The sequence below is a fragment of the Paenibacillus sp. SYP-B3998 genome, from assembly GCF_010820665.1.
In the GTDB taxonomy this organism is placed as follows: Bacteria; Bacillota; Bacilli; order Paenibacillales; family NBRC-103111; genus Paenibacillus_E.
Genome location: NZ_JAAIKC010000015.1, coordinates 1 through 110,428, shown reverse-complemented (window position 1 = coordinate 110,428; position 110,428 = coordinate 1). Strand labels below are relative to the sequence as shown.

The 110,428-nt window shown below is 48.3% G+C and carries 63 protein-coding genes, 18 tRNA genes, 1 rRNA gene, 7 pseudogenes and 1 riboswitch; of the genes and pseudogenes, 73 read left to right on the top strand and 16 right to left on the bottom strand.

Going from position 1 to position 110,428, the window contains the following annotated elements:
- Positions 1-9 precede the first annotated feature (9 nt).
- From rrf to GK047_RS25400, 24 genes are all read left to right on the top strand, one after another.
- Positions 10-126, top strand: a 5S ribosomal RNA gene (rrf, locus tag GK047_RS25515).
- Positions 127-156: 30 nt separating this feature from the next.
- Positions 157-229, top strand: a tRNA-Ala gene (locus GK047_RS25510).
- 78 nt (positions 230-307) lie between these two features.
- Positions 308-399: transfer RNA gene (locus GK047_RS25505), tRNA-Ser, on the top strand.
- A 14-nt stretch (positions 400-413) separates the two neighbouring features.
- Positions 414-488, top strand: a tRNA-Glu gene (locus tag GK047_RS25500).
- Positions 489-501: 13 nt separating this feature from the next.
- A tRNA-Val gene (locus GK047_RS25495) sits at positions 502-577 on the top strand.
- Positions 578-593: 16 nt separating this feature from the next.
- Positions 594-670, top strand: a tRNA-Met gene (locus tag GK047_RS25490).
- Between the two features lie 29 nt (positions 671-699).
- Positions 700-776: transfer RNA gene (locus GK047_RS25485), tRNA-Asp, on the top strand.
- Positions 777-797: 21 nt separating this feature from the next.
- Positions 798-873, top strand: a tRNA-Phe gene (locus GK047_RS25480).
- Positions 874-886: 13 nt separating this feature from the next.
- Positions 887-962, top strand: a tRNA-Thr gene (locus GK047_RS25475).
- A gap of 7 nt (positions 963-969) precedes the next feature.
- Positions 970-1,054 (top strand) — tRNA-Tyr (locus tag GK047_RS25470).
- Positions 1,055-1,110: 56 nt separating this feature from the next.
- Positions 1,111-1,183, top strand: a tRNA-His gene (locus GK047_RS25465).
- Between the two features lie 18 nt (positions 1,184-1,201).
- A tRNA-Gln gene (locus GK047_RS25460) sits at positions 1,202-1,273 on the top strand.
- Positions 1,274-1,282: 9 nt separating this feature from the next.
- Positions 1,283-1,358, top strand: a tRNA-Lys gene (locus tag GK047_RS25455).
- Positions 1,359-1,377: 19 nt separating this feature from the next.
- Positions 1,378-1,457: transfer RNA gene (locus tag GK047_RS25450), tRNA-Leu, on the top strand.
- 106 nt (positions 1,458-1,563) lie between these two features.
- Positions 1,564-1,643: transfer RNA gene (locus GK047_RS25445), tRNA-Leu, on the top strand.
- A 50-nt stretch (positions 1,644-1,693) separates the two neighbouring features.
- Positions 1,694-1,765 (top strand) — tRNA-Gly (locus GK047_RS25440).
- A gap of 18 nt (positions 1,766-1,783) precedes the next feature.
- Positions 1,784-1,860 (top strand) — tRNA-Arg (locus tag GK047_RS25435).
- A gap of 5 nt (positions 1,861-1,865) precedes the next feature.
- Positions 1,866-1,944: transfer RNA gene (locus tag GK047_RS25430), tRNA-Leu, on the top strand.
- A 7-nt stretch (positions 1,945-1,951) separates the two neighbouring features.
- Positions 1,952-2,025 (top strand) — tRNA-Pro (locus GK047_RS25425).
- 114 nt (positions 2,026-2,139) lie between these two features.
- A complete protein-coding gene (locus tag GK047_RS25420; RefSeq protein WP_163953043.1) occupies positions 2,140-2,442 on the top strand; it encodes a Dabb family protein in 303 nt (100 codons plus the stop codon).
- A 392-nt stretch (positions 2,443-2,834) separates the two neighbouring features.
- On the top strand, positions 2,835-6,419 hold the full coding sequence (locus GK047_RS25415) for an OmpL47-type beta-barrel domain-containing protein (RefSeq protein WP_163953042.1): 3,585 nt from the start codon (positions 2,835-2,837) through the stop codon (positions 6,417-6,419).
- A gap of 251 nt (positions 6,420-6,670) precedes the next feature.
- The gene (locus GK047_RS25410) at positions 6,671-8,332 is read left to right on the top strand and encodes a glycoside hydrolase domain-containing protein (protein ID WP_163953040.1); all 1,662 of its coding nucleotides are present in this window, start codon (positions 6,671-6,673) and stop codon (positions 8,330-8,332) included.
- Positions 8,333-8,454: 122 nt separating this feature from the next.
- The gene (locus tag GK047_RS25405; RefSeq protein ID WP_240344218.1) at positions 8,455-8,997 is read left to right on the top strand and encodes a MarR family winged helix-turn-helix transcriptional regulator; all 543 of its coding nucleotides are present in this window, start codon (positions 8,455-8,457) and stop codon (positions 8,995-8,997) included.
- A complete protein-coding gene (locus tag GK047_RS25400; protein ID WP_163953038.1) occupies positions 8,987-10,216 on the top strand; it encodes a multidrug effflux MFS transporter in 1,230 nt (409 codons plus the stop codon). The genes GK047_RS25405 and GK047_RS25400 overlap by 11 nt, the downstream gene beginning before the upstream one ends.
- A gap of 71 nt (positions 10,217-10,287) precedes the next feature.
- On the opposite strand, the gene GK047_RS25395 is transcribed toward GK047_RS25400, so the two are convergent.
- Positions 10,288-11,289 (bottom strand): DNA-3-methyladenine glycosylase family protein, encoded by a 1,002-nt coding sequence (locus GK047_RS25395; protein ID WP_163953036.1) that lies wholly within the window; start codon positions 11,287-11,289, stop codon positions 10,288-10,290.
- Between the two features lie 172 nt (positions 11,290-11,461).
- Between GK047_RS25395 and GK047_RS25390 the strand changes: the two genes are divergently transcribed.
- From GK047_RS25390 to GK047_RS25380, 3 genes are all read left to right on the top strand, one after another.
- Entirely contained in the window at positions 11,462-12,040 is a 579-nt protein-coding gene (locus GK047_RS25390; protein ID WP_240344216.1) for a bifunctional transcriptional activator/DNA repair enzyme AdaA, read from the top strand.
- A 1-nt stretch (position 12,041) separates the two neighbouring features.
- On the top strand, positions 12,042-12,662 hold the full coding sequence (locus GK047_RS25385; protein WP_240344214.1) for a methylated-DNA--[protein]-cysteine S-methyltransferase: 621 nt from the start codon (positions 12,042-12,044) through the stop codon (positions 12,660-12,662).
- A gap of 105 nt (positions 12,663-12,767) precedes the next feature.
- Positions 12,768-13,589 carry an SPL family radical SAM protein gene (locus GK047_RS25380; protein ID WP_163953031.1) on the top strand — a complete coding sequence of 274 codons (822 nt, stop codon included), beginning with the start codon at positions 12,768-12,770 and terminating at the stop codon, positions 13,587-13,589.
- An 86-nt stretch (positions 13,590-13,675) separates the two neighbouring features.
- Here GK047_RS25380 and GK047_RS25375 read toward each other — a convergent pair whose 3' ends face one another.
- The gene (locus GK047_RS25375) at positions 13,676-14,611 is read right to left on the bottom strand and encodes a helix-turn-helix domain-containing protein (RefSeq protein ID WP_163953029.1); all 936 of its coding nucleotides are present in this window, start codon (positions 14,609-14,611) and stop codon (positions 13,676-13,678) included.
- Positions 14,612-14,818: 207 nt separating this feature from the next.
- Between GK047_RS25375 and GK047_RS25370 the strand changes: the two genes are divergently transcribed.
- Positions 14,819-15,556, top strand: a complete 738-nt coding sequence (locus GK047_RS25370; protein WP_163953027.1) for a ThuA domain-containing protein — start codon at positions 14,819-14,821, stop codon at positions 15,554-15,556.
- A gap of 99 nt (positions 15,557-15,655) precedes the next feature.
- Here the strand turns inward: GK047_RS25370 and GK047_RS25365 are convergent, their stop codons facing one another.
- The 3 genes from GK047_RS25365 to GK047_RS25355 form a co-directional block, all read right to left on the bottom strand.
- Entirely contained in the window at positions 15,656-17,245 is a 1,590-nt protein-coding gene (locus tag GK047_RS25365; RefSeq protein WP_163953025.1) for a HAMP domain-containing sensor histidine kinase, read from the bottom strand.
- Positions 17,242-17,937, bottom strand: coding sequence for a response regulator transcription factor (locus GK047_RS25360; RefSeq protein WP_163953022.1), 696 nt, complete (start codon positions 17,935-17,937; stop codon positions 17,242-17,244). Before GK047_RS25360 ends, GK047_RS25365 begins: the two co-directional genes overlap by 4 nt.
- Before the next feature lie 81 nt (positions 17,938-18,018).
- Positions 18,019-18,819: a hypothetical protein gene (locus tag GK047_RS25355; protein WP_163953020.1), complete on the bottom strand. Its 801-nt coding sequence runs from the start codon at positions 18,817-18,819 to the stop codon at positions 18,019-18,021.
- A gap of 472 nt (positions 18,820-19,291) precedes the next feature.
- Here GK047_RS25355 and GK047_RS25350 point away from each other — a divergent pair, with 472 nt between their 5' ends.
- A complete protein-coding gene (locus tag GK047_RS25350; protein WP_163953018.1) occupies positions 19,292-19,726 on the top strand; it encodes a DMT family transporter in 435 nt (144 codons plus the stop codon).
- Positions 19,723-20,727, top strand: a complete 1,005-nt coding sequence (locus GK047_RS25345) for a substrate-binding domain-containing protein (protein ID WP_163953016.1) — start codon at positions 19,723-19,725, stop codon at positions 20,725-20,727. Before GK047_RS25350 ends, GK047_RS25345 begins: the two co-directional genes overlap by 4 nt.
- Before the next feature lie 31 nt (positions 20,728-20,758).
- On the opposite strand, the pseudogene GK047_RS25340 reads toward GK047_RS25345, so the two are convergent.
- A pseudogene (locus GK047_RS25340) lies at positions 20,759-20,884 on the bottom strand (CGNR zinc finger domain-containing protein); the annotation flags it as partial.
- A 215-nt stretch (positions 20,885-21,099) separates the two neighbouring features.
- On the opposite strand from GK047_RS25340, the gene GK047_RS25335 reads away from it, so the two are divergent.
- The 10 genes and pseudogenes from GK047_RS25335 (at position 21,100) to GK047_RS25310 (ending at position 64,591) form a co-directional block, all read left to right on the top strand.
- Positions 21,100-23,757: a sensor histidine kinase gene (locus GK047_RS25335; RefSeq protein ID WP_205516979.1), complete on the top strand. Its 2,658-nt coding sequence runs from the start codon at positions 21,100-21,102 to the stop codon at positions 23,755-23,757.
- A gap of 1 nt (position 23,758) precedes the next feature.
- On the top strand, positions 23,759-24,454 hold the full coding sequence (locus tag GK047_RS25330; protein ID WP_163953012.1) for a response regulator transcription factor: 696 nt from the start codon (positions 23,759-23,761) through the stop codon (positions 24,452-24,454).
- Positions 24,455-25,055: 601 nt separating this feature from the next.
- Positions 25,056-33,653, top strand: a pseudogene (locus GK047_RS25325) (amino acid adenylation domain-containing protein); the annotation flags it as partial.
- A 60-nt stretch (positions 33,654-33,713) separates the two neighbouring features.
- Positions 33,714-38,180, top strand: a pseudogene (locus GK047_RS30745) (amino acid adenylation domain-containing protein); the annotation flags it as partial.
- 6 nt (positions 38,181-38,186) lie between these two features.
- Positions 38,187-42,275, top strand: a pseudogene (locus GK047_RS30740) (class I SAM-dependent methyltransferase); the annotation flags it as partial.
- A pseudogene (locus GK047_RS30735) lies at positions 42,264-47,141 on the top strand (amino acid adenylation domain-containing protein); the annotation flags it as partial. The pseudogenes GK047_RS30740 and GK047_RS30735, both read left to right, overlap by 12 nt.
- 6 nt (positions 47,142-47,147) lie before the next feature.
- Positions 47,148-50,027: pseudogene (locus GK047_RS30730) on the top strand (non-ribosomal peptide synthetase); the annotation flags it as partial.
- Entirely contained in the window at positions 50,013-51,860 is a 1,848-nt protein-coding gene (locus GK047_RS30725; protein ID WP_481856055.1) for a condensation domain-containing protein, read from the top strand. The pseudogene GK047_RS30730 and the gene GK047_RS30725, both read left to right, overlap by 15 nt.
- Before the next feature lie 19 nt (positions 51,861-51,879).
- Entirely contained in the window at positions 51,880-56,649 is a 4,770-nt protein-coding gene (locus tag GK047_RS25315; RefSeq protein ID WP_163953006.1) for a non-ribosomal peptide synthetase, read from the top strand.
- A gap of 55 nt (positions 56,650-56,704) precedes the next feature.
- Positions 56,705-64,591, top strand: a complete 7,887-nt coding sequence (locus GK047_RS25310) for a non-ribosomal peptide synthetase (RefSeq protein WP_163953004.1) — start codon at positions 56,705-56,707, stop codon at positions 64,589-64,591.
- 138 nt (positions 64,592-64,729) lie between these two features.
- Here GK047_RS25310 and GK047_RS25305 read toward each other — a convergent pair whose 3' ends face one another.
- Together GK047_RS25305 and GK047_RS25300 are read right to left on the bottom strand one after the other, a co-directional pair.
- Entirely contained in the window at positions 64,730-66,199 is a 1,470-nt protein-coding gene (locus GK047_RS25305; protein WP_163953002.1) for an S-layer homology domain-containing protein, read from the bottom strand.
- 266 nt (positions 66,200-66,465) lie between these two features.
- Complete coding sequence (locus tag GK047_RS25300; protein ID WP_163953000.1) at positions 66,466-67,074, bottom strand: biotin transporter BioY; 609 nt, start codon at positions 67,072-67,074, stop codon at positions 66,466-66,468.
- A gap of 121 nt (positions 67,075-67,195) precedes the next feature.
- Here GK047_RS25300 and GK047_RS25295 point away from each other — a divergent pair, with 121 nt between their 5' ends.
- Together GK047_RS25295 and GK047_RS25290 are read left to right on the top strand one after the other, a co-directional pair.
- Positions 67,196-68,032, top strand: coding sequence for an ATP-binding cassette domain-containing protein (locus GK047_RS25295; RefSeq protein WP_163952998.1), 837 nt, complete (start codon positions 67,196-67,198; stop codon positions 68,030-68,032).
- The gene (locus GK047_RS25290; protein WP_163952996.1) at positions 68,029-69,771 is read left to right on the top strand and encodes an ATP-binding cassette domain-containing protein; all 1,743 of its coding nucleotides are present in this window, start codon (positions 68,029-68,031) and stop codon (positions 69,769-69,771) included. The genes GK047_RS25295 and GK047_RS25290 overlap by 4 nt, the downstream gene beginning before the upstream one ends.
- 181 nt (positions 69,772-69,952) lie before the next feature.
- Here GK047_RS25290 and GK047_RS25285 read toward each other — a convergent pair whose 3' ends face one another.
- Positions 69,953-70,381: an Lrp/AsnC family transcriptional regulator gene (locus tag GK047_RS25285; RefSeq protein WP_163952994.1), complete on the bottom strand. Its 429-nt coding sequence runs from the start codon at positions 70,379-70,381 to the stop codon at positions 69,953-69,955.
- A 130-nt stretch (positions 70,382-70,511) separates the two neighbouring features.
- On the opposite strand from GK047_RS25285, the gene GK047_RS25280 reads away from it, so the two are divergent.
- From GK047_RS25280 to GK047_RS25260, 5 genes are all read left to right on the top strand, one after another.
- The gene (locus GK047_RS25280; RefSeq protein ID WP_163952992.1) at positions 70,512-71,258 is read left to right on the top strand and encodes an MBL fold metallo-hydrolase; all 747 of its coding nucleotides are present in this window, start codon (positions 70,512-70,514) and stop codon (positions 71,256-71,258) included.
- 115 nt (positions 71,259-71,373) lie between these two features.
- Positions 71,374-72,144 (top strand): EcsC family protein, encoded by a 771-nt coding sequence (locus GK047_RS25275; protein ID WP_163952990.1) that lies wholly within the window; start codon positions 71,374-71,376, stop codon positions 72,142-72,144.
- Positions 72,145-72,355: 211 nt separating this feature from the next.
- A riboswitch (cyclic di-AMP (ydaO/yuaA leader) is annotated at positions 72,356-72,508 on the top strand.
- A gap of 152 nt (positions 72,509-72,660) precedes the next feature.
- Complete coding sequence (locus GK047_RS25270) at positions 72,661-74,439, top strand: APC family permease (RefSeq protein ID WP_275901712.1); 1,779 nt, start codon at positions 72,661-72,663, stop codon at positions 74,437-74,439.
- A 166-nt stretch (positions 74,440-74,605) separates the two neighbouring features.
- Entirely contained in the window at positions 74,606-74,866 is a 261-nt protein-coding gene (locus GK047_RS25265; RefSeq protein ID WP_163952986.1) for a YqkE family protein, read from the top strand.
- 95 nt (positions 74,867-74,961) lie between these two features.
- Positions 74,962-75,837 carry a polysaccharide deacetylase family protein gene (locus tag GK047_RS25260; protein WP_346010388.1) on the top strand — a complete coding sequence of 292 codons (876 nt, stop codon included), beginning with the start codon at positions 74,962-74,964 and terminating at the stop codon, positions 75,835-75,837.
- 18 nt (positions 75,838-75,855) lie between these two features.
- On the opposite strand, the gene GK047_RS25255 is transcribed toward GK047_RS25260, so the two are convergent.
- Positions 75,856-76,071, bottom strand: a complete 216-nt coding sequence (locus GK047_RS25255) for a hypothetical protein (RefSeq protein WP_163952984.1) — start codon at positions 76,069-76,071, stop codon at positions 75,856-75,858.
- Positions 76,072-76,349: 278 nt separating this feature from the next.
- Here GK047_RS25255 and GK047_RS25250 point away from each other — a divergent pair, with 278 nt between their 5' ends.
- Entirely contained in the window at positions 76,350-76,931 is a 582-nt protein-coding gene (locus GK047_RS25250; RefSeq protein WP_163952982.1) for an NUDIX hydrolase, read from the top strand.
- A 256-nt stretch (positions 76,932-77,187) separates the two neighbouring features.
- Positions 77,188-77,613: a DUF1284 domain-containing protein gene (locus GK047_RS25245; RefSeq protein WP_163952980.1), complete on the top strand. Its 426-nt coding sequence runs from the start codon at positions 77,188-77,190 to the stop codon at positions 77,611-77,613.
- 39 nt (positions 77,614-77,652) lie between these two features.
- On the opposite strand, the gene GK047_RS25240 is transcribed toward GK047_RS25245, so the two are convergent.
- Positions 77,653-78,300, bottom strand: coding sequence for an SOS response-associated peptidase (locus tag GK047_RS25240; RefSeq protein ID WP_163952978.1), 648 nt, complete (start codon positions 78,298-78,300; stop codon positions 77,653-77,655).
- A 286-nt stretch (positions 78,301-78,586) separates the two neighbouring features.
- A complete protein-coding gene (locus GK047_RS25235) occupies positions 78,587-79,678 on the bottom strand; it encodes a GGDEF domain-containing protein (RefSeq protein ID WP_163952976.1) in 1,092 nt (363 codons plus the stop codon).
- A 166-nt stretch (positions 79,679-79,844) separates the two neighbouring features.
- Here GK047_RS25235 and GK047_RS25230 point away from each other — a divergent pair, with 166 nt between their 5' ends.
- The 3 genes from GK047_RS25230 to GK047_RS25220 are packed head-to-tail and all read left to right on the top strand — an operon-like array spanning position 79,845 to position 81,370.
- The gene (locus GK047_RS25230; RefSeq protein ID WP_163952975.1) at positions 79,845-80,021 is read left to right on the top strand and encodes a hypothetical protein; all 177 of its coding nucleotides are present in this window, start codon (positions 79,845-79,847) and stop codon (positions 80,019-80,021) included.
- Positions 80,022-80,037: 16 nt separating this feature from the next.
- A complete protein-coding gene (locus tag GK047_RS25225; protein ID WP_163952973.1) occupies positions 80,038-80,469 on the top strand; it encodes an RrF2 family transcriptional regulator in 432 nt (143 codons plus the stop codon).
- Positions 80,459-81,370, top strand: coding sequence for an NAD(P)/FAD-dependent oxidoreductase (locus GK047_RS25220; RefSeq protein ID WP_163952971.1), 912 nt, complete (start codon positions 80,459-80,461; stop codon positions 81,368-81,370). The genes GK047_RS25225 and GK047_RS25220 overlap by 11 nt, the downstream gene beginning before the upstream one ends.
- Before the next feature lie 144 nt (positions 81,371-81,514).
- Here the strand turns inward: GK047_RS25220 and GK047_RS25215 are convergent, their stop codons facing one another.
- Positions 81,515-82,060 carry a hypothetical protein gene (locus GK047_RS25215; protein WP_205516977.1) on the bottom strand — a complete coding sequence of 182 codons (546 nt, stop codon included), beginning with the start codon at positions 82,058-82,060 and terminating at the stop codon, positions 81,515-81,517.
- 328 nt (positions 82,061-82,388) lie between these two features.
- Here GK047_RS25215 and GK047_RS29330 point away from each other — a divergent pair, with 328 nt between their 5' ends.
- The 18 genes and pseudogenes from GK047_RS29330 (at position 82,389) to GK047_RS25130 (ending at position 102,194) form a co-directional block, all read left to right on the top strand.
- Complete coding sequence (locus GK047_RS29330) at positions 82,389-82,532, top strand: hypothetical protein (protein WP_205516976.1); 144 nt, start codon at positions 82,389-82,391, stop codon at positions 82,530-82,532.
- 104 nt (positions 82,533-82,636) lie between these two features.
- Positions 82,637-84,595 (top strand): ribosomal protection-like ABC-F family protein, encoded by a 1,959-nt coding sequence (abc-f, locus tag GK047_RS25210; RefSeq protein ID WP_163952967.1) that lies wholly within the window; start codon positions 82,637-82,639, stop codon positions 84,593-84,595.
- Positions 84,596-84,730: 135 nt separating this feature from the next.
- Positions 84,731-86,089, top strand: coding sequence for a sodium-dependent transporter (locus GK047_RS25205; protein WP_163952965.1), 1,359 nt, complete (start codon positions 84,731-84,733; stop codon positions 86,087-86,089).
- A gap of 210 nt (positions 86,090-86,299) precedes the next feature.
- The gene (locus GK047_RS25200; RefSeq protein ID WP_163952963.1) at positions 86,300-88,339 is read left to right on the top strand and encodes a methyl-accepting chemotaxis protein; all 2,040 of its coding nucleotides are present in this window, start codon (positions 86,300-86,302) and stop codon (positions 88,337-88,339) included.
- A gap of 162 nt (positions 88,340-88,501) precedes the next feature.
- Positions 88,502-88,582, top strand: a pseudogene (locus GK047_RS25195) (pirin family protein); the annotation flags it as partial.
- A 68-nt stretch (positions 88,583-88,650) separates the two neighbouring features.
- A complete protein-coding gene (locus GK047_RS25190) occupies positions 88,651-88,827 on the top strand; it encodes a hypothetical protein (RefSeq protein ID WP_240344222.1) in 177 nt (58 codons plus the stop codon).
- A complete protein-coding gene (locus tag GK047_RS25185) occupies positions 88,775-89,926 on the top strand; it encodes a nitric oxide synthase oxygenase (protein ID WP_163952959.1) in 1,152 nt (383 codons plus the stop codon). Before GK047_RS25190 ends, GK047_RS25185 begins: the two co-directional genes overlap by 53 nt.
- Positions 89,927-90,161: 235 nt before the next feature.
- Positions 90,162-91,046 (top strand): hypothetical protein, encoded by an 885-nt coding sequence (locus tag GK047_RS25180; RefSeq protein WP_240344208.1) that lies wholly within the window; start codon positions 90,162-90,164, stop codon positions 91,044-91,046.
- An 851-nt stretch (positions 91,047-91,897) separates the two neighbouring features.
- A complete protein-coding gene (locus GK047_RS25175) occupies positions 91,898-92,563 on the top strand; it encodes an MBL fold metallo-hydrolase (RefSeq protein ID WP_163952957.1) in 666 nt (221 codons plus the stop codon).
- 425 nt (positions 92,564-92,988) lie between these two features.
- Entirely contained in the window at positions 92,989-94,464 is a 1,476-nt protein-coding gene (locus GK047_RS25170; RefSeq protein WP_163952955.1) for an NAD(P)/FAD-dependent oxidoreductase, read from the top strand.
- 67 nt (positions 94,465-94,531) lie between these two features.
- Positions 94,532-95,149, top strand: coding sequence for a TetR/AcrR family transcriptional regulator (locus GK047_RS25165; protein ID WP_163952953.1), 618 nt, complete (start codon positions 94,532-94,534; stop codon positions 95,147-95,149).
- A 554-nt stretch (positions 95,150-95,703) separates the two neighbouring features.
- Positions 95,704-96,150 carry a DinB family protein gene (locus tag GK047_RS25160; RefSeq protein ID WP_163952951.1) on the top strand — a complete coding sequence of 149 codons (447 nt, stop codon included), beginning with the start codon at positions 95,704-95,706 and terminating at the stop codon, positions 96,148-96,150.
- 389 nt (positions 96,151-96,539) lie between these two features.
- Complete coding sequence (locus tag GK047_RS25155; RefSeq protein ID WP_163952948.1) at positions 96,540-97,973, top strand: DHA2 family efflux MFS transporter permease subunit; 1,434 nt, start codon at positions 96,540-96,542, stop codon at positions 97,971-97,973.
- 187 nt (positions 97,974-98,160) lie between these two features.
- The gene (locus tag GK047_RS25150; protein WP_163952946.1) at positions 98,161-98,574 is read left to right on the top strand and encodes a DUF5412 domain-containing protein; all 414 of its coding nucleotides are present in this window, start codon (positions 98,161-98,163) and stop codon (positions 98,572-98,574) included.
- 717 nt (positions 98,575-99,291) lie between these two features.
- Positions 99,292-99,861 (top strand): class I SAM-dependent methyltransferase, encoded by a 570-nt coding sequence (locus GK047_RS25145; protein ID WP_163952944.1) that lies wholly within the window; start codon positions 99,292-99,294, stop codon positions 99,859-99,861.
- Complete coding sequence (locus GK047_RS25140; RefSeq protein WP_163952942.1) at positions 99,858-100,457, top strand: DedA family protein; 600 nt, start codon at positions 99,858-99,860, stop codon at positions 100,455-100,457. The genes GK047_RS25145 and GK047_RS25140 overlap by 4 nt, the downstream gene beginning before the upstream one ends.
- Positions 100,454-101,146, top strand: coding sequence for a response regulator transcription factor (locus GK047_RS25135; protein WP_163952940.1), 693 nt, complete (start codon positions 100,454-100,456; stop codon positions 101,144-101,146). Before GK047_RS25140 ends, GK047_RS25135 begins: the two co-directional genes overlap by 4 nt.
- Positions 101,127-102,194 (top strand): HAMP domain-containing sensor histidine kinase, encoded by a 1,068-nt coding sequence (locus tag GK047_RS25130; protein ID WP_240344207.1) that lies wholly within the window; start codon positions 101,127-101,129, stop codon positions 102,192-102,194. Before GK047_RS25135 ends, GK047_RS25130 begins: the two co-directional genes overlap by 20 nt.
- A 248-nt stretch (positions 102,195-102,442) precedes the next feature.
- On the opposite strand, the gene uraA is transcribed toward GK047_RS25130, so the two are convergent.
- The 3 genes from uraA to GK047_RS25115 all read right to left on the bottom strand — a co-directional run bounded on the left by uraA (position 102,443) and on the right by GK047_RS25115 (position 107,322).
- Positions 102,443-103,711, bottom strand: a complete 1,269-nt coding sequence (uraA, locus tag GK047_RS25125; protein WP_163952936.1) for a uracil permease — start codon at positions 103,709-103,711, stop codon at positions 102,443-102,445.
- Positions 103,712-104,057: 346 nt separating this feature from the next.
- A complete protein-coding gene (locus GK047_RS25120) occupies positions 104,058-105,107 on the bottom strand; it encodes an LGFP repeat-containing protein (protein ID WP_163952934.1) in 1,050 nt (349 codons plus the stop codon).
- Positions 105,108-105,855: 748 nt separating this feature from the next.
- Entirely contained in the window at positions 105,856-107,322 is a 1,467-nt protein-coding gene (locus GK047_RS25115; RefSeq protein WP_240344206.1) for an MDR family MFS transporter, read from the bottom strand.
- Between the two features lie 62 nt (positions 107,323-107,384).
- Between GK047_RS25115 and GK047_RS25110 the strand changes: the two genes are divergently transcribed.
- The 3 genes from GK047_RS25110 to GK047_RS25100 all read left to right on the top strand — a co-directional run bounded on the left by GK047_RS25110 (position 107,385) and on the right by GK047_RS25100 (position 110,191).
- Entirely contained in the window at positions 107,385-107,594 is a 210-nt protein-coding gene (locus GK047_RS25110; protein WP_163952929.1) for a hypothetical protein, read from the top strand.
- Positions 107,595-108,323: 729 nt separating this feature from the next.
- Complete coding sequence (locus tag GK047_RS25105) at positions 108,324-109,133, top strand: AraC family transcriptional regulator (protein ID WP_163952927.1); 810 nt, start codon at positions 108,324-108,326, stop codon at positions 109,131-109,133.
- Between the two features lie 80 nt (positions 109,134-109,213).
- Complete coding sequence (locus tag GK047_RS25100; RefSeq protein ID WP_163952925.1) at positions 109,214-110,191, top strand: proline dehydrogenase family protein; 978 nt, start codon at positions 109,214-109,216, stop codon at positions 110,189-110,191.
- Positions 110,192-110,428 lie beyond the last annotated feature (237 nt).

Sequence of the window (110,428 nt, the reverse complement as noted above, 5' to 3'; positions counted from 1 at the left end):
CTTTGACTGTTTGGTGATGATGGCGGAGGGGACCCACGCGTTCCCATCTCGAACACGACCGTTAAGCCCTCCAGCGTCGATGGTACTTGAACCGCAGGGTTCTGGGAGAGTAGAACGTTGCCAAGCACGTGCCCACAACGTGGGTTTTTTTCTTCTGGGGCCATAGCTCAGCTGGGAGAGCGCCTGCCTTGCAAGCAGGAGGTCAGCGGTTCGATCCCGCTTGGCTCCATTTTGTCCCTTGAATTCAATTAGTAGAAGACTTTCGCAAGAAAAGTTAGTACAAACTGAATTTTATTTTGGGGTTTATGGAGAAGTGTCCGAGCTGGCCGAAGGAGCACGATTGGAAATCGTGTAGGCGTCACAAGCGTCTCGAGGGTTCGAATCCCTCCTTCTCCGCCACTATTTTAATATTAGGCCCGTTGGTCAAGTGGTTAAGACACCTCCCTTTCACGGAGGTAACAGGGGTTCGAGTCCCCTACGGGTCACCATCTATATGCCCATGAACGCTTAGCTCAGCTGGGAGAGCATTACCTTGACAGGGTAAGGGTCGGCGGTTCGATCCCGTCAGCGTTCACCATAGTTCAACTTATTGACGCGGGGTGGAGCAGCCCGGTAGCTCGTCGGGCTCATAACCCGAAGGCCGCAGGTTCAAATCCTGCCCCCGCAACCAACCTCTTAATTGAGGTGAATACTTCGTGTGGAGCCGTGGTGTAGAGGCCTAACATGCCTGCCTGTCACGCAGGAGACCGCGGGTTCGAATCCCGTCGGCTCCGCCATTTTTCAAGAAAATCATGCAAGGCTTGGTAGCTCAGTCGGTAGAGCAGAGGACTGAAAATCCTCGTGTCGGCGGTTCGATTCCGTCCCAAGCCACCATGAATGTTAATATGCCGTTGTAGCTCAACTGGTAGAGCAACTGACTTGTAATCAGTAGGTTGGGGGTTCAAGTCCTCTCGACGGCACCAGCAATATGGAGGCTTAGTGAAGTGGCTAAACACGGCAGACTGTAAATCTGCTCTCTCCGAGTTCGGTGGTTCGAATCCATCAGCCTCCACCATTTTTTAATTAATGGTATTGGAAGTATGAAATAAGCTTCCTGCCGAATACATTGTGGCGGTCGTGGCGAAGGGGTTAACGCACTGGTTTGTGGATCCAGCATTCGCGGGTTCAAGTCCCGTCGTCCGCCCATTATTTTCAAAGATGTTGGGGATTAGCCAAGCGGTAAGGCAACGGACTTTGACTCCGTCATGCCAAGGTTCAAATCCTTGATCCCCAGTACTTTCATGAGTCATTAGCTCAGTTGGTAGAGCACCTGACTTTTAATCAGGGTGTCGTAGGTTCGAATCCTACATGACTCACCATTTGCCTTATTAACAACGTGCGCGTATGGCGGAATTGGCAGACGCACTAGACTTAGGATCTAGCGGGCGACCGTGGGGGTTCAAGTCCCTCTACGCGCACTAAACTCCAAAGAGTGGTAATGATATTTGTTATTACTTTTTGGGGCCCTATCAGGGTAGGAGTTATTCCTAAAACACGATTTAGAAGTTGCCTTATTAACAATATGCGCGTATGGCGGAATTGGCAGACGCACTAGACTTAGGATCTAGCGGGTGACCGTGGGGGTTCAAGTCCCTCTACGCGCATCAAAACTCCATAGAGTAATCATTTAGATGCATTACTTTATGGGAACCATGCGGAAGTGGCTCAGTGGTAGAGCATCGCCTTGCCAAGGCGAGGGTCGCGGGTTCGAACCCCGTCTTCCGCTTTTTCAATAATTTCATATGCGCCCTTAGCTCAGCTGGATAGAGTATTTGACTACGAATCAAAAGGTCGGGAGTTCGAATCTCTCAGGGCGCGCCACACAAGCCGGCGTGGCGGAATGGCAGACGCGCTCGACTCAAAATCGAGTTCTAACGAGTGGAGGTTCGAGTCCTCTCGCCGGTATTAATTTCGGGACGTAGCTCAGCTTGGTAGAGCACCTGCTTTGGGAGCAGGGGGTCGCATGTTCAAATCGTGTCGTCCCGATTCATGAAATTGAATTATTAAATAAGTATGTTTAGAGAGCAGCTAGCTTTCTAAACATACTTATTTTTTTGATATAATATGGTTAGTACACTACAAAAGGAGGAAATATAGCTCATGTTTGAACATCTCGTTGCTTTTAAATTTAATGAGAATTATACGCCAGCACTGGGAGATCAGCTTATCGCAACGCTAATGACATTTAAAGGCCTGATTCCGGGAATTCATGAATTAACAGCAGGCGTAAATGTAACGCAAGAGACAGATAATGTTCGTGGATACACACTGGGTCTTCGAGTGACCTTTTGTGATCAGGAGGCCCTGAGCCAGTATGGACCACATCCCGCACACCAGCAATTCGTGAAGTCATTAGACGGTATTTTGGATAATGTTGTAGTTATTGACTACCCGATTATATAGAGAGAACGAACCATGTGGATTCAATTATCAACGCTCGGCTGAGCTTTGATAAGAGTTAAGCACTTGAAGAACGATTGTTCTTGATTCGTAAGCATGAAAAATCAAAGCTAACCGATAATAAGCGATAAACTCCCTGTTAATTGAGTTCCTTCAGGGAGTTTTTTGTTGATTTCTCCAAAATGAAGTTTTCGAATAGGGTTCATGTTAAATTTTGAAATAGTAGAGGTACTTACTAATTTGCCTGTTAGCAAAATTTAATCGTGCTTATTTTTCCCGTTGATTAATTTCATAAACTTCCTTATCTTTACAAAAAAATATCACTTTATATTTCCAATCCATGGTAAAATTGTGGCGATAGTTTACTAGCTTTTTTACTACAAAGGAGGAAGTTCATGGGTACGATGGCAGGATGGAAATCAAGAGTAGTAAAGTCGGCGCTTGCCTTGACGGTAGCGTTGCCTTTACAAGTTTTGGTGACAAGCAGTTGGCAAGCTGTGATGGCGGAGGGTCCGAGTGATCCAGCTCCTTTTATCGAAGCTAAAGTTGTGAACGAGAATGCAGGTAAGAAGGTTTTATTCGACAATACCCATGAGCAGACTGCTGGAGCAGCAGATTGGGTCATTGATGGAGGCTTTTCGGACTTTGCGAACGCCCTAGCGAATAATGGGTACTATGTGAAAGAACTTCGTAAATCAACACCGATTACGCTAAGTGATCTTAGCGGTTATGATGTTTTCGTTGTAGCTGAATCGAATGTTCCATATAAAAAGAGTGAACAGACTGCCCTAGAGCAATACGTTCAAGGCGGCGGCAGTATTTTCTTTATTGGCGATCATTATAATGCGGATCGTAATAAAAATCGCTGGGATGGTTCCGAAGTATTTAACGGTTACCGTCGAGGCGCATGGGAAAACCCGGCTAAGGGAATGAGTGCCGAGGAAAGCGGTTCAACTGCTATGCAGGACGTGGTCAGCTCAGATTGGCTCGCTACACAATTTGGTTTGCGGTTCCGATATAATGCGCTAGGTGATATCAACGCTAACAATATTGTTGCACCGGACCAAGCACTTGGTATTACTACAGGCGTTTCTAGCGTTGCAATGCATGCTGGTTCAACATTAGCGATCATTGATCCTAACAAGGCCAAAGGCCTTGTATACCTTCCAAGCACGAATGCTGCATGGGGTAATGCAGTTGACCAAGGGGTATACAATGGTGGCGGTGTTGCAGAGGGACCTTACGTAGCCGTGGCTAAGGCTGGGGCAGGGAAGGCTGCTTTTATCGGCGATTCTTCTCCGGTTGAAGATGCAACGCCGAAATACCTACGCGAGGATACAGGCGCTAAGAAGACGACTTACGATGGCTTTAAAGAGGTAAATGATGGTGTCTTACTCGTTAACATGGTGAACTGGTTAGCGAAGAAGGAGAACTACACGAGCCTTTCGCAAGTAAGCGGATTGCAGTTGGATCAGCCTACGGCACTACTGCCTTTCGAGGCTCCGGCTGCTTCCACAGAACCGAAACCTGAGCCTTGGGCGGCGCCAGAAGCAGGTTATAAATGGTACGATCGCACTACTTTCAAAGCAGGCTCCTACGGTGGTGCAGCTGCAACAGCAAGTGCGACATACAGCTTCGTACGTCAATCAACGCTACCGAATGCTGAAGACTTTCAAGTTCGAGTTGTGATTGATAATCTTCCTGCGACTACAACCGTAACAGGATTCAGTGCAGGTATTTATTTGGCTTCTGGGGGCACTCAAGTTGCCCAAATTCAGAATGCTGACGGAACATGGCCTGCGGCTTATGGCTATAGTTCAACGTTCAGCTTGACGTCGGATATCAAGGGTCATGCTTACAAAGATTTGACTGTTCGCATCAAACCAGGAACGGCTGCAGCGGCTAACCTTCGTCTTCGTCAAAACGGTACGAATCTGAAGACAGAAGCAGTTACGATTGCAAACGTTCCAGCAGAGCCGCTACCAGAAGAGCATAATCCGATTCCGGCGAAAGTGACTATTGCTGAGGCTCGGAGCAAAGCAATTGGCACATTAGTCACCCTAGAGGGCGTCGTAACGACGGAGCCAGGTACTTTTGGTGGACAAGCTTTTTATATGCAAGATGCTACCGGCGGGATTTATGTGTTTCAAAACCTGAGCGGATTCCATGTCGGTGATACCGTGAAGATTACAGCACCGACAACGCTTTACAACACAGAGTTGGAATTGACTGATCCTGTAGTGATAGCCAAAACAGGCGTATCCTCGGTTCCGGCACCAGCGGCTGTAACGGCAGTAACTTACGCTAATCAAGGTCAACTGGTTGAGTTAAGCAACGTAACGATTAGTAATATCATCAGCGCTACACCAGCAGGTTCTTTTGAATTTGACGCGGTTAATGGGGCAGTAAGCAACCATATCCGTGTAGATGCACGAACAGGGATAACACAAACGGCATTTCCTTACCAAGTAGGACAAACGGTTAACATTAAAGGCGTGGCTGCGATTTTCAAAGGCGTGTTCCAACTGAAACCAAGAACATTAAGCGATTTTACAGTTCCAGCTGATACTTCTGCTCCTGTTACGATAGCTGCTTTGTCCAGCGTGCCTAACAGCCAAGGTTGGTTCAACCAAGATGTTACAGCTACGCTAACAGCATCGGATAATAGCGCAGGTGTAGTAACTACACAATACACGCTGAACGGCGGCACTGCGGTGACTTACACGGCGCCAGTTTCCATTCCAGCAGAAGGAACGAATACAATTCAGTATTTCTCTACGGATGCTGCGGGTAATGTGGAGGTTCCAAGATCTTTACAAGTGAAACTAGATAAAACGGCACCTTCTGCAACGCTGACACAATCAGGGCATAACGTGGCTGATGTTACAGACGCGGATACATTGACTTTCGATTTGGTTAGTTCAGATCTAGGATCTGGTGTAGCCACACAAACGCTAAATTTAGACGGGAATGTGATTACTAGCGGGCAAGTTTTTAAAGCTAGCGATTTGGGCGTGGGCGCTCATTCTGTCTATTACAGTGTAACAGATGCAGCGGGCAACACTGCTCAGCAAACTTTTACGTTTAATGTGACTACAAGTGTAACTTTCAACCAAGTTGCGCTATCTGCTGATAAAATTAATTTGAAACCAAACGATACTTCTGCAACTCACCTGAGCGGTACGTTAAGCAATGGTGCACCTGCTGATCTAAGCAATGCAACGGTGACTTATAGCACTTATAGTATTGGCAATGCGGCGGTAATTACAGTAGACGCCCTTGGAAAGATTACAGCGGTGAAGGAAGGTACTGCGCAAGTCACTGCGGTCGTAACGCTGAACGGGAAAACGGTACAATCGAATACGGTGACGATCACGGTAGCAAAGTCGCTTTCCAATGCAGTACCTGGGAAACCGGTGCTATCCGATACCAGTGGACAGGCAAATGGACTTAGAGATGGCAACTTTACCATTACAATGAATATGTGGTGGGGCAATAACGGTACGATTTTTAAATTGTACGAGAACGGTGTGTTGATCAGCACGAAGAATTTGACGGATGCCTCTCCATCAGCACAAGTTGTTAAGATTGACGTAAAAGGGAAAGCAAACGGTACTTATACGTATACGAGTGAATTGATTAATGCTTTCGGTACGACTACAAGCAATCCGCTGGTCATCAAAATTACCGAAGCATCACCAGGCAAACCCGAATTATCTCAGGATAACTGGGATGGCGATGGCAATTACAAAGTAACGATGAACATGTGGTGGGGAACGAACGCTACGGAATATCGCCTTTACGAGAACGGTCAATTAATCGATACGAAGAGCTTGAAGGCAACTGCTGTACCTAGTGCTCAAAACGCTTTAACGACGATTACTGGCAGAGCGAAAGGTGTCTATGAGTATCGCAGTGAATTAGTGAATGCGGGTGGCGTTACTTCCAGTGAGAAGATTACAGTGAAAGTTACGAAGTAATTTTGGTGAAAATTGGAACCTATTCGTTTTCAGACAGATGTCTGGGGACGGATAGGTTTTTTTATCGTAATGATGTTTTTCTCGGAATTTGTTTTTGCAGGTATATTCTGATAATAATGAATTATCTGGCTACAAAGTATATTGCTTATAGCAGGAGATTTGCGTAAATCATGCCGTTTATAGATTTCAAAGATGCGGTATTAAATCTTGTAAGCACTTACAGATAATGACCTAAGCTAAGGAGGCTCTCTGTGTCTACCGTTAAACTATCATTGGAAACCCGATGTCTAAGCTCACTTGAAAAAGTGTTTGCGGATGAAGAACTGCTTGCTGTCCCACATCAGCATGCTTCAGCCTTACAGTTAGAAATGTTCTCCTTTCAGGTAGCCTATCGTTCTTCCTTAGGGAGCAAGCAGATTCGTGTTTATGTTCAATCAGAGCTTGCTGCTCAAGTTGTTCTGCGAACAGTCAAGTTGGTGCCCGTTGAACTGGCTGTTTATCATGATCACGATGAGGATGTACTCCGAGACACTCCAGGACTTTATCCTGATGCGCTGCTTCCGGTTCAAGCTGTGGAAGGAATTACGGGCTTCGCCAAACAATGGCGTTCAATATGGGTGACTGTAGATCTTAAAGGAGATATAGAACCAGGGACGTACCCGATAACAATCTTGTTTGAATCGCGTGAAGGAGACGTTTTGTCTCGTGAAACGTTCGAACTCCATGTGCTGGCAGCAGCCCTGCCGGAGCAGCAACTGATCCATACGGAATGGTTTCATACCGACTGTTTGGCCACCTACTATCGTGTAGAAGTGTTCAGTGAACGGTATTGGGAAATTGTTCAACATTACGTGAAAACAGCAGTTGATCACGGTATCAATATGCTGCTGACGCCACTCTTTACTCCACCGCTTGATACGCAGGTAGGGGGAGAACGTCCTACTGTACAGCTCATTGATGTGGAGAAAGTCGGTTTAACATACAAGTTTGGCTTTGAGAAGTTGAAGCGTTGGATTGACATGTGTACTCGCAGCAATGTCAAGTATTTCGAACTGTCCCATTTGTTTACACAGTGGGGGGCTAAGCATGCACCCAAAATTATTGCTGTCGAGGAAGGGGAATCGAGACAAATTTTCGGCTGGGATACAGACGCGACAGGGAATCTGTACAAAGGCTTTCTGGCACAGTTTTTACCCGAGTTGGTCAGCTTTATTAAGCAAAATGAGTTGGAAAACAGGGTATATTTCCATGTGTCTGATGAGCCGATTGCTGAGCATCTGCCTTGGTATGAGAGTGCAAGCAGCGTGTTGCAGCAATTTGTCGGTGAATTCCCGTCTATTGACGCGTTATCTGACTATACGTTTTACGAGAGAGGTCTTATAAAAGCGCCAATTCCCGCGAACGATCATATTCAACCTTTTTTGGAACATCAAGTGCCGAATTTGTGGACTTATTATTGTTGCTCTCAGTATAAGGCAGTGTCTAACCGAATTATTTGTATGCCTTCCGCTCGTAATCGCGTTCTGGGCTTACAGCTTTACAAGTTCCAAATCGTCGGTTTTCTACACTGGGGTTACAATTTTTGGTATGCGCAATACTCTGAATTTCCGATAGACCCTTATACAAACACAGATGCAAACTATGCTTTCCCTGCTGGCGATCCGTTTGTTGTATACCCAGGCCAGGATGGGACGCCGATTGAATCAATAAGACTTGAGGTGTTCCGCGAGGCGCTTCAGGATTTACGTGCGCTTGAGCTCTTGGAAACGCTGATTGGAAGAGAGGCGACACTAGCGATCATAGAAGAAGGCGCTGGAGAACCGATTACGTTCGACGTGTATCCGAGGGATGCCGCCTGGCTTCTTGCTTGTCGGGAGCGGATTAATGAGGCGATTCAAAAGCATTCTTTGTAAAGCGGCAGTACTTGCTATCTAAATCTTGGTCTGTAAGTGGATTTAAATGATTGAGCCCTTCTCCTCCTCCTAAAGGGAGTCTGGAGGGCTTTATTCAATTCAGTAGACAAAAACGAATGACGATGGTAGCCTATATAGGTACTGTTGGTATAGCAACTAATAAGATGAGTGGTCAAGTAGGAGGTCAGAATGTGACGATGCATGCTGCTTTTGAGGATTACATAGGTATTCACTTACGTAATGCTCATTTGACGATAGCGAATTGTATAAAACACCAGCTGCTGCCATACCAGCTAGCGCCTGAGCAAAATCTTATTATGCTGCTGCTATGGAAGCAGGATGGTTGGAATCAAAATGAGATTGCTGAGAAGCTTAACAAGGATAAGACGAATATCGCACGGATGCTGTTGAATTTGGAACAGAAGGGGTTTGTTCGAAGGGTCGTGCAGTCAGAGGATCGGCGTTATTTTAACGTATACGTGACTGAAAATGGGAAGAAGCTTGAAGAGCAAGTCATCCCCATTATTGAAGAGGCTAATCGGCAATTTTGTAAGGATATTGACGAGCAAGAGCTGAAGGAGTTCCTCAGAATTTTATCCAAAATACGTACGAATGCAAGTACGGCAATAATGAAAAAGAAAGTTTGTGATGGGTATGAAAAATAGAAATAGCGCCGCTCTTGAAGCGCGCGCGTCTTTAAGTCGTTCAAGCCGTTTATGGATTGTACTTGTGCTGGGTGCACTGGCATCTTTTGGTCCATTGTCATTAGATATGTACTTACCTGCACTGCCCGTTCTAGCTGCTGATCTATACACGACGACCTCACTTGCTCAAATGAGCTTAACGGCCTGCATACTTGGACTATCGCTCGGACAACTGATTGCAGGTTCAATAAGTGACGTGCGTGGGCGTCGGATTCCACTACTCATCGGACTTGTTATTTATGCGATTTCCTCGGTTCTTTGCATGTACGCTCCGTCTATCTGGATGTTCCTTGGTCTGCGCTTTATTCAAGGGATGGCCGGTGCTGCGGGTATCGTTATTTCACGGGCGATCGTTCGCGATTTGTATTCGGGTGTCGAGTTGACGAAGTTTTTTGCGCTCTTGATGCTTGTGAATGGTGCTGCCCCGATTCTTGCGCCGATTATTGGTGGACAGATTTTGGAATTTACGACGTGGCGCGGGGTTTTCCTTGTACTTAGTTTGATTGGCGTCGCCATGCTGATAGCAGTTGTGCTTGGACTTAAGGAAACACTTCCTAGCGAACGTCGTTCCAAAGGCGGACTTGGCAACATGCTGCGCACATTCCGCGGTCTGCTTTCAGATCGCATGTTCATGGGCTATGCGCTAACGCAAGGGCTTGTATTTGCGGGTATGTTCGCCTATATATCGGGTTCGCCATTCGTTCTTCAAGACATTTTCGGCGTATCTCCGCAGATGTTCAGCCTCATCTTCGCGGTTAATGGCTTAGGTGTAATTGTCGCGAGTCAGGTTGCAGGTAAACTAGCGGGCAAAATAAGCGATCGCAGCATTGTTGCATGGGGACTTGGCGTTGCTGCCTTTGGAGGCATTCTGCTGCTCATTGCCACGCTCATTGGCGCAGGCTTGTATGCCATCTTGCCGGCGTTTTTCTTCATCGTTTCTAGCGTAGGGCTTGTTTCTACGGCCACCTCGTCGATGGCTTTGCAGAACCAAGGGAAATCTGCGGGAAGCGCAGCAGCATTACTGGGCCTACTCTCTTTCATTATTGGAGGAATTATCGCTCCACTTGTGGGGATTGGCGGAAGCCAGACAGCCGTTCCACTAGGCATCATTATTGCCTTGATGGAAGTTGGATCTATTGTTTGCTTCGTCTTGATGACAGGGGCAAGAAAGATGAATTAAGCAACATTCCACAATGAAAAAGAGGTTGTCCCGTATGTCTGTAAAGACCGAGGGATAACCTTTTTTTATATTTAATACAGCACTCTCCACAAATAAAAGGTGGCGTAGGCTTCCCAGCCCCTCCAGCCTTCGGCATATTGACGGATGGCAGGGAGCGAGGGCTTTTCCTCCATGCCCATTACATGTTTAAGTGCGTTGTGCAAGCCGACATCTGCAAGGGGAAGAGCTGCGGGATTGCGTAAACAGCGCATTAATACATAATTAGCCGTCCAAGGGCCAACGCCGCGGATGTTTAGAAGCTCTTTTTCTATGGCCGTGAAGTCTTGAAGCAGAAGCAGCTTATCTTTGGAAAGCGTGCCATCTTTCATCCTGGATGCTACACCGATCAGATATTCGGCCTTTTTGCCAGTGAATTGCAAAGCGGTTAACGCATCAGGGCTTAGTGCAGCAATTCGCTCTGACGTGGGGAATGCCCAGTAGGTACGTCCATTCCAGTTGACACAAGTTCCGAAGGCTTCGACGAGGCGTCTTTTTAACGTGTAAGCAAAAGTCAAATTGATCTGCTGTCCGATAATTCCCCAGCTAAGCGCTTCGAATAGATCAGGAATACCAAGAAGGCGTAAACCATAAAAATCCTCTGCTACTTGGTTAAGATAAGGATCGCGTGCCGCTAATTCGTAGAAGGGGGCGAGTTCGCTATCCAAATCGAACCATTCCCATACATAGCGACTAACAGCTTCAAGCATAGATGCATCTGGAAGAATGGAGTTCCCTACCGTACTCTCCAAAAAGGAGAGACCTGTGGTTAGCCCATTTGCATAAATGGCAATAAAGCGTACTTGCAGGTGCTTATTATCATCACTGTGGACAGCGATTAGCACATGTTTATCCACAATGGGCAGCAGCTTATAAATAGCTAAGTTATCCACATGGAATAAGCATTCGTTCGTAGAACGAGATAAATAGCCTAGATTTTGCTCGTAGCTGAATGGCTCCGGAAGCTTGATGGTAAGGCAGCGCGTCTGCTCGCACCATTCGGTAAGCTTAGGGTCAAGGGGATCATTAACTCGCATGAAAGGTCTCCTTTATTCGATAAATTCGTACAGATCTCATGCACTTGTTCCTCTATTATGACTCAGAATAGCTTTCGTAATCTTGCTTTCTCATCCCATATCTCTTACACCGGCGATGCCGTTTGGTTATACTGAGTCTATAGGTCGACCGAGGAAAATGGGGGGACAGATCATGAACGGAGAGTTTTGGGAAGCTATTGTAGATAACAATAAAGCGTATGATGGCAAGTTTTTTTATGCGGTGAAAACGACAAAGATATTTTGCAGACCGTCATGTAAATCAAAGCTGCCCAAAAAAGAGCATGTCCGTATCTTTTCCAATATGCAGGCAGCTATAGCTGAAAGTTATCGTCCATGCAAAAGATGCAGACCCGATGGAGTAAGGCTGCCGGATGAAGAATGGGTGTATCATATGACGCAGCATATAGAAGAGCGATACGCGGATTCACTAACGCTTGCTGATCTTGCTGAACAGTTTTACACAAGTATTTATCATCTCCAGCGAACGTTCAAGCGTTTAAAGGGCGTCACGCCGTTAACTTATTTGCAGCAAGTACGCATCGATGCCGCTAAGCGACTTCTTATAGAAACAAATCTGCAGATGAATATAATCGGTGTAAAAGTTGGTATTCATAATGCTGCGTATTTTACTACTTTATTTCAGAAAAAATCAGGATTCACTCCAACAGAGTTTCGCCAAGCCAATTACGGATTGATCAACCTTAATAACCATAACCGAGGAGGGATATGAGATGCAAACCAGATCAACTAAAACAATCGGCAGGCTTTCACATAGCCAGATTTATTGGAAAATTATGCGATTGGATAAGAGAGAATTTTTGATGGCAGCGACAGATCAAGGACTTTGTTATCTTCAGTTTCAGGAAGGAAGCAAACCCTGGCAAGTAGAAGGGCAAGTAGATGAAAAAGCTTGGCTAGAGCTGACGAAGTGGGTTAGCGTACAATTTCCTGAGTTTAAATTGGTGAATGCATCGGATGAGCTGGTGTTGTATGCAGAGCAAATTGAGGAGTATCTGAAAGGACTACGTAAAGAGTTTACGCTGCCTTTGGATCTAAAGGGCACTGCTTTTCAGCGAGATGTATGGCAGACCCTACATGCTATCACCCATGGGCACACATGGAATTATTCGCAGGTAGCTGAAGCTTTAGGCAGATCGACTGCTGTACGTGCAGTGGGCACGGCGATCGGTGCAAATCCTATTCTTATCGTTGTACCGTGTCATCGGGTAGTCGGTAAAAACGGTTCTTTAACAGGCTATAGGGGTGGGCTACCTAATAAAGAAAGTCTGCTGCGTTTGGAAAAGAGTAGTCCTGCTAAGCATGACAATGAGTTGTTAATTAATCGCTCTTAAAGCTTAGAGCTTAGAGCTTAAAGCCTAAAGCATAAAGCATAAAGCATAGAGTAGAGAGCATTGAGCATAAGCCAAAAGCAGGAGATATGAAAGGAGTTGGCTGCTTTGCAGATAGAGGTGAGCCGGAAGTCCGCGAAGCAACTGCTGAATAGGGCGAGTGGTTACTTGGAGGGATACTCGCACACGCTGAATCCATATACGGGCTGTGCGTTTGCTTGCTCTTATTGTTACGTGAGACAAATGCCTGTTGCGCTGTTTCGGGGAGGAGGGGACTGGGGAACATGGGTCGATGTGAAAGACAATGCGTCTCTCCTTCTGGAAAACGAGCTTGTTAAAGCGAAACGCAAAGGCCCAGTAACGATCTTCATGTCCTCCAGCACGGACCCTTACCAGCCAGCAGAAGTAACTGAGCGAGTCACCCGTTCGCTCTTGGAGGTCATGGTCAGGAACCAACCGGATTTCCTCTTCTTGCAGACTCGTAGTCCTCTTGTGACGCGGGATATGGACCTCTTGGAGCTGCTCGGCGCGCATGTGCGAGTCAGCATGACGGTTGAGACGGATCGCGAGGACATCCGCCGAGCGTTCACGCCCTCCGCGCCGCCAATAGCGGCGCGCTTAAGAGCGCTGCGCGAGCTTGCTGCGCGCGGCATTCCTGTGCAGGCCACGATTGCGCCAGCGCTGCCTAGCTCGGAGAGTTTCGCCGAGCTGCTGTCCCATATCGTGGATCGGGTGTGCATCGACGATTACTTCATGGGCGATGGCAGTAAAGGCAAGCGCACGGAACGCATCGGCGTGCGGGATATTTATGACGCGCTGGAGCTTCCAGACTGGTACAGTCCAGAAGCGTACGAGCGCGTTAGGGAGCAACTCCTGCGATATTTTCCGCAGGAGCGTGTGTTTGTGAGCCATGAAGGCTTCCTGCCTTGATGGCTCACTAGAACTAAAGCTCACTAGAACCTATGCTCCCTGCATGTCCAACACTTGCGCAAGCTAATCAGGCTTCGCAAGATCAACTAATCCGCCTGTGCAAGTGCAGATGCGAGCCCGGTCTGGCTCCGCATACGTTGCTTGAACTCTTTAGGCGAGCACTGATTGTGACGCTTAAACAGCTTGTAGAACTGTGCCATGTTCAGAATGCCTACTTCAAAGCTTACTTCCATAATGCTGAGGTCTCCGGTCAGAAGGAGGCGCTCGGCTTTTTTGATGCGCTTATAATTAACATAGTCAACGAAGGAGAGACCCATCACTTTTTTGAAATACTTAATAAAGTAGTGATAGCTTAGGTTGAGCACACTGCATACGTCTTCGACGGATATTTTCTCACTGAGATTCAGATCAATATAATCGAGTGCAGGCCTTAAGCGGGAAAGTCCCGTTTCCGCAGTCAGGCTTGAAAAATCACGGCTATCATTGCGCAGCAGCAACAGCAATAGATTTTTGATAGCTGCACTGATGGCTAGCTCATAGCCAAGTTTCCGCGATTGAGATTCATCATAAATGTTCATGATTAAGCTGTAAGCAGTGCGCTTTACCGTTTCGTTTTCACGGAACAGCTGATTAAACTGTTCGAGAGGGTGCGTCAGCTCTGAGAAACAGTGTAAGTATGGCATCGTCCCCAGATCAAAGTGCTGCGTCAAATCAATTTGAAAAACAATCTGTCTAAGCGCTTCTGCGGAATGCTTATGGGTACGATGCAGCTGGGAGGAACCAAGTACCATGACATCGCCGGATGCCATTACGGTGTAATCGTGCTTTGTTTGAATACCGAGGCGTCCCTCGGTCACAACAAGAAATTCGACCTGCTTATGGTAATGCCAAAACCAAGGGTTTGGAATCTCTGACAGGGGCGTGTCGGTGCTGATTTCCCATATTTTGAGGAAAAGAAGCGGGTTCTGATAAATGACTTCTTCATTGAAGATTTCTGTGAATGGGTTGTGTATATTCTCCATAAAGGTGTTTCCCTCGCTAACAATAAGGACATATTTGAATAAATCGAAAAAGTGTCTAAGCAAGATTTATCAAGATGATTATATCATTCTTGGAGATAGAAGGACACATTTGAATAAGAAGTGAGCAGGATCATGCATTTATTTTCGGGGGTGGAATGACTATACTCGGAAGTAGATTGAATACGCTGTCTTGGAGGGAAAATAAACATGAGTCAGAAGCTTAGAGTTACCGTATGGAATGAATTCCGTCATGAAAAAGAAAGTGAAATCGTACGCGCTGCTTATCCAGATGGTATCCACACTGCAATTGGCGAAGGATTGGGTTCAGAGGTAGTTTTGACTTACGCGACATTGGATGATGCCGAACACGGTTTATCGGAAGATGTTTTAAATAACACGGATGTCTTGATTTGGTGGGGACATAAGGCACACGATGAGGTGCAGGATGCGATTGTGAATCGCGTACAAGAACGTGTTCTTCATGGGATGGGACTGATCGTGCTGCACTCGGGTCACTTTTCCAAAGTGTTTAAGAAATTAATGGGTACCTCTTGTGATCTCAAATGGCGTGAAGCGGATGAGAAAGAGCGACTATGGGTCGTTGCTCCAGGGCATCCAATCGTAGAGGGCATCGGCGAGTACATCGAGCTTGAAGCAGAAGAGATGTATGGAGAGCATTTCGACATTCCACAGCCAGATGAGCTGATCATGGTTTCTTGGTTTGAAGGCGGAGAAGTATTCCGCAGCGGCTGTACGTTTACACGCGGCAATGGGAAAATATTTTATTTCCGTCCCGGACATGAAACGTACCGCACTTATTATAATGAGCAGATTCGTCGCGTCATTAGCAATGCTGTTGTGTGGGCTGCTCCAAGTAAGCGTGAATATCCGAAATACGGCAATCACAAGCCTTTAGAAGAAATTAAAGCAAAAGTACAAGCTTAAGCTAGCTGTACGTGAATAGCTTCAAAGAAAGCCCGCTAAGCTTGGTCGCAGTTGTATGCGAACATGTCTCAGCGGGCTTTTGGCATAAGAGGGTATTCTCTAAGCAATCTCTTCTTGAGGAGCAGCCGCAATCGGATCTCTCCCGGGTTCAATGTAGAAGGCTACAACTTCCTTCTCATTGACCGCTCGTACGCTCATACCATGATGTTCGGCAATTTGCTTGACGATCGCAAGCCCGAGGCCGAACTGGCCATCTCCTCCAGAGCGGAAAGGCTCGAATAAGCTCTCTGCAATGGTTTGATCTAAGGCAGGGCCGTCATTACTGATCCGGAAGGTAGGCGGAACGTTTTTAGTATCAGGATGGGCTGCGCTTGGCTTTATGGCAATCTGAATGCTCGTATTGGCATAGCGCAGCTGGTTGTCCAGCATATTTTCTAGTGCGACTTTCCATTGTTCAGAATCGCCTATTAATTGAATATGAGGCCATAGATCCATCTCCCATTGGATTTCGGGGCGTCTGTAACGAAGTCTTTCCACGACATCCTCGATGACTTCATTTAAGTCGAACGGAAGAAACGGCTTCTCCAAAGCTGTCAAATAATTGAGCTTATTCAGCAGCAGCAAGTCGCGGATCCTTTTCTCCAACCGATCACCCTCTTTCATAATGACGGCGACGCTTGCATGCAAGGTTCCTTTTGGAAAAATACCGTCTTGAATTGATTGCGCATAGCTGCGAATGACCATAACGGGCGTCTTTAGTTCATGTGAGGTGTGTTGTAGAAAAAATTGTTGGGCTTGATCTTGGCGAACCAGCCGCTGTCTCATGGATTCTATCGCTTTGGCTAGGCGTCCGAACTCGTCCTTTCGGCCTGTTTCTATAGGCTTGTGCCAGTCGCGTACTGCGAGTCGTCCTACATGACGCTCCATTTGTACAAGGGGACGGGTGAAATAACGCGCAAGACCTAAACAAGGGAGCCAACTCACCACAATCAAAGCCACCATCAGAAGCATCAGCCTTCCGAACATCGTCATGACGAGGTCATTACGATAATTGCCCCAAGCATAGGAAACGATGAAATTCGGCTCACCTTGCAGAAGCTCCTTACGGATGACATAGAAAATACTTTTGTTGTCGATGCTGCGGGTATATTTCTCCAAGGGTACAACTTGGGTAAAAGCATCTTGTTCCATCGCTTGAATGAAAGGCTGACCAATTTCGGCTGCCGGTACCGTTGAAACAGCGGCAGGTGAGGTACCATTAATCATAAAATGCCGGATAGCTGGTCCTTCCATAGGTGAAGCAATGATCCGCGTGGCGATCATAGAATCCGCCATATTTATTAATTTAGCAGAAAGTTCCTCTTTGTCCTCTTTAGTAACTGTAACGGCATGTGTATCTGCAACTGCATCTGTATATGGAATGCTCTTCCCGCGGGTTACACTTTCAAAGATGGGGGAAGAAGCGGTTGTGGATGTAGTAACACGGAGTGCCGGGGTTGCCAAACCACTTTGTTCCACTTGCAGGACACTTTGTGTATCAACCAATAGGTCGTACAACTGCTCCGTAAAAAAGCCCTTCAACGTCCAAGGCAGTAAGATGGCCAGAAGTGCAAAAATGAATAAAGTCAACGCAGCGAAAGCTCCCCACAGCTTGACGGCCAGTGGCCAGTGCCCAATTCTTAATCTCATGCCTGCACCATCCTATACCCAAATCCGTATACCGTTTCTAGTCGAAGTTCCGGTAGCTTGCGGCGAAGCCTGCGCACCAGATCATCTACCACACGGTCCGAACCATAATAATCCATTCCCCAGATTGACGTGAGTACTTGTTCGCGTTCCAGAAGTTGTCCAGGGTGGTTCACCAAATAAACAAGCAGGTCAAATTCCTTGGAGGTGAGCTCTAACTTAGTGCCATCCCCGTCTGTGACAATGCGGGCCCGTTCATCAATAAGATAGGGAGCAGATGTAAGCTTCGAACGACGTTCTTGAGAGCCAGCAGGATTGAGGGCAGCTGCACCACCGTATACGCGTTCGAGCAGCTTACGACTTCGAATCACCAACTCGCGGGGGAGAAAGGGCTTGGACAAATAATCGTCGCTGCCTAGCTCCAGCCCAATGATACGGTCGATATCTGCGTCGCGTGCAGAGATGAATATAACGGGCTGCGACGGTTGATCTGCTTTGATTTCACGCATCAGTTGATACCCGTCCACACCGGGAAGCATGATATCAAGGACCCACAAGTCCGGTCGTTCCCTTATTGCTGACTGAGCCGAAGTTCCGTCAGGGAACGCACGCACTTGCCACCCCTCTTTGGCTAAATAAGCGGCAAGAACACCGCTCAAATGCTCTTCATCTTCCACTAAATAGATTTGATACATGAAGCAGCCTCCTGTTGCGTATCACCGATAGAGAAAAGGCGGAACCGCCCGCATTTGCGTAACGGTCCCACCTTGTTTCATTTATGGTTTAGATACACCCGTTTGTAAATTTTTGATTAAAGTGCGAAGCGATTCGGTTTCATTTCGATAGTCTTTCAATAGCTCTGGCAGCAAGCTGCGAATGGATGCCGAGTCATCAGCTTCTATGGCTTCAGTAAGCTTTTGTTGGCGTTTAAATGCTTCCGTTGGCTCAGCCTTCATTATATCACTCGCTTGGATTGTCTCAACTGGAAGCGCTTGGGATTGGCCTTGCGTCCAAGCTAAATCTTGAGGTAGGATCGTATACTTGTTGCGTTCTAGTTGAATGAGAGCGGATGAATCGCTCTTATTCTTAGACGATTCCGATGTATCGTTTGGAGTTGTGCTAGTCGCAGGAGCACTTGTTGTTACACGTAGGGTTGCACCCAGTTTTTCGCCCTCAAAAGAAGCCGTTTCGTCTGATTTCGTATTTTCTGAGTCATTTGCCTGAACAGCTCGCTTCATGATTACAAAATTGCTTGTTAGCTTGGGCAGCTGAGCATCAAGTTGTTTCCGTTCTTCTAGGGCTTGCTTCCAGTCCCCGACTGTTTCTGGTGCGTAAGTGCTTGCAAGCAGTTTGAAGTAATTCCGCTCGATGGCTGGTTGCAGTAATAAGCTTGAACTTCCATAGGCTGGCTGAAATGGAGTAGTAGCGGAATACGTTATCGTTGAGGCGAATTGCTTATGCCCTTGCTCTTGGGCGCCTGTCTCGGCAGCGGAAGCACTTCCAGCTCCTAAAGCCATTGTAACCATTAAAGCTGCTAGAGCAGTTTGATTTACGCGGTTTTTCCATTGTGTTTTCATGTTTGAAAACTCCTCTCGGTTTAGGTAAGTGATGAAGGGGACTGTGTCTCCCTTACCTCCTTACTGTACCGAAAGATTATGGACATCCTATCGAAACATTGTGGGAAATTGTGTGTAAAATCAAATGGAGTAGCGTAAACGGGTGTCTGTATTATCTACCATTGTACATGGAGGGACCCTATGAACGAAATAAATTTAGGCTTAGCGCAAAATTATACAGAGCTGCCGGTAGAGATTCAGATTGAAAACCGCAGTTACTGAATTCTGAAAGATCAAGAGAGTTATCGTCTCGTTTCAGGGAAGTGTGCCCGCATGCCGCTGGGGCTAAGATAGAAGTAGAAGGTTTAAAATCAGCAGTACCCAATATCTAGCAGTGGAATAATAAAAAAGTTGAAGGAGGAAACAGAAAATAGTAAAGTTAGATTAAGCGCTTAACCTATTCGCGTAATAACTTTACTGAGGTGAACGAGCAGTGAATGTTTTCGGTATGTTTCTTGCGTTAATGGCAGGTTCATTAGGATCTATCCAAGGGGCAATTAATTCTTATGTGGGCAAAAGCTCGGGCCAATATGTCATGATTGTCGGTGTATCCCTCGTGCAGGTGATCATTAGCCTGATTATTGTTGTTTCACGAGGAGAAGCAAAGATGGTCAGCACGGGACCTGCGCTGTGGATGCTCGTATCTGGTCTCTTAGGCGTCTTTCTCATGTTTGCCGTCTCTTTCTCCATCGGCAGCTTAGGAACGCTCCCTGTGTATGTTTTACTTATATTAGGACAGGTGTTGTTTTCAGCTTGCATGAATCATTTTGGTTGGTTCGGCACGCCCCAATCGCCGATTACGCTGCAGAAATTAGGCAGCATTCTGATTATTCTGTTCGGTGTTTTTTGTTTGGTGAAATCCTCGTGAAGGCCACGATCTATGATGTCGCCAAAGAAGCTGGGGTTTCAATTGCTACTATATCCAATGCCATTCACGGTAAAGGGAAGATGAGCAAAGAGAGGCGTGCCCACATCCTGGATATAGTGGATAGGCTTCAGTATCAGCCAAGCATGATTGCCTCTGCACTTACAGGTAAACGTACTTATACCATTGGACTGCTGATTCCCGATATTGCCAATCCATTTTTTGCGGAGATTGCTCGCGCTGTGGAGAACAGAGCCCGACAATTGGGCTACAGCGTCATTATCTGCAGCACGGATCATAATCATGAACGTGTAGAGAGCTATATTCATTTGCTGCTGCAGAAGCGAATTGATGGCCTTGTGATCGGAACGGGCTTGGAGAATGTGGAACTGCTAGCCCCCCTGTTAACGGAGGCAATTCCAGTCGCATTCATCGCACGTGATTGCATATCCGATGCTGTGCATAAGGTAATCGTAGATGATTACCTAGGGGGCAGATTAGCTGCGCGACACCTGTTGGACCGTGGTCATCGGCGAATAGCGGTTTTGTCCGAGAAGCATAACGGCGAGAGAGTAAGGGGTTTCCGGCAAGCGCTGGAAGCGGAAGGCTTAGAGCTGCCGGATGAACTCGTTCAGACCTGCGATTACCGGATTGAGGATGGCAAGCGTGCAGCGGCTAACTGGTTGGCGCATGCAAATAGGCCGACAGCTTTATTCTGTTGCAATGATCTATCCGCGATAGGGGCTCTTCAAGCCGCCAGAGAAAACGGAATTAGCGTCCCTGGGGAGCTATCCATCGTCAGCTTTGATAACACCCTGCTAGCCGCGGTTTCGGCTCCTTCGCTTACAACAATCGCCCAACCGATTGAACAAATGGGCAAGCTTGTGATTGATATGCTCGTGAAGGAACTGCAGATGAGTACTGGTGATAAGCAGCGAATTGTGTTATCACCGGAATTAATCATCAGAGAGTCAACAGGGATGTCCCCAAAAAATAAAGCCTAATTTGAGTGGTTCATTGATATCGATGAACCGCTCAAATTAGGCTTTTTGTATGTAAAAACGTCATTGGTTTCTTTTTCTTCGTATAGAACGCAGCGGCTTTCTGCCGGTTCCCGCAGGCATCCATACGGCACAAGCGCTTTCTGCTGCTTATGGACGTATCAGATAAAAGCGCAAAAAGAGACCCACAGCAACGGGCTGTGGGTCTTAAGTTAAATCTATTTTAAAGGGGGTCGAGTTCTAGTATAGACTTCATTCATTAACGCTAGATGAAAATAATGTTTCATTCTGATTACAAATTAAGGCCGCTTGTAACAAACTTCCTGTTGGGAGGATTCTAGGTGGATTACTTATACCTATGGTAAAATAAAGCGAATGACTTACCGAGCTACTTTAATGGATGAAGCGGAGGCAATCGTGAATAATTATTCCATGCGATCTCATTTGACGATAACCTTTGCCATTATGGCAATGATTCCGATTCTTATTCTTGGCGGTTTCCAGGTATCGCAAATTACGAATATTACGAAGGAATCTAATGAGAACCAGAAACAAACCACTTACCGATTAGCAGATACGGTTCAAGATTATATGTATTATCATCGCAATGCGGTCGAAACCTTGGCAGCTACGATTAGCGCTTCAGACTCGGCCTTCCGAACAAGAGAAAGTCTGACCCTTAAAGTGCAATCGCTTCAAGAGAATTTAGCGGGATTCAGCGGCATCTATGTGGTTAATGACCAGAGTAAAATTAAAGCAATGAACTTCACTGCGGACTCATCGTTGATTGGCGCCGATTTGAGTGATCGCGATTATACCAAACGCGTACAAGCAACGCAAAAAACGATTGTGTCTTCGTTGTTTCGCGGCCCAGAAGGAGCCAATCAACCAACTGTCGCAATTGCAGCTCCGATATATGACGGAAGCAAGAGGTTTGATGGATTCGTTCTGGCTGTCCTTGATTTGGCACCGATTAAAACACTTGTGACTAAGTACGACTATGGTACGGAAACGTATCCGGTGGTTCTCGACCATACAAGAAAGCCGGTCTATCACCCGAATGGTGCCCTGACCGATTCCCTGACCGATTTATCCCAAGAGCCAGTTGTCGCCGATGCGAAGAGTAAAGATAAAGGCGAAGGCACTTATCAGTTAAGTCGTTCTCCGCAAAAAGAGTTTATTACTTATGCCTCTATTGCGGACATCGACTGGATCGTATGGGTGAGTAGATCCAAAGAGGCGGTGAATGCCGCGTTCATAAGTTCACTCAAGATTACGCTTCTGCTGCTCATCATTACACTCATCGTAACGGTCATGCTAGGCAGCTATCTCGCCAAGCGACTGAATGGCACGATCCATGCCTTGGTTGGTTACACTCAAAGACTTGCAGGTGGAACCTTTGTGAAGCCGGACAGCGGTGCTGTGCCGAGAGGAGCTCCACTTGAGCTGCAGATGCTAGCTGATCACTTTTTCTTGATGGCGGGACAAATCAAGGGTAATCAGCAAGCCCTCATGCAGATGAACGCTGAGCTAGAGAGCCGAGTCGAGGAGCGGACACAGCGTTTGCTTCGCAAAAACCAAGAGTTGGAAATAGTGAACACATTGCTGATCCCGCCGATTGCGGAACGGACGACAGATGAGCATATCGGATTAGGCATTCTTCAACTCAGTAAGTTTATTCAAGCCGATGTCAGCTTAAAACTGAACCCTCTTGGGGGTACTTCTTCTTTAGGCGGTTTTACGGGATGGGAAGAGAAAGTAGTTTCTAGCGATACAACGTTGAATAAATTTGAAGCAGAATTTAATGTGCCTGTGCTTGCGGGGAGCCTGCTGCTTGGAGAAATCATCGTTCAGCATGAGCAGGAGGCAGCTGATGATCGGGATTCCAATCGTGCTTTTCTGCAAACCTTTGCTAATACGATTGCCATCATGATGCAAAACGATCTGCTGTTAAGAAGTACGCAGGATGAGCATGCGACGCTGAATGCCGTTCTGGAGAGCATGTCCGATGCCGTTGTGCTGATTGATGTGGAACACAGAGTCGTTTATGCAAATCATCGGATGTCAGATATATTTGATATCCCCATGGCTGATTTACTGAGGATGAGCGAGGAGGGGTTATTTCACACCATCTCCTCCTTACTGTCGGAGCGGCAAGAGGATCTACAGAAGCTCACCTTAGAGCCGAGTACGCAAGGCGCTTTTACGCTTAAGCAAGAGAATGGCAAGGAACGGTTTATGATGGTGTCGGCATTCCAAGTGTCCCGTGAGGATCGGGTATTCGGTCGGGGCTATGTATGGCGCGATATGACGAAAGAACATGAAATTGATGCTTTAAAGAACGATTTGATCTCGTTGGCTTCTCATGAATTTAAAACACCCATTACCAGTATCAGAGGCGGCGTTGAAACTTTATTGCGTGTCGATGCCAATTGGGAAGAAAGCTTTAAACAAGAGTTATTAGAAGGTATTCATGAGGACATTGGTCGGATTCAAGATCTAATTGATGAGTGGCTGGATATTTCCAAAATCGAATCGGGCGCTATGCGCATCAATCCACAGCCTCTGCGAGTGGATACGGTCGTGGAGAGCGCGCGCAGACGATTGCCTCAGCAAGCGAGCTACGAGCTAATGCGGCTAGATGTGCAGATTGACGACCATATTCCCCTGATTTATGCAGACAAGCTTCGGATGGAGCAAGTTCTCGTTAATTTGTTTACGAATGCCGTTCGATATAACGACAATCAGCCGCTGATCAAGGTTACCGCTAAAGCAGATCAGCATTATGTGCATCTTGAAATACAGGATAATGGCATTGGCATACCGGATGAGCATGTGGGCAAAATATTTGATCGCTTCTATCGTGTGGATGTCTCATCAAGCCGCCAGACCGGAGGCACTGGACTAGGGTTAGCGATATGCAAAGGCATTATGGAAGCCCATGGTGGATTAATTCGTGTAGAAAGCATGCGGGGAGCGGGCAGTGCATTTATCATTTCCATACCTAGGTTTCAGGGGAAGGAAAGTGACTGATATGAAGAAACAGAAAATTATGATCGTAGATGACGAGCCGAAAATTGTGCGCTTTGTTGCTGCGAATCTCAAGTCGTTAGATTTTGAAACTTTAACCTGCCAGAGTGGGGTTGAAGCGCTGGAAAAGGTGGAAGGCTTCGATCCAGATTTGATTCTGCTTGATTTGATGATGCCGGGCATGGATGGATTTGACGTGCTTAAGCGGCTGCGGACGTATTCCAGCGTTCCAATTATTATGTTGACAGCGCGCAGCAACTCTAGCGATAAAGTTCAGGGCTTGAATCTGGGGGCTGATGATTATTTAACGAAGCCCTTTTCCTTAGATGAGCTGTTCGCAAGGGTGAATGCGGTGCTTCGCCGAATGGATGGACGGATGGCGACTCCTACGACAACAATGGAAATCACGTTAGGTCCAGTAACCGTTAATTTGGCGCAACGCAGAACGTGGCTGAACGAAAAGGAAATCAAATTTACCGAAACAGAATATAACCTGTTCGCGTTGCTTTTGCAGCATGCGGGGAAGGTCATGACGCACGAGCAGTTGCTCAGTGAGGTGTGGGGCAGCGAGTACCGAGATGAAGTTGAATACCTGCGTGTTACCATAGCACGGATACGTCAGAAGGTAAAAAGTCTTGCAGAAGGTCTCGATTTGATCGTGACCTATCCAGGTGTTGGGTATATGGCCCAGCATGAGTGAAACCGAGCAATTAGGTGGAAATTACAATAAATGTGTTGCGATTTACAACGAATACTAAGACGGAAAGCTGGAGTTTCGTTTGATTCCAAGCTTTTTTCTTTTTTTGTAGGTCTTTCGCTTTTGTTTATGGTCCTACTTGATATTGCCTTCAAGGGAAGCTTCATTTTTTTACGCTTCTACAGATACGTTTTTTTGAAAAAAATATCGAAATTAATCAAAAAATGCGGCTATAAATGTATCTACCCCAAATTGGGGCTACCATATCGGTCAATGATATCCTGAAAATGATGTGAAAAGGCTCTTTCTTCTGGTACCTTTTGTTAAATGATTAACTCACTTGAATAGTAAATGGGAACATATACCTATTTTAATAGGTGAACCAAAGGTGACAAAGGCGAAAATTATGTAGAAAATGGCGTTATTTTATTTAATTGACAAAATAATACAATGAATTATATGATTATATAAAGCGAATAAAACGTGTTACCGCAAGGGCATGAGTTCACAGCATAAGCTGTCTCATGTCCTTTTTGTGTTGATTGAAAATGGTATCGGGAGCGTGAAAGTAGTGAACACCCTAACGAAAGAAAATGGGACATACCCTTTGTCCCATTCGCAGAAACGAATTTGGTATACCATGCTAATGAATCCGGGTACAGGCATCGCCAATCTTGGCGGATGCATCAAGATTAAGAGCAGATCGGTCGATATGAGCCTGCTCGAACGATCAATGACAATTGCGGTGAGTGAACACGATGCGCTTCGTTTGCGTTTGATCGGGGACGAGGAAGATGAGCCGAGGCAGTATGTGACGAGCGAGTCAGGTGTACCGTTCCAAATGATCGACTTCAGCGAAAATGGACAAGCTCAATCCGCCGACGGTTGGATCAATGAGGACATGGAGGTGCCTTTTGCATGGAGCGACAGTCCGCTGCTCCGTGCAACCGCCTTCATCATCGACGAAAGCGAAACGTGGCTTTTTATTAAAGTTCATCATATTATCGCCGACGGTATGACCATGTATCGGTTGGGGAATACGGTCGTCGAAATTTATGCCGACTTATCTTCAGGCAAAGAGAGAACGCCTTGCGTGCAACCTTCTTTTGTATCCTTCATCGAACGGGAACAGCAGTATTTGCAGTCTTCCAGATCCTCTAAAGACCGAAATTTTTGGCTGAAGCAATTCGAGACTATGCCTGAATTCACACTGCGCGAACATAAAAAGTCGCGATCCCATGCTTCGCGTGAAATATTGGAGATCCCTCCTGAACTACAGGTTCGCATGCAGGAATTTTGTAAGGAGCATCAGATTGGAACGTTTACTTTGTTTTTGGCGGCGTTTTATTGCTATTTGCTAAAGGTGACCTCATGCCGTGACCTTGTCTTGGGGACTTACTATACGAACCGAATCACGAAATCAGAAAAATCGATGCTGGGTATGATGGTTAGCTCGCTTCCTTTGCGTATGCAGCTTGACCCGGAGCAAAGCTTCGCTTCGTTTGTGAAGGAAATCGGCAAACAGAAAATGCTTGCGTTACGGCATCAGAAATATCCGTTCGACCTGCTTGTGCAGGAATTGCGAGCCGGCCATGCCGAGGTAGACCGTCTGACGACCGCGGCCGTCATTGATTACCATCCGTTCACATGGATCTGCCGCAATGAGGTAACGTATGAAATCGAGATTTTTTTCAGCAAGCATGAAATCAATGAGCTGTTCCTGAATATCAAAGAGCGCATGGATACTGGCGAGCTGACGTTACAGGCTGATTATCGCCTGGATGCTTACAGTCAGGAGGATGCCAAAGGACTGTTGCGACATCTGCTCACATTGGCTGACTGCCTGATCTCTTCGCCTAACGATCCGATTCGAAGTCACGAGATGCTGGATGATGAGGAAAAGACGCAGCTGCTGTCTGTTTTTAATGATACTTTCAGAAAGTACGACAAGGAAGTAACGATACAGGAACTGTTCGAAGCGCAAGCGGATCGCTGGCCTGATCGACATGCGATCATTTATAACGATCGGGCGTGGTCCTATCGCCAGCTGGAGGAGCGTGCGAACAGGCTCGCCAGCATCCTACGGGAACGGTGCGGCATCAAGCCTGACGATCCCGTTGCGATCTGCCTGCATGGTTCCGCAGAAGGACTGGCGGCTATGCTGGGCGTGTTGAAAGCTGGTGGAGCTTATGTACCGATCGATCCAGATACCCCAAATGATCGGATCAAGTCGATAGTGGAAGACTCCGGCAGTCGCGTTGTCATCTCCTCCATCACCTATGCAGAACGTATGGAGAAGCTTCAATGGGATTGCTCCGGCTTTCGCACGCTTATTTATGCGGACGGAAACAAGGATGAGGCGGTAAAATCCATCAACGTCAGGCAGCAGGTAGAGTTGGAGAAGCAGCTATGGGAATCGGTAGGGATCGAGGCCTTGGACGAAATTGAGGCTGGCGGATGGTCAAACAGTTATAACGGAGAGGCGTTTAGTAAGCTTGAAATGGAGGAATATGCGGGCAACGTTGTTGAAAAGCTTGTGCCCTATTTACATCGTGACACGAGGATTTTGGAACTTGGTTGCTCTTCGGGACTGACTTTATTTCAGCTAGCCCCCTTGGTGGGAAGGTACTATGCAACGGATTTTTCCGAGGTTGTAATCGAACAAAACCGTAAACGGTTACTTGAAGCGGGGTACGACCACGTCGTATTGGATTGTTTGCCTGCTCACGAGGTGCATCGTATCGGGGAGACGTTTGATGTGATTGTTATCAACAGTGTGGTGCAATATTTTCACGGGTTTCCTTATTTGAGGCATGTCATCGACGCGGCGGTTGAGCTGTTGACTGAGGGGGGCGTCCTCTTCGTCGGCGATGTCATGGATTTGGAAAAGAAGCCTCTTCTGGCGCAATCGCTGGCTGAGTTCAAGCGGGCTCATCCCGAGGCAAAGACGAAGACGGATCTGTCCGGAGAATTATTCATCCCCCGCCAATTTTTCTGCAATCTTCCGAGCTGGAACGGTTTAATCAGCTCCGTCGATATTACGGATAAACGGTTCTCAGTGGAAAACGAATTGACCCGATATCGCTACGATGTCCTTCTTACGATCAACCACCGCTTCAGTGAGGAAGTCCGGCCTCAGCCAGTTAAAGAACTATTCGGCATTCGAGACATGGAGGGTTATTCATCTGCTCGTCCATTTGTAAGCAACCACGCTGGGCATTTGGCTTATATCATCTATACGTCTGGTTCGACAGGAAAGCCCAAGGGGGTCATGATCGAGCATCGCGGGGTTCATAATTTTATTGTGGCGATGGGGGATTTGATTCCGTTCGAGCTGTATGCGAATGTGCTCTGTGTCACGTCGGTGTCATTCGACATCTTCGTGTTGGAGACACTGCTCCCCTTGACGAAAGGACTTTGCATCGTCATTGCCAACGAAGACGAGCAGAAAGATCCGCTGCTGCTTCATGCCTTAATCGAACGACAGTCCGTAGAGCTGATTCAAACGACGCCATCCCGGATGAAGCTGCTCGTTTCTCTTGGGGGAGATCTCCCGGGGTTGCGGCAGGCGAAGGCTTTGTGCATTGGCGGTGAACCGTTCCCCGAGAAGCTGCTATCCGAGCTGAGAAAGCGGAGTACCGCGCATATTTACAATATGTACGGCCCTACGGAAACGACCGTCTGGTCCACGGTTCAGCAGCTAAGCGAAGGGGAACAAATCCGAATCGGTAAGCCTGTGGCGAATACACAAGTTTACGTAGTCAACGAATGGATGCAGCTTCAGCCGATTGGCGTACAAGGAGAGTTGTGTATCAGTGGCGACGGGGTAGCGCGTAGCTATGTAAACCGGGAGGATTTAACGAGCGAGAAGTTTATCGCTCATCCTTTTCTTCCTGGCAAAAAGCTTTATCGAACAGGAGATTTGGCCAAATGGCTGCCCGATGGCACGCTCGAACACGCGGGAAGAATGGACGACCAAGTTAAGCTGCGTGGATATCGGATCGAGCTGAAGGAGATCGAGGAGCAGTTGATCCTTCTTTATGCAGTGAAGGAAGCCGTCGTTACGGTACAAGAGCTGGGGGCGGGTTCCCCTGAGCTTTGCGCTTATGTCATCTTGAATGATGAAATGAGCGATCGCGCGTTGCAAGAGGCGCTTAGGCTCCAGCTTCCCGAATATATGATTCCTGCACATATCGTGCGCCTGGATCACATGCCGCTCATGTTGAACGGAAAGCTGAACCGTAAGGCGCTACCGCTCCCCGGAAAGCAAGGCAGGTCAGTTGGTTACGAAGCTCCGCGCACGCGGTTGGAGCAAGAACTGACTATTGTGTGGCAGGACGTGTTGGGCGTGGAGCAAGTTGGCATTACGGATTCGTTCTTTGCTTTGGGCGGACAATCGTTAAAGGCAGCTCAACTGATAACACAGGTGCACAAGCGAATGGGGACAAAGATTTCGTTCCGTGAGTTGTTTCAGGCCGGTACGGTAAAGGAGCTCGCACTTCGGATACAGGGAACAGAGCATTGCTTTTTTGCCGAAATCCCGCCTGCAGCTCCGCAGGATGCCTATCCGGTGTCGTTCGCGCAGCGCCAGCAATATGTACAGCACCATGTAGGAGGAGGTTTCGTTCATCATCTTCCAGCGGTTCTGCGTATTGAAGGGCCGCTAGACCGTGAGCGGTTCGAAGCCGCATGGCGTGGGCTTGTGCAACGCCATGAAGCGCTGCGAACATCTTTTGGCATGGAGCACGGAGAGCTCGTTCAACGTATCCATACGTTTGTAGACTTCACGGTTGAATATAAGAGGAGCCATGAGGAGGATACGGATCGGTTGATCGCAGAATTTATGCAGCCGTTCACATTGGAACGGCCAGCATTATTGCGGGTCAAGCTGATTCATTTGGGAGAACGGCAGCATTTGCTTCTCTTTGACATGCATCACATCATTTCGGACGGAGTATCGGCCGAAATCATTAAGCAGGATTTGGCTGCTTTATATGAAGGAACGCCACTGCCAGAGCTTCGCCTGCACTATAAGGACTATGCGGTATGGCAGCAGCGATGGTCGGCGAGTGAAGAATATGGAAGAGCGGCGACCTATTGGGCGGACAAGCTGTCTGGCCGTCTGCCGAGGTTGGATCTGCCTACTGACTTACCGCGTCCAGCGCAGCGCTCTTTCAAGGGGGAACGGGTGCATTTTGTAATTGATGCGGATCTCCGTCTCGCATTGACAGACTTGGCGGCAGTCATGGACGGAACGATGTACATGGTTTTGCTGGCCGCTTTCTCTAGTCTGCTTGCCCACTGCTCAGGCCAGGAGGAAATGATCATTGGCTCAGCCGCAGCGGGGCGTCCCCATTCGGACCTAGACAGCATCGTGGGGATGTTCGTGAACACCATGGCGCTTCACGTGTATCCAGCTCGGAGCAAGACATTTATGACGTACATGAGTGAAATCAAAGAGACAGCTTTGGCCGCTTACGAGCATCAGGACTACCCGTTCGTAGAATTGGTCGATAAGCTGGGACTCTCCCGCGATATAAGTCGTAATCCGCTGTTTGATGCCATGTTTAACATGCAAAGCGCGAATTTCTACGAATTCTCGTTTGACGAGGCGAAGATGACGATGATTGAGCTGGATTTATCAGTATCTCAATTCGATTTATTATTTAATGCCACGGAGACGCAGAATGAAGTTCATTGTTATTTCCAGTTCGACGCCGCATTGTTTCTCAAAGCTACGATTGAGCGTTGGAGCGATCATTTCCTGAAGCTGCTGCGGCATGTTGCGGCAAGACCGGATACGCCCATCGGCCGAATTGAATTGCTGGACGTGGATCAAAAGAGGGACATGCTGGCACGTTTGATACCTGCACCAACCGAGTTTGCTCGGGAGCAGACCATTCACGGTCTGTTCGAGGCCCAAACGGCCTACGCGCCAGAACGCATCGCTGTCGTTTGTTGCGGTCGGGAGTTGACGTACCGCGAGTTGAACGAACGTGCTGACCGACTGGCTCAGTATTTGAGGGCCAAAGGAGTAGGAAAGGATTGTATCGTAGGCGTAATGTTGAATCGGTCGGAAAACCTGATTATTTCCATATTGGCCGTGTTGAAGGCGGGAGGCGCATACTTGCCTCTTGATCCGGACTATCCCGCCGATCGGCTAAGGTACATGCTTCAGGACAGCGGTTCGCTTTTGCTGCTTGTTGATGAGGCTTCGACAGGAAGCATTCCTTTTGGCGGGGAAACGATAAATGTCCAAAATTTTCCCATACCTAGATACCCACAAGTACCTAATGTTTCATACGAGTATGCCAGCGAGTCTTTGGCTTACGTGATCTACACATCAGGTTCTACGGGCAAGCCCAAAGGCGTTATGTTGGAGCATCGCTCCGTGCACAATTTCATCATTGGTATGCAGCACAGCGTTCCTTTTTCCGAGTATGAGTCGATACTTGCACTTACTTCCGTATCTTTTGACATCTTTGTGCTGGAGACGCTGCTTCCCTTGTCATTCGGGATGAAAGTGGTGCTAGCCAGCGACGAGGAGCTAAGAGAGCCAGATCTTATACATGGCTTGATTGTTCGTGAGAATGTACATATGGTGCAGTCCACGCCATCGAGGATGCAGATGCTTTTGCACGGCGAGAGGGCTGCGGCAGCTTGGAGCGTTCTGCAGGTCGTTATGATCGGAGGAGAGGCGCTTCCCCCGAGCTTGCTCGAACACATAAAGGAAATGACAAGTGCCCGTCTATTCAATATGTACGGGCCTACGGAAACGACGGTTTGGTCGACAGTAGCGGAGCTGACGAAAGCGCAATCCGTGACCATCGGCATGCCAATTGCCAATACACGATTATATATTTTGCAAGATTCATGCATGCTGGCCCCAATGGGCATTGTTGGGGAACTGTTTATAGCGGGAGAAGGGCTGGCGCGAGGCTACTTAAATCGGCCGGAGCTGACAGCGGAGAGGTTCGTCGTTGATCCATTCGTGCCAGGCGAGCGGATGTACTGGACGGGTGATCTCGCCCGCTGGCTACCGGATGGAAGGATCGCTTACGCGGGACGGATCGACCATCAGGTGAAGATTCGCGGCTACCGGATTGAGCTTGGGGAGATTGAAGTCCAACTGCGGCGCATGCCGATGGTCAATGATGCGGTCGTCATCGCGCGCGAAGATACGGAAGGCAGTTCGCAGCTTTGTGCGTACATCATTGCTAGTGAAGCCTTCACCGTGAGCGACTTGCGCACTACGCTGGCGACAATGCTGCCTGGATATATGATCCCGGCACACTTCGTGCAGCTAGCGGAGCTACCACTGACGCCGAGCGGCAAGCTCGATCGACTGGCGCTGCCGAAGCCAGATGGATCAGCGGCGCTTGGGGTCGATTACGTCACGCCGCAGACGGAACGCGAACGGCTTCTCGCCGCCGTTTGGGAAGATGTGCTGGGCGTGCCGCGAGTCGGCGTCTTTGACAGCTTCTTCGACTTGGGCGGGGATTCGATCAAGGCACTGCAAGCTTTGTCACGGATGCATCGGCACGGCTATGGGCTTGAACTCAATGAGTTGTTCATGCGCCCGACGATCCAAGCGCTGGCCGAGGCCTTGACGCATCGCGAGATGGAGGCGGAGCAGGGGGCCGTGGAAGGCGAAGCGCCGCTAACGCCGAATCAGGCATGGTTTTTGGAACAGGGGCTGGCGGAAGCGGGGCGCTTTAATCAATCTGTGATGTTGTATCACCAGAACGGGTTCAATGAGGCGAGTGTGCGGGAGACATTCCTGCGACTGACTGGGCATCACGATGCATTGCGGCTTGTGTTCCGTCAGGAAGGCGATCGATGGGGCCAACGCAGCCGTGGGCTGACAGAAGGCGAAGCATTTGGTTTGAAAGTGTTGGATTTCAGACCTTACGCGGACTGGGCGGCTAGGATAAGTGAGACGGAGCAGCTGATTCAGGACGCTATGAGGCTGGAGGAGGGCCCGCTTGTACAGCTCGGATTGTTCCGCACGGCGGAGGGCGATCATTTGTTGATCACTGTGCATCCTCTGGTGATAGACGAAGCATCATGGAGGATCTTGTTGGAAGATTTTGAACATATGTATGGGCAGTATGAGGCAGGAAGTATCGCAGATGGATTGGCTGAAGCAAGGCTGGGCGAGCTGAGTGAGCCGGCGTTATCTGCCAAAACGACGTCATATCGGGAATGCGCGTTGCGGCTGACGGAGGCGGCACAGCGACCGAGGCTCAAGGAGGAGCGGCAGTATTGGCAGCGGATCGAACAAGCGGAAGTATCTTCGCTTCCAAAAGATTTTGAAGTGACGGAAGTGGAGACTAACGAAAGCTGTCTAGGCAACGGTCGTACATCTTACGGAGAGACGGTCTCGGTGACACTGAGCCAAGCAAAGACGAAGCAGTTGTTTAGGGAAGCGAACAGGGCCTACCGTACAGAGACGTCGGAGCTTTTACTAACAGCGTTGGCACTGACGGTGCGGGATTGGACGGGAAGTGGACGGGTACGGCTTGAATTGGAAAGATGTGGACGAGACGCGCTGCCTGAGGGTGTGGATGCAACGCGGACGGTCGGACGCTTTACGACACTGTACCCTGTGCTGCTTGAACTGGTTGGAGACGAAGCTGTATCGGAAGGAACACTTGGCATAGAGGCGAAGCCTGCGCCTGACGAGACGCTATTCTATGCTCCGATCGAAGAGGATAAGGCGTTAGCGCTTCATGTGAAAACAGTCAAGGACGAGCTGCGGCGCGTGCTGGACAAAGGGGCGAGCTACGGCATCCTGAACGACTTGAAGCAGCAGGAAGAAGGGCAGAAGAAAGCACATCGACTTCATACGGATATGCTGTTTCGTTGGAGCGGCAGTCTGTCCCCGTGGAGTGAGACGTTGTCGGAGGCGGAAGAGCAGGTAGCAGCAGGGTCCGTGCATGCCAAGCTCGCTGGGTTGAGGACTGAGATTCGCACTCGCTCGGAAGCGTATGGAACCCATTCGCTGGAATGGAATTTTCAGCTTAAAGACGCAAGGCTTGAATGTCATCTGACCTACGATGGGCGTGCGTATCGGAAAGAAACCGCGAACCGATTGATCACGCAGTTTGCATTATGTCTGGAGCGCATAATCAATCACTGTGTTAGCCGTAAGGAAACCGAGAGTACGACAACCGACTTCAGCGACCGGGAACTTACCTCGGACGAACTGGCGATTATTGCCGGAGCATTAAACGTTTTGTAGCGGAGAGGAGCAAGGATTGTGTCCAACACAGCGCATATTCAAGATATTTACCCTTTATCGTACATGCAGGAGGGTATCCTGTTCGAAACACTGTACGACGTCGGCAGCAGAGCCTATTTCGAGCAAACGGTTTGCGAGATGAAGGGAACGATCGACGAAGGACGGTTCCGACAAGGCATGGAGGCAATGATCGAGAGGTACGATATATTTCGTACGGTGTTCATGTATCGGGACATCGCCAAACCTCGGCAGGTCGTCTTAAAGCGGCGGGAAGCGGAAGTGATCTTCGAGGATTTGAGGGGACTGTCCGAAGATAAGATAAGCATTCGACTGGAAGCATTCCGAGGCGAAGATCGAGCAAAGGGATTTGATTTGAGTAAAGACCTGCTGCTGCGAGTCACGGTGTTTCGCACGGGGGAGCAGCAATATGCCTGCGTATGGAGCCATCATCATATCCTGATGGACGGTTGGTGCATTGGCATCGTAATAAAAGAGTTTTTCGAGGTGTACCGTTCGTTGCAGGTTGGACAACAGGCCGATCTGCTCCCGCCCGTTCGTCCCTACAGCGATTACATCCGCTGGTTGACGGGGCGGAACCGCGACGAAGCGGCGGTGTATTGGGATCAGCGGATGAAAGGCTGTACAGAAGCCTCTCCGCTGCCGTGGCGGCACAGTCGTCCAGAAGCCGGATACCGTCAGGAGCAGGCAACGCTGATGCTGGACGAAGCGGCGACAAGCCGACTGAACGCGTTGGCGAAGTCGTCCCGGTTGACCGTGTCAACGCTGCTACAAACCGCGTGGGGCGTGCTGCTCCAGCGGTACAGCGGACAAGATGAAGCGGTGTTCGGCGTGGTCGTGTCGGGTCGCCCTGCCCAGCTTGAAGGCATCGAGGTGATGGTGGGGCTGTTCATCAATACGCTTCCGGTACGGGTGGGCAAGCGTGAGGGAGGTTTTCTGGCCATAGCTCGAGCGGTGCAGGAGGCGGCGCTGGCGGCAGAGCCGCACAGCTACTATCCATTATACGAAATTCAGGCGCGGACGGAAGCAAAGAAGAACTTGATTGATCATATTTTTGTATTTGAAAATTATCCGTTGCCTAGCGAGTGGGACGGAGCAAGCGGATTGCGGATCGAGAAGGTTACCCGTTCGGAGCAAACGCACTATGATCTGAACGTGCTGATCGTTCCAGGATCTGAACTGCACCTGACGTTCGACTACAATGCCAACGTCTACGATGGGGACGGCATCCTCCGAATGGCGGGACACTTGCGGCGGGTACTCGATGCCGTGTTGAACAATCCGGCTGTCGATCCCGACCTGATCGATTTTGTGACGGAGGCGGAACGGAACCAGTTGCTGCTCGAATATAACGATACGCGCAGGGACTATCCGAGGGAGGCTACGCTCCACAGGCTGTTCGAAGAGCAGGCGGCGCGGACACCAGACCAGCAGGCACTCTTATCCGAGGCCATGACCATGACGTACGCCGAGTTAAACGCACGAGCGAACCAACTAGCTCACGCTTTGCGGGAACGTGGTGTGGAGCCGGGCAGTGCCGTCGGTTTAATGGTCGAACGGACGCCGGAAATGGTGGTCGCTATACTCGGTATTTTGAAGACTGGCAGCTACTTCGTCCCGATTGATACGCAATATCCGTCCGAACGGATCCGGTATATGCTCAGCGATAGCGGCGTTAAACTGCTGATAACGGAACCAGAGATCTCGGATCGTCTGGGGACAGAATTCGCCGATGTGGAGATGTTTTATGCGGATTGGGATATTCATCCGAATGGAGACGTGGTTCAAAACGTTGAGACGGTTGGCGACGCGGGCGATTTGCTCTATATCATTTATACGTCTGGCACTACGGGCAAACCGAAGGGCGTCATGCTAGAGCAGCGGAATTTGTCCAACTTACTGCATGATCAATATGCCCAAACCGACATTCCGTTCGACGGAAACGTGCTGCAATATGCTACAAGCAGCTTCGATATGTGCTATCAGGAAATATTCTCCACGCTTCTTGCAGGCGGGCGTCTTTCGATGATCGGGGAGGAGGCTAAAAGGGATGCCGAACAGCTGCTGGCGTTTATTGAACGTTCATGCATTGATGTCGTGCTGTTCCCGACAGCGCTGACCAAGTTTCTGTTCTTGGAGGCTGGTTTGGCGGAGCGCTTCCCGGACTGCGTACGGCATATTGTAACAGCAGGTGAGCAGCTAGTCGTTCCGACAGCACTGGTACACCTGCTGCGGCATAACCGTGTATATCTCCATAATCATTACGGTCCTTCGGAAACCCATGTCGTTACGACGCTGACCGTTGCGCCAGACGAAGCGGTGGCTGGTGTGCCTTCGATCGGTTTGCCGATATCGAACACATCTATCCGCATTTTGTCCGCGAAAGGTTTGCTACAGCCGATTGATGTGCCGGGAGAGTTGTATATTTCCGGGGATAGCGTCGGCAGGGGATATGCGGGGCAGGAGGAATTAACCGCTTCCAAATTCGCGCTCGATCCTTATGATCCGCAAGCGAGGTGTTATCGAACCGGTGATCGGGCCAAATGGCGATCAGACGGGACGATTGACTTCCTTGGACGTAACGATGATCAAGTGAAAATCCGAGGCTATCGCATCGAATTAGGTGAAATCGAAGGGGCACTGCTCAATCATCCAAGGGTGAAAGAGGCCGCAGTTATGGCAGTTCAGGGTACTTCTGGAGCCGATGCCATTGCTGCCTATTATGTCGGGGACGGATTGCTGGCGCATGAGCTTAAGGCTTGGCTGCTGCAAAGCTTACCCGATTACATGGTGCCTTCGGCATTTATCCCACTGGGGGCGCTTCCAGTTACCCTTAACGGTAAAATCGACCGTAAAGCGCTGCCGAATCCAGAAAACGCGATGGTCACGCGTGAGCTGTCGATTCCTCCCCGAACGTCGGTTGAACGGGATATTGCAGCTGTGTGGGGAGAAGTGTTAGAGCTCGAACAGGTAGGCGTTCACGATTCGTTTTTCGAAGTCGGAGGTCATTCGCTCAAAGCAATGGCATTGGCGGCACGCTTCCACCAGCGCATCGGAGTACGGATTGATGTCAAGGACGTGCTGCGCTTCCCGACTGTAGAAGCGTTGGCCCGTTATGTGGAGGAAGCAAGCAATGTGACCTTCACATCTATTCCCCAAGCTGCGGTTAGGGAAACTTACCCTGTTTCTTCCGCGCAGCGAAGGCAGTATATCTTGCAGCAGATGCAGGAGGACTCCACTGCGTATAACATGCCTGTCGCGTTGCTGCTTGAGGGGGCGCTCGATGAGGAGCGCTTTTGGCAAACATGGCGTCTCCTGAGCGAGCGGCACGAAGCGCTGCGTACGTCGTTCGAGCTGCTGGAAGGTGAGCCGGTACAGCGCATTCACCCACTGTCGCAGGTAGAGCCTATCTGCTGGAATGGCAGTCTGGAAGAGGCGAGTCTGGCGGCGCAAGCTTTTATCCGTCCCTTCGATCTTAAAGGCAGCGAGCCGCTGTGGCGTGTCGGCTTGATGCGTATGGAAAGTCAGCGGTATTTACTGCTTTTTGACATGCATCATATTGTTGCCGACGGTGTGGCGATTCGGGTGCTGATTGAGGAATTTACGATACTCTACGCTGAAGGGATACTTTCCGCTGTTGGCTTGGCGTACAAAGACTATGCCGTGTGGCAGCGAGAGACACCAGCATCTGAAGCTGCGCTTCGTCAGGAATCGTATTGGTTGGAGTCGCTTTCAGGCCAGCTTCCAATGCTGGATCTACCTGTAGATTATCCGCGTTCGAACATTCGCCACTCAGAGGGAGATCGTGTGACGTTTGCCCTAGAGACGGGTGTGTGCAATAGCTTAAATCGTCTATGTGCGGAGACGGAGTCAACGTTATTCATGGTACTTCTTGCGGCTTATGCTGCGTTCTTGGCCAAATGCACGGGGCAGGAGGATTTGGTTATTGGCACACCGGTAGCGAATCGGCTGCACGCCGATACGCAGCGAACAGTTGGCATGTTCGTCAACACGCTGGCACTTCGGCTGAAACCGCGAGGGGACAAGACGTTCTTAGACTATGTGCAGGAAGTGAAGGCGAACGTGCTGCAGGCGTTCGAGCATCAGGAATATCCGTTCGACGCCTTGGTCGACAAACTGGGTAACGTGCGCAACGATCTCAGTCGCCATCCCGTTTTTGACACGATGCTTGTGATGCAAACGGCAGAAGAGCGTCTGACTTTCACTGCCCCAAATTTGGCGATAGAGCCCTTCCCACTGGAATACGCAGCTGCCAAGTTTGATATGACGCTCTATGTGGCCCAAACGGAGCGTGGTATCGAATGTTCGTTCGATTATATGTCGGCGCTGTTCCGCAAAGAAACGGTGGAACGGTGGAGCGGTCAGTTTGTAAATCATCTTCGTCAAATGCTGCACAATCCGCAGGCAGCGTTATTCGAAGCGGAGCTGCTAAGCGATGAGGACAAGCAGCGCATGCTGGAGTCGATCCGCAGCCAACCTGCTTTCTACCCCATCGATAAAACCATTCACGGGTTATTTGAGGAACAAGCTGCCAAACGTCCAGACTGTATTGCAGTTGTCTGCGGGGAAGAACGCGTGACCTACGGGGAGCTGAATGAGCGGGCGAACCGCATCGCATCGGTGCTGTATGATCGAGGCGTCGTGTCCGAGGCGATTGTCGGCCTGATGACGGAACGCAACGTCAGTATGGTCATCGGCATGTTGGCTATATTGAAAGCGGGCGGAGCTTATATGCCGATCGATCCTGAATATCCCGAGGACCGTATCCGTTTCATGCTTGATGATAGTGGCACGAGGCTCGTTCTGACGGACGAGGCAAACGTTGGCCGGATTCCTGCAGAATTCGAAACATGCACGATCAGTCATGGTGTAGCGCAGGTTCTCGAACGTGCATCTTTGCCAACCATAAATCCACATCAACTTGCTTATGTGCTGTACACCTCGGGGACGACTGGCCGCCCAAAAGGAGTGCTGACCGAGCACCGCAATGTGGTCCAACTCTTATCTCACGACCCGTTTCCCTTCGATTTTGACGAGAACGATACGTGGACGATGTTTCATTCCTACAGCTTTGATTTTTCCGTGTGGGAGCTGTACGGCGCGCTGTTGTACGGCGGTAAAGTTGTCATCGTTCCCAAAGACACCGCTCGCGATCCCAAATCGTTCGCAGCTCTGTTAAGGCATGAGCGAGTGACGGTTCTGAATCAGACGCCAACGGCATTCTATCAACTTTTGAGCGAGCAGATCGGGTTCTCCTCACTTGCGGTGCGGACGATTATCTTCGGCGGGGAAGCGCTCCAGCCCGGAAGGATTCGGATATGGAGGGATGCCAACCGACACATCAAGCTGGTCAATATGTACGGTATTACGGAAACGACTGTTCACGTCACATACAAGGAACTGACGGATGACGACTTCTCCCGTCAGGCGAGTCCGATTGGCAAGGTGCTTGCCACGCTGCAAGCGTACGTTTTGGATGAACGGCACAGGCTGCAGCCTATCGGTGTGGCCGGGGAGCTGTACATTGGTGGAGCCGGATTGGCACGGGGCTACTTGAATCGTCCAGAGTTGACGGAGGAACGGTTCGTGTCCAACCCGTTTGCGCCCGGTGATCGCTTGTATCGTACGGGCGACGTGGCGCGGAGATTGGCAGATGGCACCATGGATTATTTGGGGCGTGCCGACCATCAAGTGAAAATCCGCGGGCATCGTGTTGAGCTTGGCGAAATCGAAGCGCAGCTGCTCGACATGCCAGATATCGAGGAAGCGGTTGTCTTGGCGAAGGAAACCGCAGATGGCCAGCAGGAGCTGTGCGGCTATATTGTCGCTTCCTCAGCCATATCCACCTCTGGCCTGCGGGGGACATTGTCCCGATCATTGCCAGGCTATATGCTGCCGACCCGTATGATTCAGCTTGAGCGCCTCCCGCTGACGTCTAACGGTAAGCTGGATCGTGCCAGCCTACCTATGCCGGAGCGGCAAACCGCTGTCGAAGACAGCGCGATCCACCCGCGCGACGAGTGGGAAGAAATGCTTGCGATCATCTGGAGAGAACTGCTGGGTATCGAATCGATTAGTATGGAGGACGATTTCTTCCAACTCGGGGGTCATTCGCTAAAAGCGACGCTGCTTGCCGCGCAAATTAGGCAGCGTTTGGGCGTAGATATGCCGCTTCATTATATTTTTGCATCGCCGACGATTGCCGAAATGGCTGTTTATGTCAGACAAGCTGAGCAAACGCGACGTCCCTCCATCGAGCGGGCTGAGCCGCAAACGGAATATCCGGTTTCCTCTGCTCAGAAGCGTATGTACCTGCTAGATCAAAAAGGGAAGACAGGAACGAGCTACAACATTCCGATTCTGCTCAAGCTCGAAGGTGACGTGGACGAACGCCGTTTCATCGAAGCATTTCGTAGGTTGACGGAGCGTCATGAATCGTTGAGGACGTCATTTCACTTTGTAGATGGCGAGCCTGTACAGCGCGTTCACGAATATGCTGCGACCGTCATTGAGGTGACCGAAGAGCTGGATGCCGATGTGAATGGACTGCTTGCACATTGCAACCGTCCTTTTGATTTGACCCAAGCTCCTTTGCTGCGGGCTGGACTTGTCCGCACTGCACCGTCGAGCTACTTCTTTTATGTCAACATTCACCATATTGTGGCCGACGGTTCATCGCTCGGCGTGTTGATTGACGAGTTTGCTGCGCTTTATGAAGGCAAAACGCTGGCGGAGCCTCAGCTTCAATATAAAGATTTTACCGTATGGCAAAATCGAATGATCAAGAATGGGGTTTTCGAGCAGCAGGAAACATTCTGGTTAGATGTAATCTCCAGTGACATTCCTGTGCTGGAACTGCCGACGGATTTCCCTCGCCCATCCGTGCAAACCTTCGAAGGAGATCACTATGAATTTGCCGCTTCCCCCGAAACGACGGATCGTTTGCGCCGATTGGCTCAGGAGGAAGGCACAACGTTATATATGATTTTGCTCGCAGCCTATGCACGCTTGCTGGCAGTTTATGGCGATCAGGACGACCTAGTCATCGGCAGTGGTGTGGCGGGGCGTAATCAAGCTGAATTGCAGCCTATGATCGGTATGTTCGTCAACATGCTGCTGATGCGTGTAAAGATGAGTGACGAGCAAACGTTTCGATCTTTGATCCGCCAAGTGAAGGAGACATCGCTGCAAGCGTTCGAGCATCAGGATTATCCGTTCGAGATGCTCGTCGAACGCAGCGGCATCGAGCGAGATGTCAGCCGCAATCCGCTTTTCGATGTGTCGTTTGTCGTTCAGAACATGGAGATGCCCGACATTCATCTATCCGGCGTCCGCTGCACCCCATGCAGCTATCGCAATCAGACGGCCAAGTTCGATTTAACGTTATTCGTCTGGGAGCAGGCGGATCGACTTGCATTCAGTCTGGAGTATGCGACTGGGTTGTTTCAGCGAACGACGGTAGAACGGATGATGCGGCATTATATGCAAGTCGTCGATGAAATCGCGTGTGACGCGAATCGGACACTCGGCGACGTGTCTCTCATGACCTCTGAGGAGACGCAAACGGTTCTCAAGGCATGGAATGACACGGATGAGCCAACGTTTACCGGGAATATGCTGCACACACTGTTCGAACAGCAGGTCGAGCGCACGCCCGAAGCAATAGCGCTTCATTGGCGGGATACTTCCATGACTTACCGCCAATTGAACGAGAAAGCGAATCGGCTAGCCGCATATTTGACGAGCGAGCATCGGCTTGTGCCCGACACGCCAGTTGGTTTGCTGCTTGAGCATCCCCCAGATCGTGTGACCGCCATTCTTGCCGTCTTAAAAGCAGGTGGTGCCTACGTGCCACTGGACCCATACTCACCGCTAGAACGGTTGAAAACCATGATGCGTGACACGGCTATTCCGATTCTATTGACGGAAAAACGACATATTCGCACGGCTAATCATCTCCAGTGGGAGTGCTCGGCGCTTAGCGCTTTTGTTTGTCTCGATAGTGACAAGGTACTGGAAGAGCCGGAAGCGGAGCGAAATGAACTGATGAACCGCGAGCTGTGGGAATTTATTGGCCAAGAAGCCGAGGACGACATCGCCGGAGGGGGATGGACGAACAGCTACACTGGGGAAATGATCGGCAGGGCGGACATGGACGAGTACGCGAGCAACGTGCTGGAGAAGCTGCGGCCGCAGCTGAACGACTCGACCAGAGTGCTGGAAGTGGGCTGTGCCTCGGGCATTACCATGTTTGGCATAGCGCCTCATGTTGCCTTGTATGTCGGAACGGATTTGTCAGAAATCATTATTGAGAAAAATCGACTTCGCATGCAGGAGGAGCATCTCGATAACATCAGGCTCGCTTGCATTCCTGCACACGAAATCGACACGCTGGAGGAGCAGGAGTTCGATATCATCATTTTGAACAGCGTGATTCAAGCGTTTCATGGCCATAATTATTTGCGGCAAGTGTTGAAGCAAGCCGTTGGGTTGCTTTCCGACCGTGGTCATCTGTTTATTGGGGACGTGATGGATTTGGACAGCAAGGAAGCGCTGTTCGAGTCGCTGATCGCTTATAAACAGGAGCATCCCGAGGCAAAAACGAAAACCGATCTGTCAGCGGAGCTGTTCCTCGCCAAGCCTTTTTTCGAAGACTGGGCTGTAGAAGTTGGTGGGGTAAGCGAGGTGGTCTTTTCGGGCAAGCAGCATACGATTGAAAATGAGCTGACGCGTTACCGTTACGATGTGATGGTGCATATCGACAAAACGTCCGAAGGGGTAAGGATCAATCAGCCGAAGCTTAAAAAACAGCATGGTTGGGATTCCGTCGAGCCTTATTCCCCTCACAACACAGCGTCGGATGTGCAGCCGCATCATTTGGCTTATATCATTTATACATCTGGCACGACGGGAACGCCCAAAGGGGTCATGATCGAGCACCGTTCGATTGCCAATACGCTGCATTGGCGAACACGCGAGTACGCGCTTGGCGAACATGACCGCTGCTTACAACTTTTCCCTTATGTGTTCGACGGCTATGTAACGAGTCTATTCACGCCTCTGCTTTCTGGCAGCACGGCTGTGTTGCTTGATGACGACGCGGTCAAAGATCCGCTGGCGATCCGCGAGTCGCTACATTCGTGTGGTGTGACACATTTGCTCTGTGTGCCGTCGCTATTTCGTATGCTGCTGCTCTACCTCGTCCCTGACGATGTGCCGTTGGTTCGAGTGATTACTTTGGCTGGCGAGTCCATTAGCGGCGAGTTGATCGCAGCGGCCCGTGCACTTGGTTCCCACGTTGAGCTTGTGAATGAGTATGGGCCAACTGAGAATAGCGTAGCTACGACGATATTACGTCGTCTTGATCAACAGACGGCAGTAACGATCGGTCGGCCGATTTCGAATACGCGGGTGTATGTGCTGGACGGCAAGCTTCGTCCAGTTCCGGTTGGCGTGCCGGGTGAATTGTACATCGCAGGCATTGGCTTAGCCCGTGGGTATTGGCAGCGTCCAGAGGCAACGCAGCATCAGTTCATTACGTACGATTCGGGCATTCGCGAACGGCTTTATCGTACAGGCGATCTTGTCCGTTGGTTGCCTGACGGAACGCTAGAGTATCGGGGCCGAAGGGATGACCAGGTGAAGGTTCGCGGCTACCGGATCGAACTGGGCGAGATAGAGGCGAGGATAGCGGAGTTGCCCGGTGTTAAGCAGGCTATCGTCGTTGTTAGGGCAGAAGCAGATGGAGGTCGAGAGCTGTCCGCTTACTTTATCGCTGATGGACTGAACGAGCAGGAACTGCGCAAGTCGCTTGAGTCGGTACTGCCGGGATATATGGTTCCTTCTCGTATCGTACGGCTGGACGATATGCCGCTGACCGCTAGCGGTAAACCGAATCGCAAGGCGCTTTCGTTACGCGGTTTCGAGCGTTCGCTGTCTGTAGCCCTTCCGCGGACGAATATTGAAGCCAGTATCGCCGAGATTTGGAAGGATGTGCTGGCGGTGGAGGCTATCGGCATTGAGGATAACTTCTTCCAGCTTGGCGGTCACTCGCTGAAGGCGTCTTCGCTCGTTGCCCGCTTGCAGCTGCAATTAGGCTCGACGCTTGGCCTACAGGATATATTCGCTCACCCAACAATCGCTGAATTAGCAACTGTGTTGGAAGCCAAGGAACGAAAAGCGCAAGCGCCGATTCCGAAGTTGCCAACTGCAGAATCGTATCCCGTGTCGTCCGTGCAGCGGAGACAATACGTAATCAGCCAAATAGAGGGCGCAGAACAAAGCTACCATATGCCATCAGCTTTGCTGATGTCTGGAACGCTCGACAGGAGTCAGTTTGAGCAAGCATGGCGGAAACTAATCGCTCGGCATGAATCGCTGCGGACATCCTTCGTTATGCTTGACGGAGAACTGCGGCAGCGTATTTGGGACGATGTTGATTTCGTCATATGTAATCTGACGGAGACGGCCGATCAAGCTGATCGTGCAGCGGCAGCCTTCATCCGCCCCTTTGATTTAAGCAAGGCTCCTCTGCTGCGTGTCGGATTGCTGCGAATGGATGAAGGGACGCAGCTGCTGCTAGTGGATTTACATCATATTATCGCCGATGGGATTTCCGTACACCTGTTAATCGAGGAGTTCGGCCATCTGTATGCGGGAGATACGTTGCCCGAGTTACCTCTTCATTACAAAGATTATGCCGCATGGCAGCAGGAAAGGTTGCATTCAGATTCGCTGCGTAAGCAGGAGGCCTATTGGCTCTCCACCCTGCTTGGCGAGCTGCCGACACTAGATCTGCCGACGGATTATCCACGTCCAGCCATTCGAAGCTTTTCCGGGGGGATCATCTCCTTCACACTGGACCGAGACTGTCTAGAACGGATGCAGCGTCTTACCGCAGAAACGGGTACGACGCTGTACATGGTATTGCTAGCTTTATATACCGCGTTTTTGTCAAGGGTGAGCGGGCAGGAGGATCTGATCGTCGGTTCTCCGATCGCAGGCCGTTCACATAGCGATGCGGAAAACATTGTAGGCATGTTCGTTAATACGCTGGCACTACGGATGTTCCCTGAAGCGGGTAAATCATTTTATGCATTTTTGTCCGAAATCAAACAAATAACTTTGACAGCGTTCGATCATCAGGAGTATCCGTTTGACGAATTGGTGGAGCAGCTTGAGCTTCCTCGCGATGTCAGCCGCAATCCTGTGTTTGATACGATGTTCGTGCTTCAAAATATGAAGCGTTCTTCCGAATCTCTCGAAGCCTTGAATTTAAAGCATTATCCACTGCCGCATAAGACGGCGAAATTCGATTTGTTGCTGGCCGCAGAAGAGACAGAGGACGGCATTGCTTGTGTTTTTGAGTATGCTGAGTCGCTATTCAACAAAGAAACGATTGAACGGTGGAGCCGTCATTTTGAAACTTTCGTTCGTTATCTGACAGTCCATCCCGCAGTTGCGCTAGATGATGCGCCCTTGCTGGGCGAGGAAGAAACGGAGCACTTGCTCACCGAGTTCGGTGGAGTGGGGCTCCCGTTGCCCTCGGTTACAGAGACGATTCACGCACGATTCGAAGCGCAGGCTCGCAGGGTGCCAGAACATACAGCACTTGTGTTCGAGGAAATCCGACTGACATATGCGGAGCTTAATAAACGGGCGAATCGTCTTGCTCGCCGATTGCGAAGCGAAGGCATTGGGCCGGATATGGTCGTAGCCGTTATGATACCGAGGTCGGTGGAACTCACCGTTGGCATTCTCGCTGTGCTTAAGGCGGGAGGCGCGTACATGCCGCTCGATCCCGACGACCCGCACGAACGCAAACGGTGGATGCTTGAAGACAGTTCGGCGGCGCTGCTGCTCACGATCCATTCTCTCGCTGAGCAGAAATTGGAAGGTCGTGTGCTTTATATCGATGAAGTACAGAACGAGGACTTAGAATGGGGAGATCAAGAAGATCAAGAAGATCAAGAAGATCAAGGAGATCAAGAAGATCAAGGAGATCAAGAAGATCAAGGAGATCAAGGAGATCAAGAAGATCAAGCCGTTCAGTCATCGTCTGAGCTACAAGAGCCAATAGCATCCGGCGATTTGGAACCGACGGCGAAGCTGGATCATCTCGCATATGTGATGTACACATCTGGAACAACCGGTAAGCCCAAAGGTATTTGCGTCTCGCACCGCAACGTTGTCGGCATGATTCCTGATTCCAATTATTTGGGATTGGACGAGCGGGACGCGGTATTGAGCTTCTCCAACCCCGCGTTCGATGCGTCGGTCATCGACATGTTCGGAGCTCTGCTGAACGGAGCGAAGCTAGTTCATTTGTCGAAGGAAGCAGCATCTCATTTGCCGAGCTTGCCTGCTCTGATCCGTGCGGAGCGCATTTCCGTGTTTTTCGTTACAACCGCGCTGTTCAATTTGATGGTCGAGCATGCGCCAGATTGCTTCACTGATGTTCGGAGAGTGCTATTCGGTGGAGAAAAGTCATCCGTTGCCCATGTGCGCAAAGCGCTCGCATATACGGGACCGGGCAAACTGTTCAATTTGTATGGACCGACAGAAACCACGGTTGTCGCCACCTGCTATCCGATTCATGAATTGGAGTCGTCTACGGTTTCGGTGTCGATTGGCAGACCTGTTCGAGGGTCAGCTGTCCTAATTCTTGGTCGATCTGGACAGCTTCAGCCGATCGGGGTACCAGGTGAGCTGCATATATCGGGAGGTGGCGTTTCTAAGGGCTATTGGAACAGGCCCGATTTGACGGAAGCGGCCTTTGTTTCTAGTCCGTTTGCGCCTGGCCAACGGATGTATCGCAGCGGTGACCGGGCGAAATGGCTGCCAGATGGCACCATCGAGTTTCTCGAGCGCATCGATCAACAGGTCAAAATTCGCGGTCAACGCATCGAGCTCGGGGAAATCGAGTCGCACCTGCTTCGTCACGACGAGATGAGGGAGGTTGCCGTCGTCATGCTAGATTCGGGGAATTCGAAAAGGATCGTTGCGTATTATGTTGCGGATCGCGAGCTTGAACATTCGACGCTGCATGAACATATGGTCGGCGGACTGCCGGGTTTTATGATACCTGCTTATTTCGTTCACCTGGACCGACTGCCGTTAACTCGCAGCGGCAAGCTCGACCGCAGCCATCTTCCAGTGCCGACGCAGCAAGTGGTCGAAAATACGTACGAAGCCCCCCGCAGCGAAGCGGAGGCGAACATGGCTGATCTGTTTGGCGAAGTACTTGGACAAGAAAAAATCGGCATCCGCGATAACTTTTTTGAGCGGGGTGGGCATTCGTTGTCGGCCATGACGTTGATCAGTATCATACATAAACGCTTAAATCTAAACGTGTCACTCGGGCTATTGTTCCAACATCCGACGGTCGAGTCGCTTAGTCTGGCAGTGAGTCGAATGCATGAGGTACGGTTCGAGCCTATTGAACCAGCACCAGCTAGCGATGCGTATCCACTGAGTTCCGCGCAAAAACGGCTGTTTGTGCTGGATCGGTTAGATGGAGCTGGACTCAGCTATAACATGCCAACTGCACTCATTCTCGAAGGCGAATTTGAGCCGCATCGTGCGGAACAAGCCTTCCAAGCGCTGGTTCAGCGTCATGAAGCGCTGCGCACCTCTTTTGCTTTTGAGCAAGGAAAGCCTGTACAAAGGGTTGTGCCCGATGCGCAAGTAGAATTCGTTTATGCCGAGGTGGAGGAAGATGAGGTCGAATCCTATATGCGGGATTTCTTCCGTCCCTTCGATCTGGCGCGAGCTCCGCTGTTCCGCACGGCCCTGATCCGAACAGCGGCAAGACGGCATGTGCTGCTCATCGATATGCATCATATTATTTCGGATGGCGTCACATCGATGCTGCTTATTCGAGAGTGGGCCCGGTTATATGAGGGAGAACATTTGCCGCAGCCGATTATTCAGTATAAGGATTACGCTGAGTGGCAGCGGGGCCATCTAGGGAGCGAGATGTTCCATAGGCAGCGAGACTATTGGCTGGGCGCGTTTGCCGGGGAGCTGAGCGCGCTGAATTTGCCCGGCGATTATCCACGTCCTCCTATTCAGACGTTTGCCGGAGACCGGGAGTTATTTACACTGGATCAAGCCACGTCCGAGAGGCTGCGCGAGCTGGCTATACGGGAAGGAGCAACGTTATTCATGGTGCTGCTTGCTGCATATACGGCATGGCTGTCTCGATTGTCTGCCCAGGAGGAAGTCATCGTCGGCACGCCAGTGGCGGGTAGGACTCATGCTGATTTGCAAGAGACAGCGGGCATGTTCGTGAATACCCTTGCCGTGTGTACGAAGCCGCATGGGGAACTAAGCTTTGCCGAGCACGTTAGGAACGTGAAGGAAGTCGCTTTGAAAGCGCTGGAAAATCAACATTATCCGTTCGAGGAACTGGTGGAGGAGCTGCTGTTGAAACGGGATGTCAGCCGAAACCCGCTATTCGACGTGATGTTCGTCCTGCAAAATATGGAACAAGCCGCATGGCAGCCACAATCTCTGCAGATTACCCCTTACCCGTATCGTCATCAGGCGACCAAATTCGACCTAACGCTAACGGCTTCGGAAATGGACGAAGGTATCCATTGCATGTTGGAATATCGCACGGATCTATTTCAGGCGGCAACGATTCGCCGTTGGATCGGGCATTTGGGGAAACTGACCGCATACGCCGCCGAATTTCCAGAGGAGCCGCTCGGTTCAATCGAGCTTACGCTAGAATCGGAGCGGAATAGGATCATTCATGATTTTAACGCGACGCAAATGGAATTCGCGCTGGAGGAGCCTGTGCATCGTTTGTTCGAACGACAGGTGAAGCAAACGCCGGATCGCATCGCGATCACTACAATGGATGAACAAATCACTTATCGCGATTTAGGGGAGCGGACAGAACGCCTTGCCGCTGTGCTGCGCAAGCGAGGTGTCCGTGCTGATTCCATCGTAGCGGTGATGGCTGAACGCTCGGTCGACATGCTAGTCGGCGTCTTATCGGTACTGAAAGCTGGAGGGGCTTATATGCCGCTCGATCCCGGATATCCGGCAGAACGCATTCGGTTCATGCTCGAGGATAGCGGAGCTAGTATTTTACTGACCGATCACCGTGGGCCGACGGTTGATTTTGCTGGGGAGATTTTGGTTCTTGATGATCCTTGCTCTTGGGGGGCGGACGCTTCTCACGGCCGTTCGTTTGTAGAGGAGTCATTCGATTCCTCAACGCTTGCTTACGTCATCTATACGTCAGGATCAACAGGCATGCCGAAGGGAGTCATGATCGAGCACCGCTCGGTTGTGAATCGGCTGATGTGGATGCAGCGGCAATATCCTTTGACAGAAGCCGATGTCATCTTGCAAAAAACGACGTTTAGCTTCGACGTATCGGTATGGGAGCTATTCTGGTGGATGCTGGCGGGAGCCCGGGTATGTCTGCTTCCCCCTGGAGACGAGAAAGAGCCTGCTGCGATTGCTGCTGCCATAGAAGCAGCGGGCGTTACTACACTGCATTTTGTGCCTTCCATGCTGCAAGCGTTTTTGGAAACGTTGCGGGCGCAGCCGTCGCTGCGTGGGAAGTTGTCTAGCCTTCGCCGCGTTTTTACGAGCGGAGAAGCTTTACAAAGACAGCACGTTAAGCTTTTCCGTTCGCTCATGCCGTCACATGTTGTACTCGTTAATTTGTACGGACCGACTGAGGCAACCGTAGACGTTTCTTTCCACGAATGCGACGACCGAGATAACGACGCATCGGGCGGCTCTGTGCCGATCGGCAAACCAATTGCAAATACGTCATTGATTGTGCTTGATCGTTTCGGACATATATGTCCGATTGGCGTCCCCGGTGAACTTGGTATCTCTGGTGTCGGCTTGGCAAGGGGATACCTGAATAGGCCCGAAACGACTGTCGAAAAATTCGTGCCTCATCCGTTTCTTCCGGGTGAGCGGATGTACAAAACGGGCGACTTAGCTCGTTGGCTACCGGATGGTCGCATCGAATATTTGGGTCGACTGGACCATCAGGTGAAAATTCGCGGTTACCGCATTGAGCTCGGCGAAATTGAAGCTGCGCTATTGAGTCTTCCAGGCGTGGACGAAGCGGCGGTTGTCACCCGTATCGGAATGAACGGACTGCTAGATCTGTGCGCTTACGTGGTTGCGCCCGAGAAGGAAATGCAGTCCTTGCGGCTGGCGCTGGGAGATCAGCTTCCAGGGTACATGATTCCGGGGCTGTTCATCGCTCTGGCACGTATGCCACTAACGGCCAGCGGGAAGCTGGATCGCAAAGCGCTTCCTGCACCTCTTCCGGCTGCGGGCTGGGAGGAACAGACCAAAACGCCTCCACGCAATGAGACGGAACAGCTGCTAGCCTCCATCTGGGAGGATGTGCTCGGCATCAATCCCATTGGTATCGAGGATCATTTCTTCGAGCTAGGGGGCGATTCGATCAAAGCGCTGCAGGTTGCATCACAGCTTTATCCTCACGGGCTTACTGTCGCGCTAAAAGACGTTTTCCGGCATCCTACCGTGGGGGAGCTCGCCAGTCTGCTGGAACGACATGCCTCGGGGGCTGAACAGAACGAGGTAGAAGGCGATCTGCCTATGACGCCTGTTCAGCGCTGGTTCTTGAATCAACATGTAACCGACGAGCATCACTATAACCAATCGGTCATGCTCTTCCGTCAGGAACGGTTCGAGCCAGAAGCGGTAGAAAAGGTATTCCGCGCATTGCTCAGTCATCACGACGCGCTGCGTATTGTTTTTCCGTTACAGGAAGGACACCGCGTTCCCTATCATGTCAGTAGTAGCGATTTTGCTTGGAAGCTGGAAGTCTTTGATGTGACGGACGTAAGCGACCCGCAAGCTTCTATACGGGCGATCGAGCTTCGCTTGCAAAGCGGCATCGATTTGGAGAACGGGCCGTTGGTTAAGCTCGGGCTGTTTCGAGCGAAGGACGGCGACCATTTGCTGATCGTCATCCACCATTTGGTGATGGACGGGGTGTCGTGGCGAATTTTACTTGAGGATTTCGCTTCAGGTTATCGGCAGTGGCTGCAAGTTCAGGAGCGACAAGAGCGGGATCTGGGTATCGAGCTTGCCCTTGACCTTGAACCCAAGCTTGACCTTGATCTTGACCTTGACGTTGATCTCGACCTTGCCCCCAACCGTAAGAGCCTTCCGCTCGAAAGAAAGGAAGCTACGTTGAGCTTTCCGCCCAAAACAACCTCTTATCGGGAATACGCCGAGAAATTGGCTGTCTACGCAGACAGCTACGAAATGCGAAAGGAGCTTCCTTTTTGGCAAAAGTTATCCCTTGAACCGGTACAGCCATTGCCTAGGGATGTAGCCACAGCAAACAACGCTACGGGAGATGCCCTTTCGCTGCATATCGAAATTCCGCAGCTCGAAACTGAGCAACTTTTACGTGAAGTACACCGAGCCTATGGCACGGAAATCAACGATCTGCTGCTCGTCGCTCTAACGATGGCAATGCGTCAATGGGGCGGCGAGGAACGCATGTGGGTCAATCTCGAAGGGCACGGCCGGGAAGATGTGCTGCAAGGGGTGAACGTGTCGCGAACAATCGGCTGGTTTACATCGCTCGTTCCCGTTTTATTGGAGGTGGAGCCTGCGGACGTGGGACAGATATCTTATCACATCAAATCTGTCAAAGATCAGCTGCGGCGTCTGCCGGAAAAGGGAGTTGGGTACGGAGTTCTTGCCTATTTGGCGAAGGAAAATCGGCGGGTTTCTGAAATTAGACCGGAGATTAGCTTTAATTATCTTGGACAATGGGATCGCGAAACGAAGAACGATGTATTCGCCGTTTCTGCCTTGCAACCAGCGTCGCCGATCAGCAGTCGGTCGGAGCGGGCGCATCAGCTCGATATGACTGCGCTGATTAAGGACGGCCGTCTCCTATGCAGTGTTCATTACAACGGATTAGCTTATAGGGAAGCTACAATGCTTCAATTTATCGAATCCTATAAGCAACATTTGTTGAATGTCATCGCGCACTGCGTGAGCAAGAAGGAGTCCGAGGTGACGCTCAGCGATTTTGACGACAACGAATTAACGGGGGAAGCGCTGAAAGAAATCGCCGCCCTCGTCAACGGCCTATAACTGTGGAGGTGAAAACGGGATGGATTTATCTAATATTCAAAATATATATCCGCTGTCATTTATGCAGGAGGGCATTTTGTTTCAAGCGCTGTTTGATCCGGCATCTTCCGTTTACGTTGAACAAACGACGTTTTCGCTAGAAGGTCGCGTGAACGAGGATGCGTTTCGGCGAAGTTTGCAGCTTATAGTTGATCGATACGATATTTTTCGCACGATTTTTATTTATCAGCAGGTGGGGGAGCAATCCAGACCACGGCAGGTCGTGTTGAAGCGGCGCGAGGCGGACGTGCGATTCGATGACATGCGGGGACTGTCCGCGGGCGAGTTAAGTGATCGGGTGGAAGCATATCGTAACGAGGATCGAGCAACAGGGTTTGATCTGAGTAAGGATATGCTGCTGCGAATTGCGGTGCTACGTACTGGCGAGCAGCGTTATACCTGTGTATGGAGTCATCATCATATTTTGATGGATGGCTGGTGTATTGGGATTGTGATGAAGGAGTTTATCGAGACGTACCGCTTGCTGCAGGCCAGGCAGCAGGTTGCCCTTCTTCCTCGTATTCGTCCGTACAGCGAGTATATCCGCTGGTTGATGGGACGCAACCGCGACGAAGCGGCGGCGTATTGGGATCGACAGCTGGAAGGGTGCGCTGGAGCAGCGGCACTGCCGTGGCGGCGCCGTCTTCCGGAGGCGGGATACCGCCAGGAGCAAGCGAACCTACTGCTGGATGAAGCTATGACAAGGAAGCTGAACGCGTTGGGACAATCGTCCCGCGTGACGGTATCGACCTTGCTGCAAACCGCATGGGGCTTGTTGCTCCAGCGTTACAGCAGACTGGATGAGGCGGTATTCGGCGTGGTCGTGTCAGGTCGTCCAGCCGAGCTCGAAGGCAGCGGTACGATGGTGGGGTTGTTCATTAATACGCTACCAGTACGGATAGGCAAGTGCGAGGGCGGATTTATGGCGATGGCTGAAGCGGTGCAGGAAGCTGCACTAGCGGTGGAGCCGCATAGCTACTATCCGCTATACGAAATTCAGAAGCGGACGGCGTCGAAGCATAATCTTATTGATCATATATTCGTGTTCGAAAATTACCCGCTGCCCAAGCAAATTCAAGGTGTTTCCGACAGCAGCGGCTTGCAGTTTTCAGAGATGTCGGTTCGGTCACAAACGCATTATGACCTGAACGTGCTGATCGTGCCGGGAGCGGAGCTGCGAATAACGTTTGACTACAATGCAAATGTGTACGATAGCGATGGTATCCACAGGATGACGGCACATTTGCGGCAGGTACTCAATGCCGTTCTAGACTGTCCGACAATCGAACCTGATGGCATTGATATCGTAACGGATGTGGAGCAGCAGCAGTTGTTGCATGAATTTAACGATACGCGAAGGGACTACCTTAAGCATATGACGTTGCATGCGATGTTCGAAGAACAGGCTGCCAAGACGCCTAATCAGGTTGCACTCATATTCGGGAACGTCGAAATGAGTTACAGCGAGCTGCAGGAACGGACGAACCGACTGGCTGGCTCGCTGCGAGCCAGCGGTGTGACAGCGGGAAGCATCGTGGGACTGATGGCAAACCGTTCGCCGGATATGGTTGCAGCCATTCTGGCTATCTGGAAAGCAGGCGGAGCCTACCTTCCGCTTGATCCCAGATATCCTGAGGCCCGCATACGATTCATGCTAGAAGACAGCGGTGTCGAAACGCTGTTGGTGGAACACAGGACGGATGCACATACGGATTTCGCCCGTGTGGTGATTAGCTTGAGCGATCCCTTGCATCCAGTTGATGCCGTTGATTGGAACAATCCAGCAGCGGTAACGGAAAGTAATGAAAATGCGGCAGAACGTCCCGCTTACGTCATCTATACATCTGGTTCGACCGGAAGACCTAAGGGTGTAATGATCGAGCATCGGAGCATTGCCAATACGCTGCATTGGCGGCAGGAGGCGTACAGATTCACGGCGCAGGATCGCAGTCTGCAATTATTTTCCTTTATTTTCGACGGATTCCTAACGAGTTTGTTTACGCCGCTGCTGTCAGGCAGTCCGGTCGTCATGGCGACGGAAGACGAAGCGGTCGACGCTAAGGCCATTGTTCGGATTGCCAGCGAGTGCGGGGTTACGCGACTGCTTCTCGTACCGTCCATGTACCGCGCGCTGCTCGAAATAGCAGAAACGGAAACAAAATCGTTGTCTTCGCTGCGATCGGTGACGCTGGCGGGTGAGCCTGTGCCGGAAACGCTGGTGGAACTTAGCCGCCGCATGTATCCGCAGACGGAGCTGATTAATGAGTATGGCCCGACCGAGAACAGCGTAGCCACAACGATATGCCGGCATCTGGAAAGGCAGCATGAAGTCGCTATCGGTCGGCCCATCGCGAATACGAGGGTGTACGTGCTTAGTCTACAAGAGCGGCTTCAGCCCGTTGGGGTGGTAGGAGAGCTTTGTATTGCGGGAGCAGGGTTGGCACGCGGGTACTTGAATCAACCAGATCTGACGGCGGAGAGGTTTGTTGAGGACCCGTTCGCGCCGGGAGAGCGGATGTACCGAACGGGCGATCTCGCCCGCTGGCTGCCGGATGGACAGCTTGCTTACACGGGAAGAATCGACCATCAGGTGAAAATTCGTGGCTACCGGATTGAGCTAGGCGAGATCGAAGCCGAGCTGCGGCGCGTACCTTCTGTCAACGAGACGGTCGTCGTCGTACAGGAAGACGCGGCAGGCAATGCGCAGCTTTGTGCGTACATCACCGCTAGTAAGACGCTTACCGTTAGTGGCTTGCGTGCAGCGCTTGCTGTGACGCTGCCGAGCTATATGATCCCGGCGCACTTCATGCAGCTGGCGATGCTGCCCCTGACGCCGAGCGGTAAGCTCGACAGGCAGGCGCTGCCGAAGCCAGACGGTTCTGCGGCGCTTGGCGTTGATTACGTCGCGCCGCGGACGGAGCGCGAACGACTGCTCGCTGCCATCTGGGAGGACGTACTCGGGGTACCACGCGTGGGCGTCCTTGACAGCTTCTTCGACTTGGGCGGGGATTCGATTAAGGCCATGCAAGCATCGTCACGGCTGCATAAGATCGGCTATGGGTTGGAACTAAAAGAGCTGTTCCTGCATCCGACCGTCGAAGCGTTGGCGGAGGTTTTGAAGCATCGCGAGTTTACGGTGGAGCAAGGGCCAGTAGAGGGAGAAGCGCCAATTACACCGATTCAGGCATGGTTCTTCGAACGAGGGCTGACAGAAGCGGGTCACTTCAACCAATCGATCATGCTATATCGGCGCAGCGGGTTTCACGAGGCGAACGTGCGGGAGACATTCCGACGGTTGACCTGGCATCACGATGTCCTGCGGCTTGTATTTCGTGAGGAAGGCGGGCGATGGAGCCAACGGAATCGAGGGCTGACGGAAGGCGAAACCTTCGGGCTGGAGGTGCATGATTTCAAGCTGCACATGGATTCGGACGCTCGTATTCGCGAAGCAGAGCAGCGGATTCAAGGCTCTATGCGGCTAGAGGAGGGTCCGCTTTTGCAGCTCGGTTTGTTCCACACGTCGGAGGGGGATCACTTGCTGATCGCTGTGCACCATCTGGTGATTGACGGGGTATCTTGGCGAATCATGCTGGAGGACTTCCAATCTGTCTATACGCAGTTGGAAGAGCGAGGAAGCGCAGATGCTTTGCGATTGGCTCATGGAGGTCTGGCAGTAGAGAACGATCCATCAGAGCCGGAACTACCCGCCAAAACCACATCGTACCGGGAATGCGCGCTGCGGCTAGCAGAAGTGGCACAGAGGCCGAGGCCCAAGGAGGAGCAACAGTACTGGCAGCGAGTAGTGGAAGCGGAAGTGTCTGAGCTTCCCAAAGATTTTGTGGAGACGGAAGCAGCGACGAGCGAGAGCAGTGAAAGAAACGGCCGTCAATTGGACGGAGAGACAGTTGGCGTGACGCTGAATGAAGCTGAGACGGAGCAATTACTGCGAGAAGCAAACAAGGCCTACTATACGGAGACAACGGAGTTATTGCTCACGGCGTTGGCGCTGGCGGTGCGCGCTTGGACCGGAAGCGGACGGATGAGGCTGGAGCTGGAAGGGCATGGCCGGGACACGCTGCCGGAAGGAGCGGATGCTACGAGGACGGTTGGTTGGTTTACAACGCTTTACCCTGTACTCCTAGACCTGAATTCGACGGGCTCCGCCTTGCAAAGGGCTGGGATATCGGCTGAAAATAGGGCGTTCGCGCATAACGAATCGGCATCCTGCGCGCAAATCGAAGATAACAACGAAGCGCTAACGCTGGCTGGAGACATCAAGACAGTGAAAGAGGAACTAAGACGTGTGCCTGATAAAGGGGCTGGCTACGGCATCATAAGGTACTTGGCGCAGCGGCAAAAAAGCGGCCAGGGCAAGCCGTCAGGGGCACATGCGGACATTGCCTTCAATTACCTCGGACAGTTCGACCGTGAGGCGGATAACGAACTATTTTCGATTTCGCCGCTTCACGGGGCATACGATACGAGCAAGGACAATCAGCGGCTGCACACACTCGAAATTACTTGTATGGTCGTTCAGGGGCGATTTTCCTTAACTGTGAACTACAATCGGCGCCATTATCGCGAACAAACGATGCGCAATTTCGCTGAATCGATCCGCACCCATTTGCAGAGGGTCATCGATCATTGCCTTCGCAAGGGCAAGCCGGAACAAACGGCATCCGATTTCACCAGCAGGGAATTGACGTCAAACGCATTGGATGACATTCGTTCTATGATCAGCTCTCTATAGATGCAGACAAGACTACTCGAGCAACGAACGATGGAAATTGAGGGGGAACAGGACGATGAAGGGCAAAGCGGAAATTCAAGATATCTACCCGTTGTCATACATGCAGGAAGGCATGTTGTTCCAGACGTTATACGATGGGGAAGCCCGCGCTTACGTCGAGCAAACGACGTTCAAGCTGCAAGGACGTCTGGACGAGGATGCGTTCCGGGAGAGTGTGCAGCTGCTGATTGACAGGTATGATATTTTTCGCACCATCTTCTTAGCGAACGTAGCCGAAATGACCCGACCCCAGCAGGTCGTCCTAAAGCGGCGGGAGGCGGATGTGAACTTCGAGGATTTGCGAGGGCTATCCGAGAACGAGATGAACATTCGAGTGAATGCCTACAGCCAAGATGATCGGGCGAGAGGGTTTGACCTGAGTAAGGATATGCTGTTACGGGTCGCGGTGCTGCACACTGGCCAGCAGCGATACACTTGCATATGGAGTCACCACCATATTCTGATGGACGGTTGGTGCATCGGGATTGTGATGAAGGAATTTTTCGAGGCGTACCGTTCACGACTATCAGGGCAGAGCGTCACATTGCCTCGCGTTCGGCCGTACGGCGAGTATATCCGATGGTTAACGGGTCGGGACCTTGGGGAGGCACAAGCATATTGGAGCCAACAGCTGGATGGCTGCGTAGGGAGCTTGCCGCTGCCGTGGAGGCGCAGTCGTCCGGAAGCTGGGTATCATCAAAAGCATGCGATGCTCACGTTAGACGAAGTGGTGACAAGTCGGTTAAACGCCTTGGCGCAATCGTCTCGGTTGACGGTGTCAACGCTGCTGCAAACCGCATGGGGCGCGCTTCTCCAGCGGTACAGTGGACAAGACGAAGCGGTGTTTGGCGCGGTCGTGTCGGGTCGCCCTGCCCAACTCGATGGCATCGAGACGATGGTGGGGCTGTTCATCAATACGATCCCGGTACGGATAGGCAAGCGTGAGGGCGGCTTTCTGGAGACGGCACGGGCGGTTCAGGAAAATGCGCTAGCAGCAGAGCCGCACAGCTACTATCCGCTGTATGAAATTCAAGCGCGAACGGAGGCCAAGCTCAACCTGATCGATCACCTGTTTGTGTTTGAAAACTACCCGCTGCCAACAGGAGCCGACGTTACCCCCGACTCATCGAATGCCCTGCTGGTGGACGATGTTGCGGTGTGTGAACAGTCGCATTACGACTTGAATGTGACGATCGTACCCGGAGAGCGATTGTCCATCCGTTTCCACTACAATGCGAACGTATATGACGAGACCGGGATGAACAGCATGCTGGGGCACTTGAGTAAAGTGATCGATGCTGTATTGAATAATCCACAAATCAATCCAAACGATATCGACCTGCTTTCCGAAGGGGAAACGGAAAAGTTGTTTTCCAATTCTATTTCACATGCTAACCCCGTCTTAGCCAACTATGGGGAGTACGGGGATCAGAAGACAGTTCCTCATTTGTTCGAGGAGCATGCGGCGAAGACGCCGAATCGGATTGCAATCGTTTGTGGCAAAGAACGGCTGACCTATCGTCAGCTTAATGCACAAGCCAATCGATTGGCTCGTGCATTGCGGGCCAAGGGGACGTGTCACGACGACATTGTCGCCATCATGGCAGGTCGCACTTCCGATATGGTGATCGGCGTGATTGCCGTTTGGAAAGCGGGGGGCGCCTACCTGCCTATCGACGCAGACTACCCCGCAGAACGCATCCGCTTTATGCTGACCGACAGCGGGGCGAAGCTACTGCTCACGCATCGCGGGGAGGAAACGCCAGCGGAATATGCCAACCGTACGTTAATCTTCGATGAGGAGCATACCTTATCTGAAGAGAATGAGTTTGAAGACATGGAAAGTGTCGAGCCAACCCTAGAGATTTGTCCTGAGCATGCTGCCTATATGATCTACACGTCGGGAACAACGGGAAATCCAAAGGGTGTAATTATTGAGCATGGAAGCTACGCAGGCATGACCGAAGCTTGGAGAACGACCTATGAGCTGGATCAGGCAGAACTGACGCTTTTGCAAATCGCCAGTTTTTCGTTCGACGTATTTGCTGCCGATGTGGCAAGAGCGTTATCAAACGGGGGCCGATTGATCATAGCTCCGAAGGAAGCGCGAACGGATGCCTACGACTTGTGCCAGTTGATCGAGCGGGAATCCGTCACCTTCTTCAATGCGACGCCAGCTGTTATCGTCCCGCTTGTTCGATACGCTGCCGAACACGGACGCGAGTTACGCTCGCTGCGCGTCCTCATTACTGGGGGGGATGTTTGCCACAGTTCTGATTTCGAACAAATTCTTCGTACGGTCGGTCACTTTGCCCAAGTTTTCAATTGCTATGGAGTGACCGAAGCATGCGTGGACGCCTTGCTGTACGAAGCGAATTCTCAATGGAGTTCAGTCATTGATACGACTCCCATCGGTCGCCCGTTTCCTCATGTGCGGACGTATATCGTTCATCCGGGCCTCGGTCGTCTTCAGCCGATCGGTGTGCCGGGGGAGCTGTGTATCGGAGGTATCGGCGTTGGAAGGGGATATTGGAACCGACCAGAGCTGAACGAGGAACGGTTCGTGCCAGACCCGTTTGTCCCCGGGGGACGGATGTACAGAACTGGGGATTTGGCCAGATGGTTGCCTTGCGGAAATATGGAGTTTATTGGCCGTTTCGATCAGCAATTGAAAATTCGTGGCTATCGGATTGAGCCCGGGGAAATTGAGGCGCGCTTGCTGCAAACGCATGGAGTGCGTGAGGCTGTCGTGACGGCACGCCTCGTCGATGGTCAGAACGAACTCTGGGCATATGTAACGGGGGACGACCATGTGACCGCCGCTTCGCTGCGAGAAACATTAGCTCTGTCACTCCCGGCACACATGATTCCTTCGCGTTTCGTTCGTCTGGACAAGCTGCCTCTCACTCATAACGGTAAGGTAGATCGCTCCCGGCTCTTTGCCGAGGGCATTGAAATCGAAAGCGGAAGCGGAGGTGAGTACGTTGCTCCGCGCAATTCCGTGGAAGCGAAGCTTGCCCGGCTGTGGCAGGACGTGCTGGTCGCCAGCCGTCCAATCGGTATTCGGGAATCGTTCTTCGAGATCGGCGGTCATTCGCTTAAGGCTACGACGCTCAGCTCCCGCATTCATCAAGCATTCGGCTGCCAAATGCCGCTGCGCGACATATTTCAATACGTCACCATTGAGCAAATGGCCAAACGAATCGCAGCAGGAAATACAAGAAATACAAGCAATACCGCTGCCTTGAGATCAACCGAAATTCGGCCAGATTATCCGGCGTCGTATTCGCAAAAGCGTCTGTACCTGCTGAATCAAATGGACACGTCCCAACATAATTACAACATCCCTTATATCTTTGAAATTGTCGGTGTCGTGGACTTTACGGCTTTTGAAGCCGCCTTCCGCGAGATAATGCGGCGTCACGATAGCTTGCGTACTTCATTCGGCATTCGTGACGGTGAGCCGGTGCAAATCGTACACACCCACGCCGATCTTCCTCTCGTGTATGAAACTGGGAGCCCGAAAGCGCTGGATATGGAAGCGCTCGTGCAATCATTCGTCAGGCCCTTCGACCTTAACCAAGCTCCTTTGTTTCGAATCGGTCTGATTCGGTTGGAGGAGGCGCGCCATCTGTTTTTGTTCGACATCCATCATATTGTGGCGGATGGTACTTCGGTTCATCTCCTGATCGATGAATTTTCCAGACTGTATCGGGGGGAATCGTTGCCAGAGTTGACCGTTCAGTACAAAGATTACGCCGTTTGGCAAAGGCAGCTTGCTGAAGGCGAAGCATACTGCGTGCAGGAAGAGTATTGGCTCAATCGGTTTACCATAGCGCCGCCCGTACTAAATTTGCCGACAGATTACCCTCGCCCGGCTGTAATGCGGTATGAGGGAGCCCATTTTCCTTTTACGGTGAGTAGTGAGGTGACAGAGAAGTTATACAGGCTTGTCTCTGAGACAAAAAGCACGCTTTACATGGTCCTGTTGTCTGCCTTGTCCGTGTTGCTTCATCGGCTGAGCGGACAGGAGGATATCGTCATAGGATCGCCCTCGGCCGGAAGGCGGCATACTGAGTTGGAGCCGATCATTGGGATGTTCATTAATACGCTGGCCCTGCGAACCTTTCCGCACAAGGACAAATCGTTCCTTGCTTTCCTGGAGGAAACCAAGGGGACGACGCTCCAAAGCTTGGAGCATCAGGATTATCCGTTCGAGGAATTGGTCGACAAGTTGAGGGTAGATCGGAGCTTAAACCGCAATCCAGTATTTGACGTGCTGCTGGCGCTGCAAAATATGGATCAGCGATCACTCGACCTTGGGGACTTGTACATGTCAGCCTATCCGTACGTTCATCCGACGGCCAAATTCGATTTGTCCTTGTATGTTACGGAGGTGGAGGGCTTACTTCGCTGCAGCTTCGAGTATTCAACCGAGCTGTACACCGAGACCACGGTCAGACGCTTGGCGGCTCATTTGGATACGCTGCTGCGGTCCATTGCGGACGATCCTAAACGGAGCTTGTCTGATTTGCCAATCTTGACTGGGGAAGACATTGAACGCCTTCTATTTGTAGGAGAGCCGAAGCTGGAAGGTTCAGCAGAAGTCCGTACGATTCACGAGCAATTTGAAGCAAAAGCGGATCGGCATCCAGACAAGACTGCCATTGTCTATCGTGGAGAGACAAACACGTACGGGCAATTGGAGGCTCGTGCGAACCAGATCGCCGCCTACTTATGCCAGTATATGAAGGGAAAGAGGGAGACGCCGATCGGCGTTTGGATGCATGCATCGCCTCATAGTATTGCCGCTATGCTGGGTATTCTTAAAGCCGGAGGATGCTACGTTCCTATCGATCCAGATATGCCGAAGGATCGTGTCGGCGACATGCTGCGCGATGCGGGAATACCGCTGCTTATTTCTACCCGTACCCATATGAAATCCTTAAATAATCTCCAATGGGAATGCACAGATTTGCAAGGGTTCCTATGCCTAGATTGCGATGATCCGAATGAGGTGGAGGAAGACGAGAAGAACGCTTTAATGGATGAACGACTATGGGAATTGGTGCGAAGTGAAGGAACAGGTGACATTCTGGGAGGCGGCTGGGTTAGCAGCTATACAGGCCAGCCGTTCACGCGCTTGGAGATGGACGAATATGCGGATAACATCCTGCACAAATTGAAGCCGCGTTTGCACGCAGGCACGCGGGTGTTGGAAATCGGCTGCGCATCAGGGATCAGCATGTATCGTATCGCACCTCACGTCGGATTTTACTGTGGTACCGATTTGTCAGAGGCGATGATTAAACAGAACCAATCCGTTTGCGAGGTTGAAGGCTGGAATCATATTCAACTGCATTGTTTGCCGGCCGACCGGATCGATGAACTGGAGGAAGGGGCATTCGATGTCGTCATCCTCAATAGCGTCATCCAATATTTTCACGGGCACAATTACTTGCGGCGGGTTCTTCGCCAAATAACGTCGAAGCTGCGGGACCAAGGCGTCCTGTTTATCGGCGACGTCATGGATTTAGAGCAAAAAGAGGCGCTGTTTGCTTCTCTACGTCAACACCAATCGGATCATCCCGAAGATAGCACAAAGACGGATTTTTCCTCCGAATGGTTCGTGGCAAAGCCGTTTTTCGAGGATCTCGCACTCGATCTTCCGGGAATGACAGTCGTCTCATTCAGTGCCAAAATTGCCACAGTCGAAAATGAGCTGACGAAGTTCCGTTACGACGTCATGTTGGAGGTCAACAAGCTTGAGGGCGTAGCGCCACGTAACATCGGCCGCCGCAAATTCCAACACGGGGCGCGTGTGCTGAATGCCTGTTCGGAGACGCGTATCGGGCTGATGCCGCAATTGTCAGATCAGCTTGCCTATATTATTTTCACATCCGGCTCGACGGGAAAACCGAAGGGCGTGATGATCGAACATCGCAGCATCCTGAATCTGAACCGATCGATGTGCGAGATAGCGGGGTTCAGTGAGCACGAATCCGTGCTGTGCGTGACGAAAATTTGCTTTGATATTCACATTGTGGAAACGCTGCTGCCGCTTATGAACGGGCTGCGCGTAATCATCGCTGATGAGGACGAACAGCGCGATCCCAAGCTGTTGAATAGGTTGCTGCTGCGGCATCCTGCGGATGTCGTGCAAACGACTCCTTCCCGTATGAAGCTGCTGCTTGGAGATCCACAAAGCTTGGAAGGACTGCGCGGGGCTCGTCAGGTCATCCTTGGCGGAGAAGCGCTGTCTCCTGCGCTGCTAGAGCAGCTCGGGCATTCGACGGGTGCGGACATCTATAATATGTACGGACCGACGGAGACAGCGGTATATTCCACGATGCAAAGGCTTAACGGACAGAATCGGATCAGCATTGGCATTCCGATTGCAGGTACGAGGGTAAGAATTGTTGATGAGGAGTTAAGGTTGCTTCCCCAAGGCGTCGTCGGAGAGCTTTGCATCGGTGGACCTGGTTTGGCACGTGGGTATTTGGGACAGCCGGAGCTTACAGCGGCACGCTTTGTTCCCGACCCGTACCAACCAGGAGAGCGATTATACCGCACTGGGGATTTGGCCAGATGGCTTCCAGACGGAACAATTGATTACTTAGGCCGCGCTGATCATCAGGTGAAGCTTCGTGGATACCGCATTGAACTGCAGGAAATCGAGCATCAACTGCTTCAAGTTCATGGTGTCAAAGCGGCAGCGGTGCTGCTGATAGGCCAATCCGCCGAGGATGGCGAGCTAAGCGTTTATTTTACGTGCGATAGCCCGCTGGCATCTGCGGATATCCGCACGAGCTTAGCGAGAAAGCTGCCGGATTACATGATTCCTTCACGTTATACACAGCTAGACCAAATGCCGCTTAATGCTAACGGAAAAGTGGATCGCCGCAGGTTGGCTGCCACTGGAGACGGTTCTCGCGCGGTTCGGGCGTATGTGCCGCCTCAAAACTGGATGGAAGAGCAGCTTGTGAATATTTGGAAGGACGTGCTCGGTGTGGATCGTGTCGGTATTACTGATCGATTTTTTGAGCTGGGAGGCAATTCGCTCAGAGTACTGGAGACGATCAACCGGATACACCAGCAGCTTCATGTCGAGGTGACGATGAGGGCGATGTTCGAGCATCCGACCGTACGGCAGCTTGCGGAACGCGTCACGTTGACCGGCAATGGGCAAAGTCTGATGCTGCTCAGCCCTAACAAGGGCTCTTCAGGTGTCACCGTAATCTGTTTCCCGCCGATTGCCGGTTTTTCATTGCTGTTTAAAGAGCTTGCTGACCAGCTATCTTTATTTGGCTCGTTTTACGGATTTGATTTTATTGAAGAAGAAGACCGTATCGATCGGTATGTAAGCGAGCTTAAGACGATTTCAGGTTCCGACCCGCTAGTATTTCTCGGTTATTCTTCCGGGGGAAACTTGGCCTTCGAGACGGCCCAAGCAGCAGAGCGGCAAGGAATCGTTATCGCGGACATCGTGATGGTCGATGCGTGGAGAAAAGACCAGAGCGGACAGCAGACGCTTGAGGAGATTGAGCAGCAAATTAAGGAGTCGATCACAGAGTATTACGCTCTGATTAGCGACAACGAGAAGCTGATTGACAAGGCAGTTCGCAAACGCAGAATATACCAGCTTTATTTTAACGAAATGATCAACACGGGACAGGTTCAGGCCAACATTCATATGATTCATTCCGAGACTGTTATTGAAGATTTGGAGGAGAAGGGCATTATGTTATGGCAGCAGGCAACGAGGGGAAGCTACCATAGCTATCAAGGAGCGGGGCAGCATTTCAATATGCTGAGCCCAGAGCATCTGCCCAAGAACGTGGCTGTTGTTAGTCATATACTGGTGAACGCCAGCGATTCTGTTACCCTCCTATCCAGAGCATAATGCAAGAAGCAGGAAAGACTTAAAAACAGGCTCGCCCTTTCAATCAGGGTGAGCCTGCTTTTTGTACGCCCAGCATGGGGCGTTAGTTTTAGAATGCAAATCGATTTCAGATGCCGTTTTCTTTCGAGTGCTTCACACTTATTTCGTTAACGTTACGCCAACTGCTGTAGCCCAGTTTCCTACAGGAGCAACAGTGTAAGTCGTGCCTGGCGTTAATTGCCCCTTGTTTAAGATAGCAAATGTAGCGGCCGTACCTTTACGGGAGGATTGTGTGTATTCGGCTGTTAAAGCGGTACCGTCTGGCGCTGTAAGTGTTAAGCGACGAAGCACGAACAGATCATCCTTCGGATCTTGTGCCATCGTGATTGTGAATGATTTTTCATCGATCGCAGCGGCAGATTGAATCGCAAGTGGGGCAATTTCTTTCGCTGTAAACGTTGCATTTGCGAACGTTGCCCAGTCGGCAGATACCTTGTAAGTGACGCCTGCATGGAACGTTTCACCGTTAGGTAGAATAAACTTAGGAGCTTGTCTACCGTCTGTCGCTTGCGTAAATGGCGAGTAAGTAGCCGTCATCGGCGCGCCGCCTTCTGGCGTAATTTGAACTTGACGCATACGCATGGAAGATAGGATTTGATACGTTTTACCGTTGTAAGTATTGTTTTCATCTACGATAAATGAGCCTGGGCGGCCTTTGCTGTAAGCTGCAATGACGTATCCATAATCAGCGACGCCATCTGCAAGGGTGGATTCGATTTCAAACATATCATTTGCAACCTGCTGTGTGGATTTCAGCGCGATTTTCTCTGCACTGCCTGTGAACGTTCCGGCAGGCTGTCCTTTATAAGTCAGTGTATAGGTTGTTCCTGCTTTTTGCGTTGGCGTCGGAATGATATAAGTCGCTTTGGAGCCCGTTTTTAAGCGTGGAACGTTAGAAATAGTAAGGCCATTGTCAAAAACAAAGTTTTTGGAAGCGGCTTCTAGCTCAAGGTCTGCATTTGGAATCGGCGCAGAGAACGTTACTTGCAAAGTGATGCCATTGAGGACGCGAATGCTTGTTACTTGGATTGGCGCTAATTGCTGCGCTTCAAAGATAAGCAGAGCGGCTTCACCGCGGGTTAAGTGTCCGTTGGAAAGAGAAGCACTGCTTGGAAGCTTCTGAACGGCAGTTTTATCTACCTTAAGTACGTTGGAGATGGTATCGAGCAATTGATCGGAAGAAACGGTCTGATTCGGGTGGAATTTACCGGATTCGCCTTTCATTGCGCCTACGGCTGCTAATGCATTTGCATAGGACTGAAACCAATCTGCTGAGGTTACATCACTAAAACCGTTAGATGCGGAAGCATTCAAGCTTACATGAAGCGCTAGGGCAACCATTTTCGCGAGTTCAGCGCGAGTGATCGGCTGATTGGGTTTAAACTCATTATCTTGATACCCTGAAACAACCTTTTGTTGAGCCAATTGCTCAATGGCGGTTTGTACCAAAGGCGCTTTCGACGTATCTTTAAATGGGCTCGCTGCCATCGCATTGAATGGAAGTAAGGCGGATAAACCTACCGCTGCTGTAATCGTTAAGGCTGCAAATGTTTTTTTATTGTTTTTCATATCTACCACTCCTCTTCGCTATTTCAACTATGTTGTACAATCTGCTGTGTCTTCGCTTCGTTGTCTACAAGATATAGCTTACACGGTAGGGCATTACAATCGAATAAAAATTCAGGCAAGCGCATTACAAAATCGTAAAAATGCTACTGATTGCTTCGAAAGATTCTAAACTTGATCACTGAAACGCAACGTATGAATTGGAAAAAAAGGCCCTTCCAGAACTTGATCAAGTTCTAGAAAGGCCTTTACGGTTTTAAGTATAACGATTAGCTTGTTTGTGCATCTTGTTCGCGCTGCACCATACTGCGTGAAACTGAACCTGTAAGCCTATGGGGCGGAAATACCTGGCGAACAGGGGCAATAATAAGCGCGGCTACCGCTGCTTTGATGGCATCTCCCGGTAGAAATGGGTAGCAGGAACTAATCATCGCTTTGGAAAAAGTCAGCGTCGGTATTTTATACATGAGCCAAGGAACGCCTGATACATACAATAGTAAGGATCCAAGCACTTCAAGCACGATGAATGCAGAGACGTAGCCCAAGACGCCATTCATGGGAATTCGAGGTAATACGAGCCCGATAAGTAGTGCGGCAAAAGGAAACATCATAATAAATCCGCCTGTGGGGCCGAGTACAATACTCAAGCCCCCAGCTCCATGAAGGAGCGGGAAGCCAATGGCTGTCAAGACGACGACAAGAGCCATACTGAGAAAACCATAGCGGGGACCGAGCAGCCCACCAGCGAGCATAACCGCAAGAGTTTGCAAGGTAATGGGGACTGGGGTAAATCCTAAAGGGATACTGACAAAACTAAATAAAACTAAAATAGCCGCAAACAATGCGCTAAATACAATGCCTCGAAGTGTTAACTTCATCTTGTTCATCGCTCCTGTATCTGTTATTGTTAATATGTATTGTCAACTAATTTATTGTTTGAATGGTTGACAATTCAGATCATAGCACATCTTTTTAGAAAGTGAAAGGACCATTTTACATATGCCAAATAACACTTTATTGATATCGCTGCAGCAGGCTTCTGTCGTTTATAGCATGGAAGCGGGACAAGGAAGACAAGTATGGTCCGATATCTCGATCGACATACATGAAGGTGAATGGATCGTCGTTACGGGGCCCAACGGCAGCGGTAAAAGCACGCTAGCCAGCGTACTGCTTGGATTGTGCCCTCTTTCCAGCGGGCAGCTTGTTTATAGTGAACAAAGAGAGTCACTCATCCGTGGAGTGCTGCAAATCCCTGATAGCCAGTTTGTTGGAGATACGGTAGAGGAGGAGCTACAGTACGTTCCGAACACACAGCATTTGTCAGCAGAAGAGCAAACGGAATGTTATCGTAATGCTTTGCAAGCTGTTGGTTTATCAATCCCGATAAGTCGTACGCTCAACAGCTTGTCTGGGGGGCAAAAGCAGCTCGTTAATCTCGCCGCTGCGCTTGCAGCTAACCCGGCAGTGCTTGTACTCGATGAGCCTACGGCGATGCTGGATCCTGCTGCAAGGCAGGAGGTTCTTCAAGCAGTACGCGCTGCATATAAGCGGGGGACGACGATCGTGTGGATTACGCACCGCTTGGAAGAAGCCGCAGAGGCGAGTCGGTTGATTGCTTTCGGTGGAGGGGCGATTGCGTTTGATGGACCTCCGATAGCTTTTTTTTACGGGGATGGTCAAATAGAAACGGGAACCGCAGCTCCTTGTCTTAAGCTAGGTCTAGACCCTCCTTTTATTGTTCAAACAGCTTTAGCTTTATTGCAGCGGGGCTGCCAGCTTCAGTACTTGCCGCTGAATGCGGATGAACTCGCCGAGGCGGTGTCGGGTACATGACGATAGCGTTGGGAAATCTTCATATTTGCACGCCGGAAAATCCAAATAATCATCTATTGAAGGCGCTAAACGTAACCCTTCATCAGGGTGAAATCACGCTGTTGATTGGGCATACAGGTTCTGGGAAATCGACATTGCTGCAAGTTTTAGCAGGTATTTTGGAACCGACCTCAGGGACTATTCAACTAGACGGGCAAGCACTGTGGCAGAAAGGAAAGGTAGAGAGGCGCCATTTGCTGCGCTTAGGATTGACATTTCAATTTCCTGAGCAGCAATTATTCGCGGGCAATATACGTCGAGAATTCACATATTCGTTGCGCCCTTATCGACTTGGGGCTCAAGAGAATGAGCGCCGAATTCAGGCTGCTTGTGATGATTTCGATCCCCATGGGATCTTCGCCATGCAGCGTTCGCCTTTCACGCTGAGCGGAGGCGAGCAGCGCCGGCTCGCGCTTGCAACGACGTTCGCCACTTCCCCAGATTGGCTCTTCATGGATGAGCCAACTGCTGGCTTAGAGGCGGCAGCCGTTCGCGAATTACTTCGCCTTATTCGCGAGAGAGAACTATCCCGTGGCGGTTTGATCATCGCCACGCATGATCTTGACACGTTCTTCCCGCTAGCGGATCGCGTCATTGTGATGAATCGCGGCGCGATTGTCGCAGACGGCTCTCCTGCGGCGCTTTGCCGCGAGCCGGAGCTGCTCGTACGCGCGGGTGTCGGCCTCCCGAGCTGCGTGGAGACCGCGCAGTCGCTCGCCCGCTGCGGCATCGCGATCACGCCGGATCGGCTGACGCCGGAGCTCGCCGCCGAAGCCATTGCAGCGGCGCTGCTCGTAGGCGTCGCGCGCATAAGCAGCGGCGAAGCGTCGCCGCACGTACGCGAGAGCGCGGTGACGTCCGCGCGCGCAGCCGAGCGGCTCAGCACGGCGGTTTCTGCCGACTACGCAGCGGAGCCGCTGCAAGCGTCCGCAGAGGTGCTGCAGCCTAATCCGGCTGCATGGCTGCGGTTGGACCCGCGTGCGAAGTGGCTGCTCTATTTGCTGCTCGTTATCGGAACGATGCTGCAGCAGCAGTGGACTGGCCTTGTTGTAGCCGCCCTGCCCGTGGCGCTCGCATTTGTGGGTCTCCCGCGTTTGGTCCTGCGCGGCGGGATGAAGATCGCATGGCCCTTTGTTATCTTTATGGCCATATCTGTAGGACTTGCAGGCTTAGATGTTTCGACAGCTAATGAACAGTTCGCCATTGGCTTTTCTATAGAAAGAGCATGGAGCACGATGCTGAATGTGTCTCGACTTTTTATAGTCGTTATTGCCGGCTATTGGCTAGCCGCTACAACACCTTATGGTCAACTGGTTCAAGGCCTTAATTGGGCGCTGCGATATTTCAAAAAAGTTAAAATACCGGTAGAATCTTTCGCTTTGGCAGTTTCTCTCATTTTTCGCTTCATTCCGCTGATCTTAAGGGAATGGCAGCGATTTTCCACGATTGTACGGGCAAGAGGCAAAGCTGCCTTACGTCCGGGAAGGGTGAGAACGAGGGATATCCCTGCATTAGTCGTGCCGCTTCTGCTATCGATGTTCTATAAAGCGGAGCAGCTGACGATTGCGATGGAAATGAAAAAGATTGATGGGAAGCAGCTCGCCCGTCAAAGCGATTCGCTGAAATGGCAAGGTGCGGATGGGTTGCTCGTGGCCGGAGGTATCCTATGTTTCGGGCTGCTTGTATATATACGGGGTTAAAAATGTTTTTGCACTTATTCATCATGTAATGGCGATTCCCTCCTGAGCTAATAACGAGATAGAAGCAACCAACTTAAGCGGTTAGCGCGAAGAGTGGGTTGCTTCTATTTGTCGTTCCAGCGTCTAGTCAGCTTCGAGCTGACGCTTTATTTATTTCATGTTTCACTTCTTATTCCATGCTTCACTTCACTTGCCCAATCGATAAGCTGAGTTTGTAATTGCCAAATCGCAGCAATGCATCCAGTAAGTCGCTCAATTGTTCTGAGGAACTTACACGCACACGCATCCAATAACAGCCCTCGCCGCTTACCCGATGCATCTCTATAATTTGCTCATTTTGTTGTACGAACGCCCGAAACGTTTGGTGAGCGGTGTTAGAACTCAAAAAGACGGTTATGAATGCGTGTACGGTTAGTCCGAGTTTATCGGGGTTCCACCTTAGGGTGTACCCTTCAATAAGACCCGTATCCTGCATCCTGCGAATACGGGTGCCAACAGCCTGACCTGTCAGGTGGACGAGTTCTCCAATCACTTTGTGAGGCTGTGTGGCGTCTTCTAGTAAGCATTGTAGTATGCGTAGATCGATTGGATCGATCATCGATGAGTTCATTTGCGGTAAATTCCTTTCAAAATGAAAATAAAAGCTGCTTTTCCGTTTCACCAAGTTGTATGCGAATCGAGGAGCATTTTCTATAATTGTACCAGAACGACCAATACGCGATAAGAGGTGCATGTTTAAGATGAAGATTCAAATGATTCGCAACGCTACTTTGTGGCTGGAATACGCAGGTGTAACCTTTTTGATAGACCCGATGTTTAGTGAGGCTGGAGCCAATCCGCCGATTCCTGGATCAGCTAATGAACGGAGAAACCCGCTCGTATCGTTGCCGGGACCTATTGATACTTGGCTTCGGCCGGATGCCGTTATCGTGACGCATCTGCATCCTGATCATTGGGATGATGTCGCAGTGACTGCATTGCCTAAAGCGATCCCCGTACTCTGTCAGCCCGGCGATGAAGAAGCGCTGACTTCCCAAGATTTTCATTCTGTCACCGCTGTTGAATCTACCATCACCTTTCAAGGTATTCGGATTAGCCGTACGGACGGACAGCATGGAACAGGAGAGATTGGCCTTAAAATGGGACATGTCTCTGGTTTCGTATTTCAAACGGATGGCGAACAGACACTTTACATTGCTGGCGATACGATTTGGTGCAAGGATGTCGAGCAATCACTCGATGACTATCGTCCAGATGTGACGGTAGTGAATGCAGGAGGCGCACAATTTGTAGTTGGCGATCCCATCACGATGAATGCAGACGATATTATCCAAGTATGTGAGCATGCGCCATACACCAAAGTCGTGGCAGTCCACATGGACGCTATCAATCATTGTTTTGTGACAAGGGAGGATCTGTACAGCCAACTTCAAGCTGTCGGACGGCTTCCTCAAGTTATCATACCGAAGGACGGGGAGTGGGTTTAAGCTTACTAAATCTGTATCCCTCCTGGAGTGACCTTGGCTAATGCCCGTAACATTTTGAGAATAAGCACTTCATAGACTATACTGTCGATAACCTAATATTGACGGTGGTGAACCTATGGAGGCCGAACTTACGCTTTACGAGCAGCAGATGAAGAAGCAGCTAAGGCGCTGGGAAATCAAGCTGCAGAAAGAGCCAGGAATGATAGAGAAAGCGTCAAAATCTGTACAAACACGGATCAACAACTTTCTTCCAGACAAGGTTCACAAGACGATAACCGCCACAGTGAAGGGGATTGTACAAACGACACTGACGGGTATGGATTATATGCCGAAGACTGCGCCTCTGCGAGGAGCATCATTAGCGGATAGCGATGCCAAAGCGGAGGAACTGTTATCTCTCTATAAAAAAATAGCGGCAGCAGAAGGCGCTGGCGCGGGAGCAGGGGGGATTTTACTTGGCTTAGCGGACTTTCCGATCTTGATCGGCATTAAGCTGAAATTCCTCTTTGAGCTAGCCCATGCTTATGGTTATTCCATGAAGGATTACCGGGAACGGATTTTCGTTTTATATGTGTTTCAGCTTGCATTCTCAAGTTCCAACAAGAAGTCTACGCTACTTGGCACCATTCGCAATTGGCAGGCTATTGCAAGCGCGTTTCCCCCAGCAACTACCTACATGGATCAGGTAGATTGGTTGCAGCTCCAGCAGGAATATCGCGACACCATCGATTTTCGCAAAATGCTCCAGCTTATCCCTGGGATTGGAGCGGTCGTTGGGGCTTGGGCGAATTATGGTTTGTTGGAGGAGCTAGGTGTCACAGGCATGAACTGCTTCCGTATGCGCAGACTACATGACAAGGAACAAGCTAGTTTGAAAGAGTTTTGATATTAATAAAATTAATTGCCTTATTTAGAGCATATTACTTATAAAATCAAGAGGTATTTACGAAATCGCGAGAGAATCAAAGAAAATAAAAGAATCACATGATTGTAAGCGAATTATTGGGTAAATGTGAAGGTGTGATATCTGTTTTTCACTTTTTTCCACCCTTTACTCTGTGACGATAAGAGCGTAAGATTCAACTCGTACGTCACAACTGAATATTTCGCTTAATTTTCTAGTAAGAAAAGCGGGGGATCCGAAGGTTTCATGGGGTGAATAGAGGTACTTATCAAGGTGTACCGCTTAGGGCAGATTTCTCGCGGTCCGAATCCGACAGCTAACCTCGTAAGCGAGCGTGAGAAGGAGAACGTGTGCTAAACACAAGGTCTATCCTTGTGTTTTTTTGTGCCCGAAAATGGGCATTTTAAGATGTACATTGATTAATTGGGGGAATTACGAAGAATGACCAGCGATTCATTGAAAAAAATGGTATTTGGCAAACCGCTAAAATCCAGCGAAATGGAATCAGAAAAAATGCAGGTATGGAAAGCGCTGCCCATCCTGTCGTCGGATGCGCTCTCTTCGGTTGCCTACGGTACGGAGCAGATCCTCTTGGAACTTGCGACAGTCGGGATCGCGGCGTTTGCCTTTTCGCTGCCGATTGCCATTTCGATTATTGCATTAATCGTGCTGCTGGTCATTAGTTATCGACAGGTGATTGAAGCCTATCCGCAGGGTGGCGGAGCTTACATGGTCTCCAAGGAAAATTTGGGTATGATGTGGGGGAGACTGACAGGGGTTTCGCTATTAATCGATTACACGCTAACGGTTGCTGTTTCGATTTCAGCGGGGGTTCAGGCCATTACTTCTGCCTTCCCGATTACGGTCCCCTACATTGTTCCATTGGCCTTGCTGCTCGTATGGGTTATGGTTTGGCTGAATTTACGAGGTACCTCCGAGTCAGGAACGATCTTCGCTATTCCTACTTACTTTTTTATTTTCTGTATTCTTTTGTTAGTGGGCAAAGGCATTTTCGATATGTTAACGGGAGCTGCGCATACGCAGCCCGTTCATCTTGTGCCTAGTTCGATGACGAACTCCTTAACTTTATTTGTACTCCTAAAGGCATTCTCGTCAGGGTGCTCGGCTGTGACTGGGATCGAGGCCATTTCGGATGCGGTGCCGCATTTCCGCAAACCATCGGTTAAGAATGCCAAGCGAACGCTGGCTTCACTAGGGACGCTTTTGGCTATTATTTTCGGTGGTGTGACCTTGCTTGCGCTGGGTTACGGGATTGCGCCAGACCCGAAGGGACACACTTCGGTTTTGTCGATGGTTACGGAGCAGGCATTTGGCCGCGGCACGATGTACTATGCGACTCAAATAGCTACGATGCTTATTTTGACCCTAGCGGCTAATACGAGCTTTAATGGCTTTCCGATCTTGGCCTCCATTATGGCTCAGGACAAAAACTTTCCGCGTATGTTCTCCTTTCGGGGAGATCGTCTTTCATTCAACTACGGGATTATAACGCTAGGTGTGTTAGCAAGCATTCTGTTAGTTGCATTTAAAGGGAAAACAGACGGGTTAATTCCACTCTATGCGATTGGTGTATTCTTGTCATTCACGCTAGCGCAAAGCGGCTTGGTGCGGAAATGGCTCCGGGAGCGCATCTCTGGTTGGTTTCAGAAGTCTCTTATTAATGGCTTGGGGGCGATTGTTTCCTTCGCCGTATTGCTGATCTTCTGCTTCACGAAGTTCAGCGAAGGAGCCTGGATCGTTATCATTGTCACCCCGCTATTGCTTTGGATGATAACGAAGATCAGCAATCATTACGATGATGTGGCTAAGCAACTGCGCATTGACATCGAGCAAGAGCGTGTGTGTACCAAAGAGCCCGTAATTATTGTGCCAGTAGCAGGCATTCACCGGGTTGTGGCTCAATCACTCAATTATGCCAAGTCTCTCTCTCCCAATGTCATTGCCTTCTACGTTTCTTTCTCAGATGAGGATGAAGAGGCGATGGAAGAGAAATGGAAGAAGTGGGACCCCGGTGTTCGATTGGTGGTATTCAAATCCAGATATCGTAACATCGTGAAGCCTCTGGCTGAATTCATCGAAAGAATTGACACGCATGTATCTGAAACCCAATCGATTATGGTTATTTTACCGCAATTTATGCCGAAAAAATGGTGGCATCGTCTGCTTCACAACCAATCTGCTTCACGGATACGTGCGAAGCTGCAGTCAGACAAAGATATCGTTGTAGCAACTGTCCCGTATCACTTGCATGAGTAGAATGGAAAGTTTTATTTGGAGGGATCTATAGGGAAACCAACTTGGACCCGTCGTTCTCCAGAATCAGATGACGGCTTGTAAGTAAAATAAAGATGTCATCAGCAAGTAAACCGTTGACTTTTCATGCAACCTCTTGAATAATGTGGGGAGAAACTGAGGTGATAGTATGGCTAAGAAAAAGTGGTCGCCCGCAGCTCCAGATGCCTCTGCCCAAGATAAGCCGGCAACGCTTAAGGATCTGCTTCGACCTGAAATTGTAAATAAGCTAAAGCAGCAGTCAGATGCGATGAAAGCGGAAGAGCAGGCGCGTAAGGCAGCCGTCTTAGAGCAGGCGGAAGCTGCTCGAAAGGCCGAAGAGAAACGGCTTGAGAATGATTTTGGGCATCTGTTAAGCAAGAGCAGCGCGGATTGGCGCAAGCACAAATGAAGAAACGAACAGGACAAAGTTTCCTGTTCGTTTTATTATGCTTTATGCTAGTGTCCGGCTGTGAGATGAACAGGGGACAGAAGGGAGTTCAAGGTGTGGCTGAAGAACTTGACCCAAGCAGCGCTCCCGCTAGGATCAGTCCATCAATCGAACCAACCCCTGTAACTGCATCTGAGACAACTTCGCTACCAGAGGCAGTTAGGATGCCTGCGCCGAACGACACCTCCTCCGCGCCAGAGCCTGACCCGGATAGAAGCAACGGTCAATCGTTGGCATCTCTGCAAAACCGCTATAGCGCGCTGATCCCTTTGAAATGGGGCGAGCACGTACCAGGTGTGAGGACGCAGCTGCAAACGAAGGAGAACGTTATTGCGCTCACCTTCGATGCCTGCGGTGGCAAGGAAGGAAGCGGTTATGACGAGAAGTTGGTTGAGTATCTCATTCAGGAGCAGATTCCAGCCACGTTGTTCGTGAATGCCCGATGGATTGACGCGAATCCAACTCTATTTCTGAAGCTTGCGGCAAATCCCTTATTCGAGATTGAGAACCATGGTACTGAGCATCGTCCTTTATCAGTTAAAGGCAAAGCGGCTTATGGCATAGCTGGGACGCAAAGTGTAGAAGGCGTAATCGAGGAAGTCGCTGGCAACGCGGACAAAATTGAGAAGCTTACAGGCCGACGGCCGCTGTTTTTTCGGTCGGGCACGGCCTATTATGATGAGGTTGCCGTAAATATTGTGCATGATCTAGGGTTTCAGGCGGTCAATTATAACGTGCTTGGCGATGCCGGCGCTACGTATAACACCGATCAGGTTTTCAAGGCTTTAACCAAAGCGCGAAGCGGCTCTATCGTCCTGGCACACATGAACCATCCTGAGAAGGATACCGCTGAGGGGGTTATGAAAGCCATCCCGGTCTTACAAAAAGCGGGCTTTCGCTTCGTTCAGTTAGCTTCCTATAAGTTAGAATAAACGTTAGCTTCCTGCGGGCTAGCGTTTTTTCATTTCAAAAAATTCGCACTCATTGCGATCGTAATAAGTCAAATCACTGACATGCGTCTGAACGACTACCATCGTAGCGCTGAATCTTAAAATGACCGCATTCGAATCTACAATATGGTCGTCTTTAAAAACGCGTACGCTTGCCTGGCTATCGACTGCTTCCTGAAAATCAACGTCGGTTAGTAATCTTTGGTTCCGAGCCATTGTTTAACTCCCCTTACTTGGTTGAAATATTTCTTTTATTGTACCACAGGTTAAGGAATTACCCGCGACGAACAACAGAGCCTTGGCGTTAGCATTGGAAAGAACCTGACGATTCAAGAGCAGAAAATGTTCCGATCCGTGTTACAATGAAAGGAGAGTTACGGCAAAGTCTACGTTAGTATCCGTGCATTATAGCCCAATTTCTCGGGATTGAGATCGCATGGAACTAAACGTCCTATACGGCCGAGCTAGGAAAGAGATAGAAGGGTTGGCGTACAATGGAGGCTAAATTCTGCATGTCCTGCGGGGCAGCTTTAGAGACTAGAGATGTGGATGGAACAACACGGAGAGCCTGCACAGCTTGCAGTTTTGTCCATTGGGGAAATTATAGCGTTGGCGTGGGAGCGCTTGTGATGCGAGCAGGCAAGCTTCTTCTTGTACGGAGAGCGCAGGAGCCGGGCAAAGGCAGATGGACTAATCCTGGCGGCTATATCGAGCAGCAGGAGTTAATCCACGATACCATTCAGCGCGAAGTGCTTGAGGAAACGGGAGTTGAAGCTGTTGTTACTAAGATTGTAGCTTTACGTGACCTACCGAGAAGTATACATAATCTCTACATTGCTTTTGATATGGAATATGTCGGAGGCGAGCCTATTCCCGACGGAGTAGAGGTAGACGCGGCTGGTTTCTACAGCCTCGAAGAGATGGCGTCTATGAATGTCGCAGATTTCACACGCTGGCTCATTGATGTAGCCATACATGCCGAATCTGCTGGCTTGGTTGTGGATGAGAACCCAATCGTTCCAATGGCGGGGTACGGATTGTATCGTGTGCCGGATGATCGTACAGACAGGAAATAAATAAGAAAAGCTGTCCATGACCTAGCGTCAGGGCAGCTTTTCTTATTTACGTCGAAGAACCGGCCTAACACTTGTTAGTTTTCGCAGTAGCAACCATGCGATGACCGCGTTGATAGCGCGATTGGCGTAGAAGGATACTACCACGAGACCTATGCTGGTTCCGCTATAGCCAAAATCATCTATTGATTTGTTGTGGCTGGATCATCTACATTAGGTTAAAAGAAGTTGAAGAAAAGGGAAGAGAGGAGGGATAGCAATGACGATTGGACTGAGGGGTCATCATCTACTTTGTTTACTGGGTTATAGGGGAATGGGATATTCCCAAGAATTTTGCGAGAATATGACTTCTGTCTACGAAATACTGCGCAATAAACCGGAGACAATGATTCGCATTGTCCTTGGGCCTGATGATCTCTGTGCGGCTTTCCCGTCCGACAAGGAACCGCATTGCGAAGGAAGAACGGTGTATGCAAGGGATGCTTTGATTGTAGAAAAGCTTAGGTTGAAAGTTGGGACGGAGCGAAGTTGGTCTGACATCTGCAAGCAGGTTGGGGAACATGTCGCGCCTAGCGACATCGGCCATCTGTGCGCTACCTGTCAATGGCAACCTTATGGCGTCTGCGAGGAAGGGGTTCGTCTGATTGCTGCGGGAGAAGCTTTACCGCCCGTTCCAAATAAATAATAGAGCCCGTGCATAAGCACGAGCCCTATCTCAGCTTTTTTATATAAGCACGCCTACATCTGGACTGGCTTCCATTTTCTCAGCAGGAGAAGAGAGGATATTTGCTATCATTTGCAAGTCATCAACAGGGCGAAGCAGGGATCTGAGAAGGCGGGGCTCGTTCATCTCCGGCTGCAGCCAGAGATTGGCCTGTTCTTGATCCAGAATCGCGGGCATTCTGCCATGATAAGGAGAGACGAGCGAGTTCGCTTCCGTCATGAGCATCATGCAAGTACGCAGCTCCTCATCGCTAGAAGGGGCATGCCACACATCGTATAACCCCGCAATGCCGAACGTGCCGCTGCGCATTTTGAAGCGGATCCATTCCGTTTCTTTCCCCTCAGTTCGGCTAACGTAGAAGCCGCTGGATGGAATAACGCATCGTTGTTTCTTCACAATTCGTCCAAAGACCTCATTGGTGAAGATCGAATCACGATCCCCGCATACGGCATCTTTGGCCCAAAAAGGCATAAGCCCCCAACGAAACTCATCGAGAAGCCGCTCTCCTTTTCTGTTGACGACAACAGCTGAAAGTGATTCCGTAGGACGAATTTCGTAACGGTTGGAGTTGTAAGATAATAGACGATCAATTTGAAATTGTTTGGCTAGCTCGGATATGTCTGCAAGCATGGATATTGAAGTACACATAGTTACCACCTCACTTGATTTTGGCTATTATTTTCCTAATTAGCTAATTTCATGTATGAGGTGGAGAAGATAGGTCAAACGAAGAGCAGCTTCGTAAAATTACTCTAAGATATAAAACGTGATCAACAACCAGACTCTTAGGCTTCATAGTCGTCTACCTCTTGTGTATACGATAAGATTTCGGAGGGTTATGGCGGTTGTTTGAGGTGTCTAGATTGGTAAGTGGCTCCATGAACGCATATTAAAAAAGCAAGCCGAGAACCCTCCGTTCCGGGACTTGCTTGGTTTAGTCTGTCATATGGGCATAAATCTGATTTTTGCCGCTGCGTTTAGCCATATATAAGCACTCATCCACAAGCTGAAACCATGCTTTTTTCATCGTGTTACGGTTGTAGGTGGCCAGTCCGATGCTCATCGTCAATTGATGACCTGGCATTTCGGGAACCTCAGTGTCACGAATGGTCTGCATTAACTGTTCGCATAAGGCCAGTACTTCCTCATGATTCTTCCCAACGAAGAGAACGGCGAATTCTTCACCACCATAACGAAAGGCCATGTCATCCGTTCCGAGAACCTCCTTGAGCGTAATACCAATTGTCTTGAGGACAACATCCCCGACCCAGTGTCCGTAGGTATCATTAATATTTTTGAAGTTATCGATATCCATAAGAGCTAATTCCAGCGGAGTATCATAAGGCATATGAGAAATCAGATGATCCGTATGCTCTTGAAAAGAACGATGATTAAACAGCTCCGTGAGAGCGTCCATTTTAGAAAGTCGATCAATCATCACATTGCGAATGAGCAGTTCTTGCTCACGCACGACCGAATCCTTGAGCAAGTGAATTAAATCGATTCCTTTGTTCATAATGGCAAAGCACACGAAAGCTGTAGCAGTGATAACCGTAACAGGAACAATGACCTGATTAGGAGTCAGAGGTATGCCACGATACAGGTTCAGGCTTATTAAGCCCACTAAGCATAAAAGCCCTAAACTATAAGCAAAGATAATCGGTTTCTTTTTAAAATATACAGAAGATAAAATAATCGGTACGGCTAGTAATTCATACTTCGTCCTGAGTTCCGGTATCGTGATGAGGAAGATACTGAGCATAATTAGTGTCCATACAATCATGATAAAATCACTGTATTTTTTGAAGGAAGCAATGGCGATATAACCGAAAGCCATGAGAATCAATTGCAAGCAAGTCGGAAGGACTTGAAATTCCATGAAATTGTTAAACCAATGATCCGGTTGGTTATAGAAACCAAAGAAAAATCCAAGCATGGCAGCCACTTCGTAAATCAACAAGATCCACCATAAAATATGAATGAGCTTGCGATTCCAAATGTTGTCATTAACCGGGAGCTGTTCCATCTTGATGAGGCCCCTTCCTATGTGTTGGCAATCGGTGTAAGACGAAGTGGACAAATGTAGTAACCTTTACCGATATTGTAAAGAAAGATACCCCATTTAGGCAAGAAGATTTACTGATTATGAGATTAATAGGAGGCTAATATAGCAGTTACTTCTCAGTAAGACGATGTCGGTTCAAGGTTATGAACATGCATGGGATCACTATACGGATGAACTTGCTGGATCGCAGAATAAGCGGATTTTTGGTTTTTTTCAGAACAGGAGTTTGACTGAATGTTCTTTTTACCCGATATTGACGGTGCAAGGCGTCCTTGGTATGATTAAAGACAAAATTAGTCTTTAATTAATAAGGGGGTAATATGAAATACACGAAAGCAACAAATTATGCGCTGCATACGATGGTTTATTTGGCGGCCGCACCTGTTGAGAAGGCGGTAGGAGTCCGCACTATGGCTGAGCTACAAGGATTGTCACCGACGTTTCTATCCAAAATTTTAACCAAATTAGTGAAAGCAGGGTTGATCGAATCTTCTCCTGGTGTTAATGGCGGCTATAAGCTTTCCAGAAGCAAGGAGGATATTTCTTTTTTAGATATTATTAATGCCATTGAAGGTTCAGGGTCTTTATTCATGTGCAGTTTGGAACACCAAGATTGTTTAATTCAAGGTGTGATGGTGGATGCCGAGCAAGCGATGGAAAAATATTTAATGGGACGAACGATAGCCGAGCTTGCAGATCAATTAAATAGACAAGCATCAATACGAAAGGAGGCGTTGAAAAATGATTTTTGACTGTGCCATTATTGGTGGAGGTCCTGCCGGTTTAAACGCTGCTCTAGTTTTGGGGAGAGCAAGACGTAAGATGGTTTTATTCGATGATAATAAGCCAAGAAATGCGGTCACGCAGGAGTCTCACGGTTTCATCACAAGAGATGGCGTGAAACCAAGCGAGTTTCGAGAAATTGCGCATCGGGACATCGCTAAATATCCCGATGTGCAATTTCGACCTGACAAAGTCACTCAAGTGACTAAGGAAAATGAGGGAGAGATTACTTTTGAACTAGTGACAGAAGTGGGAGAGTCGTATCGGGCTCGCACGATCATTCTTGCAACGGGGTTGAAAGAGATTTTTCCATCTATCCCTGGCATTCGCGACTATTATGGTAAAAGTATTTTCAGTTGTCCCTATTGCGACGGTTGGGAATTGAGAAATAAGCCGCTTGTTGCTATAACGGAGACCGAGCATGCCTACCGCATTACAAAGGTCGTATCCAATTGGAGTAAAGATGTAATTCTTTGCACCAATGGCAGCGACAAATTGACCCCGGAACAAAGACAAGCGCTTAAGACAAAGCAAATCTCTGTGTATGACCAAAAGATTCATTCTCTGGCAGGAGCCAATGGTCTCTTAAAGCAAATCAAATTTGAGGATGGTTCTGAGATACTTCGGGAGGGTGGCTTTCTTGCTATGCCATGGAAGCAGGCTACTACGATAGCCGAGTCGCTTGGATGTGAAATTAATACACATTTGGGCATCGTGACCGATGTTCTCGGCAGAACGAATATACCTGGCGTCTACGCTGCAGGCGATATGTCCGTTAATGGACCGGCTCAGTTAATTAATGCAGCAGCAGAAGGTAGTAAAGCCGCAATTGGCGTCAACACGGATTTAATAGAAAAGGAGTTCATCTAAAAGAGAAAAGAGCAGGATTCCAAGCGCTTAGTCTGGTTTCTGCTCTTTTTGTTTGTTTACATGTTTAGTACGATTTGGATAACAGCAAAGACTCAAATTTTAATTATAGAAGGCTTTAAAGTATATAAAATATCTTTCTTTTACCTAGCCGAAAGATGCCTTGAATTTCTCAATAAATGAATCGATTTCATTTTTTTGATTCTTTAGAGTGATTAAAGTATTTTCCTCCAAATGTAATAATGAACTGGCGTTGTCAGTTATTAATGATAAAAATTCCAATAAACCTAGTGGCTCATTAAGGTTTATTAGTTGGCTAAATTTTCCCATTTCACTTCCTAGCTCTGCTGGACGTATTTTCAACCCAATTTGACTAAATAATCTATCGTATTCAAATTCCCATATAAACTCAGTTTTATCATCTAGAATACCCATTTCTATTTTTGCTAATTGTTTGAGTTTATGTTCATATCTTTTGAATTCAATACTACCCAATAAATCAGTATAGTAGAAATTTTTTTGATATTTAGTTTCAAAACATCTATCAATAGAAATCCATTCACTATATTCATCTGAAATAATCACCATTGCTTGTACTTCTTTGGGGCTTAGTCCTTTGCTCAGTAGTTTTATTGCAAGACTTTCTACTCTTAGATGAACTACCCAATCTTCTTTAAATTTCGTTTCATCCAAAATACTCATCCTCCACCACTATGAATGTATTCTTCGTTCTATCTCTTGAGTGTACTCCATATGTTATTGCTTTATTTTTGATTTTCTGCGGTGATACGCGCTTCTTGTTGACATTTTTCTATGTAAATTCATGTTAGTTGATTACATTGTTAGTATACATAGTTTAAAATAACTTGTAAAAATAGTTAATTATTACTAAATTAATCCTCTTGATGTAAGTTGAACGCTGCCATGAGAATAGACGTGACTAGATGACGCGTTGCCGATTGCAAATTTATGGCTCTTTATGGTATATTTTAAAGAAGTGAAAAAAGGAGGTGAAGGTAGGATGAATCTAGAGTTGGTGAATAACCGTGTGAGCCAGTTGCCCATTGCGATGGCTGGCATCGTTCATGTATGTGGCAAAGACGCGAGAAGTCTGTCCATTTATGCTCATACGGTACCACCACTTAAGAAAAGACGCCTACCTTAACCTCAGACGGATGCATCTGAAAGGTCGTAGGGAATTTTCCTGCGGCCTTTTTGCTTTGTTACGATGTGGGATAGGGTCTTTCCATCCATAGGAGGATCCTTAATATGTTAATTGTGAATAGTCAAAATGTGAAAAAATATCATGGAGCTCAACTCATTCTAGAAGACGTAACGTTTGAAGTTCATCAAGGAGAAAGAGTAGGTCTTGTTGGCCGCAACGGAAGCGGTAAATCGACCTTGCTTCGCTTGATTGCCAAGATGGAGAAGTCTGATGAGGGTCAACTTACGATCCGCAAAGATACGCGCATCGGCTATCTGGCGCAAATCCCCAAGGAGTGGGAAGAAGGCACTGTATACGAAGTGTTAGCGGATAGTTTCCGTGAGCTTCAGGAATGTCGAGCGAAGATGACAGATATGGAGCAGCGAATGTCTATTTCTGACGCGGCGAGTCAGAGCGGGCAGCTAGAGCAGCTGCTTGGACAGTATGCGCAGCTGCAAGAACGTTTCGAGCGCGGAGGCGGCTACGAGCTGGATGCGAGAATCGATCAAGTGACAACGGGACTGCGCATTGCGCGTGATTGTTACGATCGTAGATTTGCCTCGCTCTCTGGCGGTGAGAAGACGAAGATTGCCCTCGCCTCTCAGCTAATCGGCAAGCCTGATCTGCTACTTCTGGATGAGCCGACGAATCATTTGGATCTTTTTGGCGTTGAATGGCTGGAAGAGTTCCTCGGCAAATACGACGGGGCTTGTCTCATCGTTTCACATGACCGTTACTTTCTAGATCGTGTCGTCACGAAAATTGTTGAGCTAGAAGACGGAGAATCGTCTACCTATCTTACTCATTATTCGGGCTATGTGAAGGAGAAGGAAGAAAAGCTGCTTCAGCAGTTCGCCGATTATCAGGAGCAGCAGAAGAAGATTAAGAAGATGAAAGAAACGATCAAACAGTTGATTGAATGGGGCCGAGTCGGCGGCAATGAGAAATTTTTCCGCAGAGCGTCATCGATGCAGAAAGCGCTGGATCGCATGGAAAAGCTCAAGCGACCTGTTCTGGACCCGAAAGCAGCGGAATTTGGGCTAAAGCCTGAAGATCGTTCAGGCCGGAAGGTCGTTAGCTTCAAGGAAGTAAGCAAACGCTTTGGTGACAAGCCGATCTTGCAGCAGGCGAGCGGATTGTTGGAATATGGCGAGAAAGTCATGCTGGTCGGACATAATGGGTCAGGCAAAACGACGCTTTTAAAGCTTATCCTTGGAACAGAGGAACCCGACGGAGGCGCGTTAGAGCTAGGCGCTAGAGTGGACATCGGTTATTTAGCGCAGCAGGACTATCCGACAGATCCTAAGCAGACGGTACTGGATTATTTCCGTGAGGAAGCGCGGCTGGAAGAAGGAGAAGCTCGAGGGCGACTGGCTTCGTATTTATTTTATGGCGCTGATGTATTCAAGCCTGTCAGTCAGCTGTCGGGCGGCGAGTGGACGCGCTTAAGACTTGCGCTGCTGGTCTTAAAATCGCCGAACTTGCTCATTTTGGATGAGCCGACGAACCACATGGACATTGCTTCCAGGGAGGCATTGGAAGAAGCGTTGGAAGAGTTTCCAGGTACAGTTCTGGCAGTAACGCATGATCGTTATTTCATGAATCGGCTGTCACGCAAAATTTGGGAGCTTGATCAGGGGCGTATCACCGTATTTTTAGGTAATTTCGACGATTATAAGGAGAAGAGCAAGCAGCTGTTAGTAAAGAATTATAGCCACAGCTTGGGTTCCGAGGTGAAGCCGGCTTCTGCCCCTTGCGTCAAACGGCCAGAGGTTGCAATTCCAGCAGTGAAGCGGGAAAAGTCGAAGACAGGGATGCAGCCGAGGAAAGAGCAGTTAGAGAAGTGCATTGCTGAGGAAGAGAAAAACTTGGTGAGCATGGACCAGCTGCTGCAGGAGCGAGCAAAAGAACCGGATGCGGATGAGCTCAGTCGACTTTGGGCGGAGCGGGAAGTTGTGCAGGAGCGACTGAATCTGCTGTATGAACATTGGATGCAGGTAGAAGAGACGGGAATTGAATCGTAAGAGAGAACAAGGGGCGCAATATGCCTCTTGTTTTTTTTAGGAGTGAAAATCAAATGAATTGTAAATAATTACAAGATGACAGTAATCTCCAAATCATTTACCCTAAAAAATAAAAAATACTACAGGGAGTACATCATGAAAAACAATCAGGGAAATTCAGCTCCTAAGAGTAAGAGCATTGAGCGCTTTAGTCGGTCTGGGTTTATTTTGGCCGCTATCGGCAGCTCCGTTGGTTTGGGGAATATGTGGAAGTTCCCGTATATTACAGGAAAGCACGGGGGTGCTGCATTTTTCTTGTTATTCATTGTCTGCTTAATTATTGTGGGCTTGCCTATTATGCTGGCAGAGATGACGATTGGCCGAGGGGGGCGGGGCAACGCCTCGATCTCTTTTGTAAATTTGACGGGTAAGAAATATTGGGGGGCTTTCGGGTTACTATCCATCCTTACAGCATTTATGATTATGTCTTATTACGCTGTCGTTGCCGGTTGGACGCTACATTATACGATTGAATCCTTCACGGGGCTGTTGTTTCAATCAGGTTCGGATTACAAAGCGAAGTTTACAACCTTTGCTGCAGGTTACTGGCCGATATTCTGGCAAGCCGTCGTCATGTTGATTAGCGGTTGGGTGATTGCGAAGGGGGTCTCTGGAGGGATTGAGAAATTTAACAAAATATTGATTCCTGGTTTCTTAATTATTTTGTTGATTCTGATGTTTCGCTCTTTGACCTTGCCCGGTGCCGCTGAGGGAGTATCTTTTTTCTTGAAGCCTGACTTCTCGAAGCTGGATGCGGAATCAGCGCTCATAGCTTTAGGGCATGCCTTCTTCTCTTTATCTCTGGGGATGGGTTGCATGCTGACGTATGGGTCTTATGTGGATAAAAAGCAGTCCTTGGGTCTTGCAACACTCGCCATTGGTTTGGGTGATCTGGTATATGCGTTAATTGCGGGACTCGTCATTTTCCCGACCGTGTTCTCGTATGGACTTGCGCCAGGAGAAGGCGTAGGCCTAGCTTTCATGGCTTTGCCAGTTGCTTTCTCCCAGATGCCGTTTGGCTCCTTCTTTGGCGGTTTGTTTTTCTTGCTTCTAGCCATTGCTGCGCTGACGTCCGCAATTTCCATTTTGGAAGTCCCCGTAGCGTATGCGATCAGCAAATGGAAGTGGAGCCGTGCTAAAGCGGCTGTGATTGTATCGGTGCTCTGCTTTCTGGTAGGAATACCAGCAGGGCTTTCCGTTGGAGGCGTGCTCAGTCCTTTTCAGCTGGGTGGCAAAGGGATTTTCGATTTGATGGATTTTATTACCTCCTATGTTTTAATGCCAATTGGCGGTCTTATTGTTACGCTGTTTACGGGGTATGCTTGGAAACGTGCAGGCGAAGAAGCAGGCCTCACGGGATTTTGGTATCGTGCGTGGATGTTTTTGCTTCGTTTCGTTGCGCCGATTCTTATTGTCTTCGTGTTTCTATACTCGGTAGGACTCATTAAAGTGTGATGATTGGTTTGAATCAGCTAGTATGGAAAACCGTCCGTTCTTGGGCGGTTTTTTTGCGTTCAATAGATTGTTCAGGAAATTATTGGATGCCGTTATAGCGTGTTATCAGCAGGAAAAGTAAGTGGGCGCTTTGTATTGTTTGTTATAGAGATATGCTCTTTTTGAAGGAGCGCTCCGTAAAATCGAATTACAATAAAGGGGTGACTGGTCGTGAAAATACTAACTATGTTTCGTTCTTCGGTGTCCATGAAAGTATCCCTGTTTCTGCTGCCAATTATGGTGGTCATTTTATTATCAGTAGGGACACTAATCTTTCTCAATGCCAAATCGAATATGCAAGGGCAAGTTGAGATGAACCTTCAAGCGGAAAGTAAAGCGCTCTCATTTCAACTAGGCGAATTATTTCTGGAAAAAGCGGCCATTCCTCATATCATGGCAACAAATTCCCATATCGTATCCTATTTGAGGAGTGCTGCTTCGCGCAGCAATGCTCTTACGGATGGGCAGTATCAAGAGGTATTTCAATTCTTGAAAGGTATACAAGCTTCAGATCCGCTCCTCTCATTTGTCTATGTTGTAAGTGCAGATGGCAGCTTTTATATTGGTCATGAAGGTAGTGTTTCCAAAGAGAACTACGTTATGAAAGACAGACCATGGTATGCAGGAGCCTCGGCTGCTAAGGATATCTATTACTCAGACCCCTATGTAGACGCGCAGACTGGGGATCTGATCATTAGCATCATGAAAGCGCTGCGAGAGGGGGATCATTTGCTTGGTTTCGTAGCCATAGATCTCAAGCTAACTTCCATTCCTACTATTATGGCTAGTTACAAGCCGCAAGAAGGGGGATATGACTTCTTGCTTAGTAAGGATGGAACTGTCATGTATCATCCAGACAGCTCGCAAATTATGAAGATGAACATTAACAAGAACGAGTGGATGCCTGGGCTTGGTGATAAGATTCATCAACATACAAGCGGGGTCATGTCAACGAATGATAAGAGTGGGAAGCTTTATGCTGCCTATGCGCCTGTCCTAAACACAGGCTGGACCGTGGGGATTGCTGTTCCTCAATCCGTGGCTCTAGCGGACGTGACTTCCTTTACTAAAAATACGGTGATATATCTGATCATCGCCTTGCTTGTGTTGACGACGATCATCTCCGTCTTGCTTCGCTATCTACTGCTTCCGCTCAGACGGATGAATGTTGTGATCGCGGAGTTCTCTTCCGGGAATTTGAAGCCACGGTTTGAGGTTAAGGGCAAAGATGAGATTGCGCAGGTTAGTGAGCATTTGAACATTATGCTGGATACCTTCTCGTCATTCCTATCGCAGGTTCGTCTAACGGCTGCTCATATGGAGGAGTCTTCTGATCGGCTTACAGGGGTGACGCAGCGTTCCTTAGAGGCTTCATCCCAAATCCACGGGAGCATTACCGAAGTGGCTCAAAGCAGTGAGTATCAAAGAGAAAGTTCCGAACAAACTTCAGTGGCTATGGAAGAGATGGCTAACGGTGTGCAGAGACTGGCCGAAGCTTCAGGGACTGTGTCCGAAGAAGCGCAGCAATCTGTGGATCGTCTGCACAGTGGACAGCTAGTTGTTCAAGACGTTGTTCAACATATGTCTACGGTTCAAGCCTCTGTTGAAGAAACAGCAAAGGAAATGCAAAAATTATCCGAATACTCATCTTCGATCTCGGAGATCGTTACCTTTATTTCCAACATAGCCAATCAAACAACGTTGCTATCTCTGAATGCATCAATAGAAGCTGCCCGCGTTGGCGAACAAGGAAGAGGCTTCGCTGTCGTGGCTGGGGAAGTGAAGAAGCTAGCTGAACAATCGCATAACTCAAGCCTTCTGATCACTGAGAAGATTAAGAATATGTTGGAAACGACGCAAAGCGCTGTCCATATGATGAAGCAAAGCGTTGAAGGTGTATTGCGAGGTCGCGAGATGGTTGACGATGTCGGCAATGTGTTTCATCGGATGCAGGAGACTTTCGTGAAAATAACGGATCAAATCAATGATATCTCAGCTGTAGCTGAGCAAATGGCGGCAGGTACGCAGGAAGTGTCCGCTTCGATGTCAAGCGCCACTGTTTCTTATTTGGCTACGGCGCGACAATCGCATACGATCAAGGAGGCTTCCGAAGGTCAGAATGCTTCGATACGTCATATTTCGGAATCAGCAGATGATTTAAATCGCATGGCTGCTGAACTTAATACATCACTATCTCGTTTCGAAGGCTAGTACTTTGGGGAAATCATAGATGGGCTGCTCTATGTGTCAGGTATATGACAACTATGGGGCGGCCCTTCTTTCTGTAGAAAGCCTATGATAAGCTATAAGTACTAAAATGAAGAGGCGATGCCGGTGATTCAAGTATCTCCAGCATAATCACGCAATGCGTGTTGCAACGATGATGACATTGCTGCGGGGAGAGGCTTCGGGCAGCATCCGCACAGGGATATGGAGATCGTCACCATCGTGCTCAGCGTCCGCATCTTTTACGTGATACGGCGGAGCAGGTTTTGGCCTACTTAGGTAATGGCCGATTACAAATGAACATTGGCCAGCAGTTTGCCTGGAAAGATGCGGCCAAAGCACACGAATGGGTGGAAAGCAGACGAAGCACGGTCGAAGTTCTGCTGAATGTTCGACTTAACATTGACGGGAGTTACAGACATGAAGCATCAAGATCAACTATTGGAAGACCAAGACCAACTTCAACTTTTTGAAGCAGCCAGCTCCTTCATCGTTGAATGCTATAGCGAATTAGGGAAAGATCAGATGGCTGTTCAAAATCGCTTAGCTGAAATTAAGCAGCACGTTCATGATCATGGTTATTATGAGCACACAATGGAAGAACTTCATCATGGTGCAAAAATGGCATGGCGCAACAGCAATCGATGCATTGGAAGGTTATTCTGGGAAACTTTGCAGATTCACGACGCTAGGCATATCGAAACTGAAGAGCAGGGGATAGAGGCACTATTTCATCATATTGAAACCGCTACGAATGGGGGCAAAATTCGTCCTGTGGTGACCATTTTTCCACCTGCGCATCACCCTCATCGCAAAGTTCGCATTTATAACGAACAATTAATTCGATACGCGGGTTATGAAACGGAACAGGGCAGGATTGGAGATCCGGCATCTTACGCATTCACGAAGCTTTGTGAAACACTGGGCTGGAACGGATCAGGGACGCATTTTGATATACTGCCGCTCGTTGTGCAGATCGGCGAGCGAGCGCCACGTTTTTTTGAAATCCCTAAGGAGTTCGTTATCGAGGTTAATATTACGCATCCTAACATGCCAGAGTTTGAGGATCTGCAACTCAAGTGGTATGGGGTGCCTATTGTATCCAATATGCGCCTTGAAATCGGGGGAATTGTTTACCCAGCAGCACCCTTCAATGGATGGTATATGGGTACGGAAATTGGTGCAAGAAACTTCGCTGACACGTCGCGCTACGACATGCTGCCTCTTGTAGCCGCGGTTATGGGGCTTGATACGCAGAGATCGTCTTCGCTTTGGAAAGATAAAGCGCTCGTTGAGTTGAATGTGGCGGTGCTGCACTCTTATCAAACACAAGGTGTCGCGATAGTAGATCATCATGCAGCGGCGCAACAGTTTATGCGCTTTGAAGAAAAAGAGCAAAAAAGCGGTCGCGAAGTGACGGGTAGATGGTCTTGGTTAATCCCTCCGCTTTCGCCAGCAACTACGCATATCTTTCATAGTTCCTATCGGGATGAAGTGAAATTGCCTAACTTTTTTTATCAAGATGAGAGCCGAGCAGTGAAGAATGAAGAAATAAGAATGAAGAATTTATAAAGGTTTAGTAGAAATTTATAATTAATGAAATAGAGCTTTGCTGCCAAACTTTGGCGGCAGGCTCTTTTTTGCGTTGCGTTGGCTGGCAGAACAGTGGAGCTCGCAATCCTCTTATGGTCTGAAAATTTTTCGACTAAGGTCTAGGATGAAGTCTGGTCTTGAGAGAGTTTTTGGAAAATTTTTCTTATTATAAAATGGGAAATATCGAGGATCAAACCATATATAAGGAGGGAATATGATGGATCATGAGAGTTCGAAGAGCGGTTTTGAAAGGAAAAAGCGGGCAGTCCAATTTTTTGAAGGGGAGAAATGGCTAGTGCTTACCGGCCTGCTCGGCGTCTTGCTTGCAGTGCTGAGTGCAGCCTGGGTGCTGCTCTATGGGGGGGCTGTACCTCCTAATGGTAATGTTACAAATGCAATCTCTTTTGATGCTGCGTTAGGGATATTTCTGATATCAACGGCAGCAATCGTACCATTTTCAGCAATGGGTGCGAAAGGCAGAGTATTCTTCCGATGGTCTTACATCTTGCTTGCACTGTATTCTTACTTTGCAGAAACCGTACAAAACTTTCGAGGCGTCAACCCTAGGTTTGTGAAAGGGGATAGCACCTTTGATCTTACGGTCGGCTCTATTTTTGCTTTTGTCGCTCTGTTATTGATTCTGTCTTATCTGTTTTTGGCCATTCACTATTTCCGTCGAAAAGCGTATATGCTTCGTCCGAATCTGGTGATTGGTATCCGCTATGCGATGATTGCAATTATATGCTCATTTGCAGCTGGTATCTGGATTTCTGTCAACCAAGGGCGCATTGTCGGCCTTCATGGAAATATTATTTGGCTGCATGGCCTTGGCTTTCACGCGATTCAAGCAGTGCCGATTGTCGCTTGGTTGAGTGAACGAAGCCTGCTTACGACCAAATCTCAAAGTAGATTGATCCATCTAACGGGAACCGCCTACTTGCTCGGCTTAATAGGAATCGGTTGGCAGACGTATCTCGGTCACTCTATTATTGAGTGGTCCTTACTTCCGCTTTTTGTCAGCGGCTGCTTTTTATTTTCATTAGGTATGGGGGCTCTGGTGCTGCATAAAACGGCAATAGGCTTGACTTTTCGTAAGTAAGTTTTTTTAGAAAAGTTAGATGAGTGAGAATCTATTTAGTGATTTCTCTCCCTTGGGGTTTCCTGGTTTGTGTCTCGAAATTATAAAGTTTTAGACTGAAAATAAAGTGTAAGGATTAGTTGGTATAAGACATTTTCCAAAATTATTCCTAATTGAAAGTAAATTAAGAAACCCCGGGTCTATTGACATCGGGGTTTCGATTTAATGAATATTTACCAAGTTAGCCAGCCGCTTGTTCTTTTGTAGCTAACGATCATATCAAAATTTTCTGAGCGTACCAATTGAGTCATCTTGTTTCTGTAAAGCCTGTAATGATCTTTTCGACAGGATTTTATTTCTTTGTTGTAATGGACTGCTTTAATGCCTTTTCGAACCTCTTTTAGTTTCTCAATTCGTGGGTCCTTATGGCATTTTGTCTTAATAAATGTCTTTTTAAATGTAATTTCGTTTTCCCAAGTCAAGATTTCTTCTTGATTGAACATTTTCTTCCCCGCTGCGTGGGGTTAGATTATGGTTCTCACCATGGTACCAACGCAACTAACGGAAGAAGGTATTAGGATTTAGCATGAAATCCACTCCTCATAAAAGGATCTTACAATTAAATTATCGTGTAAATACTTCTTCCAAGCAATACCGGTATTATCACATTTAATTTTCACGTGATATAGGAGCTCACCTTATTAGTCTAGACCTAGAGCATCGGTCAGAAGGTTAGTTGAGCTAACGGGCAGTTTAATGCAGTACCAAAAGATATGTCGAGCGATGATTTATCGTGAAGATGTTGACAACAGCTAAATCTTAGTAATAATATTGTTTTACGTACAAAATTTATTTTATGGAGGTCCGAAATTATGGAAGTATCTAAGGGAGTAGAAATGCTTCATCTAGATTTTCATGGGAATATTATTCACCCAACTCTTTTGTGGGATCAGGACATGGCCGTTTTAATAGACACAGGATTCCCAGGGCAAATTGAAGATTTACGCATCGCCATGGAAAAGGTAGGACTGTCGTTCGACAAACTAAAAGTTGTGATTTTGACGCATCAGGATATGGATCATATAGGCAGTCTTCCTGAGATTTTGAAGGAGTGTGGCAATGATGTTAAAGTATATGCACACGAGCTGGATAAGCCGTATATTCAGGGGGAGATACCTCTTATAAAAGACGGTCACCTTGAGAATCCCCCGAAGGGCAAAGTGGATGAAACCTTGATAGACGGTCAGGAACTGCCGTTTTGCGGCAGGATTCGCGTCATCCATACTCCTGGGCATACTCCCGGTCATATCAGCCTTTATTTAAGGCAAAGTAAGACTCTCATTGCCGGGGATTCGATGTACAGTGTAGACGGGATTCTCGGGGGAATTCATGTCCCGACCACACTGGATATGAATGCAGCTCGTCTCTCTTTGAAAAAATATGTAGACCTTGACATTGCATCCGTGGTTTGTTATCACGGGGGATTAAGTAATGTAAATGTAAATGATCAGATATTAGGACTTAGCCAAGGATTATAAAGTTAAGGTTTCAGCAAGTTATCTTTTAGTGAAATGATGTTGTTACGCTAACGAGGGTTGAGGGTCTTGCTTCGCGGCAGCTCCTCTTTTTTATATCGTTGAAGTAACGGGCAGTTATCAGTAGACCAACAGAAAATCGACCAGTTTGCCTTAGGCAAATTTATAGTAAGAGAGAATACCCAGTACTCGTCAGATGCTAGCTGTCGGTTTCCCCTACACAACGGTGTTTCAGAGAGCTTTGCGTGAAAGGTCTTTTGTCTTCATAGTATCTTAAAACCGTGTTGACAGAAATTAGGAATTATCGCATAATAACATTGACTGAATCGTTCAATCTATATTTTGGATTTAGAATGAAATTCCTTTATGAATTTTTTTATGTAATTATTGACTGAATAAGTCAATCTAAATTAAGGGGGAATTATGACATGACAACCAATCCTAACAAAAGCAATGCCATCGTCATTGGCGGGGGGATGGCCGGATTAATGACCGCACGCGTACTCTCGGATCATTATGAAGAGGTGCTGATCGTCGAGAAAGACGACTTCCCCTCAGGGCCAGACCTCCGTCCCGGAACTCCGCAGGCATTCCATCCGCATCGCTTTACGACGCGCGGGAAATCGATCACGGAACGGCTTTTTCCGGGATATGAGCATGACTTAGTGGTGCAAGGTTCCCCTTCGTCTCTGAACAAAGCCATTTATTTCATGAACCAGCACGGGAGCCTAGAAATGAAGTATGACCGGAATGATATCAAATTTAGTCGAGCTGTACTTGAGTGGGCCATCCGCCAACGCGTAAAAGCCATTCCTAACGTACGCTTCCTACCCAGGCATGATGTGATCGGGTTGTTAACGACCCCTGGTCGGTCAGTCGTTACCGGCGTTCAAGCTAGAGATCGTGATCAATCCAAGCAGGAGAAGGCTCTGACAGCCGATCTGGTTATTGATACGAGTGGACGTTCCTCGAAACTTTCGGGATGGCTTACGGATTTGGGATACGAGGTACCGAAGCCGGATCTTCTGAAAGTTTCGCTCGGATACAGCACTCGCCGATATAAAGTGCCTTCTCATCTGACCCACTTAATCGATAAATGGGACGTCATCAACCTTCAGGGTCAGCCTGCAGGCGGCACTTACACGGGCGTGTTCTCATTTATCGAGAACCAGATTGCCGAAGTGCTGCTCTACCGCCCGGGCGGGAATTACCCTCCGACGGATGCCGCCGAATTTGAACTGGCCGTGGAGCAGCTTCCGAGCCCGATCATTTCGGAAATCGTACGCGATCTGGAACCCATCACCTCTCCTCGAGGCTTCCGCGTTCCAGAATTGTACTGTCATCGCTACGAACAGATGTCCCGTTGGCCTGCAGGATTGCTGGTCTTGGGAGATGCTTACTGCATCTACGATCCGATCTTCGGCCAAGGCATGACTGTAGCCGCGATCGCTGCCGAAATACTGGAAACCTCTCTGCTAGAGCGACACGGCGATTTCCGACCTGATTGGGAGCACGGTGTACTTCGCCGAATCAAAGAAGCGATCGAGCCGGCCTTCTGGTTAAACTGCACGGCCGATCTGCGGTGGGAAGGTGTCGAATACGAAGGTTCGGATTCGCGCATGGGGAATGCGTTCAGCCGGGAATATATGGAGATGTATCTCAAGCACGCTACAAGCAAGCCCGATTGGCAACTATACGGGCTCTATTGGGCCGTGAATACGTTGTCCGTATCACCCAGTCACATTTTCAACCCGCAGACGGCCGTCCAAGTTCTATCCGAATCGGATGAAGGCAAGCGGCTACTCGCCGGGCTTAAGGCGAAAGACGGAAGGTCCGTCGAGGCGATTCTGGAAGAGCTGTTGCCCTGGTTCTCGGAAACGCCGTTCGAGCCGACAAGGCAATAGCGATTTTAATAGTCGGATTTGTTATACTGATAGATATCTATATAGTCCGGCAAAGGAGCACTCGACAATGGCACCATTAAACGATGAACAATTGCATCAAATCCGCGATGAACGAAGAGAGCAAATTAAGGCGGCGGCCATCCAAGTTTTTGCCCATAAAGGTATCATTAGCGCAAAGATGAGCATGATCGCGGAAACGGCAGGTATCAGCAACGGGTTGCTTTACCATTATTACAAATCGAAAGATGAGTTGTTTATGTCGCTTGTTCAAGAGGCGATGATCGAAACGGAAGCGGCCATGCGAAGCGTCTATAAAATGCCGGGAACGCCGATTGAGAAAATCAGGGCGTTGACGGCGGAAATTCTCGATGAAAGCGGAGCACCGTACTTTATGCTCATCCACCAGGCGCGTACGTCCGACGGTGTGCCTGAAAAGGTTAAGCACCTTCTGGAGCAGTATTCGATGGATACTTTTATTGATATGCTGCTTCCGTTATACCAAGAGGGACAGCAGGTCAGAGAATTGGCGGCAGGAGACCCCAGAGATCTTATCGCCTGTTTTTTATCTGTCCTTTCCGGTATCATGGTCATCAATTCGAACGGGATTGAAGACTATCGAATTCCGAAGGTCGATATGTTGATGCGGTTGATTGCTCACCCTGTATCGAGCTTGAGCAACAAATAATTAATTTAATATTCATGCGAAAACTAATCTTGAATATAGAAAAATGGATTATTGCCCAAAAATTCTTTAAGCTAACGGAAACTATAGTTGAACAAACCACAAAAGGCTGCTGCATGCAGCCTTTTGTGCTAACGGACAGAAGACTTGAATAACTCGTCGCTTCTAAAAAAGGGAGTTGAAGGATTTTTGAAGTGCTTATTGAACACTTTTGGAATAGTTTGCTATAGGAATTTTGCAGGTGTCAGGATCTAACATTCCTGATTGATTAAACCCTAAGATGAATAAGGACGGAACATGATAAACAAACAATAAGGAGATCCATATCATTGGATCAACAAGAAGTGGAAAGACATATAGGAAAATCATTGTAGTAAACAACAAAGATGCTACTGCATGAAGATTTATTCAACGAAAAACGATAGTTTAACATCTGAAGGGCTGCCGTGTGGCAGTCCTTTGCTCCGCTACCAGGCAGTTGAGTAAAAGAAGGGAAAGAACCCTTTTTTATAGAATTTATACAAAACAAGTGATTGAAAAGGTAGGAGGCGGTACCATTGAAAACAATCCAAAAGATGTATGAACATCTAAATTGGGCTAATCAACGAATTCTAGAAACCTTGCAAAATGTTGAAGTTGAGTTCCAACAGGTAAGTTTATTTTCGCATATTCTATATTCAGAACAAGTTTGGATTGCTAGAATAAAAGGAAAGGACAGTTCACAAATGCCCATCTGGTCGGATAGTGATCTAGAAGTCTGTGCAAAACTTATTAAACAAAATGAAGATAACTTCAAGACACTTCTCACTGAAATAGCAGAAACTGACTTAGATAACTTAATATCATACACTAACAGTAAAGGTAAGGAGTTTAAGACTTCCATACGAGATATTTTAACTCATGTAGCACTTCATGGTCAGTATCATCGAGGACAGATTAACTCACGAATTCGAGCTGATGGTTTTGAACCAGTGAACACTGATTATATTACTTTTGTGAGATAGATGTATAAATGTTTGCTATTTGACTGAAATGAACAATGATCATGCAGGCTGCCGGGGATAAACTTGGTGGCCTGCAGTGCTAATGGGAAATTAACTATAGTTCAATAACAGGAAGGTTGCATTGTTTGTTTATCTGATTCCCGACGGAAGCATTCTGTAAATTTTAATGGATCTGAACCTTTGTTTTATGACAAGAAAATCTACATCTAAATCGCGATCGCTCATCCATGATAGGTCAGGATAGAGGTGTTCTTAAGAACTGAAAGGTAGAAAATTGTTTAATTTGTTTTTGGACTTGTATAAGTGCACACTTTGTTGTATTTTATAGCGGAACCGAATAGATAGAGAACTATTCAAAATAGTTTTCAGGAGAGGGAAGTGAAGATCATATGAAACAATATAATACGCGGGCTATAATGGCGTCGCTACTCATTTGCGGCTTCGTAGGCATGTTCAGCGAGACAGCACTCAACATAGCAATTAGTAATTTAATGGACGTGTTCCAGATTTCGGCCGCGACTGCACAGTGGTTAACGACAGGCTTTTTGCTGACTCTCGGTATTCTGATGCCGATGACAGGTTTACTGCTACAATGGTTGACAACTAGGCAGCTTTTCATTGTTTCGCTTGCAAGCTCAATCATTGGGACATTGATTGCAGCGCTTGCTCTCAATTTCGAAATGCTGATGGTCGCTCGCGTTCTGCAGGCAGCCGGCATGGGTTTATTGATTCCGCTCATGTTTAATACGATTCTCGTAGTTTACCCTCCGGAGCAGCGCGGGGCAGCTATGGGCTTCGTTGGTCTAGTCATAATGTTCGCACCGGCGACTGGCCCTACTGTGGCTGGTATTTTAATTGAATATTTATCATGGCACTACATTTTCTGGCTGTCTCTTCCATTTTTGGTCATAGGGCTGTTGGTAGGATTGAAATACCTGGAAAACGTCACCGAGGTTACGAGACCGCGCATTGATCTATTGTCCATTATTTTGTCATCAATAGGCTTCGGCGGCGTAGTCTTTGGCTTCAGTAAGGCGGGCGAAGGGGGGGGAGGCTGGACTAGCGTGATCGTGCTCTCATCGATCGTCATCGGCCTTATCGCGCTTGTATTGTTCACGCTGCGCCAGATGTTAATGCGCGAGCCGATGATGAACTTGCGCGTCTTCAAGTACCCTATGTTTATCGTGGGGCTGCTTCTTGTGCTGTCGTGTATGATGATCATCTTATCGAGTATGATTATTTTGCCGATGTATCTGCAGAACGGGATGAAACTATCCGCGTTCGCTACCGGGCTCATGCTGCTGCCGGGCAGCGCGTTGAACGGTATCTTGTCGCCGCGTATGGGACGCTTGTTCGATAAGTATGGACCTAAGTGGCTCGTAATCCCCGGCCTTGTCATCGTAGCGGTGATGTTATGGTTTTTTTCCAGTATATCAGTTGCATCTTCTGTAGCCTTTATCGTGGCCTTGCATATTGGTCTCATGATTGGTATCTCCATGGTATGGATGCCGGCGCAGACGAACGGACTTAACCAACTGCCGCCGGAACTTTACCCACACGGAACGGCAGTCATGAACACGCTGCAGCAGGTCGCAGGTGCGATCGGCACGGCAATTGCTATCAGCATTCTGACAAGCGGCATGGAGAAGTATTTGATCAGCTCTCCGGTACCGAGTGAACCGGTCGAGATGGCTAAAGCGATGATGTTCGGTTCCCAGAACGTGTTCATGTTCGCGATGATTGTGACACTCATCGGGCTAGCCGTGGCGTTTTTCATCCGCCGCGTCATCGTTAAGCATGCGACGATGAATTCGATGCATTGACGTTCTTTTAAGGGAACTGGATGGGATGGTCTGAAAAACCATGAAATAGGAGCCTTTTGCAATGCATAACATACAAGCAGAGCTGCACTGCCGATATCATTCAGAATATCCACCGTATTGTTGACAATCCATTAAGGCTTGATTTTGGCCAAATACGTATGAGGCTTCATCATGTTAGTGGAGGAAAATGGCACATTCAAACGATGACAAAAGTATTATTTTAGAAATCAAAAGAACCAAAAAAAATGTGCGCAAATTTTTACTTTCAATAGGATTGCTGTTCATAGGTTTAATCGGATATGGAGTTTATTGGGTTTTCTTTGACATGAATGGGCTGCCGACGGGTGATTTAATTGAACAATCGACCTCTCCAAACGGCAAATATACAATTAATGCGTACGTATCTAGTGGGGGGGCAACGACTGACTTTACTGTACGAGCAGAACTTGTTTTCAACAAAAACTCTAAGAAGAAAAAGAATATCTATTGGAATTATAGAGAAGAGAATGCATATATCGTTTGGATTGACGATGATACTGTTAGGATTAACGGTCACGTTCTAAGATTGCCAAATGAGAAATATGATTTCAGGAGTGAGTGAACTCTCTATTCACGGGATTCGACGGAGAACGATAGTTAAATAACAGAAAAAGCAGCCCAAAACTGTATTGTCCAGTTTTGGGCTGCTTTTTGTTGATACTCCCCAAAACACATTTGTACAGCTAACCAAATGTATTTGTGTATTCGCAATGAATTCCTCTAGATAAGAAACTTAAAAAGAATTTTCATTAAGCGTCCTATTGAATAGGACGTTTTTGTTTTGAGTTTTATCCTCAGAAATTCTTTAGTTTTATCCCCGTAGGTTCCTTAGAATTCTAACTTAATATAATCTTATCGGCATTAACTGAGGAGGCTAGAAAATGATCAGTTTTTTTCTCGCCTGCTGCTTAGGTACATTTGGAATTCCGGTCCCTAATGAAATAACAATACTGACGGGGAATATTGGATGGAAATGGAATTTTTGATTCGCGGATTATATACGTTTTTATTCTTATCGGTTTATTGATAGCTTTTACGACCGGATAGTTATTAGGCAGAATTTTCGGAAAACGGATGGTTGCAAAGTTTAACAAAAGCCGTCATTTTCTAAGAGAAGAAAAATACTGGAAGTTTGCCAACAAACTCAATATTTTGTCGCTAAAAAATTAGCTGATTATGAATCGGTAGGCATTGCTGCACTGATAGCTCTCTTGGTATTTATATTGTTACACGAGCAAATCAACAATTGAAGAAAATAAGGAGAAGGATGGAGAATTTCATGGCTTCTGATCAATATTTAATGTTTTTACAAAAATTTATTCAAAACCCTAAGCAAATCGGTAGTGTATTGCCAAGTTCTCGATTTTTGGCTAATAAAATGGTTCAGTCTGTTCCGTGGAGCGAAGTTGGTTCTGTTGCTGAACTTGGATCCGGCACTGGTGCAGTCACACGGTTTATCAAATCGAGTGTATCGGACTCAACCAAAGTGTTTTTGTTCGAGAATGATGAAACCATGAAGGCTAATTTACAGAAGCAATACCCTAGTTTTGCATGTCACACAAACGCATGTTATTTAACAAATGTAATAAATCACCATGGCATCCATCAGTTAGACTGCATTATTAGCGGACTACCATTTTTCAATTTTCCAAGAGAACTTCGAGAAACGTTAATTGATCAAATTATCAAAGCCTTAAAACCGGGCGGCTATTTTGTCGCCTTTCAGTATTCTCTCCAGATGAAAAAACATTTAGTAAGTGCATTCGATATCGAAAGAATAAATTTGGTGCCGCTTAATTTCCCGCCAGCATTTGTGTATGTATGCCGTAAAAAGGGGGGGATTGCATGAATTACGACACACTCATACATTATATTTCACAATTTGGATATGCCGCGTTGTTTTTTACGCTTTGGCTTGGCATCGTGGGTATGCCGATACCAGATGAGGTCATCGTGATGACTGGAGGAGCTGTAAGCAAAACGGGTATTCTCCTGACGTTTCCAGCTTTTATTGTCACCTATTTAGGTGTGATTTCTGGGCTATCACTTGGTTATGCTCTCGGGAGATTTCTCGGATCACCGGTACTTGATAAACTTCGGCGTAAAAAGAATATCGATAAGCATTTAAAAACAGCAGAAAACATGTTAAACAAATACGGAAATTTTGCTTTAAGCTTTAGTTACTTCATTCCGGTCGTCAGACATATTATTCCCTATTTAGTTGGGATTAATAAAATGCCGTATCGTCATTATGCGCTTTATTCTTACACCGCTGGACTTGTTTGGACATTTGTCTTTTTTGTGTTAGGTCAACTAGCAGGAACCCATGTGCAAAGTGTTGGGACAATGGTATATCATTACGGTATATATGTAGGACTTTCATTTACGATAATCATTATTATAGTTTTATTATTCAGAAGCCAGAAAAGGGGGAAAGCAAGATGAAAACAGTATTAGTCGTAGACGACGATTCGGAAATTCGCGATGTTATTCACGTTTATTTACGCAACGAAGGATATAAGGTTTTAGAAGCAGAGGATGGTCTTAAAGCGTTAGATGTATTAAAGGTAAACTCCGTGCAGCTCATTATTTTAGACGTTATGATGCCCAACTTAGATGGCATCAAAACGTGCATGAAGATTAGGGAAACTTGGACAACACCCATCATTATGCTCTCTGCTAAAGAGGAGGATATCGATAAAATCATGGGTCTTTCTAATGGCGCTGATGACTATGTGGCCAAGCCCTTTAATCCTTTAGAACTGCTTGCAAGAGTAAAAGCTCAGCTTCGGAGGCAAACGTACACCGCAAAGGAAGCAAACGATTCCGCGATTACCATACAAGAACTTGTTATCGACAAAGCAAAGCATTTCGTATCGATAAGGGGGAAAGAGGTTTCCCTTACACCTCTTGAATTTTCTATTTTGGAGTTATTGGCAAGCCACTCTGGGCAAGTTTTTAGTGCCGATAAAATTTATGAAACGTTGTGGAATGAACCCTCCGGCTATTCCGATAATACGGTCATGGTGCATATCCGCAATTTGCGTGAAAAAATGGAGGAACATCCAAGAAAACCGCGATATATCAAAACGGTTTGGGGAGTGGGATATAAAATTGATAAATATACTATTTAGCTTGATAAGAGGTAAAAAAAGCATCCAGGTCGAGATGTTTTGGGCGTTTGTTTTTAGTTTTATTATTGCGGTTGTTTCCATGGCATTCATCTCGATTTTTAATCAAACTTATGTGCCGACTATTTGTTTTATAGCTGCATTCACCGTCTCTTTTTATTTACTAACCGGCCGCGTGGTCAGATACCTCATTGCTTTAGCAGATGGACTCGATATCATTTCAGAAGGAAATTTGGATTACCGCGTACCTATACTGCGAGAAGATGAGCTTGGGCGAGTAGCACTAAGCATTAATGCGATGACTGAACGATTAGATCGACAGATTCAAAGGGAGCGGAAGATTGAAAAATCCAAGATGGACCTAATAACAGGTGTATCCCATGACTTGCGCACGCCCCTTACGAGCATCATTGGTTACTTAGATTTATTAAGAACTAGTTCATTTCAAAATCAGAATGAGTATGAACGGTTTTTTCAAAACACATACAGCAAAGCCATTCATTTAAAAAAGCTCATAGACGATTTGTTTGAATTCACTCGTCTTACATCTAGCAGCATTAAATTAAACCTGAAACAAATTGATGTTCATCAACTGCTTGACCAAATGATCTTTGAATTCGAGCCTATTGCTCTGGAAAACAGAGCATCCATTGACAAAGATATCGGTAATACCGCTGTTGTTACGGTAATTGATAGCGAAAAATTCGCGAGAGCCATCGATAATTTGCTGATGAATGCGCTCAAGTATTCCATTAAGCCGGGCACAATCCGCATCTCCATGAAAACGGATGAACAGTTTTTTTACATTACGGTCGAAAATGAAGGGACACCCATCACAAAAGATCAAGAGGAAAAACTTTTTGACCGTTTTTATAAAGGCGATCACTCGCGGCGCAGCGAAGATATCCAAACGGGTACCGGTTTAGGTCTTTCGATCACCAGAAACATTGTTGAACTGCACGAAGGAACGGTAACGCTTACATATAATGACGGGATTTTCGTCTTTATAATTACGGTCCCCCTCAGAAATTCTTTAGTTTTATCCCCATAGGTTCTTTATTAAGTGAATCAATGTTCAATGAGGGCCGCGTATAAAGAGGTTTTTTGTTTTATGGGATAAACTAGCACGCTCCGTGTGGAACAGGGGAAAAGCGGGAGATAACATCAAACGCTTACCTATTGTTACCTATAGTTGAACAAACAAGGAGCAGTTCTGCCGCGGCAGCTGCTCCTATTTAAGGGCTATTCCTCATGTCTGTTAAGACTTTAGGGATAGCCATTCTTATTACCACTTGTGCTTTATTCGTTAGAAAGCTTGAAAATCTCCAACAGCTTGAAGATCAAGCTGAGCAGAATCGCTACTATGGTAGCCAGGGCCATACCTTTTAGTTCAAAATGCCCCAATTTCAGTGCTACCCCGCTAAGGCCAATTACAAGAACCGCGGTTGTTAGAATCAAATTGACCGGTTTGGAATAATCGACTTTGGTTTCCACCAGCATCCGGATCCCCGAAGCGGCGATGACGCCGAAAAGCAGTAAGGAAACGCCGCCCATGACAGGCGTTGGAATGGTTTGAATCAGCGCCGAGATTTTCCCGACAAAGGAGAGAACGATAGCCAGGATCGCTGCTCCTCCGATGACCCATACAGAATATACGCGGCTAATCGCCATGACACCGATGTTTTCACCGTAGGTTGTATTTGGTGTTGAGCCGACTAAGGATGATAGCATTGTAGAGATGCCATTACCGAGTAAGGATCTGCTTAGACCAGGGTCTTTGGATAAATCTTTACCTACCATATTCCCGGTTACAATCAAGTGGCCAATATGCTCCGCAATGACAACAAGAGCAGCAGGCGCGATGATTAATATACTAGCCAGATCAAATGTCGGGCTGTAGAAAGTGGGGAGTCTAAACCAAAGCGCAGCACCTAATGTTTCTCCTATATGTACCAAACCCAACAATGCGGCAAGTATGTAACCGGCAACTATGGCCACCAAAATCGGAATGACCTTCAATAGTCCGCGAAAGACAACGGAACCGAAAACACCTACCATAAATGTAAAAATAGAAACCGATATCACGATAGGATTGGGAACCCAGGCTTCCTTCAAATCGGTCGGAGGAATAATACCTGCCATAGTGGCGGCTGTAGGAACCAACTCTAAACCGATTACGGACACGATCGCTCCCATCGCAGCAGGTGGAAATACGACGTCAATCCAGCGTGTCCCCACGACACGAATTAACAACGATATGATTGTAAAAATCAATCCGACCACCAGAAATCCGCCTAAAGCCGAACTATAACCTTTGGAAGCAAGGACGACAAAAACAGGAGAGAGGAAGGCGAAGCTCGACCCCAAAAATGCCGGGATTTTTCCTTTTGTGATGAAAATATAAAGCAAGGTGCCTATCCCGTTCATCAGCAGAATCGTGGCTGGATCGACTTTAAACAAGATAGGGACCAGCACTGTTGAGCCAAACATCGCAAATAAATGCTGTAAACTAAGGGGAATACTTTCGCCGATTGAGGGGCGTTCATCAACTTGAATAATACGAGACATGGTGGAAACTCCCTTCTTTAACTTCTCGAACGATATCTTAACATATTTTGATTGAAAAAAAGAACTAATTTTGTGATGCTGCAATTAGCCACACAGTATTTCCCAATGGATCCTGCAGCATCATGAGGCTGGCACAGGATCCGCAGGTAGCTTTATTACGCTATTGGACAGATTGTTTCAATATATTAGAATAAACAAACGAAAAATGTATATTGGTGGGAAAATACCGATTGTTACAAAGAAAAAAACTTTTATATATCACAATAACTTCTACAAAAAGAAAGGTGCCTTCTCCTCCACACCCTCAAGGAGAGGCCAAAAACTCGTGTCACTAATGAGTAGCTTATTAGTACACTACTACAGGAGGGGATTCTGGACCATTAGAGTTTCCAAGTACTGAAAACTCGTATCTCTTGCATGCAACTTGAGTTGGATCATTAACTCCACATCCTATTGCTCCCACATCAACACAAACAATATGATTCCACAAGCCATCTTTTAGATCCAACACATAAGGTTCTCCTGCGGGACAAGTGCCATAATCATTATATTGAGGATCTAGTGTGGTTACTGGATGTAAACCTGAACCGTCATTAACCCAAATTGTTATTGATCTCCTATCAGTATGACAATTATAAATACTTACTTTACTATAGCCCTGTGTTGGTGGATGCAATGGAGGAGTAGTTGGAGTTGTCGGTGTAGTTGGAACTGGCAGAGTAGTTGGATCTCCAACATATGGAGCTGTGTCGGCAGACCAAATGACTGCACCTTTTTCGAATCGTTGAAATCTCCATCCATCAGGTCTAACTACCTCATCGCTTATGGGATAACCAAGCGAACCACCTACACCCCCCAATTCTGCCCACTTATTCCATATAGGATTAGAAACCGCATAAGCACGATCATGACCAAATTTAAAGACGATTGATCTATTCGGAATATTATAAAGTAGATTGTGAAAATTGTTGAAGCGACCACCTCCATTAAGAGTTGTTAATTCATCAGTGGCTGGGTAACCAAAAAATTCCCACCCAATACTTGCCCACTTATCACGAATAGCACCATGAACCTCATGGGCTCCTGTTTTAGGGTGCCAATAAATAGACCAATCTCTACCACTGCCTCGATAATGTCTAAAACGCCCGTGTCCGTCTTTAGTAATGGACTCGGGTGTAATAGGAGTACCTACAAAACCTTTTTTAATAAGCTCTCGATATTTACGGTCTATTTCTGACTCTGACAAATATTCAAAATGCGGTATATGAATCGGCGGATGGGACGGAGCAATCGGTGTATTCGGATTAAAAGGAACTACAGCACGTGAAATTATGGGATAATAGTACCCATAATAATACCCATTATATGGAATAATTTTGTATATTTCTTGATTCAAGGAATGTGCCTCCTTAACCTTATTAATGTTTGAAGTACTTTGTTGGGCTTCAATAAGATAAAGTATTCAGCAGATTATGTTTTGTAAATTTGTCCATGATATCTGATTGCCGACAAAGACACATAATAAATATACCGTGGATTATTTCGCTAGCGGGCAGATTACTTCAGTAGCGTGGAATGTTCAACAACTTCACAATGTTACTTCATCAATACCACAAGTACTAGTTTGGAGTAAAATATGGGTAGTGGTTGTTAGATTGGAGGTATGAAGAAAAGTGAAGTTAAGCTTATTGGAAGTAAGACAGAACAGGACTATAGAGAACAATTGATTAGAAATAAATTGGGTATGTAACACAGCCATACTTGGGGGACTCATATTGGGGTTCTTATACTTTGTAGTTGAATTTATATTAATAGCTCTTGTTATAGCCAAACTCGGTTCGATGGAAAATGAAGTGCTTATTATCAATATACTCGTATATCTAATTCCTATAATTGTATTGATTTGTTCAATACTTTTTAGAAAATGGCATCTCTTTCTATTCTTAATTGTATTTATAGCCACTGAATCTATGGTATACAAACATTTATATCCAGCAGCTCTAACTATAGCAAGAGCCAGCGAGGAACAGTTCTATGCCCTTGTAAAGACGTACTGTACAGACTAACATAATCAGCAAAAAATAGCCTTGGCCGACTAACGGCCAAAGCTATTTGCATACGAGCGAATCGGAGCCGATTCGCGATTAGTGACCCATCATCGCCGGGTCTGGATTGTCCCCGCCGACGGTTCCGTCTTCTTCCAGCTGCTTAGGTTTACGCAGAAGGAGCGACAGTGCGACACCTGCGGCCACAATGCACGCGGACAGGAAGAACGTGTCGCCGTAACCCGCGACGACGGCGTTCAGCGGATTCGCGTCCGCTCCCGCGCTTTCGGCGTGGGAAGTGATTTGCGACGTGAGATAACCCGTCAGGCCCGCGACCGCGAACGAGAGGACGACTTGCGAAGCTGCTGTTGTCAGCGGTGTGACGCGGTTCACCAGACGGCGAGGTGCAGAGTTCAAGACATGCGTGTTGAGCGGCATCATGGTGAAGCCCATGCCGAGACCCAAGATGCAGATGCACAGAATGATAACCCACAGCGAGGTATCCACCGATATGCCGGACAAGATGAACAGGGAAATGGTTATGACGGTAAGACCAGCGAAGGCGAGCGGACGCGCGCCGATCTTATCGAACAACCGGCCGCTGATTGGCATGCCGAGTCCCGCGCATAAGGCGTAAGGCATCAGGATCCAGCCCGTTTCAAGCGCGGTGTAGTGCATGACGCCTTGCAGATACAGCGGCACGATTAGCATTGTGCCGAACAGCGGGAGCTGTACGATCCACGTCATGATGATGCTGCGTGTAAAGTCGGACGACTTGAACGCTTTCAGCTCCAGCAGCGGCTGCTTCTGTGCCAGTTCCACGAAAATGAAGAGGATGAGTGCAATGCCGCCGACGGTTAAGCCCGTGATCGTCGAAGCCTTGGACCAGCTGGTGCCGCCTTCGCTTACCCCGTACGCCAGCATGGAGAAGGCGATCGGCGCGAGGCACATGCCGATGACGTCCAGATGCGGCGCCGCATGGCGGTCGGATTTCGGCAAGTATTTATACCCGAGAATGAAGGCGATAATGCCGATCGGCAGATTGATGATGAAAATCCAGTGCCAGCTGACAGAATCGACCAGCCAGCCGGATAGCACTGGACCGAACGCCGGCGCAATCAGCAATGGGATCCCGAGTACGCCCATGATGGATCCGCGGCGCTCTGGAGGCGCGAGTTTGAACACCATGGCCATCCCGATCGGGCCCACCATGCCGCCGCCCAAGCCTTGAATGATGCGGTAAATGATCAGCTGTTCCGGCGTTTGCGCGATGCCGCAAAGCACGGAGCCGATCGTGAACAGGGCGATCGTTATCATGAAGATTTGCTTGGAGCCGAATTTATCGGCCATCCAGCCTGCAAGCGGGATAACGGCGGATAAGGCTAGCGTATAGCCGGTGACGGTCCATTGGATCGTCTTCAGATCGGTGTCGAAGTATTCAACGAGTTTCGGAATGGCATTATTGACGACGGTGCTGTCCAGAATAACCATGATCATGCCGACAATAATCGCCATGAGCGGACGCAGAATGGCTTTCAACGAGAAGTCGTCCCCGCCAGTTGCCATCGGATTTGTTTGCGTAGGAGTTGACATAGGTCCCTGCTTTCTGCTCATTGAGCTGTGTATGGATGAAAATAATGGTCGAGGAACAAATTGATCTGTTCTTGGATGGACGCCGACACGCGAAAATAGGAGTCGTCGTGGGATTCTTGCTTACAACCGACTTTGATGATGGGCTACAGGATGGCGAAGGTCTTTTCGAAGTCTTCGTACGTGCTTGTGTTAATCGTAGCTTCTTCCCAAAACCGCTTGCGGATATCCATAGCCTGATCACGTAGTCCGACAATCTTCGGCTCCAGTTCGGCGATTCTTGCCTGCAGCTTGTTTCTGATCCCTTCAAGCCGCTCCAGTTCCTACCACCAATCCTTCGCTTCCATCTCTCCCTGAACGCACTCCTTTTTCCGTTTTTTTTGGATAAGAAAGAGCATTGACAAATTAAAGTTCCAGATGTACAATTAAACTAGGAAAAGAAATGAGTACACTCCTTATATTTATTTTTCAGTTACGCTATTGATTATATCATAGCGATATTTTGTGTTCAATTTATTTTTTTTGTTACCCTCCGACAGCGCTAAACACTGACCCGGATTGTGGACAGCTTAAACAAACCACCGCGGAGTTAAGCTGCCAGGAGATGACCCTTGAATTCATAAGAGGTCATCTTTTTTATGTCCACTGGCTCTGAATTGTAATAGGTTATGTTGTAAGCGGAGAACGGGAAACGATAGGTGAGGAGCATGCCACGGGGCAGCTCCTCTTTGGTTTATTGAAGTAACGGGCAGCGCAACAATATATCATTCAAATCAAGCCAATTTATAGTAAAATAAAATGATTAATTCTGTAATTGGTTATAAGCTTATGGTTAAAAGGTGGAACTGACATAAATGAAGTAGACGTATTAACAATGTTAAAGAACTATAGTCTGGCCTTAATGACTCGTATTTTGAACAAACCTATAATATCCCCGTGGAAGTATTCATGCATTATGAAAGAAGAGGACTCGAAATATGCCTGATGTAACTTTTTACCGCGATGATGCATTGCCTTTCTTGGAAGCAAAGAGATGTCTGAAGAGCGATTTTGCCTATCAAAAGCATTTCCATGAGGAATATTCGATTGGGTTAATTGATGAAGGTGAAACGAATGCTTGGTGTGACGGAACAATGCATTATGTTGAAAGGGGACGGCTGATCAGCTTTCCGCCGATGATGCTGCATGCATGTTATCCCGATACGGGCGTAAAATGGAAATACAAGATGCTGTTCATTAATCCAAATTGGTTCCAGGGTCTCAAGCAACGGGAGCTTGATCAGCTTCATATCCCGTTCTTATTGGGTGAGGGTAAAAATAAAGTCTGCCGTGTACACATCAATCGTACGATGGAGGCACTCACCAGAACCTCCTCTCCGATTGAGATCGAAACTGCTTTAATCGACCTGGTACAAGCACTCGTTAGTCAGAACACCTCCGATCTTGAACATGAAACACACCAAGGAAAGCAAGACCAGAAATACGTTAAACTTATAAAGGAATACATACATGCGCATTTTTCCGAACAGATAACGTTGGAGAATTTGGAGAACGAAGCTGGAATCAGCAGATTTCATCTCATTCGTATTTATAAGAGGTGGAGTCATCTGCCCCCGCATGCTTATCAAAACTTACTGCGAATTAATCATGCGAAGTCGGAATTGATGAAGAAGCGATCGATAGCCGAAATTGCAGTAGAAGTGGGCTTCTATGACCAGAGTCACTTCGCGAAAACATTTGACAAGATAGTCGGGACTACACCGCATAAATACGTCTTATCAATTTAAAAAAAGAGCAATTATTTACAATACCAGCCTCCTTCATCCTAGTATACTGGGTGTAACTTGAAAGAGGGAGAGTTGACATCATGTACCAAGTATCAGATTTGGAAAAACAATTCACAGCTGCACTAAAATCTATCGCTCGCCGTTCAGACCTAAAATCTTATGTGGAGCAGATACCACAACTGAATCGGCTGTTGCGTCTTACAGCTGATAGATATGTAACGGGTGAACATCGCAAAGACGGACTCAAAGTGGGACGCAAGTTAGTGGCTAAAGGTTACGCAGTATCCATCGAGTATATTGGTGAAAATACAACTGTTGCCACTGAATGTGAAGCAGCCGCATTGGAGATGATGGCCCTGATCCATGACTTAAGCCAAGGCGGGGTCCCAGCGCGTGTATCATTCGATCTATCACATATCGGGCTTTCCTTGGATAAGGAGTTTGCTTTTTCGCATCTGATGAATCTAGCTGAGCAAGCCCAGGAAGCTGGGGTTGAATTATTCATTAGTATGGAAGAGTCCAGTAAGACAGATGACATACTATCTGTTTATGAGCGAGCAGCCTCTTTTTATCCGAACATTGGCATTACTTTGCAGGCGCACTTGACACGAACGCCACAGGATTTGGCTGCTATAGTTGCCTCACCTAGTCGTATACGCATCGTCAAAGGCGCCTATCAAGAACCGGCTGACTGCTCGATCCCTCGATCTTCAACGCTTAGTGATCGTTATTTGGAACTTGTTGAAAGCACGATTCGCCAAGGACACCGTGTATCTATCGCTACCCATGATGAACATATCATCGAGGAAGTGCTGGAGCGTGGGTGGTTATCCAACTCAGATGTAGAATTCGAAATGTTGTATGGAATTCGTCCGGATTTGAGCAGCAGTCTAAAAGCAGCTGGGCATCCAGTAAGGATCTATCTTACATATGGGCATCAATGGTTTTTGTACTTGTGTCATCGGATTGCCGAATACCCGCCGAATCTTTTTCAAGCTGTGATGGATATGGTAAGTAATGAGGAAGTTGAGGTTGAGGTTATTAAAGCGTATGAATAAAAAGGATATTGTTGAAAGCAGGTGCTTATCTTGACTAAGCGATTCGCAGAGATATTAAGAGTCAAGTATGCGCTGCCGACATGGATTGAAAGCCGCGTTGCGATTGGGCAGGATAAGATATCCGGGAGAATTTTGACAGATTAATAGCATAAGTCCAAGCCAATATATTAACCAATTCATACACTATTACTATCTTGGTGATTAGGAGGGTGATAGGAATGGGATTAATATTTAATC

Bases quoted from the DNA above. Each gene is read 5' to 3' on its own strand.
- GK047_RS25420 (WP_163953043.1), top strand. From the start codon at position 2,140: ATGTTTGAACATCTCGTTGCTTTTAAATTTAATGAGAATTATACGCCA.
- GK047_RS25415 (WP_163953042.1), top strand. From the start codon at position 2,835: ATGGGTACGATGGCAGGATGGAAATCAAGAGTAGTAAAGTCGGCGCTT.
- GK047_RS25405 (WP_240344218.1), top strand. From the start codon at position 8,455: ATGGTAGCCTATATAGGTACTGTTGGTATAGCAACTAATAAGATGAGT.
- GK047_RS25400 (WP_163953038.1), top strand. From the start codon at position 8,987: ATGAAAAATAGAAATAGCGCCGCTCTTGAAGCGCGCGCGTCTTTAAGT.
- GK047_RS25395 (WP_163953036.1), bottom strand. From the start codon at position 11,289: ATGCGAGTTAATGATCCCCTTGACCCTAAGCTTACCGAATGGTGCGAG.
- GK047_RS25390 (WP_240344216.1), top strand. From the start codon at position 11,462: ATGAACGGAGAGTTTTGGGAAGCTATTGTAGATAACAATAAAGCGTAT.
- GK047_RS25385 (WP_240344214.1), top strand. From the start codon at position 12,042: ATGCAAACCAGATCAACTAAAACAATCGGCAGGCTTTCACATAGCCAG.
- GK047_RS25375 (WP_163953029.1), bottom strand. From the start codon at position 14,611: ATGGAGAATATACACAACCCATTCACAGAAATCTTCAATGAAGAAGTC.
- GK047_RS25370 (WP_163953027.1), top strand. From the start codon at position 14,819: ATGAGTCAGAAGCTTAGAGTTACCGTATGGAATGAATTCCGTCATGAA.
- GK047_RS25365 (WP_163953025.1), bottom strand. From the start codon at position 17,245: ATGAGATTAAGAATTGGGCACTGGCCACTGGCCGTCAAGCTGTGGGGA.
- GK047_RS25360 (WP_163953022.1), bottom strand. From the start codon at position 17,937: ATGTATCAAATCTATTTAGTGGAAGATGAAGAGCATTTGAGCGGTGTT.
- GK047_RS25355 (WP_163953020.1), bottom strand. From the start codon at position 18,819: ATGAAAACACAATGGAAAAACCGCGTAAATCAAACTGCTCTAGCAGCT.
- GK047_RS25335 (WP_205516979.1), top strand. From the start codon at position 21,100: ATGACTTACCGAGCTACTTTAATGGATGAAGCGGAGGCAATCGTGAAT.
- GK047_RS25330 (WP_163953012.1), top strand. From the start codon at position 23,759: ATGAAGAAACAGAAAATTATGATCGTAGATGACGAGCCGAAAATTGTG.
- GK047_RS25315 (WP_163953006.1), top strand. From the start codon at position 51,880: ATGGATTTATCTAATATTCAAAATATATATCCGCTGTCATTTATGCAG.
- GK047_RS25310 (WP_163953004.1), top strand. From the start codon at position 56,705: ATGAAGGGCAAAGCGGAAATTCAAGATATCTACCCGTTGTCATACATG.
- GK047_RS25305 (WP_163953002.1), bottom strand. From the start codon at position 66,199: ATGAAAAACAATAAAAAAACATTTGCAGCCTTAACGATTACAGCAGCG.
- GK047_RS25300 (WP_163953000.1), bottom strand. From the start codon at position 67,074: ATGAAGTTAACACTTCGAGGCATTGTATTTAGCGCATTGTTTGCGGCT.
- GK047_RS25295 (WP_163952998.1), top strand. From the start codon at position 67,196: ATGCCAAATAACACTTTATTGATATCGCTGCAGCAGGCTTCTGTCGTT.
- GK047_RS25290 (WP_163952996.1), top strand. From the start codon at position 68,029: ATGACGATAGCGTTGGGAAATCTTCATATTTGCACGCCGGAAAATCCA.
- GK047_RS25285 (WP_163952994.1), bottom strand. From the start codon at position 70,381: ATGAACTCATCGATGATCGATCCAATCGATCTACGCATACTACAATGC.
- GK047_RS25280 (WP_163952992.1), top strand. From the start codon at position 70,512: ATGAAGATTCAAATGATTCGCAACGCTACTTTGTGGCTGGAATACGCA.
- GK047_RS25275 (WP_163952990.1), top strand. From the start codon at position 71,374: ATGGAGGCCGAACTTACGCTTTACGAGCAGCAGATGAAGAAGCAGCTA.
- GK047_RS25270 (WP_275901712.1), top strand. From the start codon at position 72,661: ATGGAATCAGAAAAAATGCAGGTATGGAAAGCGCTGCCCATCCTGTCG.
- GK047_RS25265 (WP_163952986.1), top strand. From the start codon at position 74,606: ATGGCTAAGAAAAAGTGGTCGCCCGCAGCTCCAGATGCCTCTGCCCAA.
- GK047_RS25255 (WP_163952984.1), bottom strand. From the start codon at position 76,071: ATGGCTCGGAACCAAAGATTACTAACCGACGTTGATTTTCAGGAAGCA.
- GK047_RS25250 (WP_163952982.1), top strand. From the start codon at position 76,350: ATGGAGGCTAAATTCTGCATGTCCTGCGGGGCAGCTTTAGAGACTAGA.
- GK047_RS25245 (WP_163952980.1), top strand. From the start codon at position 77,188: ATGACGATTGGACTGAGGGGTCATCATCTACTTTGTTTACTGGGTTAT.
- GK047_RS25240 (WP_163952978.1), bottom strand. From the start codon at position 78,300: ATGTGTACTTCAATATCCATGCTTGCAGACATATCCGAGCTAGCCAAA.
- GK047_RS25235 (WP_163952976.1), bottom strand. From the start codon at position 79,678: ATGGAACAGCTCCCGGTTAATGACAACATTTGGAATCGCAAGCTCATT.
- GK047_RS25230 (WP_163952975.1), top strand. From the start codon at position 79,845: ATGTCGGTTCAAGGTTATGAACATGCATGGGATCACTATACGGATGAA.
- GK047_RS25225 (WP_163952973.1), top strand. From the start codon at position 80,038: ATGAAATACACGAAAGCAACAAATTATGCGCTGCATACGATGGTTTAT.
- GK047_RS25220 (WP_163952971.1), top strand. From the start codon at position 80,459: ATGATTTTTGACTGTGCCATTATTGGTGGAGGTCCTGCCGGTTTAAAC.
- GK047_RS29330 (WP_205516976.1), top strand. From the start codon at position 82,389: ATGAATCTAGAGTTGGTGAATAACCGTGTGAGCCAGTTGCCCATTGCG.
- abc-f (WP_163952967.1), top strand. From the start codon at position 82,637: ATGTTAATTGTGAATAGTCAAAATGTGAAAAAATATCATGGAGCTCAA.
- GK047_RS25205 (WP_163952965.1), top strand. From the start codon at position 84,731: ATGAAAAACAATCAGGGAAATTCAGCTCCTAAGAGTAAGAGCATTGAG.
- GK047_RS25190 (WP_240344222.1), top strand. From the start codon at position 88,651: ATGAACATTGGCCAGCAGTTTGCCTGGAAAGATGCGGCCAAAGCACAC.
- GK047_RS25185 (WP_163952959.1), top strand. From the start codon at position 88,775: ATGAAGCATCAAGATCAACTATTGGAAGACCAAGACCAACTTCAACTT.
- GK047_RS25180 (WP_240344208.1), top strand. From the start codon at position 90,162: ATGATGGATCATGAGAGTTCGAAGAGCGGTTTTGAAAGGAAAAAGCGG.
- GK047_RS25175 (WP_163952957.1), top strand. From the start codon at position 91,898: ATGGAAGTATCTAAGGGAGTAGAAATGCTTCATCTAGATTTTCATGGG.
- GK047_RS25170 (WP_163952955.1), top strand. From the start codon at position 92,989: ATGACAACCAATCCTAACAAAAGCAATGCCATCGTCATTGGCGGGGGG.
- GK047_RS25165 (WP_163952953.1), top strand. From the start codon at position 94,532: ATGGCACCATTAAACGATGAACAATTGCATCAAATCCGCGATGAACGA.
- GK047_RS25155 (WP_163952948.1), top strand. From the start codon at position 96,540: ATGAAACAATATAATACGCGGGCTATAATGGCGTCGCTACTCATTTGC.
- GK047_RS25150 (WP_163952946.1), top strand. From the start codon at position 98,161: ATGGCACATTCAAACGATGACAAAAGTATTATTTTAGAAATCAAAAGA.
- GK047_RS25145 (WP_163952944.1), top strand. From the start codon at position 99,292: ATGGCTTCTGATCAATATTTAATGTTTTTACAAAAATTTATTCAAAAC.
- GK047_RS25140 (WP_163952942.1), top strand. From the start codon at position 99,858: ATGAATTACGACACACTCATACATTATATTTCACAATTTGGATATGCC.
- GK047_RS25135 (WP_163952940.1), top strand. From the start codon at position 100,454: ATGAAAACAGTATTAGTCGTAGACGACGATTCGGAAATTCGCGATGTT.
- uraA (WP_163952936.1), bottom strand. From the start codon at position 103,711: ATGTCTCGTATTATTCAAGTTGATGAACGCCCCTCAATCGGCGAAAGT.
- GK047_RS25115 (WP_240344206.1), bottom strand. From the start codon at position 107,322: ATGGCAACTGGCGGGGACGACTTCTCGTTGAAAGCCATTCTGCGTCCG.
- GK047_RS25110 (WP_163952929.1), top strand. From the start codon at position 107,385: ATGAAAATAATGGTCGAGGAACAAATTGATCTGTTCTTGGATGGACGC.
- GK047_RS25105 (WP_163952927.1), top strand. From the start codon at position 108,324: ATGCCTGATGTAACTTTTTACCGCGATGATGCATTGCCTTTCTTGGAA.
- GK047_RS25100 (WP_163952925.1), top strand. From the start codon at position 109,214: ATGTACCAAGTATCAGATTTGGAAAAACAATTCACAGCTGCACTAAAA.